This is a genomic window from Rossellomorea vietnamensis (assembly GCF_008180615.1).
Taxonomy (GTDB): Bacteria; Bacillota; Bacilli; order Bacillales; family Bacillaceae_B; genus Rossellomorea; species Rossellomorea vietnamensis_D.
This window is the reverse complement of record NZ_VTEH01000017.1, coordinates 1-102,918: the sequence shown is the minus strand read 5'-3', so window position 1 is coordinate 102,918 and position 102,918 is coordinate 1. Positions and strand designations below refer to the sequence as shown.

The window sequence follows — 102,918 nt, the reverse complement described above, 5'->3', positions numbered from 1 at the left end:
TACTTTTAACAATTGCTTATAACATTCTAAAAACAAAAGAACCCTATCAGGAACTAGGCCCTGATTATTATCAGCAGAAAGAACAAAACAAAGACCAAAAAATAATTCAATATCTAAAGAAGAAAGGCTACAACATAGAATTGAGAGAAGATAAGTCTGCCTAATAATCAATAAGTAATAAATTAGCTAACAGATGATCCTTGGCCCCCAAAAAAATGAGAAGATGGAGGGCTTAGCTTAGTGTTGCCTTCTGGCCAAAGGAGTTTTCATACAAAGAGCCTTTCTTTAACACAATGGCTCTATTCTAAAAGAATGTTGCTATTGAATGCTATATTATCCTCCTCCTCCATTTACGTAAATTCATCACTCTTAAAACTAAACAGCCAAAATCTTCACGAATACAGCTATACAAAAAAGCTGAAGACCGTTTAATAGATCTTCAGCTTTCTACTTTAACCATCCTATTTCACCGATAACTTCCCGCATTCTTTCAGCAAGCCCTCGTATACCTTTTGATTTCTCGGATTAAAGTCCACATCTTTATAGACGATTTCACCCTTCTTATCGATTAGGAAACAAGAACGGATCGCCACTTCGTCTTTCTCATGGAACACTCCATACTTCTTCACTGTTTCTTTATGCCAGTCTGACAACAACGGATATGGCAGGGTTCCAAGGCTTGCCTCAAACACATTATGTGAAAAAATGTGATCGACGCCTATTGCCAGAATTTCTGTATCAGTATTCTCTATTTCCTCATAGTCCTCTTTCCAAGAGGATAATTCCGTAATTCAGCCAGGGGTGAAATTTAGCGGATAAAAGGCCAGAAGGACATTTTTCTTTCCTTCATAGTCCGATAAGGAAATCTTCTCTTTTCTAGTAGAAGAGAGTTTAAAATCGGGAGCTTTATCACCCACCTTAAGTTCCATGTGGTTTCCCTCCTTTATAGTACGGTTCATTATAGAAACCTTCTTACCATCAGTCTTCCCTGACTTAAGAATATAAAACTTTTTAATGTTTCTTAGACTCAAATATTGCATTTTAGTGCTCATTGAAGCTGCAGGAAATAGGAGTTAATCACATTACCTTTATATCAAAGCGGACTCACATCTGACATTAACGGAAAAAGGTTCCCTTATTTAGTAAGCAGCATCAAAATCAGCTTATATAAAGGAATAAATTTCTCTTATTGAACACTAAAAGCCCAAAATAGGTGTTTCTGCTCCTAATAAGGGAAATTCATTCCCTTATTTACATGAAATTCTTCATACATCTGTAATTAACGGAAAAGCATTCCCTTATTTTCGAACTATCATCGAAAATAGCTTAAGCAGATATAAATAAACTTCCCTTATTACACCTTTTTAAAAAGTTTAAATAGTCCTCAGTCTGGTTCCCTTATTACCACTATCTACTTTATAGAGCATTCTGCTATTTACCGAAGCTTCGGCCGTTTTCATTAATTTTCCGTCCGGCGAATCTTCACTAAAACAGCCTGGTGAGATGCTCCCTCCCCAGGCCAAAGCTGAGATCTCTGTATGGATCTTCAGCTTTTTAATAAGGTTCCTTCGGCGGAAGAAGAAACATATCTTTGCACAAAATCCTCATACGTTAACGGCTTGCTGAAATAAAACCCTTGTCCAATTTCGCAGTTCAGATCTTGCAGGAAACGAAGCTGCGACGCGTTTTCAATTCCTTCGGCAACTACTTCAAACTTCATGTTGTGCCCCATATAGACAATGGTTTTGACGATAGATTCTTCATCTTCTTTCGTGTTGATGCCGTGGATGAAAGATTTATCGATTTTTAACGTGTTGATTGGCAGATGTCTTAGGTAGTTCAAAGAGGAGTATCCTGTACCGAAATCATCGATGGCTACTTTGACGCCGATTTCCTGCAGGCACTCTAATACAAATTTGGCATTTTCGATATCCTGCATGATGCTTTCTGTTAGTTCTATTTCCAGATACTCCGGCTGCAGGCCTGTTTGCTGCAAGACGTGCAGCACTCGTGTGACAAACTTTTGATCTTTAAACTGGACAGGCGATATATTCACAGATACGGTCAATTCAGTGAGCCCTTCTTCCTGCCACTGTTTACATTGAGCTGCAGCTTCTTGCAGAATCCATTCTCCCATTTCTACGATAATGCCTAATTCTTCTGCAAGCGGTATAAACTCAACAGGAGATATTTCACCGAGTTCTGAGCTGCTCCATCTCATCAACGCTTCCATCCCTACCACTTTATCATCGGACAGCCTCACCTTTGGCTGATATTGAACATAGAATTCTTTATTCTCCAGTCCTCTTCTCATGCGGTTCTCCAGCTGAAGCTTTCGCCGGTTCACTTCATTAAGAGACGATTTAAAGAATTTATAATTATTTCTTCCGTTTTCCTTTGCGTGATACATGGCTGTATCCGCTGCCTGAATAATCTCTTCCATGCTCTTTCCGTCAAGGGGATACAATCCGATTCCGATGCTTGGCGAACTAAAAAACTCTAAACCTTTAATGATAAATGGTTCTCTGAATTCATGGATAATCTTCTTGCAAATCTCAATGGTTTCCTCTTTGTCGGCATTATCGAGGATGATGATAAATTCATCTCCTCCATACCGGATCAAGCTGTCTTTTCCATAAATACACTGTTTAAAGCGCTTAGAAACCTCGATCAATAATAAGTCCCCAAATTCATGGCCCTGTGTATCGTTGACGATTTTAAAACGGTCTAGATCAATAAAAAGAAGCGAAAAAGGAAGATTCTTCTCTTCCAGTTTTAAGTGATTCTTTAAATAAGTCCTATTGGGCAGCTCTGTCAAAGGATCATGATGGGCCAGATACTGAAACTTTTCCTTATACTTAATTTGTTCAGTAATCTCAATTACAACCCCAGTTACCTTATCTAACATTCCGATACGGCTGTAATAAGGGCTCCCTGTCATCTGGATCCACTTGACCTCTTTGTTAGGCAGAATAATCCGGAACTCTTTGGAAGTATCCAGCCCTATCGCCACATCTTCCATTAACTCTCCAACAATCGATAGATCTCTGGGATGAACAGCGCCAATCCACCTTTTCTCAGGATCATAGGAGAGGTAATTATGTTTGTATCCAAATAACTTACTTACTCCTTTAGAGAAGTAGAATTGCTTTGTATGTATATCATACGACCAAAGTGCAGCACTGGTATTATCGACAATTTGAGTATAGTGCTCCATTTTCTTGTTAATCTCATCATTCTGCTTATCCATTGATTTATATTTTATGGAAAAATAAATAATAGGAAAGACAAAGAGAACCGTGTCAAAAATCACATAGTAATAGGCTTGATTTCCGTAATAATGAAACGCTGCTACGGCAAACGATTTACAAAATGTGATAAGAACAATAAAAAAGAAAACGAGGTCACGTTCCAGCTTCCTCACTTTACTCTCATCCAGCATCATGGAGATCACCTCAGTTCTTTATGTATGGGCGTCTATTTTTCTGTTACATAACTCTCTAAAATTCATCGGGATTCACTCACTCATAGGAAATTTTTCCTATATCCATTAGAACACAAATATAAACAAGAAAATATTAAATTATTGTAAAAAAAAGAAGCAAAAGGACTAGAAGAATTAGCAGAAGTAAAATTGAAGAAAAAGTTCAATCTCAGGGTGCTCTTGGAACATTGAATGAACGATCTATTTTGTAAGAGTTTCCTTTTAAGAGATGTTAATTGTTGGGTTGTCCTCTATACTTATAGTGAAACTACTATTTCATTTAGGAGGCAACCGGCATGAAACTAGGAGCATTTTCAGTAAGTTTGACCGTAAAAGATATCCACGCATCTAAATCATTTTACGAGAAACTGGGGTTCACCGTTATAGGGGGCGAGCTTCAACACCATTATCTCATCATGAAAAATGAGAATTGTGTCATCGGTTTATTTCAGGGTATGTTTGATAAGAACATTCTTACCTTCAATCCTGGGTGGAATGGGAATGGAGAAAATCTTGAATCTTTTACAGATGTAAGGGAATTGCAGAAACAGCTGAAAGAAAAGGACGTTACCATTATAAAAGAGGTAGATGGTGGAGAAGAAGGGCCGGCATACTTTACGATTGAAGATCCGGATGGAAATCATATTTTGATTGACCAGCACCGTTGAGCAAACTTACATAAAAATTCAGCAAGTAAAAGAAGCTGGTGCTCCTATCAGCTTCTTTGATTGTATCTAATTTACAAGAAGGAAGGCTTGGCCATCCTGCTTCATTCACTTTTAGACTCTATGAATACCGCTTAATCGTTTCCTCTGCATAATAAATTAAACTAGAATAGCTGGAATTTCCTCTTAAGAATTGTTTTAGTATTGTCAGCGGATCAATCACAGTATCTCTCTTTTTAGAATAGAGGACCGTCTGTATTTCGTTCCTAACCACATAATTGGCAGAATGACGTTCAACCGAATCTGATTCATACCAGTAAAAATCCTGATTGATATCTCTTCTTATCACCTCTCCAATATAAGCACCCAGGCGAGTCACAAAGTTATCAAAATAGGTATTCAATAAATCGGTGTCATACTGCGACTTCATTAACCTCTCTGCATACTTGTCTATAATGCGGACACTCTCTACGCTGAAATCCAAATTTCTTTTAGTCAGGTTCTCTCTATCCCATGAATTTTTGGACACATCCTGATACATCAAGGCAGCAATCCCTTTTAAATCGTCTTTTTTCAATTTCCCACTCCGGAAACCAAACATAGTGATATTCTCCTTTTTCCAATCTCACGGTTCTTGTTTCATCTCAAGTATGTATGGATCTAATATTTTTCGCAAAGGTTTAATGAAGCTCTTCCCTGCCCACCAACCTATATCAAAGACCCCGTCTCCGTTGCCGGTAGAGATGCATTTCACTGTGGTGTCTCCTTCAAAATCACTGACAGTAACGGTTAATGTAGCGGTGCTGTTGTTACGGAAGAAATATTTTTCAAAAACCAGAATCGCAACCGCTTTGGCATCCTCGTCTTTCCCACTTGCTACCTTGTAGTCTTGAAAAGCCAGTTCCTCTTTATAATCAGGGTGGCTTAAGATTCTTGAAACGGCGTCAAATGGTTTTAGATCGACTGTAAATTCTAAATAGCTGCGCAATGTAATTCATCCTTTGTTTAGAAATATCGTATTCCTTAATATGATTTTTCAGGCTTTATAATTAATGGATTTTTCTGATCTCTTAGTTAGTATACGATTCAACCTCCCGCAAGGTTTCATTCATTTCGATTCGGCTACCTTTATTGACAAATTCTTACTTTTTGAAATAATAGGATTTAACCTATGGGGAAGGAGACTAATAGATGTCAAAAAAACTCACTTGGGGAATTGCTTTTATAATCAGCCTCGGTATTCTGCTCACCATATATGCCGCAATGAATTTTGAAATGCTAAGTTATGAGTGGAATGAAAAAGAGCAGCTCGTCTTACATGAAGGATTCGGAAATAGCATCACTGTTACGAATCACGATGTGACCATCGATTATGACAGTCTGGAGATTTTGGAGCAGCAGATGGGTGCCTTTAACAGGTGGATATTCATCGGCATCCTGCTTGCCTCTTTGTTCATTGCCACCTACTGGGGTCTGTTCAGTGATAAGTGGCGGAGAAATGAAAAGAAGAGGAAGAAATACATGCTGTGGACACTTTCCATAAATGGAATCACCATTGGGGCTGCAGTATTCATTGTTTTGCGTTACTATCACCAAATGAATGAGACCTATCATAATGTTTTGTTTTAAAACCAATCAGTATTTTTAATGTGCAGATTATTTCTATCAAAATCTTTAACTGATGAAAAATAAGGGAAGAAATTCCGCTTATTTAAAAATCAGCCCCAAAAAAGGCTAAAATAAGCGGAGAAATTTCCCTTATTTTCTTAAAAGTTACGAATTCCAGACACTTTACTGATCTTAAGCGGAAAAACTCCGCTTATATACCCCCTATTGAACTCTATTTTTCAGCTTAACCGGAGAATTTCCGCTTATTTTTATTGCAACCTATTACTCAATGAAGGCTTGTTCGTCTCTGACTGAGCGGATAAGTTATGAAGTGATGGTAAAGCCGGAATACCGGCATAGCCAGCAGAAAACTCTAAATAAAAAACTCCCTGCAGAAGTGATTCTGCCAGGGAGTTTGATTGTTCCTATTAGGCTTTCACATTAGAATCTTCCTTTAGAAATTCACCAATATAATCATAGACTTCCTGAATATCTTCTTTGGCATCCATCAGGCTGAAGAAGTTGAAGAATCCGTGTATCTGTCCTTCCTCTCTTCTTAGCTTGACAGGTACTCCCGCTTCCTTCAGCTTTTCTGCATAAGCTTCGCCTTCATCACGAAGTGGATCGAATTCGGCCGTGATGACCAGAGCAGGCGGCAGGCCGCTGAGATCGTCTGCATTCATGGGGGCTGCATGTGGATGAAGGTTCCATTCCTTATTTTGAACATAGAGTGTGCTGTAGAGTCCGATATGATCTGTCGTCAGGAAATACCCGCTTCCATTTTCTTTGTAGGATTCATATTTTTCCGGAGTATAAGAATCTGTAACAGGATAAATGAGGACCTGTTTTGAAATGGAAAGTCCCCCTTTGTCTTTAGCGAGCATGGATACAACTGTTGAAAGATTAGCACCCGCACTATCACCTGCTACTGATAAACGGGATGCATCCCCATTCAGTTCTTCGGCATTTTCATACACCCATTTGGCGGCCTCATAACAATCATTCACCGCAGCAGGAAATGGATTCTCCGGTGCTAGTCGATACTCCACCCCAACGACCACATGTTGAGAAGCATTAACGATTCCCCTGCAGAGAGCATCATGGCTTTCAAGGTCTCCATATACGAAGCCTCCTCCATGGAAAAAGACGACTAATGGAAACGGCCCCTCTCCTTCAGGCGTATAGATCCTTATAGGAAGTATACTCTCGGGACCTTGGATACTCCTGTTCTCTATTTTGTGCACAGGCTCTGCCGTTCCATAGCCCACACTTGCTCTTGAGCGGATATCCTCCAGTGTCGGTGTATAGCCTTCTGGATAAACAGGGAGCAGATTATCTAAAAAATATCTCATCTTCGGATTTAAAGCAGCCATCTTTTTCCCTCCAATATTTATTTACTTAAGGTTACTCCATGGTTGGCGGCAGGTTTGGGCTTTCCTTCTCTGCGTCCAATATAATCACTTCTTTTTAACTTGGAAGCTTTTTTGAGAAATGAGAATGTATAGCCGGGCCATAATGTGGAATTCCTGCCCGTTTGGTCAAGGTACCAGCTTTTACAGCCGCCGGATGTCCAGACCGTCCCTTCCATCAATTGGTCTGTTTCCCTAATAAAGCGTTCCTGGGCTTCGGCACTGGGTTCGATTGTTTTCAGATTCTTTCTATTTATATGTTTAAGCGCTTTCATAATATGCTCTACTTGCGCCTCTATCATAATGATAACCGATGAATGCCCCAGTCCCGTGTTAGGGCCTTGAAGAATGAATAAGTTAGGAAACCCGGAGACCGTTGTCCCCATATAAGCCTGGGGGCTGCCATTCCATTCTTCTTTCAGTGTATGGCCTTTCCTGCCGTATATGTTTTCGGAATACGGCATTTCCGAGACTTGAAAACCGGTGCCAAAAATGATGGTATCAACAGGTATTTCTCTGCCGGCAGAATCTCGCACAGCATTCTCGGTTACCTCCGCAATGCCTGATGTATTCACTTCTACATTAGATTGTGCTAATGCAGGATAGTAATTGTTGGATAGAAGGATCCGTTTACACCCTATTCGATAATCAGGAGTAAGCTTTTCCCGCAACTCAGGATCTTTAATTGCCTTATGCAAATGGTGTCTCGCAATGCTTTCCATTGTCTTCATCCATTTCGGATTCCTGAATGCGAGTACCCTTACCTCTCGCTGTGCATAAATTTTCAGTCTTGTTACCTTTTGGTGTAAAGATGATTTTTTAAGCTTCTGCTGCTCCTCCGTACTGATCGGTCCGTCCAGCCGCGGAACGACCCAAGGCGGAGTACGCTGGAAAACGTGGAGGTGTTCCGCGTCAGGCTGGATAGCCGGGATGAATTGAATAGCTGAAGCTCCCGTACCCACAACCGCAATTCGCTTTCCTGCTGGATTATAATTTTCCGGCCAAGCGGCTGAATGAAAAACCTCTCCTTTAAACTGCTGAAGTCCCTCCAGCTTAGGAATGGAAGGGTTGCTAAGCGCCCCGAAAGCTCCTACTACAAACTGGCTTGTAAAATCACCCTTACTTGTTCCAATGCTCCATTCCCCTTTTTGTTCATTCCATTCCATCCTCTTCACCTCGTGATGGAAGCGGATATGCTCCATCAACCCAAACTCTTTTGCGCAGTTTTGCAGGTAGGTATATATTTCAGGCTGAGGAGAAAAGACCCTGCTCCAGTTTGGATTAGGCGCAAAAGAAAAAGAGTACAGGTGAGATTCCACATCACAAGCACAGCCAGGATATCGATTATCACGCCAAACTCCTCCCACATCGCCCTCCCTCTCCAAGATAATGATATCCCGTTCTCCTTCCTGCCTTAAACGAACCGCTGCTGCAAGACCGGCAAAACCCGTTCCTACAATTACAAATCTGGCACTGTTTGCATTCTTTTGTCTGCCCTTCGATTCCAAGCAAGCATCTCCCTTCCTGTATAAAACTTTTGGTTTTGTTTCCATCTGCTTTAAAGGGAACTCTTACCTCTATTGTATTACGAATATTCTGATATTTAAATTTAATAAGATTTAATCTTCTTTAAAAAATATTTAACTTGTCTGCTTTAGATATTAATTATTGAATTTTCTAACTATTACTATCTATCTGCATGCCTTTTTTGGTAAAATTTATCTAAAGTCATTTATAATTTCTTTTAAGGTGTGTGAGAATGAATATAACTCAGCTGCAATATCTTTTAGATGTCGGAGAACTTGGCTCATTTACTGGAGCAGCAAAGAAAAATCTTATGACAGTGCCTGCTATCAGCATCTCCATCAGCCAATTGGAAACCGAACTGGGTGTTTCCCTATTTTCCCGTTCTAGAAAAGGTGTCATTCCAACGTTAGAAGGAAAGAAAGTCATACAGCACGCCGTTTCTATATTAAAATCAGTTGAAAAAATGAAAGATGAAATCTCAATTTTAAAAGAAACTGTATACGGCGATATCACCATTGCCACCATTCCTGGAATGGTCCCGAAGATCATTGATACAACACTGGAATTTCAAAAGAATTTTCCCCATGTGAATGTGCAAATGGCAGAAGCTCCCTCAAGCGATGTAATCATTGGGGTTAAAAAGGGACAGGCTGATATAGGTTTTCTCTCTGCAGCAGCGAGCAATCAAGACCCTGCCCTTACCTGGACATCAGTTATGAAGGATGAGGCAAGGCTGGTAATCAATAAAAATTCCCGATTAAGATTCTTTGAAAGTATAAATGGAGAAGAAATCAAGAATGAAACCTTTGTCCTTTATAACGATCCCCTGATAAAATCCATCGCGGAAAATCTTTTTTTAAAAGAGAATTCAAACCGGGTCGCCTTAACGACGAACAATGCAGAGGCCATTTACCAGATGGTGATCAAGAGTAACGCCATCACCATCGCAACAGAATATATCGTAGACTCTTTGCCTTTTCATATAAAAACTGAAATTATCACCATTCCTCTGAATAAAATTAATAGCATCCCTAATTTCTTGTGGAGAATTACCCGTAAGGATGAGGAGTTATCTGGAGTAATAGAGACGTTCACCCATCAGCTGTTAACGCAATTGCTTCCGAAAGATTCTCAATGAAATTTCTAATAAGGAGATAAGGATATGAATCTGTATACTTATGAAAAAAGACGTTCCATACAAAGTTATCTTTTTGAAAGATACTTAGGTTTGGCGATGAGAAACACCAAAAGAGGATATTCCACCATTGAAAATACCACAAGATTTGTAACCGAAACAGGTGAGGAAAACATCAAGCCTTACGCTATAGGCAAGGTTAAGCTGCACAGCGAAGTAAAGGATGAAATGCTTGAAAATATGAAGGTCTTCACGATAAATGATAGAGGTTCTTCGAAGCAGAAAGTAATTCTATATATCCATGGAGGCGCCTGGGTCAACCAGCCAGTCAGTTTTCATTGGAAGTTCATGGACAAAATGGCGCAGTCCCTAAATGCCAAAATTATTGCACCTATTTATCCTAAAGTCCCTCATTTTAACTACAGCCATACGTATCCCAAACTGTTGGAAATTTATCAAGACCAGCTGAGCAGTGTCGAGAACCCCCAGCAATTAACCATCATGGGTGATTCTTCAGGTGGAAATATCGCTCTTGGCCTTGCTCAGCTTTTAAAAGAGCATGATATTCCTCAACCAAAGGATATCATCCTCTTATCTGCATGCGTAGATATGTGCCTTGATAATCCTCAAATTGCCGACTATGAAAGAAAGGACCCCATGCTATCTGCAGGAGGAATGGAAGTCATCACGAAAAAGTGGGCAGCAGATAAAAATCTACAAGACCCTCTCATCAGCCCTATTTACGGAGACCTCAAAGGCCTGGCAAAGATTTCTCACTTTATCGGTACACACGAAGGCTTGTACCCGGATGCTCTCAAACTCGCTGAAAAGCTGACCAGCGAAGGAATTGAGCATAACACCTATGTTTATCCTAAAATGAATCACGTTTTTGTTGTGATGCCGGTTCCGGAAGCTAGAGATGCTCATCAAAAGATTATTCATATTATTAATAATTGACGGGGGCAAGGCAGCCGATTTCTATTAAAGTATGGTAGTAATCTTGGCTGGGTACCCATATCTTTAGTCCTTTGTGAGGGGGATATACGGAATTACGAGCTGCTTATGCCTATTTGCGAGCGGGATATACGGTTATACGAGCAGATTATTCATATTTACGAGCTGAATATACGATTATATAAGCGCATTATGCATAAATGAGAGCGGGTGCACATAATCTAATAGCCGGTGCTGGTACGGTGATTCTGCGGCCTCTATTCTTCATTAAATGAAATCGGCATCCCGGCCCTGTAATAAAAATGAGCTCAGTCTCAGTCTTAAGATAAGTAGCTCACTGTAGAGGTACAAAACAATAAATATCTATAACCTTCAGCATACGAATTAACACCATTATTCGTATGCTATTTTTAATTGATATTACAGCATTTCTTTTACTTTCAGTGTTTCCGCATCTCATTTCGTACACGTTTTCGTATAACTGAAATATATATTGTAGTCTTGTGAATTATGTAGTGAATTGGCTTGCGGAATGGCATAAAAAAAACCATAACGGATTTTATCCATTATAGTTAACTCATTCTTTGATAAGAGCTTCAACTTTGTAGCAAATTTACTGTTTAAAGAACGGCTTTTTTAACTAACGCCCCCCTTTAATTGAACACTGGTATACTTTTTTGGTATTCAACAACAGCAATATGTTTTTGTCTTATGTCAGCTCTTTGTAGACTAGTTTATATTCTTCGTTCGTATAAGACGCTTCTCCATACCTCACCTTTTCGTATATTGGAATGATATTCATGGGGCCCTTTATCCTTACGAACCACTCGTGAATCGTTTCGTCTTTTCTCTTCTTTTTGTTTGGACTTAGATTTGCCTGCCAATTTTGCACTAACATACGAATTTCATTTTTATCTGTTTCATCTAGAAATTCAGGGTTATCAGGAATTACTCCAGCTCTACCTTCATGGTCATCTAAACTATTTTTTTTATTTGCTGGACTTCTCAACTCATTCTTTATCATGTTCTTTCTTTTTTTAAGAAAACTGAAAAGAAGAACACTAACTAGTAAAATGGCTGTGATAGAAACAATAAGGGTTTTTTGGCTGGTCATAGAACTAGAGCTTCCTTTTAAGGCCTTTTCATCAAAATCCTCGATTTCTCCTTCAGCATTCTCAACAATCACTCCTTCTTCGTCTGTCTCATCGTTCTCAATAATTGTTTCACCTTTGCTTTTTCTTTTTTCACTTTCAGTAAAATTACCTAGCCAGGCTGTTTGTTGCTTTTCTTGCATTTCCCCATAGTAGGTTGTTATTTGGTTTGAACTAGTGTTAGCTAATGAGGCTAATAATGTAGCAACGGATATAGCGGCTAATATAAAGATTATAAGGAATCCCGACTTTATTTTCATGACATATACCCTCCCCTCGTCACTATAATTGTGGGATGACTACAAAATTGATTAGTCATCCCTTGTTACTCTTATTTATTGTTTAATCTGAAGCCATTTATCGATTTTCGTTGGTTCGGGGGATGAGCCTATGACCAACGCCAATGACTTTTTATCTTTCTTTGAAAAAGCTTGTCTGTAAAATTGTTCACTAGGTAAAAAGATGCCTCTTTCATTAATCATTGATAGAGCCATAATCATATTTTTGAGCTGAGAACGGTCTATATCATTTTCTATTCGCAATATTTCATTCTGCTTCGTACAATAATTGACTAACAACTCAATTTTGCAACCTTCCTTTATTAAATATAGACTCACCGCAGTAGCATATTCAATTAGGTCCTCCATATCCCTACGAAGGTGAAATTGTCCTTTACCAACTAAATTTAGGAGAATTGAATACTCACTTCCATTTACCTTTTGGTACTTTTTAGCCAATAATTTATTTTCCTTTGCAGAAGCCATCCAATGAATATGCCTGAAGCTTTCATTTTCATAATCTTTTGTACCCACGATGCTTGATTCATCCATAAAAAATGAATGATTAGTGTTTCTATATCCTTGAAGAACGGATTTAATTTTTAACTCATCGACCTTGATTATTCTCGGCATGACAGGAAAGGTTGGAAGAAATTCATTTGCATACCCTAACCTTAACGTTCTAAGGCGTATTGGGTCGGAAATAAGCATATTGAAATTTGTCCAATGATGATTCCCTCTGCTCTTCCCTTTTAAATGAAATTCGATAATATATCGTGATTTGGGTGGCAAAAAGAATGTTTTTGAATACATACTACTCTCTACATGGTCGTTTCCATCATTGATAAATACAATTTCTTTTTCACTGTTACTTTCCATAGCTATTTTGAAGTTATGAACAGGAAGAGAAGATTTGTTCTCGATTTCAATTATCCCTTTCACTGATTCATCCACACTGGAAATGTTGACGTATTTTTTAAATTCCCATGTTACCTTATTATGAAAATGCTTTAAAAAATAATGTGAGAGAACGGAAAAAGATATACAGAGTGCCAATAAAAATGTGAGTAGCCCAATTCCTGCCAAACTGCTAATAATGAATAAAACAATAATTAACACCAAGACACGTGGCTGAGCGAGAAAGCTCTTATCAACGTTTACACTGTTCATGACGCTTCAACAGGGGCAGAGGTTTTATCAAGAATCTCTTGTATGACATTCTCTTTGGTAGTTTTTACCTCACCTTCTACATTCAGTGATATTCGATGAGCTAGTAGCGGCTGAGCTAATTGCTTTACATCATCTGGAGTACAGAAACTTCTCCCGTACAAATACGCCCTGGATTGTATTGCTCTCATGTACGCTAATGAACCACGGGGACTAACACCAATATCAACATATTGATGCCTTCTCGTTTCAAGAATGATATCCATAAGATAATCCTCGATATCCTCAGAAACTATAACCTCTTTGACATCTTTTTTCAGGTCAAGAATATCCTCTATGGCAATAATACTATTAATACTTTCAAGAGGGTTAGATAGGCGAAACCTTTTCAACATTATTTTTTCTTTTTCTGGTGAAGGGTAACCTTGTTTGATGGTTAGTAGAAAGCGGTCAAGCTGAGCATCGGGTAGTGGAAAGGTGCCAATGGAGTCAAACGGATTCTGAGTAGCAATTACAATAAAAGGTTTTGGTAAGTGATACGTCACTCCACCTAAAGTGACACTCTTTTCTTCCATCAATTCAAGGAGTGCAGACTGCGTTCGGGGGACAGCCCGATTAATTTCGTCAATTAGCAAGACATTATTAAAGACTGGACCTCTTCTCACTTTAAATTCACTAGTTTTTACATCGAAGTATTCCTGACCGACTATATCCGATGGAAGTGTATCTGGCGTGAATTGTAGACGATTGAAGCTTCCATCAATACTTTTAGCGAAACATTTTGCCATTGTTGTCTTCCCAGTTCCAGGCACATCTTCCAACAACACATGACCATCACTCAGCAATGCAATAATCATTAATTCAATTTCTTTCTCTTTATCAATCATTACTTTCGATACATTTTCCTTAATCTTTTTTAACATCTAACTCCCCCTAAATTAGTTTTTAAATATTCAGATTTATAAATGTAAATTTATTCCTTATATTCCATTATACTTAAATTATAAAAGATTTCGATAATAACCCAATAAAATTTTTAGGAAATGGTGAGCTAAATGTGAAAAGGAATGTAAAGACTCCCCCGTGCATATAAGAACCTAAGCCAATAACGTCATCCGCTTGAATACTGCTTTTGTCAGCAGGATAATCTTTTGTATTCCATATTCTCCTAGTAAAACTGACAGTTTTGGTTGCACTTTACCTTACGAATTAGGTTGTAGATTAGAATGCGATTTCATATAAAAAAAGTAGTTCAATTAAGGGTACAAATCGTGTTGTGTACTCCAAAACTGAACTACTTAGTCTTTAGTGTTGGGCTCTTTTAATTAAATTACATTGTAACCGAACGATTTAAAAGGCTTTTCAAATACTCCAAAAATACATCCTTGACCATCTCATTTTTCCCAAGGTCTATCAATCTATTTTCTTTAACTGAGCTGTATCCGCACACTTCTTCATACAACATTGGAGATCCGGTTCCGATTGTGTAAAGTCTCTCTTCTTCAAGGTCCATGCCGTTTACTTTGATATTGCTGATGACACCGGCTGTATTTTCCCACGTCACACCTGAAAAAGCTAAGGTTCCGATCGGAATTCCGTGTGGGCGGAACCCATTCCCGTAAACTGGTTTTGATGTGATTTCATCCTTAAAACCATCCTCGATCAACCGAGAGATGTGTTTGCCCTGAAGTTCCATCAGCACCGGAGAATGCATGCTTTTGCAGGTATTCAGCACAGATCCTTTTGTCACATCGCCTGCTTCCATCCCCCCAACAGCTCCGCCGCCGTACATGATTCCGATTTCTGCATTCCATCGATTACGAAGGCTGTCCGCCATCAGTTGAATAACATCTGCGTGAGATAGCGGCTCACTTGTTGTGAACAGAACCTCAGAAAGAAATTGCTCCGTTTCCTTCCTGCCCGTTTCTAAGATGTATTCCATGGCAGGGTCAGGTTCAGAGTCAGGAGAAATCTCAACTAATTTTCCTTCATAAGAATTAATAGTGTGGCTGCCCTCGTTGTCGAAATTGATGCTTAAAGACAGTTCGCCAACATAGATTCCATGAGACCCAGCCTGTACGATGGGAACACCCGACTCGATTACGGGACTCTCCAACACAGTGTGAGAGTGCGCTCCGATGATGATATCCACACAACCGTTTATTTCTTTTGCCATCTCCTTATCCGCACCAAACCCAAGGTGAGATAGAAAGATGATCAAGTCTGCTCCATCTTCTTTTAAACGAGAGGCCGTTTTCTTTATAACATTCAGCGTGTCCAGGTTTTTGAAGCCGTGTTTGTTTTCATAGAGATCCTCAAACTGGTCGGTGGCTCCAAACAGTCCAATCCTAATTCCGTTCGCTGCTGTGACAATGAGGGATTCCTTCATACCGCCGATGAGGGACCCATTCCCTTCCACAAGGTTGGATAATAACCAAGGCACGCTGGACTGCAGGCTGAGTTTCCTGATCAACTCCGGCGTTGACCGCAGCAATTCATTATTGCCGACGGACATGGCATGATATCCTGTTTCCGCCAGCATGTCCAAATGCATTTTACCCTGAGTAGCCAGGCATTCATTGACACTCATGTCCATGTGATCGCCGCCGTCCACCAAGAGAAAGCTTTCCCCGTTGTCTTCCATTTTCCTTACTCGTTTTTTTATGTAAGCCGCCTGCCTGAGTGCTGCATCATAACTTGCGTGAAGATCATTCGTATGCAGAATGGTAAGTTTCTTATTCATATGTATTTCCCCCTTCAAACAGCCTGCAGATTAAATCTTTCGTTTAAAAGATACAGCACGACTTCAACCGTATTTTCGATAAACTCATCGACCTCAACAGCCGTTAGATAGATAAACTGATGATCCTCAGAGACTGAACTGGTTTGGTAAAAATCCGTGATGTTTTTGATTTGTGTAAGGGTTTGTCCTTCCGGGAAGATATCCAGATACTCCGGAAAATCAGTGATGTGCTGAAAATCTGTCCAAAATATATTATCTTTATGATCCTTCAAATACTGAAAATCCAATCCATACCAATCTTTTTTAACAAGGCGGGCGTAATCAGGACTATCCAATATTTCCTGATAAACCTTTTCCTTTTTCTTTCTGGCTAAAAGCTTAAGCCATTCTTCATCTGTCACCAAATGCAAATAATAACCTAGATAATAAGATAACTTTCTGGATAATGGTTGTAATTCACTAGAAAGATATTTTTGATAAAAGGAATTCGAATTTATTTTCCCATCAACCTTGAAATGAGTATGTTCTTTTGGTGGTGTCGGTCTTCCATCTTCACTAACAAGTCCGCAATCAGGACCGATATTTCCAACCAGGAATTCAATCTGTGAAACAGGCAGATTTCTTTTCAATAATTCTTCTGTAATCCTAAAATGTGTAACCCAAGTAGCCACTATATGTTCTCCCCTTTTTTGAGTCTCTAAAAGTAATTCTAAATGCCGGTATCAAATTCCTTTTTTTACAGGGAAATAGTGGATCATTGTTGACCTTGGGCTGAAGAGAACCTGGAAAATGCACCTGTTCGAGTGCACTGAGAATCTACCATAAAGAATTTTCATAACTAGTCGATGACAAGATGCTGATTCAAGGCAGTGACCGGAGGCGCTTAAGGATGAGGTTCAGGATGGTGGATAGTAAATAGAGGAAAAATGTTCCCTTATTTGCTAAAAGACATAGAAAAAAGCTTAAATAGCGGAACAAACTTCCCTTATTTAACTCCAAAAACTGAAAAAATCTGCTTTTATATTAAATAAGGGAAAAAGGTTCCTCTATTTACCGCAAAATTAGCTTAAATTTAAAAATAAGGGAAAAAAGTTCCCTTATTTTTATCACTGGACACTCAATCAAGGAACTAACAGGCGTCCGTCCCCTCATGAATAGAACCCTCCACCTATGAAGACATAGACTTCCTTCTCAAAAAAGACTCGAATGGCCCTCTCATGGATTTACCGGCTAATAAAGCGGCAAGAATGACGGAAAGAATCCAGACAAGCAGCGCAATAAGGTCACTTCCCAATTGGCCCAGGTGACCGCCAAGTCCTCCAGCATAAGGAGCCAGGATAAGGACAAACATAACGGACTGAAATAGGTAAAAGCTCAAGGATCGCTGCCCCAGGGCTGCAATGGCTGAAACGAAGCTTCCTTGCTTTCCTTCAAGCCTGACAACTGCCAATCCTATAAGCGCCGTCCACCCTGCTCCTCCTGCATACCCGGTTGTAATGTGCAAGATTTTTGCTGCTGCTACCGCTATTTCTCCATTACCACTCCAAAAAAGCGAGGATCTCAGGGCTATTGGAATGGCGCCGGCTATCGATAGAAGCAGACCAATCAGAGCAACTTTTCTCAGTGTTTTCTGATGATTTTCCGGGTTGTCCAGAAACCCGGCCCGCCCGAGCAGGATCCCAATCAGCACACCGGGAACATATTGATAGCTTAAGGAAGGAGTATAAAAAATCCACTCATATATGCGGATGAGTGAGGCCTCCAGAGGGTTTTCCATTACAGCTACACCGGCACCAGCCATATTCAGAGTCTCGTAGGCTCTTGGCATGAAAGGAGCAATGACCCCAACCACGATCAGCAGGATTGAGGTAACAACTACCATCTCTCGATTGGACAGACGAAGCAGCCGCCCGGCAAAAACAAGCGAAATAAATCCGTAAACACCAATGATATCCTCAAAAAATAGTGCCGCATGAAGAAAGCCGATGACCAGCATCCAACTCCCTCTTCGCATCAAAATTTTGTTCGTTTCTTTCCACGGCGCCCCTTTCATCTCCTGCCTGGTATATAACTTATGAAGTCCATACCCGAAAAGAATGGCAAATAACGGGAAGGCGCGGCTGTCAATGAACAGCTGCCTGAAAAAGACAGTTATCTGGTCGGTCACCGTGATTTCTCGGTCTGAGGAAAACAAAAATAGATTAGCATGAGCGAGAGCAATGAACAACAACATGAACCCCCGGGCAAGATCCGGGGTTAATTTTCTCTGAGCGACAGGAATTGTGTTGTTCATCCTCTAACCATCTTTTCTTTAAAAATAGTGAAAACGGACAAAAACCCTGCTTCCCCTATCGATCTTAAATTTTTATTCGCTAACTGATTGTAATTTTGTCTGACTTGCTCCTTCAACTCTTCATCACCCCTTAGAAGTCTCATCATGCTGGTGGCTGGTTCTCATTTCACTAGATTCCGGAGTGCAGACTCTTTTACACTGCCTGCTGAAGAAGATCCCAGCTGTTCGTTTCTTTTAGATATTATTTACCCTAAATTACTTATCTCCTATCACTCTTTTTGAGACAATGCACCAGTCCCTCCATTCCATTGTACATTTTGAGAATAAACCTGTTATACTATCCTTACGACCGTTCGGAAGGATGATAATGAATGACATCAGATCAGATAAAGAAAGCTGCTTTGAAATTTTTTGCTCTAAACGGCTATGAAGGTGCTTCCCTTTCTCATATTGCCAATGATGTAGGAATTAAAAAGCAGTCCATTTATACTCATTTCAGTGGAAAGGATGACCTTTTCCTTCAGATCTGCAGAGATGCTTTTGTATCTGAGCTCGCCAGCACTAAAGATTTCATTAGTAAAAGAAGCTCCCTCCCCGTAAAGGAAGTTTTATATGGCTTCTTGCTTCATTGTATTGAGAGGTTTGAAAGGCTGGATTCTGCCAAATTCATGGTCCGGATCTCATTTTTTCCTCCAGCCCACCTCAGTTCTGAAGTGCTGAAAGAGGTTTATCACTACTTGGACGAGCTGGAGTCTCTGTTTCTTCCTATTTTAGAAACCGCGGCTAGCAGAGGAGAAATCCTATCCAGCGTAGATGTTCCTAAAGCAGCAGCTGCTTTCTTAGGTGTGATGGACGCGGTAATTGTTGAAATGCTGTACGGCGGCCCTGTTCGATTACAAAAAAGATTGGATGCCTCCTGGTATCTCTACTGGAATGGAATTATGAATGATTAATCGAATGGAGAGTGTTTAGTGTGAATACAAGTTGGTTTCTCGTTATTGTTGCGGGTATCATAGAGGTTTTATGGGCAGTTGGGCTGAAGCATTCTGATGATTTCATATCATGGAGTGCCACCATTCTGCTTATCTATTTTTCGTTTGTGGTTTTAATAAAAGCTACTCAAAAATTGCCGGTTGCCACTGTCTATGCAGTCTTTACGGGAATCGGAACAGCGGGAACTGTGCTCGTTGAAATCCTGCTATTTGGTGAAGCCTTCAGCGGGACAAAATTATTCTTTATTCTCCTGCTGCTATTAGGTGTCATCGGCTTGAAACTCGTGACACCTCCATCCGACGAAAAGGAAGGTGGAGTTTAATGGCTTGGACTTATTTAATTTTAGCTGGTGCTTTTGAAGTCGTCGGTGTTACTGGAATAAATCTGGTTGTAAAAGAAAAAAGGTGGCAGTCGTATCTCGTATTATTTCTGGGATTTCTATTTAGTTTTGGGTTTTTGAGTTTGGCGATGAGAACTCTTCCTATGGGAATGTCCTACGCCATTTGGACAGGCATCGGCACTGTCGGAGGCGTGCTGGTTGGGATGTTGTTTTATGGAGAGCCCAAAGATTGGAAGCGGATCTTATTTATAGGAGTCATCATTAGTGCAGTGTTGGGGTTGAGATTGGCTTCTTAAGTGTTTCAAATGGGAGCTGCCAACAAGGGTGCTCCCATTTTCTTGATGGCCTTGATAGCCGTTCATGATAGGATAATACCGGGGTGCATGGTCACTGCTTTGAACGAACTCATCTCAAATAAGCGGAATTTTTCCGGCTAAGCGCGCCCGCTTGGTTACTTTTTCCCTTGATTTGTGTGGAGTTTGGGCACCAAGGCGTCCGCTTGGTTACCTTTTCCTTTGATTTGTGTGGAGTTTGGGCACCAAGGCGTCCGCTTGGTTACCTTTTCCCTTGATTTGTGTGGAGTTTGGGCACCTAGACACATGCTTGGCGCCTTTTTCTCTTAAAGTCTGGTGTGTACGGGCTCCTAGGCGTCCGCTTGGTTACCTTTCCCTGTGATTTGTGTGGAGTTTGGGCACCTAGACACATGCTTGGCGCCCTTTTCTCTTAAAGTCTGGTGAGTACGGGCTCCAAGGCGTCCGCTTGGTTACCTTTCCCTGTGATTTGTGTGGAGTTTGGGCACCTAGACACAATGCTTAGCACCCTTTTCTCTTAAAGTCTAGTGAGTACGGCCACCAAGACAACCGCTTGGTTACCTTTTCCCTTGATTTGTGTGGAGTTTGGGCACCTAGACACATGCTTGGCGCCTTTTTCTCTTAAAGTCTGGTGAGTACGGGCTCCAAGGCACCCGCTTGGTTACCTTTTCACTTGATCTCTGTGGAGTTTGGGCACCTAGGCGTCCGCTTGGTTACTTTTTCCCTTGATTTGTGTGGAGTTTGGGCAGCTAAGCGTTCGCTTGGTTACCTTTTCCTTTGATTTGTGTGGAGTTTGGGCACCAAGGCGCCCGCTTGGTTACCTTTTCCTTTGATTTAAGTGGAGTTTGGGCACCTGGGCGTCCGCTTGATGCCCTTTTCCTTATATTCTTGTTAGTTTGGGCATTGATTAGACAGCGATTTTGGGTAAATAAGCGGAATTTCTCCCCCTATTGCTCAAAATTTTTTACAGGAAAAAACTTGATAGTGATAAACCGATGCGTTTATCGTAAATTCTGGTGTCGCAGTCTCAAAATAGATAAAGTCAGCCATAATGGAATCACTGTTAGCTCAATTTCAAACAGTATATGGTTTGATCATGGAAACCTTTTTCAATTTCACCTGCTCATTTTGTTCGCTCTGCAGAATACAGAAGAAATTCCATATCTATTTTCCTAAAACTCTTAGTATCTTTATCAATAATATTCATACCGTTTCGAACAGCAACTTTTTGAGCGGCTATATTTGTGTCCCTAATAATAGAGTAAACCCTATCTGCATTAAGAACTGAAAAAGCGTATTCCTTGCAAGCAACTGCCGCTTCTGTTGCATAACCCCTGTGCCAATACTCTTTTTGAAACAAAAATCCTATTTCCAAAACTTCATTTTCTCTCCAGCCTTGCATCGTCAAGCCGCATTGACCAATCATTTCGTTTGTTTCTTTTAATTCAACAGCCCATAGTCCAAAACCAAGTTCTTCATATCTTGTAAGATGTCTGTTAAGCCAATTTTGAGCTTCTTCTAAGTTGAATGCACTTTCATAAGCACCACGCATTACTTCCTCATCACACAATATTCTGCACAATGCATCATAATCGGACTGCACCATTTCTCTAATTATAAGACGTTTTGTTTCTATCAAAAATCTCCCGCCTTTCTATTGCATCAATAACCTTTAAAATTCCTTGTCCTGCCCCGTCAGCTTAGCAAGACATGTATAAGCAGAAAGCCGAAGTTTGATATTCGTTCCGGTTACAGTAAACAAGCAGATTTCACCAACATATTCTTCTTATTGAATGAGGTTTTCTGCGCTCTGGAACCGCCACATCCTTGGTTCGTAATTGCAAAAAGAAAATAAGCTCTCGCTTACCGTTACCGGCCGAGGTATCAGCAAGCCTCTTTAGTTCCTTTAAATCCATGGGTAAATCAACTAGGAATCGTGATATTACCCTTTTTTCAAAATATTAGTTCCTATAAATTATATCTATAACAAAGTTTAGCATAACCTTTTAGAAGAACCCCCCAAATACCAATGTCGAGGCAATCACCATAGCTACAGCAATAATCAATTCATAAGGCAGTGCTCTCAGCCGTTCTTTCATCTCCATAAAAAGAGACTCCCGAGATATATGAAAAAGAGGTCCATGAGGCAGGAAGTCAAAGCCGACAGCTGCTGCATTGATCATGGCTGCGCCAGCCAGGGCCGTTACCCCATTTTCGAGCAGGATTTCTGCAAAGACTCCGCTTGAAATAGCCGCTGACGATGTGGCAGATGCGGTCGCCATGGACATGAATGCCCCTGAAAAAGGAGCGATGAAAGATACTGGCAAGTGGAAAAAATTCAATCCGCTCAAAATCATGTCATTCAGCGAAGAGTGAACGATGATTCCCGCTAAAGTACCTGTTCCTAGAATGACAATGGCTATGCCGGACATTTTATGAAGGCCGCTGGATATATGAAGTTTGAACTCGCCCACCTTCCCCATGACAAGCAATCCGAAGAAACCTCCGGCAGGCAGTGCCACCAAAGAATCGATTTTGATCCCTGCTATTGGCTGCAGTGAAAGCAGGAGAATCGTAAATAAGGGACCGGAAATCGCACCCAGGAATGAAGGTTCTTTCTTACTTGTGATTTTCTCTGTTTCCATCTCAGTAACCATTAATCCCTTGTTACTGAGTTTTTTGGCAATAAGATATGTAAGCCCTGCACCAACCGCCGCCGGCACGAGCCCTGCAGCCATAACGCTGGTCAAAGGAAGTGAAAAGCCATCTGCTGCTGCAATTGTACTGGGATTCGGAGCGATGGCATTTCCCGCTCTACCGCCGCATATAACCGCAATCAGCACACTGATCCTGGATACGCCGGTTCTTTTAGCAATCATAAGAGCGATAGGTGCTACTGTCAGTATGGCCGCCGCTATGAACACCCCTACGGCCGTTAAAATTAATGATGAGAGCGTTATGGCCAGCAGGGCTTTCGTTTCTCCCAGCTTGCTGACGATTGTAGCAGCAATCACATTGGCTGCACCGGATTCTACTAAGACACCTATTAAGACACCTGCCGCCAAAATGCGCAGTACAGCCGGCGTTAATAACTGTGCTCCGCCTATCATGTATTCTACTGTTGTTGAAAGATCCAGCCCGCCAATGATTCCGCCTGCACAGGCGCCTGCCATCATCGCATAGGCAGGATTGATTCTTCTGAAGATCAGGATGACCGTGAAAGCCATCGCGAGGAGCACTCCCCATATACTCACCTGTAATTCGATTGAACTCACCGCCTTAGTCGATAACTTCCAAAGTTTGTTAATAAATTCAACACAAAGAGCCGCTTTTCCTTCTAAAATAAAAATAGGACAAGGTATCATCCCTTGTCCCGGTTGGAAATCATTCCTGCTTATCTTTCAACAGCAGAGTTCACTTCATCATTGTTCTGTATTTCTCAAGCATTTTTCACACTGATTAAAGTAAGCGAATTGAGAATCATCGATCATTCTTCCGCAATCACAGCATTCTTTTACCCCTTTTGTTGCAGCGTTCACTCTTTTCATTTTCCATCCTCCTGTTCGTTTTATTTTTTAATATAAATTCAGCTTTGAAATTGTGCCGTTTCGGTTGAACCTTTCAGCGCTGTTGTAGAGGATGTTCCTCCAGTGATCACCTGTGTCACTTCATCAAAATAACCCGTTCCAACTTCTCTCTGGTGCCTTGTAGCGGTGTACCCATTTTTTTCAGCGGAAAACTCTGCCTGCTGAAGTTCGGAATATGCTCCCATTCCTCGTGTTTTATATCCTCGTGCCAGTTCAAACATTCCATAGTTGAGTGAGTGGAAGCCGGCAAGGGTTACGAATTGAAATTTATAGCCCATTTTACTGAGTTCGACTTGGTATGTTTCGATGGTTTCTTTATCAAGATTCGCTTCCCAATTGAAGGATGGTGAACAGTTATAAGCCAGCAGCTTTCCAGGGAATTTTTCATGAATGGCATCTGCAAATGTTTTCGCTTCTTCCAGGCTCGGTTTAGATGTTTCACACCAGATCAAGTCAGCATAAGGGGCATAAGCCAGACCTCGCGCAATGGCCTGGTCAATCCCTGCCTTTGTGCGGTAAAATCCTTCTGGTGTTCTCTCCCCTGTAATAAATTCAGCGTCTACCGGATCGATATCGCTTGTAATCAGGTCGGCGGCATCAGCATCGGTACGTGCGACCAGTACGGTCGGAACTCCGGAGACATCAGCAGCGAGACGGGCGGAAATGAGGTTTTTGACGGCTGTCTGGGTTGGCAGTAATACTTTCCCTCCTAAATGCCCGCATTTTTTCTCTGATGCCAATTGGTCTTCAAAGTGAACGCCGGATGCTCCTGCTTCAATCATGCTTTTCATCAATTCAAAGACATTTAACTGACCGCCGAATCCCGCTTCCGCATCAGCTACAATCGGCGCGAAATAATCGATATCCCCTTCGCCTTCCATGTGTTGAATTTGATCGGCACGTGTTAAAGAATTATTAATGCGTTTGACTACCTGAGGAACCGAATTCACTGGATACAAGCTTTGATCCGGATACATCTGCCCTGCCACGTTGGCGTCAGCAGCAACCTGCCAGCCGCTGAGATAAATAGCTTTTAAGCCGGCCTTTACCTGCTGAACAGCCTGCCCCCCGGTTAAAGCCCCTAGAGCATTCACGAAAGGTTCTTCATTAATCAGTTTCCATAGTTTTTCTGCACCGGTTTGAGCCAGTGTATGCTCCACCTTTAAAGATCCTCTCAGCCGTAAAACATCCTCTGGTGAATACGGGCGCTCAACCCCTTCCCATCTAGGATTTAATTCCCAATCTTCTCTCATTCCAAGTGCTTCATTTTGAACCGATTCTTTATTCATTCTCCTGCCTCCAACTCTTTGTTTTTTCACTGTATTAATACAGTTATAGTTTAATTGATTTTATTATATAACACTATTTTCTGTATTACAACAGTTAATATTAAAAAATTCAGAATATATTTTAGTGATTAAATCAACCGTTAAAGTCTGTTTAATCAAGAGTTTCGAAGGTTTCGCTTTTGTTATATAACAGAGATCCCTTTTTTTGCAGTTTACACAAACAGAACCGCACCTTCCAATTGTTGAATGTGCGGTTCTGTTTAATGAGTTAAATTGTTTAATTCACCAAATTCTTAGCAAGGGCTTTAGCTTCAAGCCTTCTTCTGTGCAGGATCGGTTCGGTGTAACCATTCGGCTGCTGTGATCCTTCGAAAATCAATTCTGCTGCTGCCTGAAATGCTATCGAGCGATGAAATTGAGGAGACATAGGTTGGTACTGAGAATCTTCTGCATTTTGCTCATCGACGACTTTAGCCATTCTCTCCAAGGTTTCTGTAACTTGGTTTTTTGTGCAGACTCCATGGTGCAGCCAGTTGGCAACATGCTGACTTGATATACGAAGGGTTGCACGATCTTCCATAAGTCCTATATTATTTATGTCGGGTACTTTCGAACAGCCGATACCTTGATTCACCCAGCGCACCACATATCCCAGAATGCCTTGAATATTATTATCGAGTTCTTGTTGGATTTCTTCTTCACTCCAGGAGAAAGTCTCCACGAAAGGAATATCCAGCATGTTATTTCGGCCACTGAAGGTTTCTTCCCTTAATTCATTTTGAATCTTCCTGACATCCGCCTGATGATAATGAAGGGCATGCAGTGTTGCCGCTGTCGGCGATGGAACCCAGGCTGTATTGGCTCCAGCTTGAAGATGAGCGATCTTTTGACTTAGCATGTCTGCCATCATGTCCGGCATTGCCCACATTCCTTTTCCAATCTGAGCTTTCCCTTGGAATCCCGCTTCCAGCCCTCGACTGACATTGGCCCGTTCATAAGCATTCAGCCAATTCGTTGATTTCATGTCATTTTTTCTGCACATAACCCCTGCTTCCATAGAGGTGTGAATCTCATCCCCTGTACGGTCCAGGAACCCAGTATTAACGAAGGCAATCCGGTCTTTTACTTGATAAATACAATTTTTTAAATTGAGGGAAGTCCGCCTTTCTTCATCCATGACACCAATTTTTATAGTATGACGTTCCAGCCCTAACAAGTCTTCTATCCGATCAAACAGCTTATTGGCAAAGGCCGCTTCTTGCGATCCATGCATTTTGGGTTTAACAATATATATTGACCCTCTAGTTGAATTAGTAAAATCTCTACCGGCTTCCAGATCACGCTTGGCTATTAAACTGGTAACCACTCCATCTAATATCCCCTCGAAAATTTCTTCCCCATTGTGATCCAAAACCGCGTTGGTTGTCATTAAATGCCCCACATTTCTTATAAAAAGCAGAGAGCGTCCTCGCAGTGAAAAGGAACTTCCTGTTAATGATGTGTACATGCGGTCTTTATGAAGAGAACGCACTACCGTTGTCTCTCCCTTTGAAAAAGTGGTCTCTACATCTCCCGTCATTAATCCAAGCCAATTGCGGTAGACCCCGACCTTATCCTCTGCGTCAACTGCAGCGACAGAATCTTCACAGTCCATTATCGTTGTTACTGCAGATTCCATCACTAAATCTTTCACACCCGCTTTATCGTTTTTCCCAATAGGATGTTGGCGGTCCACCACAATTTCAAAATGAAGGTTATTGTTTTTCATCAGCAAAACACTTGGATCTTCCGGCGTTCCGTTGTATCCTGCCAATTTTAACGGATCCAATAATTGGGCTGTATCTCCATCCGCCAGCTGAGCCTGAAGCTTATTCCCCACTATGTGATAGTGAGTCACTTCTTTATGTGACCCTTTTGTAAGAGGAATGGTGTCATCGAGGAATTGTTTGGAGTATGCAATGACTTTTTCTCCTCGTTTCGGGTTGTAGGACTGACCTTTTTCACAATCATCTTCTTCAGAAATGGCGTCTGTACCATAGAGCGCATCATACAGGCTTCCCCACCTGGCATTAGCCGCATTAATGGCATAGCGGGCATTATTCACCGGTACCACAAGTTGTGGTCCTGCCTGAACAGCGATTTCATCATCCACATTTTCCGTCGAAATGACAAAATCCTCTACTTCGTCTTCTAAATAATTGATTTCTTTTAAAAAAGCTTGATACTTCTGTGCATGAAAATGGGTATTTTCTCGATGCCATTTATTTAATGAGCTTTGCAATTGTGTTCTCTTGTTCAATAATGCTTTATTATCAGGCGTAAATTCCTTTATTAGTCCTGCAAATTTGTCCCAAAAATTATAGACTCCTGATTGGGGCAGCACCTCTGAATTCATAAAATCATAAAATACTCTCGCAACTTTTAACTCACCGCACGTTACATAGTCTTCCAACTGATTTCCTCCTTTAGTTCGTGAATTTACTGTACTATTACAGATTTCACTTTAATATTTATTATTATATAACAGAAGGAATATTCAGACAATACTTAATTTGCGGGTTGGGTATGGACAGGTTCCTCAAGACGGAGGGACAGGTTCCTTGTCCCGTTTGATATAAGAACCGACAGGGTTTTAAGTATGAGGGTCGATGTATGTTAATGTTTGCGGGCTGGGCTGCAAGCTCTTTCTGACTACATCAATTTCTCTTAAACGGATTTTGATACTGGCAGCGGACTCTTCTGACTGAGTATATTTTTATTTTCAGAGATTCAATGCCAGATGGGGCTTCTTCTGAGTGCGTCGATTTCTTTTTCAGGAAAGTCGATGCTGCCTGCCGACCCTTCTGACTGCACCGATTTCTCTTTTTTACGATTCGGTGCCGGCTGACTCTCTGATTTATCATTTGTTGCGTAAGGCACTCGTATAGTCTACAGTGAGGGTTTTTATCGATGATTTGAACTAAAAGAAGCACAATCCCTAAAAGGAATTGCGCCTTAAAAACCTTTCTTCATTTAGTGTTTTATATTATTACTCTTTGCATGCCACACCGTTTTTTAGTGGGGTTTTTATGAAGATCTATTTACCCTTCACTCCGATCAACGCCGCTTTCGATGCCCCCTCTTCTTTTTTTATGATAGATAGCGAGCCATCTCCTTCAAGCACAATGGCCTCGAGGTTTTCAAATGACCCCATCCCCTCTTTCCGGACTTTTGATCGCAAATCATCCAGACAGATCCTCTGCTTCTGCATTTCATTTTCATTAAATTCTCCCTCATTATAGAGAAATGACGGAGAGGCTTTAATTAAGTCAGAAAATCTTTTTGAATTTCTGGTCAGTTTGGCAATAATCATCTGCAGCAGAGTGAGCATTAATAAAATGATGGCTCCTTCTGCAAATGAGACTTTATCATTTGTTAAAATGCTGGATAAGGTGGCACCATAGGTTACTGTTATAATAAAATCAAACATATTTACATTGGTAAGAGTGCGTTTACCGAAGAGCCTCAGGACAAAGATAAGAAACGGATAAGCCAATAGGCACATCACCGCTGCCCTGAGAAGGCTTTTCCAATTGTCGAATAACAAAGTTTCAAGCATTTTCACACTTCCTCTCAATTCATTCCTGGTCACTGATATCATAGAGCGAATACCCTTAAGAGAACAGGTTTAAACGGAAAAGGAAGACTGCAGGTACCCATAAAAGAACGGTAAAAAGCTTTCAAACATAAGGTGAATTCGGATATTTCATCTTGTTGTTTTAGTACTTTAAAACATTAAAACCATCCCTTCATATTGAGGGGATGGTTTCTATATCTAGGCTTGATATTCCTGTTATTAAGTCAGGTGCTGTACAGATAAAATTAACTCGGCCTGCCCTGTCTAAACATTATTCCTCTTACTATGTACGCTTAACTACGTTATATAACGTTTGGATGGAATCTTCGAGTGAAGTATAATTGTTGACGATTTCATTCACTTTGCCGTTTTGCTCTTCGACACTTGCCAGTACCTCTTCTACTCCGGCAGCGGTTTGTTCTGTTACAGAAGAAACAGCGTTAACCTCTTCGGAAGTTTTCATGGAAGACTCAATCAGGGTTTTGATAAGGCCATCGATGATTTCAGCCTGTTCCATGACACTTTTTCCGTTTGAGCTGACTTGCTCCAAAACGCTCTTGATTTCTTTGGTGTTATCCTGACTGGTTTGTACTGCATTCGTTCCTTTTTCAACTTGATTAGCTGCGTTTTCTGTATTGATTTGGATCTTATTCAAGATATTCGTGATCTTTTGCGTTGATCCCTGTGAGTCTTCGGCGAGCTTTCGAACCTCATCGGCCACAACCGCAAACCCTTTACCATGCTCTCCAGCGCGTGCAGCTTCGATTGCCGCGTTTAAAGCCAGGAGGTTGGTTTGTTCTGAGATGGAATTTATGACGCTTAGAATCTCACTGATTTGGGCGGCGTCCTGTTCCAGCTGACTCATTGTATCCTTTGTCCCATTCATAATTTTGCTCAAGCCTTCCATTTCAGAATCCAGGCTTTCGATTTTTTCATTAGCATTCTTGGTCACTTCCACAGATGATTCTGTCAATGCCTTCATCTTATTGGAAGCATTCGATACGTCACCAGTGCTGTTGGTGCTGTCCATTATAAGGCGGTTTATGTCTGAAACGCTTAGAGCTTGATGTTCAATCGACGCGGCCATTTCATTGAACGTTACTGCTACATCGGACGATATGCTGCCGGTGACCGTGATGTTTTCCTTCAAGCCGCTGCTGAAAGAACGCAAAGAATCGACTGAATTGCGGACTGTAAGGATGATCTCTTCAGCCTGTTCTTTTGCAGCCAGGGCTTCCTCTTCATTCTTCCAAGAGTTACGCTGAATATTTGTGTTAAGTTTGGCTTGAAACAGCAGAAAAGATGTGACGAGTATAAGATACATAATCAATGTCATAAGACCAGCAAGGCCATATTCTGAAAACATAGGTTCGTTGAATTTTATGTAAAAAAGGACTGTCAGCCCAATTTGAGTCAGTCCAGTGACGATGATTGGCTTCATCTGCTGATACATGGCTATGACGGCTAAATTATAATAAACCATCAAATAGGATAGAAAGCCGGGATTCGATGACATCATGGAATAGGTAATGATGGTCAATCCAAGCATCAGTATGTACATGACATATTTAACGCCGACTTCTTTCCATGCCATAAATGTGCTGATTCCAGTGGAAATCCCGCCCATCACGGCAATGATCGCAAGTATCTCCCACCCTGATCCTCTCGTTAAATTAATGACAATGCTGAGTGCAATAGAAAACCACGTCAACTTGACTAGCAGTTTGTTTCTTTGATTAAGTAATTCATGTTTTTTATTCAAAGCTTGTCCTCCATAGTTTTATAGTTAAAAGGTTTTTTCGCAAAGATTGAGGCTAGGGAAAAGTAATGAATTTCCACTCCAGCCGCACGACTCCGCGGGGCGGGCGGTGAGCCTCCACGGCTTTGTCTGTTTAAAAAGTGGAAGCGCCTTGGTCAGCCCCGACAGGCAAATGTTCTCAAGAGAAAAAAAGGCGCTCTTTCCTTTTATTCTCTTAAGGTTATTTGACCCCAAGGGGCTAGGCGCTGGAACTAGACGACCGCTAATCCCGCAAGAGGTCGCACGCCTTCCGTTCCAATCCCTCTACATAAAGAGGAAGGAAGAAAAAATAGCAAACTAATGCAACAATCTTTTTGAAATAACTAGCATAAAAGACACATTAACCCTGCTTCCTCCAATGGGTAATTAGAACTAATACTTATCTATAATAAATGATGTTGAAGGACTTTTCCACTTTAACTTACTGGATTGATGAACTGATTAATAGTCAAAAAAAGTACGGTGCCTTCTATAATCTCTTTTAAATCTTTGTACTTATTCGGCCGGCTTCCTTTTGCTCCAAGCATCTGCAGCGGATTCACCAAATCGCGAAGCTTGCTCAATTCAAACCAGTCTGCCGGTAAGTTTCTCTTTGAATAGTGGTTATAAGTTTTTCCGAACTGCAAAACTTGTTCTCTTTTAAAAGAATGAGAGTATCGAAAGAACTGCCCTATATCCGCAAGGCTGTGACCTCCTCCTGAAAACTCCCAGTCTACTATCCACACCTCCCCAGCTTGGTCAATCATCATATTTACCGGCCTAAAATCTGAGTGGATAAAACTCTTAAACTTTTCAATAACTTTTAGATCTCCTTCCTTATTATCAACCAGCCTCTCTACTCTTTTTTTAAGATCAATCCCCAGCCGTCCTGTTACATTTTCTTGATTGAGGAATAAATTAAACCAAGTATGAAAAGGAGGGTATATTTCACCTTCATCGTCTTCTTTAAAAGGGGTATTGTGAATAAGTGCAGCACTTTCAGCTACCTTCTTGATAATCATGTCATCCAGCTTTCCATTTTTCTTTATCTTATCCTGCATGGACGTTCCCTCTATGTATCTATAAATCAAGCATGTCCTCTTTGTACTATTGTCAGTTGAAACGTATAGCAACTCAGGTATGGTAATGTATCCATAGAAGATACTGTGGGCTTTTTTCTCTGCAATATAGCCTGTTTCATTCAGGGGTAAAATTCTTAACAAAAACGGGCCTTTATTGGTTGCCACTCGATAATTACTATTTCTGCACCCTATATTAATAGGAGTGTAATCTACTATTTCAATTCTCTTATCGAACTTAGAGAATATCTCTTCGGCGTCTGCCCTTTCTATATGGTAAAAAGGGAATGAGCGCTCCCATACATCATCCATAAATATACTCCCTTCTAAAACTCTTCATTCAAACTGCTTAGCTCGACTGGCCATTAATTGAGTGTATCACAGATAAAACGCAGTAATTGGTTTGTATAATGAAGGCTGCAGTGTACATAAACTTTCAAAAAATGAAAGACTATTAATTAACTCGTTTTATTCTTATAGTTAACAAGAACTGCTTTAAAGCACCAAATTTCTACTATTAAAAATAGCAGGAGGGGCCATTTGATGAAGATTGAAACGCCTAATATACCTAATGATTTACCTTTGAAAAATTTTAACGATATATTTTATGAAGAAGATCCTGAATTGGAATTATGCGAAATCCAGGATTCTGTTTTTGAGGATGAAGCCCTGCCGAAAGCGCGTTTGTACCGCATGACCTTAAAGAATTGCAGGTTTACCAATACTGATTTTTCCGCTATTGACCTCACTGATGTACGCTTTGAGAATTGCGATTTTTCTAACGCCAGAATGAGCGGTGCATCCATACACAGGACCGTCTTCAAAAATTGCAAATTGCTCGGAGTTGATTTTACAGAGGCCCGCTTTGGAAATGTTGCATTTCAAGATTCCTTACTAAACTTAGCTTCTTTTGGAAATTCCAAGCTTGAAAAAGTCAACATGAGAGACAGCACATTGGAGCGTGCAGATTTTTATGACTGCACATTTAAAAAAGTAGAGTTTCACTACTGCGGCCTCAACCATGCAAGCTTTGAAAGTACCTCTCTAAAAGGTGTCGATATCAGCACTTCCGCTTTTGAAACAATTTCTGTATCTATACCTGATTTGAAGGGATGCAAGGTGTCCACAAACCAAGCTATCCAATTCGCAGCATTATTGGGAATTGTTATAGTTGATTAATGCACCAAAAAGCCGCAATATAATCGTTGCGGCTTTTTCGCGAAAAATTTTTACCATCTTTTAGCGCTTGCATCATATAGTGTAACGATGAAGAAAGGTGGGTTCTAATTGAGCGAAAATGTGATGAATGAACTGAATCGATTCGCGGCTGAGATGATAAAAGAATGGAATAATGCGTGCAACCTTGACCAACTTCCTTTAAGTGATGAAACCTCGGAATTCAGTGAACAATTAGATGAGTTCATCAAACAACTGGAGCTGCATAGAAATAACAGCACTTTGCCGGATCAACAGACTGCCAATCAACTACAGCAGCACTCTGTCCTATTATCACAACAATGGGAGTCTATTCTATCTCTGACGGAAACAGACGAACAAAGAAATACCTCCGCCGTGCCAATTGGCGGCCATAAACTTCCCCCTCTTCCCTATCCATATAAAGCTCTAGAACCTTATATAGCTAAGAGAATCATGGAACTTCACCATGACAAGCACCATCAAAGTTATGTCGACGGCCTCAATAAAGCTGAAAAAGAAATGGAAAAAGCAAGAAGAACGAACGATTTTGCCTTGATCAAACATTGGGAACGGGAAGCAGCCTTCAATGGAGCAGGCCACTATCTGCATACTATCTTCTGGAACATCATGAGCCCTCAAGGCGGCGGTAAGCCGAAAGGAGCTTTACTTGCCGAAATCAATTCTTCGTTTGGAAGCTTCGATCAGTTTAAACGCCATTTTTCAGAAGCGGCAAAAAATGTAGAAGCTTCAGGTTGGGCGATTCTTGTCTGGTCTCCGCGTTCTCACCGGCTGGAAATCCTGCAAGCAGAGAAGCACCAGAATTTGAGCCAGTGGGATGTCATTCCCCTTCTGGTATTGGATGTCTGGGAGCACGCCTACTACTTGCAGTATGAAAACAACCGGGGTAAATACGTGGATAATTGGTGGAATGTCGTTAATTGGAATGAGGTTGAGAAGCGGTATAACGAAGCCAAAAAGGTTAAATGGAAACCCTTTTAAAATGAGACTGGGTAAAATGTTTTGTTAGTAGTTAGTAGCTGCTTGGTGCAGTTTTTTTGGTAGATGTTGAACCGCAATATCAGCGGAGATGATTCTGGGCCGTAATATTGCCTTAATTCGCGAGAAAATGGGCCGCATTTATGTTATACGGCCCTTTTAGTTTGTTTTTTTAGCCGAAGATTGCCCGTAAGTAACGGTTACGGGCCGTTGAGACTGCCTCTTCCTCTAGATATTGGACCGCAAGTGACGTTTACGGCTCATTGAGAATGCCTTTTCCTCTAGATATTGGATTGCCAGTGACGGTTACGGACCGTTGAGATTACTTCTTCCATTAGATATTGGACCGCAAGTGACGTTTACGGCCCATTGAGAATGCCTTTTCCTCTAGATATTGGACCGCAAGTAACGTTTACGGGCCGTTGAGAATGCCTTTTCCTCTAGATATTGGACCGCAAGTGATGTTTACGGGCCGTTGAGATTGCCTTTTCCTCTAGATATTGGACCGCAAGTAATGTTTACGGGCCGTTGAGAATGCCTTTTCCTCTAGATATTGGACCGCAAGTGATGTTTACGGGCCGTTGAGATTAATCTCGTCCTTAGATACTGGCCCGCAAGTAATCTTCAAAGGCATTGTGATTCACTTTTACACTAGATTTTGGGCTGAAAATGATTATAGGGACAGATTTTAAATATTTCTACGGATAGATAGAATTACCTCACAGCAAAAAAGACCCTCGCCCCCACAAGTATAATGCAAGGAAAAGGATCCTTATTTATCTATGAGTTCTATTTCGCATTCTCGTCCGGTTGATGGATTCCGAAAATATTACCTTCTGTATCCTTGTAGTATCCTTGCCAAGCCATTCCAGGCAGAGCATATTTAGGCATGGCCACCTGTCCCCCATTTTCAAGAATCTTGGCTTCTGTTGCATCGTAATCCGCTACACCCATTGTACATGCATAACCATTCATAGGCTGGTTGATTTCTGGAGGAGGACCTTGGCGCTGCATTAATGCCCCATTGATGCCCGGTTGATCTTCTCCGCCCGTTACGGCTCCCATGTAAGGCATTCCAGCAAAATCGGTCCAATCTTCAAATGTCCAGCCAAATACCCCGCCATAAAATTTAGTTGCGCGCTCCATCTCATCTACATGAATTTCAAAATGCACTAATCTTCCCATAATACCCTCCTGATACCATCAATTTTAAACTCTACTTAGTAGTTATTCTGCAATGAGTCGGATACTCCTCCCGCTCTGTGAGAAGAAGTTATTCTGGGACTAGAATTGAACGATTATGAGGGATAATTTGAATCAAAAGAAAAATGAGGGCTGCTTACCATTAAGGTTGAAATTATATCCATACACTCTTAAAAAACTAGTACTGCCTTATAAACGTGCTTATTTCCCGTTAAATGATATTTAACTGCCTCAACCAGTCTATGAATCGCACCTGTCCTGATTCGTACGACAAATCATCCATCTTAACTGTGAAAATTTTATATCCAAAAGAAACATTTTTATTGTACTGTTCTAAGACACCCTTAAATATTGAAAGGTCTTGCTCAGCATCCAGGAAGACAACCCACTTATCCTCTCCTTGCATTTTGTAAGCAACAGCTTCTAAATCAAATCCATTCTCATAATAGCCGATATGTAAGTGCTGGTGTTCTTCGAAATTCATTCTTATTTCTCCCTTTTACCTTGATGAGACAGAACAGCAGCCTTTAAGAGCTTTGCTTCCTCGAGCGCTTAATATCATGGAATCCAATTGACCCGCAAACTAAAACCCCTGTCACCAATACACCAGTTAACACCCAATTTCCACCCCAGCTTACATAGGCGCTGCACAAGCAAACCAATGCTATGACAAAGCTCGAATACTTTTCTCTCCAGCTATTAAGCCTCGAATGAAATTTTTCCCTCATGTTCATTCACCAGCTTTCCAAAATAATCAAAGAATCATTCTCAATTACTATCATTTTTCATTTGCTGATTTTCTTTTTTCCAATCATAAGGAACATCTGCCCACTGAAAAAACAAAGAAACCCAAAACACCATGAAGCTGATTCCTAAATTCTCAGCCCATCTTATTTCATTATGGATGAATAATTGATAAATAATCTGTGTTGTTAAATAGACCGCCGAATAACCGATGCTCTTCTTAACCATCATGTGACTTCCTATCGCTGCAGGAGCACTTATTGATTTCTTTTATACTTTTTGTACCTGCGTTCCGATAAGCTCCAATTGAAGAATCCGAATAATACACCAAATGTAACAGCTCCTGTCAAATAATTACCTGTTTCTAATTCATTGCCTAAGATGAAATTAATCAGGACTTGAATAAGAAAAAATACCGAACCTCCACAGAGCAATCCAAAGAAAATGATATATTTCCATTTGCCCATTGGGCGGAACCTTTCCCAATCTTTAACGATCCTTTCCTTTTTATAAATACCAACACCCCCTAAAACTAAGAAACTTAAACTCTCACACCAAAAGATTCACCTTACAAAGGAAGGTTATTTTATAACTGCTCAGATGGACTACCTAAAAAAATATAACGTATACGAAAGAATCATAATGACGCCAACTGATACAAACAGCACAAAGCCAACAAACCCAATGATACCGCCCCATCCAGTTAGATAAGCCATGGTAAACAATGCATAAAAGAATCCACTGAGGATCATGGCGAGAGGTACATTAAATGGAAAGACCCTTTTCCAGACGATAGCCAGTATGACAGAAAAGAAAAGCAGAACAGCCGCTAATGCTGTTTGAGAAGAATCCCAGCGAAACTCTAGACGAGATTGCCCGGCATCAAAAGACTGTGAATCAACCAGTTTTCGAGTTCCATCGAATCCTTCTGATAGTAAAAGAAGGCCAACAAAAAGCAGAGCTCCAAATACAATCCAGTTGATCTTTTGAAACCTTTCCTTATTTCTCATGTAGCTGCCCCCTTTATTAGTTGACGAGAGCCAGGGTATTAAGGTTTCGATTTTTATAAATAAAACCTCTTAATTAATATTCAAAAAAAATCCTGGACCACTTTATGTAGGGAGGTCCAGGCGAATCATAACCAATTAGAATGGGCTTATCAAATCTTAGTAAAATTACTTATAGTCAATAATGAAATCACTTAGTTTGACGTAGGCAAATAATCCAGCAAGAAAAACTCATTCTGATCACACTTAAATGGATAATGAGTTTCAGTCAACTCTTTGCTTCCGCAGACTTCCGCTACAATTGTTTGCGCCGGAAGCTGGTTATCCTCGACTTTATGCTTCCCTGCTGTGTCAATTTTGTAATTACTGTCCGATTTCGCATCATAGCTTTCACGTATACCATCAGTTTTAAGATGGTAGTATTCCTTGCCTTCCATTTCGAACATTGATGGTGTTATGATATCGATGTTCGCCAGCACCAGCTCTGCGTCCGTAAATTGCAGATTACTGAGGTAATCATCATCTTCTTTCACCTTATAACGTGATACCTCAAAACTTTCCCTGTCGTCTGAAAGATCGATGCTATAGTTAACCGTCCCTTTGTGGGTATCCTCTGCCAGCCCAAAGCTAAGATACTTATAGGTGCCATCCTCCTGAATGACCATATCAAGACCCCTTAATTCAGTACTGTTTCGATCCATTTGAAAATAGTCTTTCAGATGTTCTAATTCATCTGCCAGGCTTCCACTATAAAAATTGGTGTCTTGGATATCGACGTGATGAGTGCGCTGAAAGATCATCGTTTCAATATGAGGAATAAAAATTCCAAGCAATAAAATGTGCACGCCTGCGAACGCTGCAATCTGCTTTGTATCTGCATTGACTTTAGGTTTACGAAAGAACAGCAGAAACACCGCGAAACCCAACGGCAGCTTTACGCCGTCTAAATCCAGCACGAATGCACCGATGTATGTATATCCAGCTAATTTTAAGAGTAAAAATGATTCGGCATCCTTCGATTTAGTGTAGAGTACCAATACAACGATAATGCTGAGAACCAAAATAATTACTTGCGCCGTATCGCTCATTAGTGCCTCCTATTCTTATAATTATTATATTTCATTCGTTTTCTTAGAAGCTGTCATTTAATACAATGTCCTCTTCTTCTAAAAACACCTGAATATTATTCCGCCCATTCCTTTTAGCAGCATAAAGGGCCTGGTCTGCCTTTCCAATAGTTAATTTCAAGTGGTCCAGGGAGAAGGCCTCCGATGCGCCAATGTAGGAAATCCCAAAACTGGATGTGACCTGTACCGGACTGCGATCTACTTTGACCAGACAGGCTGCAATGCTGATTCTTAATCTATTTGCTATAAGAAATGCATCTTCTGGAGTTGTTTCCGGTAAGAGAATGATGAACTCTTCCCCGCCATATCTGCCCAAAAGGTCATCCGCCCTCAGGTGTGACTTTGCTTCCCGGGCAACTTGGGAAAGCACGAGGTCTCCCGCTTCATGACCGTAGGTATCGTTAACCTGCTTAAAATGGTCGATATCAAATAAAATCAGCGAGGCACCGCTCACGGATGAATTCAGCAGGGATTCAGCTTTGTCCAGAAAGTATGTACGGTTATATACCTTGGTAAGTCCGTCAAAGCTGGCAAGTTTCTTTAACTTATCCTGCAGAATCACTCTCTCGGAGATGTTCATAAAGGTAATGATGCTTCCGATCACTTCCTTATTTTTGTGAAATACAGGAGAGAAACGGACCTGATAATGCTCCACAGACCCTTCTATGGAACATTCATAGTCACACTCCTTCCCTGTGCAGATCAAAGCAGCCAGTCTTGGATCCTTAAGCACTTTATGAATGGATTTACCGACAGCCAGTGGATTGAACTCAGGAACAACTTTCAGCATGGCTTGATTGTAATCCAGGACTGCTCCCCTTTGATCGAGGACCACCACCCCTTCCCTCATGCTGTCAAATATTTTTTCCCTTGCAATGGGAAGGACATTGAACATTTGGTAGGATAACAATGCTATTCCGTGAAGAATGAATGAAAGGCTCATCGACACAGGTCCCAGATCAATTCCCGTATGGCTGTATTTATTCACATAAAAATAATTGGCGGCAATGGGGACGAATAATCCCAAGACCATCAATACGATCTGCATCCTGAAACGGAACGGAGCTTTTTTTAACTGAAGCAGCAGCAGGACCATACTGGTGGCCAGACAAAGGAAAAGATACAAAGCATGAACGTAGAAAAGTGGCCCATATGTCAGTTCTACAGTGCTGAACGATGTGTCAGCCCTCAGTCGAACAGATGTGTAGTATAAATGATGAAGTTCATTCGTATGATGTGTGAACACTGTAATAATGGGAGGCAGAAACAGCAGATATAGATGGCGCTGCCTGAGTTCTATACCTGCATACCTTAAACACATCCATAAAAGGAAACCGGGAATAAACGGCATAACCAGATATTCTGCACCCAGCCAGAACTTCACTTCCTCCAAGGTACTGCTTGTCAGTTCAAATATATAGGCGAATGAGAAAACCGCCGATAAAAAAGCAGCAATCATATACTGCCGGCCGCCTGGAGCATCTTGAAGTTTATAATAAGAAAACAAACTTAAACCCAAACTTAAAAAACCTGCCAAGCCGATCAGCAGGATATACAACCACAATTCTTCTGCCATTTATTTTCTCCTATACTAGTAAAAGGGATTATTCTTCAATTATATAATGAGAGGAAGGGAATAACTACCTCAATTTTTTCCGGCCCCGCCATAACAAAAACTCCCCATCACTTTGCCGCCAGTAGTGGGACGATTCAGTTTTAAAAAAAGTTGCAATTTTTTATAAAGTTCTCTTTTATTAATAAAGTTCAGTTGGTACAAGATTTCATGATTGGATCCCGGTTATGCTGCAAACTATCGGAAATCGCTCCGTTTCAGAGCCTTTTTATGTTAGGATAACAATTGTTGGGAAAGTTTACTTGCAGTCCTTTTAGTTTTTTCAGAGACACATAGAGGGGGATTTTATGAAAAACCAAAAGATTATAATTGTATTCCTGGGAGTGATATTTGTACTTATAACTGCCTGCGGAAACTCGTCAGAAGAGTCAAATACAGCACAGGATAATGGGGATTCAAATAGCAGTTCAGCTCAAAATGAGACGCAGAATTCTTCGGATACAAGTACGGATAAAGATACAGCACAAGATATTGCATCCAATGACGGCTCCACTGAAGAAAATAAGAAGCAGAATGGAATTGATGAATCCAAAAATGAAGAAAGCACCAAGAGCACTGAAGAAAATCAAGCTTCTGAAAAAACAAAAAAGGAATATCTGGATATGCTGAATGCGATGGAAGAAGAAGATAGACATGCAGACGCTAAAGATACAATGGTTGAAATGGAAGAACAAGAGCAGGAAAGATTTGAGAAGTGGGATGATATGTTAAATGAAATTTACGGAGTTCTTCAAGAGCAGCTGGGCAAAGAAGAGATGGAAAAGCTAAGAGAAGAACAGCGGGAATGGGTTCAACAGAGAGATGAAGAAGCCAAAAACGCATCACTGAAATATGAAGGCGGAAGCACAGAATCACTGGAATACATAGCAGCCCGGGCGACACTGACCAGAGAAAGAGCCTATTTCCTGGTTGCGCATTATATGAAGTAGGTTTTTTCAGCACAAACTATATTTTAGCGCTTTAAAGCACGAAGAGGGACTGTCCCTTTTCGTGCTTTAAAGCGTTGAAGGTCCATCCCTTTTGACACTTACTATCCTAAGACTTCTGCTTTCAGTCTTTTCAACACAAAGGTTTCCCGTTTCAGCCAGGAGTTGTTATTTATATTTTGTATGAGCATTTCATTTTGTCTAATTGCTGCGTCCAATGTTACCCAAACTGGTGAAAAGTCCAGTACTGCCTCGTATTCATCCAACCTTCTCGACGTCTTGTCTTCATTTGTTAACTTACAAAGATAATAAGTCGAGTTCATGCTGAACAAACAATCGCTTTCAAATTCGTCTGTTTTTCTCTCAAGGATTCTTCCAATGGTTTTAATCACCTCAAGATTGATATATCCGGTTTCTTCCTCTACCTCTCGTTTCAATGCTTGCTGGTGATTCTCTTCCCCTTCAATCCCGCCGCCAGGAAATTTGAAATCTCCTTTATTAGATTGCACTAAGAGGATTTTGTTGTTCTGTAAGATTACTGCCCTTACTGCCTCCCTGTTATTAACTTTCGTATGGTCATGTTTTAAAAGCGGTTCTTCGAGTTTTATAGTGAAAGGTACTGTTTCATTCATGCCCTTTGTCTCCTTATACATTTATCGTTGAACTAAAGAATATGTAATGTTCTACTTCAGGGAGAGCTTTGCTGATTTTACTTGGAACAATTTGTAATAAAAGGCACCTTACTTTATCATGGATGGTAGGTTGAAGTTTTTACATACTTATAATACTCCGTCAGGGTACTGACTTATTAACTGGTAATATACTAAATTGAAATTAACAGGGAGAGGAGCCCTTCTAATGCTTGCCTTATTAAGCAATCTATTTGAATTATCTGGAGCCGTCCTTCTTTTTTGTTCACTTTACTTCTATAGAAAATTTAAAAAAATGAAGAGAAAAGGAGAGCTTTCCGCTTTCGAGGTTACAGTCTTATACATTACCAGAGCAGCGATTTTTCTTTGTGCAGGAAGTTATCTTCTTCTGTTTTTAGACCGGACTTACTGATAATTTAAAGTTCTAAGAATCAGGGGTTAAGATCATTCTAGATTTTAACCCCATACTTTAATACGATTTCTAACATAAAAAAGTAATAAAAAGCTTTGCTTAATTAACGGAAGAACCTTTAGGCGCCTGCTTGTTCTACAGGAGGAGTGAAGTCCACCTTCTCCTCTTTCAATTCTTTAAGTATGAGGAAAACTCCAAGCAGATAAGTAAGAGAAATGGCAATCGGTACGATGGTGAAAGCCTGCTCTACGAACAATCCTCCTAAAGTCAAGGACAGGAGGCAGACTCCCAATGTAACCACTAAATAAGCTTTGCTTTTGTAAATCCACATGTACGGCAGGAAATGCGAGCCCGCCAATACCCCTATGGTAAAAGGAAGATATTGCGGGATATGTGAATGAACAAGGATAAAGACCGGGATGAAGAAAGCTTGCGGAAAAGCGACGATTCCCCCCAGTGTGGCCAGATCATTTTTTGAAGCAAAAAAGTTGGCTCCCACTAACTTGGAAAGTAATAATCCCAAGGGAAAGATTGCACCCAATCCGAAGATCCATATCAATTGGACTGCTTCCATAGGAAGAAAAAAAGAAAGCAGCATGAACACAAAAAACACAATCGCTCCTGCCAGCAGGATCGGGTAGCCTTTCTTGGATTCTTTAATCACTTCAGACTGTAACTCTTCAAGCGTCTTATTCATCGTGCACCTCTCAATATAAATTTCCAACATATTCCTACTATACTTTATCATTGAGATTTTTGTATATATCTTTTCACCATTAACTTTTCAAATTCCACACCCGGCACCGGCCTGCTGTAGATGTATCCTTGAACATGGTCGCAATGGTTCTGGTACAGGAACTCCAGCTGTTCTTTTGATTCTACCCCTTCTGCCACCACATCGAGTCCAAGGCCATGCGCCATTTCTATAAGAGATTTCGTAATGACCGAGTCTTCAGTTTTCACAGGAACATTCTTGATGAATGACTGGTCAATTTTTAGTGTATCGAATTTGAAATTCTGCAATTGTGACAACGCTGAGTACCCTGTGCCGAAGTCATCCAATGATATCTTTACTCCCATTTCTTTCAGTGAAGTCATGGTTTTCTGGACAACCTCAGAATAGTGGATCAAAGAGGTCTCTGTGATCTCGAGTTCGATCCATGTTGGATCTATATCGTACTGAGCTATATTGGATTGAACCGCCTCGACAACATCCTTTTTCAAAAAGTGCTGTGGAGAGATGTTGATGCATACAGGTACAATCGGAAATCCCCTTTCAGACCATTCCTTCTGCTGCCGGCAGACATCCTGCAGCACCCATATCCCGATTTCTGTAATGAATCCACTGTCTTCAGCGATTGGAATGAATTCAGCAGGAGAAATATTGCCCCACTCCTCGTGCTCCCATCTGAGAAGTGCTTCAGCTCCTATGATCTCTTCGGTTTTTACATTTACTTTCGGCTGAAAATGCACCCGAAACTCATCTTGTCTAACGGCCTTTCTCATATCTCTCTCCAGACAGTACTTTCGATAGGATTCCTGATTCATCTCCCGGGTGTATACCTGGTATGTATTCTTGCCATTTCCTTTGGCATTCGATAATGCAGTATCTGCATTTTTTAGAAGAGAGTCGCCATCCTCCCCATCCTTTGGAAAAACACCGATTCCAATACTTGTTGAAATGAATAGATCATAATCACCATAGTGAAAAGGTTTTTCTAAAATGTCAATAATCTCCTTTGCCACATTCACCGGCTGATCCATTGTTTTCAACCTTGGAAGGCAAATGGCAAACTCATCTCCGCTGAGCCTTGCTGTAAATTGGCTTTCTGATCGATTCTTCAGCCTCTCCGTCACTTGCTTCAGAAGCTCATCTCCTACGAAGTGTCCCAGACGGTCATTAATGAATTTAAATCGATCTAAATCCATATACAGGAGTGCGAATGATTCGTCCTTTTCTCGATGAAAATCAATCTGCTCTTCGATATATTCTTCAAATCTTCTTCTGTTCGGCAATTGAGTCAGGTAATCCTGAAAAGCGGCCTTGTGAAGCGTTTCTTCAGATTTTTTCTTATCCGTAATATCCCACATAATACCGTCAAGGCGAACCAAATTCCCTTCAGAGTCACAGGTTGGGATGGCTTTTACATCCACCCATTTAATATCACCGCAGGAATGGAGGAGACGATATTGTTCAAATATCTCATTCCCTTTTCTGATCTCAGAGATAATCGATTGAATTTTCTTAGCGTCCTCATGGTAGATGGTTTCATCCCATAGTAAGGGAGATTTAATGAGATCTTCCAATTTATAACCACAAAGAACTTCAAATTCTTCCGAGCAAAATAACACCTTCTTGTTTTGGATATCTATGGACCAGACGATTTCATTCAAATTTTTAAAAATCATTTGCGCATGAGCCTCACTTTGCTCAAGCATAGCTTCTGTTCTCCTGTATTCCGTAATATCATGGACGGTCCCTATCATCCTGGTCACTACTCCATTTTCGTCTACGATCGTATTCCCTTGTTCATGGACGATTCGTTCTATGCCGTCTCTTCTGATTATCCGATATTCTATACTGAAAGCTGTGCCTGTTTGATAAGCACTCATGCATGTTTCCATGAATTCGTTTCTATCCTCCGGGTGCACCATTGAAAGATAATTTTCTAGTGAAGGTGTGATATTTTCAGGATCCTCCACACCATAAATCCTATAAAGCTGCTCGGACCAATGTGCTTCTTGACTTTTCACCTCATAATCCCAGTTGCCAACATTTCCGACCACCTGGACAAAATCAAGATCTTTCTGAGTCTGTGAAAGCTTTTTTTTAAACAATGTAAATTCTGTCGCATCTCTGGCAGTGCCAAAAACACCCAGTATGTTGTCTCCATCCAAGATCGGCGAATGAGTCATTCGCAGGTCCACTCTTTCCCCTGTCCGGCTGACAAATACAACATCATAGCTGACGGTTTCCCCTGTGACGGCTAGAGCAAATTTCTGTCGTGCCTCTTCTTGAAAGTCAGCAGCGACGAACTGATCAAAAGGGCCCGCCACTTCTGCTTTTGAATAATCGGTGTATTTTAAAATGGAATCATTGGTCTCAAGGATGTTCCCTTCCATATCCAAAATGAGGACTACATCCTGATGCTTCTGAAAAAACAAATGATAGATTTCTTGATTTTCCCGTGCACCCTCAAGCATGTTTCTCCCCATATTTAAATCATTATATTTATCTGACACTAACATTAACCCCTTTTGCAGCAGCAAGTATAGTTGTTCTTGGAGGAATAAAAACTGGTATTCTATCTTTATATCGTTTTCATAGTAGGTTTTTTTACCTATATTCCTTAATATTGTAATATAAATACAATCAGACTTCATTTCTTCCTCGAAGAAGAGGGAGGAAAAATTCGAGTAATAGACCTGGAGTGATAGAAAATGAAACCTGAATGGATTCCGTTTTATGCATCATTTGGAACGATGATTTTACTCTACCTTATTGGGTACATGGCGAAGATTGAAATACTTACGTTCAAACTTTCATTCTCTAATACTGAGATAGCACTGCTCCCGATCGCTGCGGGATTTGCTGCAGGTTTGATTAGTCAATGGATTTTAAAAAGGAAGGGGAAAGGGCATGAAAGCGGTCCCGGGGACAATGGGGCAGCTAAGTGATACAAGTTCAGCCTTGCTAGGATGGAGATTATCTAAAATACTCAATCCGTTGGTGTTTCTCATTATATGAAATGATTGTTCATGTTAGATTACGAAAGACCTGATTTTCAGGCCGTTTTATACTGATCAGGTCTTTGTTTGAAGACACCACATGGTCCATAAGAGAGCCCAAGTGTACTTCGAGAGGATCCTGAGGGATACTTGAAGGAAGAAAATGGAGTTCTGGGGTCCTTCGAGAGGATCCTGAGTGACACATGAACCCCGCAAAGTGTCACAGGTGTCACTCCTGAATTTCTTAAGTGATACCAAAAGATCCAAAAAGGAACTCTGCTGTACCTCGTGAGTTCCCAAAATTAGCCCGCAAGTATAGCTTCCTAAAAAAACCGCCAATTGACAGGCCCTAACCAAACTAGTTACCTAATCGTGCGTTTTTCTTCCTCCGGATAACTACAAATGAGACAATTCCCATTCCAATCATGATGATTAAAAAGGTAATCCCTACTATTGGCGCTACCGCAAAGCCCCGATATAACTGAATACTGTACAAGAAGGCAATAACAGCTAAACTTATGTACCCATTTCTTTTGCTCTTGATATAAATGGAAGAAAAAATAGCCATAACCAACGAAACTTGAATTAAATATGATGCAGTCATCATCAAGTACATTCCAATACTAATATCCATATTCCTCCCCCTGTCAAAAATAATCTTTAAGAGTATACATAACCCAGAACTGCGCTGCAGCCTATTTACCTCAGGAAATGTCCTCATCATCCTTCAACTTTCAGTCCGGCAACTCCTCAGATACCTATGATCCAGTCAAGAACTTAAGATTCATGCCGTCTAAGGCCAAATACCCTTTAATAAAAAGGATAGTTTCTATATACCCTTTATACGGATGAAAATAGTAATAAGTTTCAAGATCTCTCTAAAAGAATCATTTTAGTTGTTGCTTGATACCCGTTCTTCAAAACTTTTTCCTGTATCTACATGAGCTTTGGATAACTATTTCTTGAAATACTCTTTTTTTATTCTTGGTTCTCTTAGAGCTTCCCTGAGACCTCTTTTTATAAAAAATAGTGCGATTGCAGGCTATCAAGCTAAGAAAGGACCCTAAGCACCGCATACTCCTGTCTTAACAGTCATATAGTTTTTAAGAATACGAGGTGCTGCAGATGAAAGTAATGGGTAAGATAGGATTCATTTTGTTTTTCATCTATTTTATTATCGTAATGATTATCAGTTTTATCGGCATTGATATCCATAATCTAAGAATCTCCTCTTTAGAAAGTGGAAAGAGTAACTTTGTTCCTTTTGATAGTCTTAGCATGTATTTTTTAGAAAAAGAACACTACAACCTTGATACGTGGTTTTGTAGTACGTTCGGTCCTTTGCTCTTATTTCTGCCCATGGGACTGCTTCTTCCTGTTGTCTTTAAGAATATGCAAATGTTAAGATCTGTTCTGTTATTTTCTTTTGTGCTAAGTGTCTTTATTGAAGTGCTGCAAAATGTGACCCAGCTGGGAGTAATGGACATTGATGATGCTATATTGAATACAGCCGGCGCTATAACGGGGTACCTCTTTTATACCATTCTTTTTAAAAAAACTGCCAAATAAAAACCCGTCACTCTGACGGGTTTTTTCGATACATTTAATGAATATCTCTTTTCTTAAATCTGCCGCCCCGTACTTCATTGATATCAGCAACCGCCAGGAACGCGGTCGGATCCATCTCTTCTACAATCGATTTCAGTTTGGCTTCTTCCAGACGAGTCACGATACAGAAAATCACTTTTTTATCTTCTCCCGAATACCCGCCTTCACCTTTCAGATAGGTAACTCCGCGGCCCAGCCTTGCCAGTATGGCATCTCCTATTTCTCTGTCCTTGTCACTGATGATCCAGGCTGATTTTGACTCATCAAATCCATCAATGACAATGTCAATGGTCTTGAAGGCAATCACATAAGCAAGTACAGAATACATGGCTCGGTCCCAGCCGAGGACGAATCCTCCCCAGGTAAAGATGAATACGTTGAACAGCATGATGAATTCTCCGACGGAAAAGGGAAACCTTTTATTCAAAAGGATCGCCAGGATTTCGCTGCCATCCAGGGCTCCTCCATAGCGGATGACAAGCCCTACTCCCGCTCCAAGAACAATTCCTCCGAACACAGTGGCAAGCAGCATATCCGAAGTAAATGCAGCGACAGTATGCAGGTAATTCGTTGCCAGAGATAAAATCGAAATCCCAAACACCGTGGAAACCGCGAATGTCTTTCCAATTTGTTTATAACCTAAAAAGAAAAATGGGATATTCAACAGGAAAATGAATACACCCAGCCTTATGCCTGTCAGGTTGTATAAAATAATGGAAATACCGACAATTCCTCCATCCATGATCATATTGGGCACGAGGAATACCTCGATTCCCAGGGCCATCATAATGGCACCCAGCAAGACGAAAAAAGCCCGCTTAATAATCTTCTTTGTACTCATTTTTTGATGTTGCTGCAGTTCGGATTTTATCTGCTCCTTTATCGCCTCATCATTCAATCCGTTCTCCCCCCGTCTTTTAATCTTCTACATTCAGCATTTTCTTTAAATCCCTTTTGCTGCTTCTGGATACAAGAATATATAGGATATCTCCCTTTTCAATGACCGTTTCCCCATAAGGTGTCACTAATTGACTTCCCCGTATGATGGCGTTGATCAGGACGTCCTTTGGAAAAACAATCTCAATTAGACTTTTACCAAGAATAGGGGTTTCTTCGTTGACTTCGACTTCCATGATTTCAGCATTGGCCCTGCCGATCGAAACCAATTCAAGAGAATGGACTGGGTCTACTTTTTTCGGACCGGTCAAGCCAAGTTTTTCAGCAAAAATGGATATGGTCGAGCCTTGAATCAACGCCGAGGTTAGAACAACGAAGAATACGACATTGAAAATCATTGGAGAGTTGTCAATTCCGGCAATCAGTGGAAAAGTTGCCAGTACAATCGGGACAGCTCCCCTTAACCCTGCCCAGGACAGGAAAACCTTATCTTTTACATCGAAATCCGATTTGACTAAAGACAGAAATACGGCTGCCGGCCTGGCTAACAAGATTAAGATTGCAGACAGCAGCACTCCTTTCAAGGCAACATCCCACGTAAAGAGCTGAGATGGAAACACCAATAAACCAAGGATGACGAACATGAGTATTTGCATCATCCAGGCAAAGCCCTCGTTGAACTTGAATATTGAGTGCTTATAGGTCAGTTCCGAGTTGCCAATCAGCATGGCTGCTACATATACCGCTAAAAGGCCGCTGGCATTGAACAGATCGGTAATACTGTAAGCCAGCAGTGCAAAGGCCATTGCAAATACGGGATACAGTCCGCTCGAATCAAGATTGATTCTATTAATCGAACGGGTCGCCAATTTTCCAAAGAGGATCCCTAATACCAAACCCAGCCCCATTTGCCAGAAAAACGAACCGATAATTAAGGGATAGGATGGGTTTTCCACCGTTAATAATTCAATGAATGATATTGTTAAAAACACGGCCATCGGGTCATTGGTTCCGGATTCAACCTCCAGTGTGGAACCCAGCTCCCCTTTAACATTCTGCCCTTTGAGTACGGCAAAGACGGCAGCCGCATCCGTCGAACCAACAATGGCACCAAAGAGGAATCCCTCAAGCCAGGAAACTCCTAATATAAGCTTCGCTGCCACTGCGACGACTGAAGTTGTGACGAGAACACCAAGTGTAGCAAGGGATAAGGCCGGCTTGACGACCGATTTAACAGTGGATATCTTTGTCTGCAGGCCTCCTTCAAACAAAATCATTACCAAAGCAAGAATTCCAATGAGCTGTGTCAATTTAGCATTATCAAAGTAAATGAGGCCCAACCCATCACTTCCTGCCAGCATGCCTACCAGGATAAATAGGACAAGTGCCGGAACACCGAGCCTTGTAGAAAATTTTGTTGTGATGACACCTGTTACCAATAACAGAGCTGTCATCAAAATAAAGTAGTCAGAACTAATTAAAGAATTTTCCATGAATACTTACTGCACCTCGCTGCCTTAAAGATTAACGTCGACCTTGATTGGTTCTTCAGTATGAATGTCAATTCCGATATATTTCAAGGTTTCTGAAGGAGTAGAGTGATTGAAGATCTTTTGGAGGATGGATAGAGCTATGCCTTTTTTATATGCGTGATACCCGAATGTTTTTCTAAGGGTGTGGGTGCCGATTTTTCCCTCCACCCCTGCCTCCTGGGCAGCCTTGTTAATGATCCGGTAAGCCTGCTGGCGGGTAATCGGGAATTCATTTTTTTTAGATTTAAACAAAAAATCTTCCCTGGTCAATGAGGTTTGGGCCAGGTAATCAAATAAGGCCGATCTAACGACATGGTTTAAATAATATGAATTCCCATTCTCACAAGGCGTGAAAAACTCCCTCGCATTTTCTCGATCCCAGACCTCCTTTACCCTCAGCTGAAGAAGATCGCTGATTCTCATGCCAGTATTCACACCCAAAACGAAAAATAGATAGTCCCTTTTAGATTGCTCGTACAGAATATTTTTCATCTTATATATATCGTCAATCCTTCTGATCGGCTCTACAAATTCCATTGAAGACCTCCGTAATGTTACTTAATATAGATTATACGGGATTTATGTAACATCATTAAACAAATATGCTTAAGAATTCAGAATAGAACTAATTCTGTTCTTGTTTTGAATAAAATTCACCATATTTAAAGCCAGATTCATTATGGAATCTGGCTGACGTAATCTTCATTCAGCTGTTTGTTCACTGCCCTTCCTCCTATGAAAGACAAGGCCGAATAGCAGGACAGAAATAATTGGCGCCAAAGCCACCAAGGCTATCATACCGAAACCATCCAGTAATGGATCTCTTCCTTCAATAACAGATGCCGCTCCTACAGCTATTGAAAGAATGAAGGTTACGGTCATCGGTCCCGTGGCTACACCACCCGTATCAAATGCAATTTCGATAAACCCCTTTTTGCTCATGAAAATCAATATTAAAACAACAGTGTACCCTGGTATCAAAAAATACAGCAGCGGAATGTCCAGCAAAATCCGAAGCATTGATAATGCAATTGAAATTCCTACTCCGGTTGATAGAGTCAGGAGCATGGCTCTCTGAGATATGTCTCCGGAAGTAACTGTTTCTATCTTTTTATTCAACACCTTGATTGCCGGCTCCGCAATAGTAGCAACAAATCCAAGTACAAAGCCAATTGGGACGATGATCCAGGAATAAGAAAGTTCACCAAGGACTTTTCCCATCTCGCGCCCTATAGGCATGAAACCGATGTGAACACCATGTAGGAAAAGTGATAATCCAATAAAGGTAGCAATGAACCCATAAATGACTGTTTTCACCTTCTCTTTAGGCAGCTTCAAGAAAAAGATTTGAAAGATCAGAAAAAAGAGTAACAAGGGAAGTACCGCAAGAGCCACATCGAATAATACTCCTGGCAAGCCTTCAATAATCTTGATGTTCATTATATGAACACCCCCAGTAAGAGAACTGCGATAATCGGGCCGATAGAGGCTAATGCAACCAGCCCAAACCCTTCAGTAGAATTTTTTTCTTTGTTTACAGCCGAAGCGACGCCGATTCCCAGGGCCAGTATAAATGGAACCGTAATCGGGCCTGTTGTGACTCCGCCGGCATCAAAGGAAACTGACCTGAAACCGGACCCACTGAAGGCTGCCAATAGGAAAACGATAGAATAACCTCCAATAAGGAAGTAATGTATAGGCAGTTTATATAAGGTCTGAAACATGGCAATGGCAATGAATACCCCCACCCCAATGGCAACTGTCAATATAAGCATACTGGAGGTGACCGCACCGCCAGATACCTGTTCTACCTGTGATGACAGCACTCTCACATCGGGTTCAGCAACAGTGACTGAAAATCCTAATAGGAAGGCGACCCCTATAATAATCCAAGTATTTTTAGATTTAGGAAGAATTTCACCAATTTTTTCACCGATCGACAGAAGCCCCTTATTGACTCCGACCAGAAAAAAGATAAAACCGAGAATCACCATGACCAAGCCAATAAGAAATTGAACAAACATCTCAGCCTCGAGTTTTATTACAAAAATCTGCAGTAAGGTGACAACCACCCCTACTGGAAGAATGGAAAGCAAAACGTCACTTATGGATTTCTTTATATCTTTCAACCAACTTCCCCCTATATATGTTTCCTTATCTCTTACCCCTTCGGCCGGACTTGAAACGAGTATTAGCAGGCATAAAACAGTTACCAGAAGGAAAAGTTACCTATGGGATGCAAGAAGGAGAAAACTATACTATTATACGAAGAAGAACACGTTACCTTTAGGAAGAAAAGAAATACGAGGTGTTCTCTTGTTAAATCCGATTGAAACCGATTATTTCATATTCTCTTCAAACAAATTCAAGACGAAAAGTATAGTTTTTAAGCAGATGTTATAAATCAAAAGTTAAACAAGAGGTATAGACATTAGTCACTACCTAATTCACTAACATGGCTTTAAACTAAAACCACATACCTCTCAGAATCGATCTTTTAGATCCTCTTTACATTCGTGCTTGTTTTAACAGCTGCCTCTTTATAGTCCTGATCTGCCCCCGGTGATTGATTTCATCTTCCATGACATGAAACCAAAGATAGTAGTTATTATAAGGAACTCCATTTCCCCATTCGTTTTCTTCTGCCAGCCAATCATCTTTGAGCTTCCCCAGCTGAGAAAGTGTACTCTTCCTTACGTCCGATAATTGATTTATGTAGTATTCTATTGGCTGCTTTTCAATTGTTTGTCTGGCTTGCTCCCCAAGTTCCAGTGCGGTCCGCCATTTGCTTAGTTCCACATCATTCAGGTCCCGCCCTTGGAATGAAATGATTCCATGAACAAATTCTATAGAAGCAATATGAAGCAGCAGCGCACCTATTGAATTCGATGATCCATCCACCCTGTAATCCAGGTCTTCCTGTTTTAATTCTTTTATTTCCTCCAGTGTGACTGCTCTGGTATACTCCAGCATACAGACAAGCTCGCCCATTTTTTCTGTGAAACCGCCGTTGTTTTGAATTCTGTAGTCAATCATTTCCTCAACCTCCTTATTAGTCCATTTCTAAGAATAGCAGTATATTTCTGAATTAATAGACTAATAATTTTAAAGTGAGAATGGTATACTAATAATAGATACAGTTATTGCTCCTGCTCAGAAAAAGGCAGCAGCACCTTCCACCCGCTTCCCTCAAATAATGTCTTCAGCATCCATAAATGATCGCTGCCAATCAGCAGAAGAATTCGATTATCGCCTTCCATTGCTGCCACCTCGGCAATATTCTTATAAATCTTGTATTCCCTTTCCATCCATTTAGTAAGAAATTCCATGCCGATCTTTTTGCCCTTTGGGTCCTCCACCAGTGCAAATGAGAGATAGAGCCTTTCTATTGCTTTAATGGCATTGTAGTTGTTGAGTGCTTTATAAGAATCCATCATTCTTATTTTCTTATCAATGGAAGGTGAACGTTCTTTTACAACTTGTATCTTTTCCCTTATTACAGGATATCCTTTTTCAATATTCATAAATAAGTCTGTCACATCTTCTTGAGTGAGAGTGCTTTCCCAATCCACCGCATGCACTTCTTTAAGGCCTAATGCCTTAGCAGCCCTGAAGCCGATCTGCTCCATTTCATGCTGTGAGTATTGTACTTTGCATTGGGTGTACCTCTCTTGAAGTCTGGTCTGTAAAGTCCTTTCCCACTCTAAAGCTATCTTTGTGGGCTTTAACCTAACTAATTCCCCGACCATTTCTATGATTTCTTTTTCTTTCCCTATAATCAGGCCGGGCTCATATTGCTCCATATGAAAGGTGCCCAGCAGGATGATTTCGTTTTTTACCATTCTCTCCCCTTCTTTCTTTAAAATAAAAATTAGCGAGTGTGTCCCCGCTCGAGTCTATGCAGATTACTGTCCTTCCATCAAGGAATTTAACTAGATAGTAAATTGATAACCCGTCTGTATTTGGTAAGGGGCTCACTGACTTTTGATTAATCATGAGGTAACGCTGGGTGAGACAATGCAGGTGTATGAAGTATGTCCTCTTTTGAACCTCCCGCCTCCTTTTCCTTTATTTCTGCAACCATAGTCTACGTTTTTCTCCTTCTATGGTCAGTTCAAAAAAGGGATGTCGTTAAAAGTCCTGCGGCTTCACACGTCGTGAATAGTTCATCATTTGGGATAGTGACTACAAACACTGAGTTCTTCTAAGCGAGAAACACCATGCTAAAACGCCTAACTCAGCTTATAGCATGGGGATTAGAGGATAAACACCCTACTAAAATGCCAAACTCAGATTATAGCATGGTGATTAGAGCATAAACACCCTACTAAAATGCCAAATTCAGATTATAGTATGGTAATTAGTGGATAAACACCCTACTAAAAAGCCAAATTCAGATTATAGTAGGGTGATTAAAGGATAAACACCCTACTAAAAAGCCAAATTCAGATTATAGTATGGTGATTAAAGGATAAACACCCTGCTAAAAAGCCAGATTAAACTTATAGTATGGTGATTAGAGGATAAACACCCTACTAAAATGCCAAATTCAGATTATAGGATGGTGATTAAAGGATAAACACCCTACTAAAATGCCAAATTCAGATTATAGTATGGTGATTAGAGGATAAACACCCTACTAAAATGCCAAATTCAGATTATAGTATGGTGATTAAAGGATAAACACCCTACTAAAAAGTCAGACTCAGATTATAGTAGGGTGATTAGGAACATAAAGGCTATTATTCTTAGTCCAGTCTGCTATTAAAACTCTAGGAGGAAACCCAGGATGATAGCTGGAAACAATTTTCCACAGATTTATATTAATCTATTTCCTTAACTCGCTCATCAAAATAGTCCATCGGTGGTTCTAACGGCCATCTATATAGAGCCTGTCAATACAATTTTATTACTTTTTAAACCATTAGGCAGGATAAAGTGTAACCTATATATATCACTCCCTTTTAATCTTTCGTTGAGCAGTCAAGTTTAGGCTTGCTCCTTTCATTCGGTGAATTGAGAACGCTGTAATAGTCTTCTCTACAATACAATATAAAAAAGGAGCCGCCACTATAATGGCCCGCTCCTTTGTAATAGATCAAACATTCACATTTCCCTGCAAGTCGAACCTCGCCAAAGTCATCCCAAGAAGATCCGCTGCCTGGTTGAATCCGACTGGAAAAACCGGATCCACTACATCACCCGGACGCTGGCCATAGCCATTCGGGAAATTAAAGGTATTATCATATACTTGAATCTGACCGACTGCTGGCAGGTTACTTCCTCCTCCACCTGCTGCAAAATATACAGCCAGCCTTTCTGGATCATTGTTGGTAAAGAAATTATCTTCTATCAGCAATTCCTCAAGAAGTGTATAATCCACCCTTGTCGTTAAGATGATGGAACTTCCTGAGTTAGTCTGGTGATCGATGTCATTCTCCCTGATAATCAGGCTGGTCGCCTCTTCAAGGAAAGTATAGAAATTGACAAACTGATTGAAACTTGTCATAGTATTGCCGATGATATTGATGGTTCCAGATACATTATAGGAAGCAAGGTTTGGTTCAAAAATAATTGCCCCGACACTGGTGCTGTTTCCTAGAAAGGTATTATTCGTTACGTTCGTTGTTCCCCGTAACACTTGAAAGCGCAGGCTCTGAGTATTGATAGCATTATGAATGAACAAATTATTATCAAAAGTAATGTTCTCTGCAAAAATATAGCCGCTTCTCACGGTACCTTCAATAATGGAATTTGATATCGTTATATTTCTGTACAAATTATCTAAAGCCCTTAGAGGCACACTGACCACTGCATTTGAACCTGTCAGCGTTCTATTACTAATCAAGTATAGATTGTCCACTGTCACATCGTCTGCTTCTATCACCAATCCGTCGACGGTACTTGCTGGATTGAAAATGACTTGAGGTTGTGTATCCCCTTCTCCTTGAAGGGTTAACGATTTATCCACAAGAATCTGCGCAGCTATTTCATACATTCCACTCAAGATATGAACGGTTCCGCCGGCATTCACAGCGGTGATCCCTTCCTCAATCGTGCCAAACGGATTGGCCCTGCTTCCATCCCCGCCTGAAGCCCCGGCTTCCACGTAAATATTGTCTGGATCCACAACTACCTGTTCGATGGCAGTATCCAATGCTGCCTGAACATCCTCTACACTTTCATAACCAAATACCGGCCGGTTTTCCAGCAAGATATCGGCTATCTGGTTTTTTTGATCTTCCGTTAAGGGGGCGTACTCTGAAAGATCCAGTCCAAGAAGAGGGTCTTCGATTGCTGCACGTATTCCTGCAGGCGTCTGCGCAGCGTTCACCGCCTCTAAAGCAGGATTGACAGGAGTGCCGAAGTCTCCAGGGAGAACGCGCTGAAGCAGCACTAATTCTCCTAAATCATTTTCTGTAAAAATGGTAGCCGTTACTTGGCTTCCTCCCCCCGGGTCTGGTGAAGTCATTATCCTAACCCCGAACGCCGGAATTAAAGTACTGTTGAGAGAAACCGGCAGGACAAAGACGGGACCCGTGCCCATCACTGGAGTTCCGAATTCCTGCAATTCTGCAAGGTTCTGCGCATAAATTATCTGCTGAGCATACCCTTGTGCATTTGGCTCAGTAATTCTGTAAACTTCTATTAAAACATTGGCAGGAAGATTACCAGTCCCTGTATTCTGTACCCGGACAACAAGCTCCCTTGCGATCCTTTTACCTGCTCCGTCAATATTTGGTATCGGCCCTGTATCATAAATGGCCATGTTTATAAGCTCCTTTCCTCTTATTCTAGAAGCCAGGCTAAATAGCTTCTACTCTATCAGTATATGAAACACAAAGAGAATGGCTTGGTCATGTGTACAGGTACCACCAGTAAGGGCACTGTTTTAGAAGAGAAGAAGGGATCCTGCATGTTTCAAAACTCTTTTATTTAAAAAAACCGAGCCAATCCTAAATGGATCAGACTCGGTTTTAAAATATAGTTACCCTTTTACAGACCCCGCAGCAATTCCTTCTACGATCTTGTCGCTCAGGATGAAGTAGGCGATCAATACAGGAATGATACTGATCATCAGTGTTGCGCCGATCGCGCCCCAATCAGTCAGATACTGTCCGACGAAGTTATTCACCCCGACTGTGATGGTTTTCCACCTGTCAGAACTCATGAAGGTTTGGACAAAAACAAATTCGTTCCAGTTATAAATCATGTTGATGATCACTGTTGTGGACAGCACGGGTACTGTCATAGGCAGCGTGATCTGGAAAAAGATGCGGTGAATGGAACAGCCGTCCATGACTGCAGCTTCCTCAATTTCACGCGGCAGGGCTTTGTAGAATCCGGTCAAAATCATAATCGTAATCGGCAGGTTGAATGCTACATACGAGATAATGATGGATACCGGGTTGTCAATCAGGTTTACGGACTTAAATATGTTGAATAATGGAATGAGTGTTGAATGAAGCGGAATCATGTATCCTGCCATGAATAAACCTAGAACGACTCCGCTCAATTTCCAGTGCATCCTTGTCACGGCAAATGTCACAAAGCTTGCAAGGATAACCGTCAAAACGACTGCGGCTACTGTATAGAAAACACTGTTGAAAAAGTAGGTATCGATGTTTCCGGTTGTCCAGGCTTTAACATAGTTGCCCCATTGCGGATCCTGAGGCAGCGCAAACGGGGACATCCCGAAGACCTCTTGATTCGTTTTCAATGAAAACATGAACAGCCAGACCAGCGGGTAAATTTGGATGATCCCAATGATCCCCAAAACGAGGTAAAGAATACCGAACCCGATTCTTTTGCCTAATGATTTATTGGTGTTATAAGAAGCCGGAAGTGCCGGCTGCTGTTGTGTCTCTACTGCTGCTTTACTCATTTTGTTCCCGCCCCTTTCTAGTATTCAACTTCATTTTTTGATGTCAGCAATTTTTGGATGATAAATGTCAAACCAAGACTGATAATCAGAAGTCCGAAACCAATCGCACTTCCGTATCCGAAGTTATATTTACTGAAGGCTTCCTTGTACATATAAGAGGCCATAACTTCTGAGGCACCATTCGGTCCGCCGCCTGTCAATATGAAAATTAAATCAAAATATTTCAATGAGCCGACGATGGCAAGGATAACCATGACTTTGATAACACCTGAAATCAATGGCACCTTGATTTTATAAGCAATCTGGATGGGAGTCGCCCCATCTATTTTCGCAGCTTCTACTAGTTCTTCCGGTACATTCTTTAAAGCTGCATAAAAAATGATGATATAAAATCCGGCATATTGCCAGACGATTGGAAGGAACAGAGCGAACAGCACAATGTTTGGATCTGCCAGCCACAGCGGCGGATTCTCGAAACCAATTAATGTAAGGAATCGATTCAACATCCCGTTGGACGGATCGAAAATTTTGGCCCAAAGCTGGCCGATAGCAACAGAAGATAGAAGCATCGGGATCAGATAAATCTTTCTGAAGAAATTGGCTCCTTTAATTTTACTAGCAAGAATCAGTGATAAAATCAGGTAGCCAATCAAGCTTAATGTTGAGAACAGCCCAAGCAGGATGGAATGCCATGTACTTTTCCAAAACATCTTATCCTGTACTAACTCTATATAATTATCCAATCCTGTAAACTTCATCTGTCCGATTCCGTTCCAATCCATCAACCCGTAATATCCTGTCAGGACAATCGGGATATAAATCAGGAAAAGAATGAGGACAAGCGCAGGAAGAACATAAAGACTGATGACCCATTTGTTTGACATGACACTTCTCATTTTCTTTACTCCCTTCTCTTTAAAAAGCTGCTTTCGTATGCATTGCTGCTTTACGAAATCGATTCAATGCTTGTTCTATGAATGTTAATGTGTGTGTCTATTCCCAAAAGGAAATTAGAGCAGAGGGAACCTTAAAACAACAATGTTTATAGAATGTTTTTTCATAAACTTTGCTGCTGGTTCATATTGTTTCGGCAAATATCCTCGTAAGGAAGAAGCCTATTTCCGAAAGCAACAATCAATACGAAAACAGCTGTACAAATGAGCTTGAAAAAAATAGAGGGCATATTGGATATGCCCTCTACACTGAGTGTATTACTCCTGCTCTTTGGCAATTTCGTCCGCATGCTGTTTCACGAACTCTTCAGGTGTTATCTGCTTTCCGAACAGGGCTGTTACCAGGTCATGGTGCAGCTCAGATACTGCAGGGCTGGATTGGGTATCAAAGTAAGTCGTTACATTTGAAGCAGAACCCAGGTCATCCAGGATTTCAATGTACATTGGATCAAGATCAAGACTTGCTGTATCCACCTTCGTCGCAGGGATAACGCCGGCATCTGTCACTGACTTTTCTCCCCATCTCTTTACAAGATAGCCGACAAAGTCTTTCGCTTCATCTTGAACTTTTGAATCTTCTGCTACGAATAAGCCAACTCCAGGGCCGCCGACATAACTGTCGATGGATGATCCTTTACCGCCTTCATAAGTAGGGAACTTGAAGTAGCCGATTTTATCTTTGAACTCCTGAGTTACATCAGGGCTCGTTGTGTAGTTAGGCAGTTCCCATGTTGCTGTAAGGAACATTGCTGCCTGTTCGTTCATGAAGTAGCCTTTTGCATCATCATTGGATAACGCGCTTGCCCCTTTAACAAAGCCGCCCATATCCACAAGGTTCTGGATTTCTTCTGCAGCTTGCTTGATCGCTGGGTCATCGAACTTCGCTTTTCCATCAATGACATCTGTCAGGATTGTCGGGCCGCCGATTCGATCAGCCATATACATGAACCAGAAAGATGCAGGCCATCCGTCTTTTGCACCGACTGTTGTTGGAACGACGCCATTATCCGCAAGTGTTTTGACAACGTTTTTATACTCTTCGAACGTTTCAGGTACTTCCAGGTTATGCTTCTCGAAGATTTCTTTATTGTAAAATACGTAAGAGATATTGAGTTCGAGCGGCAGGCCATAGGTTTTGCCGTCCACTGCATAAGATTCTTTTACACCAGGAATAAATTCCACGCCATCTGTCGTTACATCATCCAGAGGTGCAAGCATGTCGCCTTCCACGTAAGGCTGGATGAATCCATCTGACCAGGTCATTCCGATATCCGGCAGTTCATTGGAAGAAGCCAGTACTTTCAGCTTTTCTCTATATTGATCTGGGTTGAGGATTTCTGTTTCGATTTTCACATCATGTTCTGCTTCATATTCTCCGATGATATCTTTCACGATGGAGAACTGGGCATTGGAACTTCCTTCAGGCCATAAATGCATGAACTTTATAACTTTTTCGCCATCTGCACTGGCTTCATCCGATGAACTTGAAGATGAACAGCCTGCAAGTGCAAGCGAGGCAACCATTAGAGATGACGCCAGAACTGCAAACGCTTTCTTTTTGAACAATGTAAGATCCCCCTTTGACCTTGTTTGTATTTTGTTTACATCTCTAGTGTACATTGGGAATGTTCTGAAAAATAGGTCACTATGATTAGGAAAAATACTACTATTTTTAGAAAGCGGTTTCATTATGGATTTTCCGGTAAGCACTCGGTGTCATTCCTTCTTGTTCTTTAAAGATCTTAATAAAATATTTTGCTGTTTTATAACCCGACTCTTCCGCAATTTCATTGATAGGGAGTTTCGTTGAAATCAGCAGGTCCTTCCCCCTTTGGATCCGCCTTCTGGTAACATACTCGCTGAAGGTCATCCTAACGTGCTCCTTGAAAAGGACACTAAGGTAACTGGGATTCAAATGGACGTGATCCGCTACTTCCTTCTGAGTCAGTTCATTTTTCAAGTGCTTATTAATGTACTCAACAGCTTCCCTGATCGGCGTGCTGGTCGACAGATTCTGGGAATCGGCCTGAACCAGCTTTTTATCTACCACTTTCTCGATCGTTTCTGCACGCACTTGTTTTTCAACAGCTTGTACTGCTGCTTCGACCGCCTCTATCAATGCTTTTTTGCTGATCGGCTTCAGAAGGTAGTTTATGACACCGGACCTTAGGGCTTCCTGAGCGTACTCAAATTCTGAATAAGCTGATATCACAATAATGACAGGATGTACTTCCTGCTCTTTTATCATCTTTACTAACTGCAGTCCCGTAATTTCTGGCATCCGGATATCTGTGAGCAATATATGGACCCTGCTGCTTTTCATCAGCTCTATCGCCTCTTGGCCATTGGAAGCTGTCAAGATGTTGTACTGTCCATCCGCCCACTTTTCAAGCGATTTCATCAAACCTTGACGGCTTCTCGGTTCATCATCTACGATCAATATGGTTTTCAGCATGTTCTTCTTCTCCTTTCAAGGGAATCACAAACCACACCTTCGTCCCCTCTCCTAATTCACTAGAGATTTCCAATCCGGTTTTAGGCTGCGTTGGATAATATAATTCCAGCCTTTTTTGGACATTCGTCATGGCCATCCCATTTCCTGATTGATTGGAGAGAACGCCTCCAGACAGCATTGCCTGTTGGATTGCCTTCATTTTTTCCGTTTCGATGCCCGGTCCATCATCTTCCACCATGACTATTAGATATCCATTTATTTCAGCAGGCTCAACGGATATGGAAATGGTGCAAGGATCCATTGTATTTCCTGCCCCGTGAAGCACCGCATTTTCCACCAGAGGCTGAATCAGCAGTTTAGGAATTTTCACATCTTGGTATCGTGGCTCGATGAATAGGTTCCATTTCAATTGATCACCGAATCGCATCTTCATAATTTCCATATAATTTTCTATATGCTGTGTTTCTTCGTGTATAGTCACCCAGTCTCCATTTGTCTGTTTTGTGATGGTATAGCGGAAAAGCTCAGACATGGCTACGACAAATTCCGCAAGCTCCTCTTCATCCTTTTCCTCCAGAGTCCATTTGAGGGCATCGAGCGTATTAAACAGAAAGTGAGGGTTGATTTGGGCCTGCAAAGCTTTTAATTCACTTCTGCTCCTCGTTATTTCTTTTTCATATACCATTTTGATTAAATGGTTTGTCTCTTTAGCGAGCTGGTTGTATGTACTATTCAACTCATTGATTTCGTTGGCTGTCGTCACACTCGGATTCATTGTCATGGAACCGGCGCTCGCCTGCTGCATAGTTTCTGTCAATTTTATAATAGGTCTCGTGATGAAAGAGGATAGAAACAAAGAACTTACCAGGAATATGATAAATCCGGTGACTCCCGATATAATGACGACCATTCTCAGAACATTGATACCAGCCGTCAGCTCCTTGACAGGTGTCAAAATGATCAGGGTCCAGCCGGTAACCTGGGAAGTCTGCCTTGTCACGATATAGTCCTGGTTATCCAGTGATAGGGTGCCAGCTGGATTTTCAATCATTGGAGCAAGGGAACCTTCATAGTTTGAGAGAATCGGGTTCATGTCTTTGTCCAGAAGTATTGAAAATTGATTGGTATGGTCTGTTTCATTTTCAAATTGAAGATAATTACTGTAGATACTGATTAAGAGATAACCTCCATTGTCATAACCCTTTCCTATCAAATTAACACGCCTTAAAGCCATAAAGTTATCGGTATTGCGGGGGTCATCACCAAGCCAGACCAGGCCTCCATTTGCTTTATCTGCTTCAATGATCCATTTCTTATCTATTCTTGAAAGCAGACTTGAATCATCCAGCGGAAGGATTCGATTCATATTACGAGTGTACAGTTCAAATTCGAAAATCCCATCTGTGTTCGCCTGGATGGTATTGACGATTCCGCCCAATTCCTGCCGCTCATAGAAATCGATGGTTTTTCCTTCATAAGCCCTGGAAAGTACTCTTTGAATATTATTGTTGGTCATGACCAGCTTGGTCGCCGTATTAATTTGCTTGTACAGTGATTCCAGCCTTCCGTTTGCTTCGACTGCTGTTTGATCAATCTGCTTCTCGGCGTTCGATTTCAGGAGCGAAGACACTTGGTTGTATGTCAGGACACTGACGAGCGCCAGTACGGTTGCCATGACAACCAGAAATACAAATGACAGCTGATTGCGCAGTGTGTTCCATTTTTTCAACTTAGAAAACATCGTTAAATCGCCTACTATCTCGAATTAATAGTTTTTTAATATACTATAACTCATTCCATCAGAAAGGTTAATACTATTCCTAAAAATCAAAATATAGTTTATACTTAAAAGAGTAAAGTGAAAGCGCAGACATAAAGGGGAATTTGTTAATGAATAATCGAATGATGAGCGGACTGTACTCCTTAACAGAATGGATTACGAAGTTTGCTTTTTTAAATATTTTATGGATTGCTTTCTCCTTACTGGGAGTGATTCTTTTTGGGCTGCTGCCCTCGACCGTTGCACTGTTTACCGTATTGCGAAAGTGGATGATGGGCGAAACAGAATTCCCGCTCTTTCCGCTCTTCTGGAAGACCTACAAAGCTGAGTTTTTTAAAAGTAATTTGCTGGGAGGTATCTTTTTTCTCCTGGGAGGGCTCGTGTACCTGAACCTGGAATTCATGAATGCGAACGGAAATCTGGGTCTTCAAGTCGTGCATATCCCGCTTTATTTGATCATCCTGGCCATTTCGATGACCGTCTTGTATACCATTCCAGTATATGTTCATTATAATATCGGCCTTTTTCAAGTCTTTAAGAATGCCTTTCTAATTATGCTGCTGAACCCGCTGCCAAATCTCATGATGCTTGTTGGCACTGCCTCGACACTATTTGTCATGAATGCACTGCCTGCTCTACTGCTCTTCTTTGGCGCAAGTTTCACCGGTGCCATCATTATGGCAGCCAGTTACCTTGCATTTCAAAAAATCGATAAGAAACAAAAGGAAGCACAGACAATCTGATTGTGCTTCCTTTTTATTTTGCGAGTTTAAGTAACTCACTGATAGTGACCAGCTTCCAGCCTTCTGCAGTCCATTGGGGAATGAGCCGGCTTATGGCCTCCAAAGTTTGAGAGCGATCACCATAGCCATCGTGGAAAAGTATTATAGCTCCGTTTGAAAGAACTGAACGTGTCTCTTCTAAAATATGATTGACTCCTGGTTGCTCCCAGTCCCTGGCACCCAGATTTAAAGCACCAATGAGATGGGAGTACCCTTTCCCTTGAAGAGCGGTTTCAGTTACATGGTCAAAGTCTAGAAACGGCGGTCGGAAGGAAGCTGGTTTTTCACCTGTCAGCCTCTCTATCAATAACTCCGTCTTTGTTATTTCCTCCACACATTTCTCATGGGATAACTCAGTCAGTTTTGGGTGGGTATAAGTGTGATTACCAATCTCATGACCTAGTTCTGCAGCCCGCTTAACAAGCTTCGGGCACCTTTCCATCTGTTCCCCGATCATATAAAAGGTGGCTTTAGCATTGGCTTTCTGTAAAATCTCTAAAACCTGTGGAGTATATAAAGCGTTAGGGCCATCGTCAAACGTGATGGCCAATACTTTTTCGTCTGTGCGGACTTTATTTATCATAAGAGCAGGCATTGAGCGGCACTCCTTTTTATGAGGTTATCTTGAATCTCAACTCAGCGGGCTTATGGCTTCTTTTTGCTTTGTAATACTGGATGGAGACCTCTTAGTCGGTAACTTGTATTGTGAGTTGTTACTTAAATAGCATCAAAACGCCAGAAAAGGAATTTGATGCCGTAAAGAGAGCGTTTAAACAGCATCAAATCGCCAAGAAGGGCATCTGATGCTATAATGAGTGCCTTTAAACAGCAGTAAAACGCCAGAAAGAGAATCTAATGCTGTAATGAGTGCCTTTAAACAGCATCAAAACGCCAGAAAAGGAATTTGATGCCGTAAAGAGAGCGTTTATACAGCATCAAATCGCCAAGAAGGGAATCTGATGCTATAATGAGTGCCTTTAAACAGCCTTAAAACGCCAGAAAGAGAATCTAATGCTATAATGAGGGCCTTTAAACAGCATCAAAACGCCAGAAAATGAAACTGATGCTGTAAAGAGTGCCTTTAAACAGCACTAAAACGCCATAAAGAGAATCTGATGCTGTAAAGAGTGCCTTTATACAGCATCCAAACGTCAGAAAGAGAATCTGATGCCGTATAGAGAGCGTTGGAAGCTGCTTTCTTGATAACCCTTTATTATTTTTGACTGAGTGTGGACATCTAGGGGTCTGCTTGATTACCTTTTCAAGAAAAATAATTGCATCCGGGCACCTAGGAACCCGCTTGGTTACCTTTTCAAGGAATTTAACTGCATCAGGGCGCCAAGCAGCCTGCTTGGTTACCTTTTTAAGGAATTAAAATTGCATTAGGGCACCTAGAGGCCCGCTTGGTTACCTTTTCAAGAAAATTCAACTGCATCCGGGCACCTAGGAAGCTGCTTGGTTTCCCTTTCAAGGAAATTCAACTGCATCCGGGCACCAAGAAGCCTGCTTGGTTACCTTTTTAAGGATTTATAATTGCATTAGGGCACCTAGAGGCCCCCTTGGTTACCTTTTCAAAAAAATTTAACGGCATCCGGGCATCTAGCAGACTCCTTGCTTACCTTTTCTAGGAAATCTAACGGCATCAGGGCACCTAGCAGACCTCTTAAAGAACTAGATATTAATAAGGCCCTCGGATAGCCCCCTCCACACTCTCTTTATAAAAGTTTTCAATCTTCTCCAATTCATCTGCTGAGAAAGATTTCGTCTCCAAAGCAGACAAATTATCCTGCACTTGTTTTTGATTTTTAAATCCCGGGATGACCGCGGTGATTTCTTTCTGGTCGAGTATCCATCGCAAGGAAGCACTCGCCATTGAGTTTCTATCTTCAGCGATCCACTTCAGCTGTCCGGCTAGCTCGACTCCTTTGCGGAAGCCCAGTCCGGCAAAGGTTTCACCAACATTGAATGCTTCCCCATTTTCGTTGAAGCGGCGGTGGTCGTCCTCTTCAAAAACATGAGATGAATCGAATTTTCCTGTCAGCAGGCCGCTTGCGAGCGGAAGCCTCACCAGAAGTCCAACACCATTTTGATGAGCTTGCGGAATCAAGGTTTCCAGCGGTTTTTGGCGGAACATATTAAATATGATCTGCAGGCTTTGCACTCCAGGATACTGCAGGCTGATCAGCCCCTCTTCAACCGTTTCGACACTGACTCCATAGTGACGGATCTTTCCTTCTTCTTTTAACCGGTCAAGAACCTGAAAAACACTCCCGTCCTTGAGGATTTCACTTGCCGGGCAATGAATTTGAAACAAATCGACCGCTTCTCTTTTCAATCGGCGAAGACTGTCTTCACAGTAGGATTTCACTTGCTCGTAGCTGTAGTTTGCAGGGTCTGATATATCACCTTGGCGGCAGAATTTTGTTGCTATGTAAATCTCATTTTCTCTGCCTTTGGTCGCTTTAGCCAACAGCTCTTCGCTGTGGCCGTCTCCGTATACATCTGCGGTATCAAAGAAGTTTACTCCTTGATCCATGGCGTAATGCAATGACTTCAGCGCTTCTTCGTCACTGGTTTTTCCCCATGAACCCCCAATAGCCCATGTTCCAAAGCTGACCTCACTGATCTTAATACCTGTATCACCTAATTCACGATAATTCATTTGCCATTCTCCTCTCTTATTGAATTCCAAAAGTATATTTAGTAACGGAAGAGTATTTTTTATCGGGTGTTAAGACAACCGAAGGAAATTCGGGATGGTGGACAGCATCCGGAAACGCTTGTGTTTCCAAACAGATTCCAAGGTGTTTCGCTCCTGGTGTCCCCCTGAAAGGTCCAGCCCCGTCCAAAGAATTACCTGAATACACCACTACTGCAGGTTCATCCGTTTCGACAGTCATGACACGCCCGCTTTCCGGATCCTCCAGCCTGATTTCCCTATCATGATTGGTATTCAGTACAAAGGGATGGTCGTATCCTTCTCCTGCTAAAACAATTTGAGGATGAGAAGCTTTTGCACCTATATCAATAGAAGCGCCTTGCCTTAAATCAAAGGGGGTGTGATCTACACTGAGCATACGTCCAGTAGGAATGGATTCTTCGTCCAGTTCTAAAAATTCATCACTCTTTATTGTAAGTATGTGCTGCAGGACATCTCTCTTCAGGCTGCCGCTCAAATTAAAATACGAATGATTTGTGAGGGTGACCACTGTTTTTTTATCTGTCCGCGCTTCATATCTGATTTTCAATTGGTCATGGTCATCCAGTGTATAAGTAACCGATGAATGCAGGCTGCCCGGATAGCCTTCTTCACCATCCTTGCTCAGGTATGTAAATCGGACTCCATCTACCAGGATATCTGCCTGCCATACGACTTTATTGAACCCCTGCAGGCCCCCATGAAGATGATTACGGCCAATATTCTGCGGAAGAGTATAAACTTTCCCATCCAATTCAAACGCTCCGCCGCGAATCCGTCCGCCAACCCTTCCAACAACCGCACCCAGGAAAACAGGATCCTCCACATAGTCTTTCAGTGAATCATGGCCGATAACAATGTTTTCAAAGTTTCCATTTTGATCCGGTGTAATGATTTTCGTAATGATGCAGCCGTAATTTATTGCTGTGATCTCGATTCCATTCTCATTCTTCAGAGTGAAAGATGTGACAGCCTGCTCCCCGATTCGGCCGAATTCTTGCTGAATGATCTCCATTATACTTCCTCCTTTTTATCAGGTTTGGTTCCAGTCGAAGCCAATTTCTTTTAAAAATGATCTGGCTAGAACCATATGCCCGGCGGTTGAGGGGTGGACTCGGTCCCAGGCAAGTGCCGCCGGATACAGGTCCTCCAGCACCTTGTTGAAAGCTGCTTGCGTATCTATGAATAAACAGCCTGTATCCTTCGCTATTTTCTTCACAACTTGTCCATATTCGTCCATAGTACGGCGCATGAGATCCTTTTCATTCGGCTCCAGGTAAAATGGGGACAGGAGCACGATTTTCTTCACTGATGCCTCCGCTTCGGTTACGAGTTTCCTCAGTGTCTTTTCATATTCTTCAATAGAGACGTGCTCATCTGTGATGAATGGTGTATCGTACTGCCTCCAAACATCATTGATTCCAATCATGACCGCCAGCCAATCAGGCTTCTGTTCCAGCACATCCTCTTGCCAGCGGCTTTTCAGGTCACGGACCGTATGGCCGTTGATGCCCTTATTCACCACTCTGACTCCTAAATCAGGATAAACTGCCTGCAGAAGTCCATCCACGAAGGAAACATACCCATTGCCCAAAGATCCCGGCAGTCCTTCTCCTTCAGGCTTAGCCCTCTCACAATCTGTCACAGAATCGCCGATAAAAAGCAGCTTTTCCCCTTTCTGCAGTTTCATTCCTTTCTCCTCCTCTCTTTTCTAGGCTCTTTTGTTACATTTTTTGACCCTTTAATTTTGATTCTGCAAATCATCAGGAGAAGAAAAGGACTGTTCTCCATTTTAAGAAACAACCGCTATAACCCGAATCAAAGTCTCGGATTTCACCTTAAGCGGCAATCCATGTGTAAATAGCACTATTTTTAAAAGAATAGAAGCCGGCCAGCCTGATGGCATGGAGGCTTCTGAAATTTCTGCAGGGTGATGGAAAAGATCACTTCCTAAACTCTCTTAACCTCTCATTCATTTCTCTGGTTTGATTATAGATTTCCTGGTAGACTGCGAATACTTTTTTATAGGTTTCCACATTTTCAGGGATGGGCTCATAGGTTTTCGATACGGATATGAAATCCTTCGCACACTCCTTCAAAGTAGGATACCATCCGCATCCAAATGCCGCCAGCATAGCCGCTCCCATACCAGGGCCCTGTTCACTCGCCAGTTTTTCGATAGAGCTGTTAAAGATATCAGCCTGCATCTGCAGCCAGGTTTCGTTCTTTGCACCCCCGCCGATTGAAATGATCGTATCGATGGTTTTCCCGCTATTTCTGAACACCTCAATGGACTCATTCAATGAGAATGTTATTCCTTCCAGCACCGCTCTGGAGAAGTGTTTTCGTTCATGTGAAGCATCAATGCCGATAAAGCTGCCGCGGATGGTTGAATCTGCATGAGGTGTCCGTTCGCCCACTATGTAAGGAGTGAACACTAACCCATTGCTGCCTGCAGGAACTTCTTCAATTCCTGTTAAAAATTGCTGAAAGGATTCCTCTTTGGCAAATGTATCCTTGTACCAGCTCAGGCTGTACCCTGCTGCAAGTGTGACTCCCATTGTATAGAATGAATCCTGCTCCCCGTGATTAAAATAATGTACTTTTCCTTCAAAGTCGAGGTCACTTCTTTCCTCATAGGAAAGGACCACACCGGATGTACCTATACTGCAGAGTGTTCTGCCTTCAGAGAGAATACCGGACCCAATGGCACCGCAGGCATTGTCCGCTCCTCCTGCAAAAACTTTAGTCTCTTGAGATAAACCGGTTCTCTGTGAGAATTCACTTGTAATGCTGCCAACCAGTTCATGTGATTCGATAAGTTCCGGGCAAAATTCTGCAGTTAAGTGGAAACTATTAAGAATCTCCCTGCTCCACTGCCGCTCGGCCACATTCAGCATCAAAGTTCCTGCAGCATCTGAATACTCCATGTGAACTTTTCCTGTCATGCGGAAACGAAGATAATCTTTAGGAAGCATGAACGTACTTGCCCTTGAAAAGATTTCCGGTTCATTTTCCTGCACCCAAAGAATTTTAGGCAGAGTGAACCCTTCTAATGCCGGGTTTTTAGTAATTTGAAGTAACCTGTCCCTGCCCATTGTTTCATAGATTTCCTGACATTGCTTGGTTGTTCTTGTATCATTCCAGAGAATGGCATTTCGCAATACCTGGTGGCTTTCATTTACTAAAACGAGGCCGTGCATCTGCCCCGAAAAACTGATGCCTTCGATGTCTTTCACATCTCCAGGGAAATCGCTGATTAGTTCAGCCAGCCCCTCTCTTGTTTTTTCCACCCACTCCTCAGGATCCTGTTCACTGTATCCGGATTTTTCGATGATAAGTGGATATTCTTTTGAAACTTCATTACTAACTTCACCTTTTTGATTGACGAGTAAGATTTTAACGGCGCTTGTTCCGAGGTCTATTCCGATCACATATTTCATTTTTTTCTTCCCTTCCTATGAAAATATGCTGGAGTAGGTATACTGCCAGCATATTTTCTAAGATTTATTGAATTGGATTTATGCCTTTACACTCGTTAATGTTTCCAAGAGATACTGGTTGATGACCGCCTTCAGACGCTCTGTTCTTCCTGACGTGTTCTTGATTTCTTTAAGCTGCAGAGCGTGGGCTTCGAGCTTGCGGAAATCTGCTCTTCCCTCTACGATATCCAGGCCAATGCCTTCATTGTAACTGCTGTAGCGCTCTTCTACAAAACCATCAAGCACTCTGTCTTCAATCATTCTGCTGGCTACTTTCAAACCAATAGCGAATGCATCCATGCCTGCGATATGAGCGTGGAACAAATCATCTGCTTCGAAAGACCCTCTTCTCACTTTTGCATCGAAGTTCAATCCGCCTTTGCCAAGCCCGCCATTTTTAAGGATTTCATACATTGCTAAAGTGTTAGAGTACAAGTCTGTCGGAAACTCATCCGTATCCCACCCTAGAAGAGTATCTCCCTGATTGGCATCTACAGAACCAAGCATGCCGTTAATGCGTGCCGTTCTCAGTTCATGCTCGAATGTATGTCCTGCCAAAGTGGCATGATTCGCTTCAATATTGAACTTGAAGTAGTCAGTTAGATCGTATTTTTGCAAGAAAGCAAGACCGGTAGCGACATCAAAATCATATTGATGCTTCGTTGGCTCTTTCGGCTTAGGCTCGATTAAAAACGGAACATTCAGACCGATTTCTTTTGCGTAATCCACAGCCATATGGAAGAAACGTGCCAGGTTATCTTGTTCAAGCTTCATATCTGTGTTAAGAAGAGTTTCGTACCCTTCACGTCCGCCCCAGAAAACATAGTTCTCGGCACCAAGTTCCTTCGCAACCTCAAGTGCTTTTTTGACCTTCGCAGCAGAGTAAGCAAATACATCTGCATTCGGCGATGTAGCTGCACCATGAACATAGCGTGGATTGGTGAACATGTTCGCAGTATTCCAAAGAAGCTTCGCCTTGCTCGTCTTCATATATTCTTTAATCATCCCGACGATTTCATCTTGATTTTCATTTGTTTCTTTCAATGTTCTGCCTTCAGGAGCAATGTCCACGTCATGGAAGGCGAAGAATGGTACATTCAGCTTCTCAAAAAGTTCAAATGCTGCTTCAACGCGTGCTTTTGCTAAATCCATCCCCTGGAAGTGATCCCATGAGCGGATAGCCGTTCCTGCTCCGAAAGGATCCGTTCCGTCTGCCGTAAAAGTATGCCAGTAAGCTACAGAGAAGCGCAGAAGCTCTTCCATTGTCTGCCCGTTAATCACTTCTTCCGGATTATAATATTTAAATGAGAAAGGGTTGGTCGATGAAGCACCTTCAAATTGAATCTTGTTTACTGTTTCAAAATAAGCCATGCTGGTTCCCCCTAAGATTTTAATTGGTTTTATGTAAAGGCTTACAAAACCTTTATTTGACCTCATTATAGCATCACTTACTTAGTTTGTCTATTGTATAAACTAAGTTAATATAATAATATTCTTAATGAGGGCTGTTATGCTTTAAAGTGCTGAAAGGGACTGTCCCTTTCAGCACTTTAAAGGGGTAAAGCACCATCACTTTCAACGGTTTGTATCCTCAGTAAACTAAGTATGTGATATGATTAACGTATTATTTCATAAGGAGTTTTTTCAGTGGGAACGATAACATGGAATCAGCAAAGAGTCAAAAAAAATAACAAAGCACTTGTACTTCAAATGATTATCGAGAAAGAACCAATCTCCAGGGCGGATATATCTCAGGTTTCAGGGCTGCATAAAGCAACCGTCTCCTCCCTTGTCAATGAGCTGCTTAATGAAGAGCTCATCTATGAGTCAGGTCCAGGCGAATCCAGCGGCGGACGCCGTCCTGTTATCCTTCATTTTAATAAGGTCACTGGTTACGCAATCGGCATTGATATCGGAGTGAATTATGTCCTCTGTGTCCTGACAGACTTGAAAGGCAATATCATTACAGAAAGAAATCAGTTTGTGACCGAGACACCCTACCCCGCTATCCTCGGTGTGATTCAGGAAATGATTCAGTCAATTATGGATGACATGCCGAACAGCCGGTATGGAATTGTCGGTATAGGCGTCGGAGTTCCTGGCATCATCAACAAAGATGGAACTGTCCTTCTTGCTCCCAACCTCGGCTGGAAGACGATTCAGTTAAAAAGAGATCTGGAAAACCTCTACCGCCTACCTGTCCTCATTGAAAATGAAGCGAATGCCGGGGCCTTCGGTGAGCAGCAGTTCGGAGCTGGACAGGATCATCCTAATATGATCTACGTGAGTGCAGGAATTGGGATCGGCGTCGGCATCATTATGAACAAAGAACTTTATCAGGGGAAAAATGGATTTTCCGGTGAAATGGGCCATATGATCATCGACATGGACGGAAAATCGTGCAACTGCGGCAGTAAAGGCTGCTGGGAAGCTTATGCATCAGAGCACGCTTTGCTTGAATTGGCTGGTGATACAGGAAAATCTCTGGAGTCATTGATCAATCATGCCAGAGAGGGAGATGAAAATGCACAGGAGCTTTTTGCAAAGATCGGCCGGTATCTGGGATTCGGCATCAACAATATCATCAATACCTTTAACCCTGAACAGGTGATCATCGGCAATCGGCTGGCACTTGCGAAAGAATGGATTCACCAGCCTTTAACAGAGACAATCAAAAACCATACTCTCCCTTACCACCAAAAAGAAGTTAGGCTGAATTTTTCTAAATTGAACAATTACTCAACCGCTATGGGCGTTTCTGCTTTTGTCGTCGAAAACTTCATTAAAGAGGAAGCCAGGGCAAAATAATAACTCTCATTAACAAAGAACATCTAAACCATCTGGAGGCGCTGATAAGCACCTCTTTTTTTATTGCATGTTTGCGAACTTTTTTGGTGCGGAAGTGAATATTCTCTCAGGCGATTCTATTTTAAAAAGCAGATATCAGCCCAACATCTTCTTAATCCAAATACCATAAAAATATCACTTCAAAAGTATGGCTAATATTATAGCCAATTCAATTATGAAACACCCTTTTTTTGAATATAAGAGAAACTTCAGAATAAAGGTGGTGGGTTGATGGTACTTAATCTTTCGTTGAGGCTGAAGTCGGTTTTGTTCACTCTGCTTTTATTAATGGGACTTCCCTATTGGGCTTTTCTGAAAACAGGGTGTCCATTTATGGAATGGACACTAGTAATTGGTGTTTTAATAACGACAGGCATTTTTGTTGTCACGGGCCTGGCTACAGAGCGTTTGTTGAAGATACAAAAACCAGAGCTTTACGTTCTCCTCCTTTTTGGGTTTCACTCATTTATACACTCGTCGTTTCTTATCTTACCTATATCTATTATGGGAAATTTTTCTAACCTATAGACAAGCCTTTTCTCTGCTATTTTTATTAGGTTTTTATTAACCGGGAGCTTTTTTAGGGGCTGAGGCTGATACAACCTTTTTAACAAAAAGTTTATAATACTTTCAGAAATCTCCCTTAAGTCTCAATTCTTCTCTCTAAATGAGAAAACCAGCTCTTTCCATACTGTGAAATTTCAGAGGTGCAATAAAATATAGGGCTGAAGTACAAGACCAAGAGATCATTTACACTGAACAATGGAAATAGACTTAGAGATAAAATTGTCTCTAAGCCTTTGCTGAGATGGTCAAATGAGCAAAAAAAGATAAAATAGCCCCTCTTCCCTTTATATTCTTTTAGGGCGAGGGGCTTTCTCTCTCAAAATCATTGGTCTTCATCACTTTTATACTCCAAAATATCTCCTGGCTGACAATCCAAAGCCTTGCAAATCGCTTCAAGGGTTGAAAACCGGACCGCCTTGGCCTTGCCGTTTTTCAAGATAGATAGATTGGCCATCGTGATTCCCACTCTCTCCGATAGTTCTGTCACACTCATCTTCCTTTTAGCCAGCATCACATCAATATTAATTATAATTCCCATGTCATTCACCTCAGACCGTTAAATCATTTTCTGATTTTATATCGATGGCGCTCTTTAACAGCTTTTGAAGCACAGCCGCGAACACTCCGATCACCATTGAAGCCGCAATGATAACCATTCCTATTAAAATTACACCTGGGGCGTCATCTATTTCTGCGAAGATGTAAAAAAGCGGCAGGCCGATTACATATAAACCGCTGATAACCGCTGCACAAAATTTGATGGTCTTCAATGCGTTAACTGACAGTTGGGAGAAAGCTTTGTTTCCGTCGATAAACTGTAAAAGCTTAAACGCTTGGTACAGAGCAAAGTAGAATGGAATCGCTGATATATACATCAAGATTACAATGCCGAATAAAACCCACGCCCACTCCGAATTGCTTTCAACTCCCCACTTCGCCATCACGGGCAGCCCGAATATACAAAGAGCGAGGACCGGGGCCCCAATCAAGAACAATGCCGCCTTTAAAAAAAGTGTTTCCCGTTTCATAATAAGCACCTCACATTAAAAATAATATTCTTAAAATGATTTTACTTCATTATTTATTGATATTCAATAAATGTTTATTGTAATACACTTTATTGGTTTTCATACAGAATCAATTCCGTATTTCAGTGTCTTAACGTTTTCCATAACAATTGAATATGAATCTGGACATTCTGTGACACCTGAAAACACCGTGCAGTGCAGCTTGCCTCGTTTCCTCCTGGTCATTGATGACAGAGACCCTGCAACTGCAGCGATACTGTTCTCTAAAAATCAGACCTACATTTATAATCCGCTCTTATATACACAGTTACACTGCTGTATATCAGTTACCATTCACACGTTAATTTGACTTCCTAAAAAATTCATTACGAACCTCGAAGTTTGCCCCAACATACTATATTTTATCCTGAAAGAAGGAGGTGTGTTGAATGGGTCAAGAAGGTGGTTACGGATATAATGCAGGTTTTGCTTTGCTTGTTGTATTGTTTATCCTGCTGATTATCATTGGTGCTTCATGGGCTGGCGGCGGCTACGGCGGTGGTTACGGCTACTAATCCTTTCAAAAGTTTATATTAGCAGCAGGTCTTTTCAGGCCTGTATTTTTTACTGAAAAAGACCATTCAATACATTGAAAGAACCATCTTCAGTGGCAGGATGCACACTTGAAGATGGCTCTTTTCAAGCTTTTTAGTTCATACATACATTAAATCATTCATTCCTTGTAAAAAAGGCTTGTCCCTCAGGTGATAAGCCTGCTCTCTTTCATATTAGTTCCATATTATGTATTATCCGATCCCATATCTCCTTTTCATTGATAGCAAAATCCCCTCTAAAAGGGGGATTTTCTTTAAGCTAAAGGCTAAAGTTGAAAAAAAATAGTCACTGGGCTTCCACGAATAAAATAATTTTATTTAAAATCCGTTTGTTCAATGTTGCAACAAGAAAAACAGCCAATAAAAAAGTACCCGAATTCATTCGGGCACTCCAGTTTCAGGATGCTGCCTAAATTAGCAGTGACCGCCTGTATACGCTGCTCCTACGATGATCAATAGGATGAACAGAACAACAATCAGCACAAACGTAGATCCTGCGCCGCCATAACCGCCGCCGTATCCATATCCGCCGTAACAACTCATTATTATTCCTCCTTTCCTAGAGCAATATCTCTATAGTTATACAATATGTATCACTGTTATATAGTGATTGTACTTATGCCTAACAGCTTATTTTATGATAAGGTTGGCTTTTAAACAGAACCCCTCCAGCATCTAAGAAAACCACTTTCACTTCTGAATTTATTAGTGACATCTCCTTCTCCTCTTAGTTAAGGTAATTACATGCGGAATTCCATCAGCCAGCAATCCTGGTAAACTCCTTCGTGCAGCTCACTTTCAGGAAGTAACTTAACCTTTTGGAATCCGCATTTTTCATAGCATCTTATTGCCCGGGTGTTACGAGTCTGCGGATCCATTACAACGACATCAGCGCTCTTTTCTTTTTTTAGAAATTCTGTCATTGAGGATACAAGCAGTGCCCCCACCCCTTTATTCCAATACTCGGGTTCTCCAATGAATTGGTCCATTCCGAATACCTCTTCAGAAATGTACCCATGCTCAGCAGCTATTTCAACGTCCAAAGGGTAGTATTGAATGTAACCAATAGCCACTCCATCAAAGTGCACTAAACATTTTACTTCATCATCATGCGTATCAAAGAATACCTGCTCAACCTTTTGTAAATCAAAAGGGTTGTCCCTTCCTTCATAAAATTCCAAAACACGCGGGTCAGAAAGCCATTTCACCAACAGCGGCTTGTCATTATCTTCTAATTCTCGTATTGTCAGCGATTCATTGCAAACTATCATCCAGCAGCCATCCTTTGTTTAACTATTTTAGCAACCTAATTTTACTATAATTTTCAGTCATTAAGGTCTGTTTACTTAGGTGAAGGCAAAAAAAGATGCCGGTGTACTCTGATTCGTTATGAGGCCAACCGGCATTTAAAATATTGATCAGAGTGACCACCTCCCCATCTGTTCAGGATGAAACCCCCTTTCTCCTTCTCTCTCTTTTCTCATAAATCCCCATTGGTAAATAGGTAAGGAAAAACAAAAACAGTGCGGCGATTTCAAGATTAATGTAATACCAAATGCCTGTGCCAAAGAAGGTTAAAAACGTATTAGATTCTGTAGGATCTGCTAAATAAAAGAAGTTCGTACCCAGAAAAAGATTCAGGAAGTAAATCGGCATAGCAAGAAGATTCAACATCAAAAAGCCGGTCCACACCGCTTTTTTCGGAACCCTGTATCCTTCATAAACAATGAAGTATATAACCGTCCAGGCGATAGCTGAATGATGCAGAAAGTACTTAATGAAACGATAATGAGGAAATTGGTAAAAGACTTCAGGAGTAACCATACTTAATATCGGAGGTAAAAATCCAATGAAAAACAACAAGTAAAACGCTTTCTTACTGGGCTTAAGAAACAAGAAAACGGCTATAAAAGTACTGATCGAGCACAAGTGGAAAGGCAGGCTGCCGAGCTCCCATTGATTAGTGGAGATTACCCATACCTGGGCAGAAATCTCACTAAGGACCAATATGCTCAGTAATATCCACTTGATGAAAGACTGATAAGGCCTTAAGAGCTCACGAAAGACAACCAACCAGATGCTTACCGCAGCAAAAAGCAAAAGAACAGTGATATGCGGGACTGAAAATAACTCAAAAGTGCGCATTTCCGTTACCGAAAACATCATGCCACCCCTATCCCTATAGATTCATGCGGTTATCATTATTAGTTTATTCGGTGAAGCCTGCTCTTTAGAAATTGTCCGGAAGCATTAGGCAGCTTTTCACTGGTAATGCCCTATGATCATGTATATGAGTAGTTACTTTGAGTACATAAGGTGTATCCAAAGGGCGGCCGTTAAAATATAAGTTTTGGCTTTGAGGCATAGATGTGTATCTAGAGACCGAGGGGGGAGTAATGGTTTTTAGGCCGGGATGTGTAACCAGAGGCTGCGGGTGGATACATGAGTTTCGGATTAGCACCCGGGATGTGTACCCAGAGGTCGCGGGTGGATACATGAGCTTAGTTTCTAGCCCGGGATGTGTACCCAGAGACCGATCCTGGGTACATGAGTTTTGGATTTGAGACCGAGATGTGTATCCAGAGGTCGCGGGTGGATACATGAGTTTTAGTTTCGAGCCCGAGATGTGTATCCAGAGGTCGCGGGTGGATACATGAGTTTTAGTTTCGAGCCCGGGATGTGTATCTAGAGGCCGAGGGTGGATACATGAGTTTTAGTTTTGAGCCCGAGATGTGTATTTAGAGGTCGCGGGTGGATACATGAGTTTTAGTTTCGAGCCCGGGATGTGTACCCAGGGACCGATCCTGGATACATGCGTTTTAGTTTTGAGCCCGGGATGTGCATCCAGAGACCGAGTGTGGATACATGAGTTTTAGTTTCGAGCCCGGGATGTGTATCCAGAGGCCGAGGGTGGATACATGAGTTTTAGTTTTGAGCCCGAGATGTGTATCCAGAGGTCGCGGGTGGATACATGAGTTTTAGTTTCTAGCCCGGGATGTGTACCCAGGGACCGATCCTGGATACATGCGTTTTAGTTTTGAGCCTGAGATGTGTATCCAGAGGCCGAGGGTGAATACATGAGTAGTGGTTTTGAGACCGAGATGTGTACCCAGGGAACGATCCTGGATACATGAGTAGTGGTTTTGAGACCGAGATGTGTACCCAGAGACCGATCCTGGGTACATGAGTAGTGGTTTTGAGACCGAGATGTGTACCCAGAGGCCGAGGGTGAATACATGAGTAGTGGTTTTGAGACCGAGATGTGTACCCAGAGACAGATCCTGGGTACATGAGTAGTGGTTTTTAGACCGGGATGTGTACCCAGGGACCGATCCTGGATACATGAGTTTTAGTTTTGAGCCCGGGATGTGCATCCAGAGACCGAGTGTGGATACATGAGTTTTAGTTTCGAGCCCGGGATGTGTATCCAGAGGCCGAGGGTGGATACATGAGTTTTAGTTTTGAGACCGAGATGTGTATCCAGAGGTCGCGGGTGGATACATGAGTTTTAGTTTCTAGCCCGGGATGTGTACCCAGGGACCGATCCTGGGTACATGAGTTTTGGATTTTAGACCGAGATGTGTACCCAAAGGGCGGCCGTGGATACATGAGTAGTGGCTTCGAGACCGAGATGTGTACCCAGAGACCGATTCTGGTTACATGCGTAGAGGCTTTAAAACCGGGATATGTATTTTTCGATAGAAGATCAAGTTTTGAAATATGACTGATTAAAAATTGCACTCTGGATTATAGACCTATTTCCTAACTATGTCTAAGGAGATACCTCAAGTTGGTCTACTTTTCAACCTTGCTTCATACATTAGGATTTTAAACTGCAGTTGTTGTTGCCTTTCTCCGCTAATCACCATAGAGTAATTTACCTGGGTTGAAAATTATTCAATTCGATCCAGCAGAAAGCATTGGAGGATGATGGAATGACAAAAACATTTAAAATCCCGGCTGGGTACCGGTCTAAGCTTGATTTGCTGTATACAGAACTTGCGATCAATGAAGTGAAAAATCATTATGAATCAAAGCTGGCAAAATCCCTCAATCTCATTAAAGTGACTGCACCTCTTCTTTTAAAAAAGAATACAGGCCTTAACGATAACCTCAACGGTGTTGAACGAACCGTTTCCTTTGATGCTTCTGACTTACAAGATGAAAATGTGGAAATCGTCCAGTCACTGGCAAAATGGAAGCGGGCCGCTCTATCACGCTATGGGCTTCCTATTGGCCAAGGGATTTATACTCAAATGAATGCTATCCGGCGTGATGAAGAACTCGATAATCTCCATTCTATCTATGTCGATCAGTGGGATTGGGAAAAGGTAATATCTAAAGAGGAGCGTAATCTTCTTACGCTGAAAAAAGAAGTAATAAAAATATATGAAGCAATCAAAGCAACCGAGAAGTATATGGCCGAACTGCACAGCTCGTTGATTCCGACTCTTCCTGAAGACATACACTTTATCTCCACTCAAGACCTTGAGAACCGTTATCCTCACCACTCTCCTAAAGAGCGGGAGGATTTGATTGCCAAACAATTCGGTGCAGTGTTCATCATGCAGATCGGAGGTCTTCTGCAATCCGGAGAAAAGCATGACGGACGCTCTCCTGATTATGATGATTGGACACTGAACGGAGACATAGTTTTATGGAATCCGGTTCTCGACACGGCGTTTGAAGTTTCCTCCATGGGTATCAGGGTTGATGAGCAGGCACTGCTTTACCAGCTGTGGCAGGCTGGTAATAATGAGCGAAAGTCCCTTCCCTACCACCAATCCGTATTGAACGGGGATTATCCTTACACAATTGGAGGGGGTATCGGACAGTCACGATTATGTATGTTTCTACTGAAAAAAGTCCACATCGGTGAGGTTCAGGCTTCTGTCTGGAATGAGTCGATCCTAAAGGAGTGCAGGGAGAAGAATATTGAGTTGTTGTAATCTTTCTCTCTCGATAATATTCCTAAAATCAAACCCACCAGTTTGAACTGGTCCCTTCCTTCAAACGGCACTGCTCGGGTCTTCAGCCGAAGATGGACGTAAAGAGGAGCAATGCCTGAAATAGTAAGAGAATGGTTTAGTGCGAAGAGTTATTCTTCCCTAAAAAAGAGTAGACAGCAGGAAAATGACTCACTTTTAACGGGTCGCTTTCTTGCTGTCTTTTTGGTATTAGTAAGATGAGTTATTCGCAGGTTTTTTGCAATCGCGCCTTTATCAATTATTGTAAATCTTTCGAGGCTGCAATCCATGTAATCATGCCCTTATCAATCTATACTCTCATTTCAGCAGGGTGTTTATCAGGTAATCCTATTATTTCTTTTACAAGGATAATCCCGTTTGATCATAAGACTGTAAATCAATCACTTTCTTTCAGTATTCCTGTTTCTACATAACTGACTGCGCCTGTGTGTGCGTTGATTTTCTCGATATGGCCGCCTGTTTCAGGGAAATCAACCATATAGCATAAAGTGTATAATCTTTCGTCGTCAAAATTTTTAACACATCGGGCTAACTTCATACTTATATCTCTAAAAACCCTTTCTTCTGCTTCTTGTAATGTTATGGCAGGTTCCAAATTCAACTTTTCCAAGCCGGCTGTCTGTTCAGGGCTTAAACGTGTCACCGAACACTCCCTGATTAAGCCTGTGTATAAGCCAACATGCACATGGGCTTCGAGTCCTTCTAATCGGTAACCCTGATGTTCTCTGTAAAAGGTGAACATTTGGGTAGGTTCAGGTTCAGGATAAAGATCTTCCTCTTCCTCCTCAAAATTATCAGCTTCCTCGTCGGAAGGTTCTTGCTCTTCAGTTAATTCCATTTTCATTGGTACTTCCAACACAAATTTTTCATGAATCTTTCCTTCCACCAGTTCTAACACTTCCAGCGCTTTTTCTTTTAAGATTTTAACTGCCAATGGTGGAGAATCTTCAGGCATTTTAAATGGTAAATTAGAGTAACTGAAATAACCTGTCTCATTAGATACTATTGATATCACCGGCTCTGCTTCTTCATCTTCTTCTGCCGATGGGTGAATCCAGATTACAGAGTCTTCATCTGCTGCTCTTTTTTTCAAGTCTTCACTAATTCCCAGCATCTCTTCAATGGTCGAGGCCGGACGCACGATGGAGATCTTTTCTGCCGAGAGTTCCTCCGCACCAATAAATTCAGTTACTCTCTCTATTCTTCCATCCACTCCGACACTCATTATGTCGTGGCTCGAACGATAAATCAGCTCGGGTTCAGTCCCAGGTTCATCAGGAATATGAAGGTCAAGCTGCACATAGTTGGATTCCTTTAACACCTGCTTAGCCTCTTCACTTGAGAGCGTGATCTCTGGATACTCTAGTTGAAAATCAGTTTTTCCTGTGTTTGCCGAAGTCAGAATTCCATCCCTTGTAAAGAAAAGAGTGAAACCAGTGTGCGGGATCTGAAGGCCCAACTCTGGGTCACGCTCTTCATAGGTAACCATGAAGCTGTTGTCACTCCACTCATTCAGCATACTGAAGTGAACATCACGATCAATAAATGAATCTGCAAATAACTTGGCTGCCGCCAGCATTTTGTTTACATTTGGATAAGTGTCAAATGGTGTTTGGTCCTCTACCTCCTCACTCTCCATTTTTTGAAAACCCAAAAACCTGCCTTCCTCAATATGAACAAATCCATAAACTTCTCCCGATTCGACTACGACTATGTTATATGAAAATTCATCCTCGACGATTTTGATTAGGGAATTTCCTTCTATAAATGGCTGCAGCTTTTCCGCTAATTGATGCATCATCTGTACTCCTTCTTCAAGCAGCTTTGGGCTGATTGAGTTATTAATTTCATTCCTTTTACTTGCCCCTGCTGTATTCCTTAACCGACGGAATCCATGCATACAATAGAACCTACTGGAAAAAATAGAAAAAAACAAAAAAGGTGACGTACATTGACTAAACAAAATGATATAATCGATATACTCAACGATAAACAAAAAGCGTTAACAGAAGACTGGACGCAGTATTGGCAGCAGTTTTCTTTTTATGATACGTGGCAGTTCTGGCTGCTGGTCATCTTTTTTATCACGCCATTGATTGTCCTTTATTTTAAGATTGATAAAAGCAAGGCGCTTCAGCTTGGGTTTTTCGGCTTTAATATTCATGTCTGGCTCGGTTATATAGACAAATTCGGGATTAACAACGGCTTTTGGCAGTATCCCTATCAATGGATGATTTTTCTTGCTAACAATATCCCTTTAGATGCTTCTTTAATTCCTGTGATCTTTATCTTAATGTATCAGTGGATTCTTAATAACAACAAGAATTACTATTTGTATATGCTCTTGCTGAGCGCAGGCCTTTCATTCATCTTTAAGCCCATACTTAACATGAATTTTTTTCTGAAATTCTACATTGATATCCCTTATATCTATCTCTTCTTGGGTTACATCGTGATATTTAGTCTTTCTAAACTCATCACCGATATTTTTGTTCGCTTTCAGAGAGGTCAATGAGGCAAGATAATTACATAGTATAAAGCAGCATATTTAGCTATTTATTCGGGAGCCTGAATGGCTTCTGAGGGACTGACAAATGGAAAAAGAGAATCTCTTGTCATAGCAAAATCTCAGATAAATTCAGTCAAATTATTACCAAGCAATCATACTTGTACTTGTATCGTTTTCATCGGTGATATATTCAACATTTTGATAATTAAGTGTCTGGGCATTGTCATGTAGCAGTTGCAGCTTAGCGGTATTCTTGCAATAAATGGTAACATAGCAGCTATCAACTACCAGAAGTACAATCTCACAGTTGCTTTTTAGATACCGTTCATAAGTTTCAATATTTTCCGTCCCGCCGCCCCGGAAACCTTTCAAATCAGCAAAAATGATATATTGACGCATTTTTAAGTATATAGCGAGTTCCGTACCAGCCAGTATTTTCTTATCTACCGGGAATAAATCTTCACCTAAAGCATGATCGATGATTTTATAAGATTCTCCGTCTCCGATTCGCCAGGTAAAGGCACTGATATCTATTGGGCTCAATAGATCTCTCAGAAACGTTCCATATTTATTGGGGATTATAAAACTGATGCCTCTTTTCACTTTGCCGTTCTTCCTTTTTGGTCCAGAGAAATATACTCCCCATCCTCTACCAAGAAAAAAGATAACTCCACACCTTCAATGCTGGCGGTTTTCTTTAACTCTTCGTTTATGGTGGTAATGGCTTTCTCAACATCAACCACATAGTTGACGATAGAAACCCTGCCTGCTTCCAGACTTCCTTCAAAGCAAGCTCCATTTCCTGTGTTTCCCAGCCCCTCATTCAGTATGTATTCAACTTCGTCTTTTACCTCGAGTGTTTCTTCCCACTCTTGGTTTTCCTCATATTCGTATCGAACAATCAGCTCAAACAAATCTTGTTCCTTATGATATTCATATCCTTGCAAGGTTTTTTCATCTGCTAAGTCCTTCATCACTTTTTCTGCTCTCTGAAAAAGCTTCACTCTCATTTCTTCCTTCTCTCCCGTACTGCCGACTATTCCCTTTTGAATGAACACCTGCTTGTTGAACTCCTGCCAGACTTCCCAGAATAAGAGTTGGCCGTTCACTGCCTTAGTCATCCTGATCATAAACATTACCTCCATCTACTTTCTAAGCTATGAGGATTTTTATTTTTTTGAAAGTGAATGTTTTGCATTGATATAAAATAAAGTACCAAAGAAAAAAAGTGCCGTAACAAGCCAGCTGGCAATCGCAGAATATTTGCCGTTTAAAATGTATTCACTTGCCAGGTTCACTAAAACCATGGCCGCCATGACAACATACATCCATTTAATATATTTCAAAGAGGGTCACCTTTTCTGTTTTATATTTTATAGAAAGACATTTAATAACCGATGATAAAAGAAAGGCATGATTGACGCAGCCAGCACTGCTATCCCTATAACGGTCAAAGCCAGCATCCTGAACTTCCGAATAGTAATTACCTTTCTTTTATAGGCTATATTAAATAATTTCACCAAAAAATAAGCTGTCATCATTATTATGAGTGTTGCAAACACACTGAATATAAAAAGTTCCATTGTTTTCTCCTGTCTACCTTTTCTATGTTTAGGTCGTTTTCTCTTTCTCTTACATAAAAATACGAAACAAAAAGGGAAAGGTTTCAAAATTCTTGCTTTATATTTAATTATATATCTGCTTCTTCATTTTCCGGTTTTCGAAAAGAGGCGGAGTCCAGACACGATTTCCAGTATATCGGTCTGTGTCTCCCACATGAAAAAAATCTCCTTACTTGATAATTTCTCGTGGATAGTATCAGCTGTCGTATCCAAATAGTCACCCCCCACCCCATAAAAATCTTCCTTATATAAAAGGTATCTCTTCTTCTCCTTTTTTCATCAATAAAGAGGTTTTTTGCTGTTGTATAGAGAAAAGAAATGGTGAGCACTCAGGTTCTGAGCTATTAACTTTGTATACATTTAGTAAAGTCTCGTGTAGCAAATCTTCTGCCTGCCACACAGACTTAGTTAAACTCAGGCAGTAGTTATAGAGTCTTCTCACTGTTGATTCCATCTGCAAAAATCATACTGCCACCATGAATTATTTTTATAGTTTTATGTACCCTTTTCATCATTGTATTCGTTCTACATAAGAATTTCATATATAAAGGAGAGATGATAGTATGTTTAAAGTTGGAAGTGTCTTTGTTCCTGTCACTGACCTTAAGAAGTCTGCCAGTTGGTATGAAGAAAATCTGGGTGTCAAAAAGATTGATGAATGGGAAGATGGCGCTGGGTTTTACTTTCCTTCGGGTTCCACTCAATTAGGACTGGTAGAGACAGCAGCTCCTCAACCGACAGAATTTGCAATCAATAGCAAGAAGAAAAATGTCTACTTTAACTTTGTGGTTGAAGACATACATGAAGTTCATCGGCACCTTCAAAGCAGAGGAGTTGTCACCACTCATATTGAGGACTTCGGCGGAATGAAGTGCTTCGATTTTTATGATCCCGACGGCAATATTTTCAGCGTGGTGGATGAAGCAGAGGGATCTCCTTTTCACTCTGATAATATTAGAAGATTGCAGGCATATGACATAGAATAATAATTCATTAAGAAGGCGCCCGGTTCAATACCAGGAGCGCCTTTTGATTTTTTATGATGCTGCAGGGTAAAGCACAATATAAACGACCGCGTGTGGCTGAGTTTAGTGTACGAAAGGATGATAAAGCTTCAGCAGCAATTATTGTATTAATTAAACACCCCAAAAAAATCTGTGGCAAAAAACGATAGTAAAGTTACTGCAATAAAACCTGTTTGAATCAGCGTGAATTTGTAGTCATTTTTATTTTCTGCATATCGTTTTTCCATAATGGCCCTCGCCACCTCTGAAAACAAGATAAATCCCAATAGCAGGGTATGAGTCTCCATGAACCAGACCGGATCATATATCTCCTGTGACATATTATAGAGATAGCTAATGATTAATACTAAAATGAAACTGAATCTAATCATCCAGTCAATTTTTTTATGTTTTTCATTTAAATGATTGTAGGAAAAGATCTTCTTCCTCTTCACCTTAAGTTTTTTTCTCATAACAGTATTAAACAAAATGATGACGAGTGCATACAGCACTAAGAATATAATGACTTTTAGCAGTAAACTTCCCATTTGAACTCTTCCCTCCGTCTAATTACTGTGTATTAGACGATTTTCATAGAATTAAAGTTTCATGAATGATTTATTGCCGGCAGCCAGGAGATGGATAAAAGTGGAGCGCCTTAAGGCGAATTTTTTCAAGATAACCTGTAAATCTATTAAGAAGGTGTGGTCATGAATGATTGGGGGTGGAACTGAATTCCGTATAGCTGCCCGATATTAATATTTTAAATAGAGGAAAAAGATTCTCTTATTTAATAAATAGCAAGAAAAACAGCTAAATTAAAGGAAGAAAACTCCCTTATTAGACGTAAAACCTATAAATTATGTACGATCGCATCATATAAAGGAAAATACTTACCTTATTTATGTCAAAATCTGCTGAAACTCATATTTACGGAATAATTCTCCCTTAATATTTACAAGCTTATCACTCTTTCCGCCTGCTTAGGAGCTATTTTCAAAAAGGCATTTCATAACTCATCGGAATAAAATGATTAGCAAGTACAGCCTAAGAATCCTTCTTTAGGAAGCCTTCCGAAAGCAGCAAACTGCCTTTAGAGAAGTTCCTGTTAAAAAAGCACCCTGAGAATTTCTCTACAAGGTGCTTACAACTGGGACTCTATTTTTCTTCCTGAAAGGATTCCTGTATTTCTCTTAAAATCTGTTCGGCCCCTTCACGGCTCAGAATCAATTTTCCGCCTGCAATCTCAACGTTTTCTTCTGACACTTCACCTGTAATATGGCAGGTCTTACTAGGCTTGTATTTCGTCAGGATGATCTTTTCTTCATCCACATAAATCTCCAAAGAATCTTTTTCAGCAATTTCCAATGTGCGGCGCAGCTCGACAGGAATTACAACACGCCCAAGTTCGTCCACTTTACGGACAATGCCAGTCGACTTCATTTTAATCTCTCCTTTAGAAAAGTGTATTTTTAACAGTCTTACTTCTCAAAAATTGCAGCTTCGAAAATATCCCAACTGCCGGATATTCCCCTTAGTTCGTGGTTTTCTCTCTAAACAGGTAGATCAGCTCTATTCTTTCCTGCTTACCAGGGTATTTCCGATCAATTATGATGATTGCTTTCGAACATTTATATGGAGCAAAGTTTTCAAAAGAGCCTTTAAAAGAGAACCTTTCTGCCTATCCACTACCCAAACCCGCTGTGTTTAAGTTAGGTTGTGTTACAGTGTGCTCCTCTTCTAGTTATGTAAAAAAAGAAACTTCATTCCTATAAATCATATGACATTTTGACTAGTTACTGAAGTGGCAAATAAGCAACAATACTATTAGCGGCTTTCTATAGTAAACTACTTTTTCTCTAAGACCGCCGATTTGCAGGCTATACCAAACTGCAAACCTGATAAAAAGGGATTCACCCTTTGGATATCAGACGAAATTGGTTAGCGGCATCTTTAGAATCAGAAACGTAACGGTCTTCTCTGTCCGTTTCAGAAGAGATTCCTTTCTTTCTGTCCTCCGAATTAGACAAACCTTCCAACCCTTTAGTTATCCCATTCAGCGAAAGAATGGTGAGTGAAAAGAACAGCATCGGCACCATGAATATCCAGGATGCGTTAAAAATATCCTTATAGTTCATCGCCATCATTCCTGCCCATTCCTGTACAAAAGGCTTTGGCGGATCACAAAACGGCTCATAACATACATCAGTTCCCCCAAAGAACAGAGTGAAAAACCCTAAGTGTGCAATGATCAATAAAGCTTGGATGATGATTTTTGGAAAGATGATGAACAATCTCATTTTCAAATGAGGCAGCAGATGCTTCCTAAATAGAAAAAACTTGCTGCCTCCAAGTACCCTGGCACTCAAGATGAATTCTTTCTGAAGGATTTCCCGAGTTTCGTTGGAAATTAAAATGGCAGTCGTCGGGACCGTGATCAAGGCAAGGGTGACGATTTGCCATATAACCCTCTCGGTAAAAGTGGTCTGAAATCCGGCAGACGTCTCCCAAAGTAAAGGGTACAAGACGTTATAAGCAATGATTGACTGCGGAATAAAATAAAAAGAGGTGAGGATTGTCTGTGTCACGTACTTGCTTCGTGAATTTCGAAAACCTCCTGCAATTCCAAAAACAAAAGATATCAAGAAACTTAAAATAGAAATGAGAATGGCTGCTCCCAACGTATATTGAGCTCCCTGCAGTACCTTAAAAAACATATCATACCCATTACGGTCCGTTCCAAAAGGAAAATCAAGAGAAGGCTTGAAAGGTGCTCCTCCAATCAGGTTTCCTGATTCATCATATTTCAAGGTGGTCTGAGGAATCTCTCCATCAAAGAAATTATTGAATACCAGGCTTCCCCCCACCATCAAGACTACAAAAGCAGTACATATGAACACGACCCCTTTATAACCAGTTCGATTCCTCATAAGCTCATCTCCTTCCCGATTCTCCGTTTAATTACAAATTGCAGTCCTTTTAATAGAGAATAGATCGGAATAAAGAGGAGAATTGCTGTAATTGCAAAGATCGAAGGAGTGTTATAAGTGAACAGAAAAGATGTTACACCGAAAACATTAAAGAGATATTCTAAGATTAATAGATTTGAAAGCATCATCGAGACAATTTGTTTTGCATGATATGTTAAACTGATCAAGATATTCCGGATCATATGTACGAAAAGCAGATTGTACTTCGTCAGGCCTTTTCCCCTGGCCAGCTCGACGTAAGGTAAATTCTCTTCCTCCCCGATAAAAGACACCATCAATCCAAGGAAGAAAAATGCCGGCAGAATACTAAGCGTTACAGCAGGAAATAGAATCACCTGATTCTCTCCGACCGAGGCCACGTCGATTAATAATATTCCCGACTGTTTGAAGAACCAAATGACAAAAATCTGCAAAGCTGAAATGACAAAGATATCAGGAAGCGAGCTAACTAAAAAAGAGGTGGATTTAATAACTCCTCTGAACCATTTCCCTGCGGAATAGAAGAGTACCAGAAGCAGAACCGACACCACTATGGCAATGAATAAAGCTAGAAACACAATTTTTGCACTGCTGATGAAAGCTGTAATGATAATCGGGAACAATTCCCTCTCCACATCCGATATGGGGTTAATATAAACAAGTTGGAACGGATGTGATAAATCAACCAGCACACTCCGCAAGCTCTCCCAATAAGTCCTTAATGACGGTCTTTGAGTAAGAAATAATCCTGACCCTGCGCTTACCAACAGAATTCCAAGTATGATAAGAATTGGCTCCAACAGCTTTCTCACAAACGATTTTGCCACCACTTTCTTTTCCCCTCTCGACTAAATTCTACAATAAAACATTATCATTTTACCATAAATTGGTGTTCAAAAGTCTCTCATAACAAAAAAAGAGCAGAGGAACTAATCCGCTGCTCATCCATTGAATCTGGCCATCAAAATGGTGTTATAAAACCAGTTATCACTTAGTAAATTAGGAATGTTATGAATTGGTCCTCTTCTCTTTTACATGTATTTCTATTTTTTTCAACGCTTCATTGCTTAAGTGATGTGCTATATTCATGACCTCCTGCTCAATGAGGGTTTCTTCCAATTCCACCATACGGAAGAATTCTTCGAGTACTTTATGGTTCCTCTCCAATTCACGGCCTTTTTTCATCCCTTTTTGTGTTAGAGCTATAATTCCATAAGGTTTGTAATCAATGAACCCTTCCTGAGCTAATCTGCCAGCCATCTTTGAAACAGAGGAGACCCCTACCTTCAATGATTTTGCTACTAAAGAAATTCTGGCATATCCATTTTCCAACACAGCATAATATATCTCTTCCAAATACTTTTCTTCCGAGGGTGATGGCATCTTAGATCACCTCTTTCTAAACTGCTTCGCCAGAAACAAGCTTTCTTCTGATTACTTTCTTCACAACAATTCCATGCGACGGAGAAAACAGAAACACAAGTAAGAATAATCCGCCTGCAACAGAAATCATCGAACCGGCAATCGACGCATCCAAAAAGTAAGCGAGATAATATCCTGCAATGGAACTGATAATACCAACACCCATACTGATAAAAATCATGCTGCTCAGCTTTTCGGTCAGAAGATAAGCAGTAGCTGCGGGTACAATAATCATTCCGACGACCAGTATGGCACCAACACTTTCAAATGAAGCGACAGTTGTTAATGATACTAATCCCATCAAAAGATAATGAAACAAAACAACGGGAATTCCCAATGCAGCTGCCATCGCAGGGTCGAAAGAACAAATTTTGAATTGTTTATAGAACAAACTTATAATCAAAATGCTCAACAAGAACACGGATCCAATTCCCCATACAGCGACAGGGCCTAAGCTCATGCCGCCAATTTGAAAGGTATCCCATGGAGCGTAGGCTATCTCGCCATAAAGGACACAATCTAAATCCAAGTCGATCTGCCTTGTGAATAAACTTACTAGCACCACTCCAATTGCAAATAGTGCAGTAAAAACAACGCCGATCGAAGCATCAGACTGCACGCCGTTATTCTGGAACATTTGTATCAAAAACACGGTTACCAACCCTAGTGCTGCCGCCCCAATCATCATGAATAGCGAATCCCTTGAACCGCTAAACAGAAATGCCAGCACAATTCCCGGAAGGACTGCATGACTTATAGCGTCCCCTATCATTGACATCTTTCTTAAAACTAGAAAGCATCCTAGAATACTGCAGGAGCAAGCCACGAGAGCACCAATAAATATTATCCAGAAATCATTCATGATGACCTCTCCTTCACTTTAGCATTCATGTATACCTCTTCGTAATTCCGCTTTGCACCCATCCTCATTTTAACTTTCGCCAGAACTCCTCTAGTAGGTGAGAAAATGATACTGACCACAAAGAGTGCAGTAGCTGACAGTACGACGAGCGGACCTGTCGGCAGATTTGAAGCCATTGTACTGACGATGGTACCTGCAAATCCACTTAATGCACCAAAAACCCCGGCGAGAACGACCATCACATGCAGCTTTTCTGTCCAATAGCGGGCGGATACTGCAGGTGTTATCAGCAATGCTGCCATCAGAACTACGCCCACTGCCTGAATGCCAATGACAACGGCAATTACGAGAAGGAGCATGATGAACTGATCAAGCAGGAAGATCGGAAGACCGATTCCTTTTGCAAAGCCTGGATCAAAAGACAGCAGTTTAAATTCCTTAAAAAACAAGGCGCAAACACCAACCAGGAACAGGCTGATGGCTGCCATGGTGTAAACATCCGATTGCACCATGGAGGCTGCCTGCCCGAATAAAAATTTATCCAAACCGCTTTGGTTTCCGCTGCTGCTGTGCTGTATCTGTGTCAGTAAAACAATCCCAACTCCGAAGAAAACTGTCAGGATAATCCCCAGCGCAGAATCCTGCTTGATTCTTGAGTATTTCGTTATTACGCTGATCATTAGAGTGGCTAATAAACCTGCAATAACTGCCCCGATCAGGAAGAAGCCAATAGATTTGGTTCCTGTCAGCATAAAGGCTGTGCAGACTCCTGGTAAAGCTGCATGAGAAAGGGCATCCCCCATGAGTGACTGCTTTCGGAGGTATGTGAAACATCCGATGACCCCGCTGCTTATCCCCAGCAGCATGGAACCAAGCAAAATCCATTGAGTATTCGGGTCTTGAAAGAAAGTAAGCCAGTTCAATCCGATCACCTCAATTCCCTATCAAAGCTGTTGAACCGGAGTCCAGCATAGTTAGTTTTCCACCATATGTCTTTTGCAAGTATTCCTTTGTAAAGAGATCTTCCGTCGGCCCTACTCCGATTAACTCTACATTGAGCAGCATGATCCAATCAAAATATTCCTTAACAGTATTAAGATCGTGATGGACCACGAGAACCGTTTTTCCTTGCTGCTTCAATTCGTTTAATAAAGAGATTATCGCTTTCTCAGTAGCCGCATCTACCCCAACAAATGGTTCATCCATAAAATACAGATCTGCATCCTGAGCCAAAGCCCGAGCAAGGAATACGCGCTGCTGCTGCCCTCCCGAAAGCTGGCTGATCTGGCGGTTGGCATATTCCGCCATCCCGACCTTTTCCAAGCATTCCATGGCAAACATTTTATCTTTCTTCCTTGGTCGGCTGATCCAGCCAAGATGGCCGTAACGGCCCATTGTTACAACATCCAGAGCATCCGTCGGAAAATCCCAGTCGACTGATTCCCTTTGAGGCACATATCCTACACGCTTTCGGGAGTTTTTATATGAACTTCCGAATATCTCGACATCACCTCCCAAGGAAGGTATCAGTTCAAGTATCGATTTTATCAGCGTTGATTTTCCGGCTCCATTGGGTCCAATGATCCCGATCAAGCTGCCTTCAGGAACGCTGAACGAAATATTCCTTAATACCGGCTTCTTTTGATAAGCTACTGCCAGGTTTTGTACCTTTAATGGTGAATTCATTCTAACTCCTCCTTTATTTCAGAGCATTGACAATCGTATCCACGTTATGGCGGACCATTCCCAAATACGTTCCTTCTTCGGTCCCTTCTTCTCCCATGGCATCTGAGAAGAGTTCTCCACCGATTTCCACTTCATGCCCTTTTTCCTTTGCTCCTTCAATGACCGCTTCGATGGCTTTTTTCGGCACGCTGGATTCAACAAAGACCGCTTTCACTTTATTATCAACCAAGAAATCCCGCAGCTCGCTTACATCCTTTGACCCTGATTCAGAAGCCGTGCTGATCCCCTGAAGTCCCATTACCTTAATGCCATAAGCTTCACCAAAATATCCAAATGCATCATGAGCTGTAACCAGGACTCTGGATTGTTCAGGTATGGTCGATATCTGTTCTTCGGCATATTGGTCAAGTTCCTCTAATTTTTGAATGAAAGCTTCTCCATTCGCTATATATTCGCCAGCATTCTCTTTGTCATAGTTGGAAAGCTCTTCCGTCACTGTTTCAGTGACCTTGATCCACAGCTCTATATCAAACCACACGTGAGGGTCATGCTCCGCGTATCCATCTGCAGACTTTAACAAATCAGCCTCCGGTATATCTTTTGTTACCGCAATCGTTGGCTTTTCATCTTCCATTTTCTCGAAAATCTCAATCATTTTCCCTTCAAGATGCAATCCGTTATAGAAAATCAGATCTGCTTCCTCCAGTTTTTTTATGTCACCTTGAGATGCCTTATAAAGATGGGGATCAACGCCTGACTTCATCAAACCAGCAGAGTCGACATGTTCACCACCCACGTTTTTTACGATATCATTAATCTGGCCGATCGTTGATGTGACCTTGATCTTACCTCCATCTGCTTCCGCCTCTGTTTGGTCATTATTCGAACATCCGCTTAAAATCAATAGAAGTGCAGCACCTGTCAAAAAAGCATTTTTCATTAGTTTCATCTCTACATACCTCTCTCCATACGTTTTTAACTTAGGACAAATTAGTTACCCGACCACATAATAGTTTCCCTTGTGCAACTTTTAGACAAAAAAATATAGAAGCCTTTCAACTTATGACTTTACTGCCTTAATCCGTTAAGAGGGAAAGTCCCTTTTAGCGCTTTACAGTGTTAACTTTATTCACCACCTTTTTCCAGCCACTTTAACCATATTCTACAACACATTAATTGTTTCCTTCAACCAAAATAAATTCTTTTAGTTAAAATAGTTGAATATCACCATAAAATTGTTCTTTAATAGTTTTTCTTTTGCTTCTTTTCTGTTATTTTATTCAATTCTTCCTCGCTAAGGATTCCCATTGCCTTAAAGACAACAGCATATCTGTTGATCTTCTTCTGAATTCTGCCGGAAGTATTCATTTTCACCACCCCTTTATTTGTGCTTACTAAAGTATATTCGCTCTCCCTAAAAATGTTTCCTTCGCGCAAAAATATGGGTGAAAAACCGTAGAGTCACACCGTCTGCCTCAGCCATTATTAAGAAGCTTGAAGCTTGCAAACCGTCCAACCTGCACTTCAGAAGCTCATTTGATTAGTATTCACTCCCTATTTCTAAAACATATATTTTACTAAAAGATACAAAATGATTGAAAGGGCTACGGGTAACAGAGTTGTAGCAAACCGAAGAAATCTTTTTTTCAAAATTCTGTTGTTCTTTTCCAGTGTCACCTCTTTCTGCATAACTACCCACCCTCCTTAAAATAGCCACGCGCTATTTTTTTGCATGAAGCTAACTTTCACAAGCAGTATATGCTGCAAACGAATGAGAGTTGCATATAACTCCTCTTTAATATCTGACAGGCTGAGTCCTTTCTTTCATAAGAAGTAAGAACGAAAAATATGAATTCTTTACCCTGGATATAGCCGCATAATAATTTGACAGACTGTTTTTCTTTGAATTTATTTTAATACCAACAGGTTTTCCTATTTAAATCGAGGGCACTAACTTAGTGCCCTCATAAAATATATTAAGTTTAAGAAGATAATTCTTCCTCGGCCGCCAGCAGCCGCTTCATCTTCTGCTGTTTATTCTCCCGTATCTCTTCTCTGCATATACCGCAGTGCATAAGAACGTTTCCTTTATAGTAGAACGCTTTAATGGAATAAGGGATCCCACATCTTATACAAGGCTGTTCTTCTCTATATCTCATAGTAACCCTCCCAGATAATGGTTATAAGAAGTATTATGGTTCTTTTTATCGAAGTTATCCTAAATAAGTACGTAATTGGATCCCTTGAGTTATATAAGGTAAATAGAACCAAAACAACTAGGGAATGATAAGCGCAAAACACCAACAGGAGGAAAAGCTATGAGTGAAAGTACCAGCTTATTATCGATTTTTGCCCTGGGCGGCTGTAATGAAATCGGAAAGAATATGTATGTCCTTCAATACGGAGATGACCTTGTCATCATTGACAGCGGTGGAAAGTTCCCTGATGAATCCTTAATGGGAATCGATCTGATCATCCCTGATATAGGTTATCTTGAAGAAAATGCCGCCAAAGTCAAAGCACTTCTGGTCACCCATGGACATGAGGATCATATTGGCGGAGTACCATACCTTTTGAAAAAATTGAATGTACCCGTCTATGCGACCAATTTTACCCTCGGCCTCATTGAATTGAAGCTGGAAGAACATAAATTGAGGCGGGAAACGACCCTTATACCGATTGATTCCAATTCTGTGATAGAGTTCGGATCCATTAAAGCCTCCTTTTTTAACGTCAGCCACAGTATTCCTGATTGCCTGGGCATTGTTTTTGATACTCCTCAAGGGACCGTAGTCCATACTGGTGATTTCAAATTTGATTGGACTCCTCTCAATAACCAGAAGTCGGACATACATAAAATGGCCGAAATCGGTAAAAGAGGCGTCTTAGCTTTGCTATCCGAAAGCACCAATGCGGAACGCGGAGGGTTTTCTCCTTCTGAAAGCATCGTCAGCAGCCATATGGATGAGGCGTTTATAAAGGCTGAAGGAAAAATATTCGTTTCGACTTTCGCCTCCAACGTGAATCGGGTGCAGCAGGTCGTTCACGCAGCCATGAAAACAAACAGAAAGCTTGCTCTGCTAGGCCGCAGTATGGTCAATGTAGTGTCAGTCGCGTTGGAAAGAGGCTACCTCAATGTCCCGGAAGGCATGATCATCGACCATAGAGATATCGACTCCTACCATTCCGATAAAGTCGCCATTCTGTGCACAGGCAGCCAGGGAGAACAAATGGCCGCACTAGGCCGGCTCTCATCTGGACAATTCCGTGATGTAACAATAGATCCTGGGGACACCGTGATCCTGGCTGCTTCCCCTATCCCTGGCAATGAAAAAGGTGTGTCAAAAATCATTGATAACCTGTACAATCTTGGAGCTCATGTTATTTATGGAACAGGCAGCACTACCGGCATGCATGTTTCCGGGCACGGATATCAGGAAGATTTGAAGTTGATGCTGACTCTCATGAATCCGAAGTATTTCATCCCTATTCACGGAGAAACAAGGATGCTCCACCATCACAGGTTGCTGGCTGAATCTGTCGGGGTGGAAACAGGCCATACATTTATTATAAAAAATGGCGAGGTCGTTGATATAGAAGATGGAGAAGCAAGACAGACCCGCTCAGTAGCAGCAGGAGACACCTATGTCGACGGAGTAAGTGTCGGAGATGTCGGGAATATTGTCCTGCGCGACCGCAGGCAGCTTTCCGAAGACGGAATTCTTGTTATCGTTCTGACATTGAGCAAGGCAGAACAGCGTCTGCTTTCAGGGCCCGATACCATTTCCCGCGGCTTTGTTTATGTGAAAGATTCCGAGGCACTGCTCAGGAAGGTCAATAACATTGTCAGAGACACTCTGGACGACCTGCCACAGGGAAACCTGCAGTGGAAAGTCATCAAGCAGAGCATTATGAAATCCGTCGGGCAGTACTTATTTAAGCAAACCAAACGGAAACCGATGATTATACCGATTATTATCGAGATTTAACAAAAAAAGCTCAGGCCTTGATCAGAAACGCTCCCCGATTTCAAATTAAAAATTTTATATTTTCTTATCTTTTGAAAAAGGAACCCTTCCTTCCAACGATTCACTTGGACAGGATGGATTCCTTTTTTCCTGCTTTCAGAAAACAAAACGACCCAAATTCAATAGTCACCCTTTTAAGATTCCAGCTCGGTCTTTACCTTGTACCGATACCGTTCATCTCGTAAAAATTTCAACTGAAAGCCATTCAGGTTCCTCGAAAGCTCGCGCTGTTCCATGGGGCAGAGGTTGTCGGCAAGCAGGACAAATTCTGTCTCGCCGCCTCGCTTGTCTTGCCCTCGGTGGACTGAAGATAGCAGACTTTGCCTTTAGTGGATTGGACCCTTCCAATCCTTTATATTTCTCACAAACCAATGAATGGGCTGCTACGATCAGCATAAACATTAACCAAATCTTTATTACACCGACCCTGGTAGTTGTGCCATTAATCCTATTTGCGCTCACGATATTATGCTTTAACTCACTCAGTGCAAGCTTGAGGAAACTGTTGATTGAGGATGAGGTTCCTGTTGCAGATAAAGAAAGAGAACCTGTAGAGAAGCCGGTATCAGCAGCTGTTATCAGGGAGGATTTATTTACTATGAAGCACTAAATGAAAAAGGTCAGAGAAAAATTTTAAGTAGTTCAGTTTTGGAGTACAAAAACACAATTTGCAGCCTTAATTGAACTGCTTTTTTCATATGGAACCTCGTACTAATTTACAACCTAATTCGTATGGTAAACTGCAGCCAAAACTGTCAGCCTTATTGAAAGAATTATGGTAAGATGAAGTTGGAGCAATATTCCATTAAAGGTAGTTTAATGGAACAAGTGATTGGTAAAATTGATAACAACAGTTTGAGGTAATTGCGATAACATCTAGGTATAGAACAAATGAGGGAGTGTTTGTCTTGAAAAGGCTGATAGTGATTTTAATGCTTATAGTCGGAATTTTATCGGGTTGTGGAAACCCATTTAACAATATAACTTTTGAAGGATATATTATTGAAAAACGCCATGATAGTGGGTTTCAAATACTTGTTATGGAAAATATCACAAAAGAGGATATAGAGAAAAAGTCCAAAGACGAACTTTTCATACAAGCACAAGATGACTTTTCTGCCACTTACTTTTTTGTCAAAGAGGGTAAATATAACGAGTTAGAGGTAGGTCAAAAAGTTATTGTTTCGTATAACAAAGGTCAGCCAGCAATGGAATCAAATCCACCACAAACTGATTCAAATAAAGTTGAAGTTGTTGAGGAATAAAAATGCTTATTCAACAAACGATCCCTTTGTAGAAGAAAAACCGTTTTTCAAACAGTAAATTTGCTGCAAAGTTGAAGCCCTTATGAAAGAATAATTAACCATAATGGACAAATTACGTTATGGTTTTTTTTGCCATTCTGCAAGTTATTTCACTACATAAATCACAAGACTACAATATATATTTCAGTGTTACGGAAACGTGTGTGAAATTAGATACGAAAACACACTTGAAAGTAAATAATATGCTGTAATATCAATAAAAAACAGCATACGAATAATGGTGAAAATTCGTATGCTAGAGACTATGGATATTTAGGTTTTGCACCTCTAAACTGAACTATTTAGAAAAATTTTCTGATCTTTTTTTCATTCACCCATTTATGTTTTATAGTAGAAAACAGCACTAATCAATTCCGGAAATATCCCCTGAAGACTATTCATACTCAGCTGCATCTTCATTTTCAGCCCCTAAGTTTATATGGAATGCAAGTTTCGCCAAGGCTTCCTTCACGCACGGGCTGCCTAGTCCTAGTGTCCCACTTTTTCAAATTCCTCATCAGTTAAGTATTCAATCTGCGCTTCCCGAGAAGTATGAAAAGAATTAGAAATCTGTAAACAACCACATATGATAAAGATGGAAAGTTTCAAAGCAATCAAAAGTTGAAGTTTTTTCAAAGGATCGCCCTTACTTGTATTTTGTCTTTAATTTGAGCCTGGCTCAACCTTTATTCTCTAAAACACATTTCCTACAGGCAGGCATTTTCTTCATTTCACTACTATTCCCGCCAGGCTTAGCATAAATTGTACAAGCGATTTCTTTCATGGATCGTATGTTTCTACATACCAAGACTGTATAGTGAGGGGACGTTGGATGTTTGTCTATATAGAAAAGGCTCTTTTGGCAATAGTGGCTTTAAGAATTTTATCAGGAAGCATAGAAATTGGCGCTGCCTTGCTTATGTTGAAATTCAATGATCTTGAGAAGGCGTTTGCCATCAATACCTTGCTGGCCCTTGTAGGACCAACGATATTTTTTTCCACCACGGCAATCGGACTGATGGGTTTATCGGGGAAGATTTCACTGATGAAGGCCGTCTGTCTCATCTCGGGAGTGCTATTAATTGGGTTAAGCTTAAAAATGAAATAAAGTATACTGCCGGCCGGTCAATGTATGGCCGGCTTTATTTATAGTATTCCTCTGAGTAAAATCTCCTGCTCCGTGATATTAAACACATTTCAATACAGGACACCCGCCCATTCACTAAGAGGACATTCACCTATATCTTCGACGGTAATATCCTGTTTACTGAGAGGAGGGTGTTTTTTTATGGTTTTATACCAAGAAGGCAGTCCAGAAACAGAAGGGTTATGTCCATGGCAGAAAGATGCCATCAGCCTGTTCGCCGAAAAGATGACCAGCAATAAGAAATTCCCCTGCATTCCTGCCACACAGGCATATGGCTTGAAACATCTGCGATATGGATTCGCAGGTTTTCCAGGTTCCGAATCCACGGGAATCGAGCTTGCTGATATCCTTAAGCAGTATTCCATAAAGAGCCGTGATTTCGGCAAGTATACTACACTGGTCGTTTTTTTTGATACACCAGCAGCCCTTATAGAAACAAATACAGTGGAAGATTTTGAATTCTTATTCTGGAAGCTGCTTAACCAGTTGAATGAACAGGACGAACTAGAATGGCCGGCGCATATTCCAACAGACCCCGAGAATTCGCATTGGGAATTTTGCTTTCATGGAGAGCAGTACTTCATGTACTGTGCCACCCCGCTCCACAAGAACAGGGACAGCCGCTGCTTCCCCTACATGATGATGGCAATCACCCCCAGGTGGGTCCTGAAGGAATTCAATTCAAACCCGGGATATGCTGAGAAAATCCAAAAGCAAATCCGGAAAAGACTCCATCAATATGATGCTATAGAAGCCCATCCAGAGTTGAAAAAATACGGAAGTGAAGATAATTACGAATGGAAGCAATATTTCCTGAGAGACGATGATTCCGCTCTTTCCAAATGTCCTTTTCATGGTATGCTGAAGGCCTCCAGAGACAAATGACACCACCGGACTGCTTGGTTCGGTTTACATATCCATAAATACCGAAACTGTTTCCTTGATTAATTATACTAGAAGGATGGCTAATTGAATGGTTTCATGAGTGTTTAAACCACGATAAATCCTCTTACCCTATTCTATAAAACTCTCTTAAAGAATGATAGCAGAAAAGCCTTTTGGGTTAACAGACACTTGCTGTCTTACTTTCCATTCCAGTCCTCTGTTTTATGTTCTTTTCATTCGTAATATTATTTAAAGACTATGAGATAATCTCAATCGGGAAGAAGATTAGCTTATCCATCCTCTCCTTCTTATTGTCCGCCATTTTCCAGACAGCAGCGGAAATCAATGGTTTGAGTTTACTGGCAATATGTTATTTTGACATATTTATAAGAACCTAGTTGTCAGACTTTCAATTAAATGAGCACAATTAAAAATAGATACCAAATATCTCCTGGTATCTATAATTCCATCTCTGCAAACAAGCGCCATATCAAGCTTCACTGTAAAAATGAGTAATAGAGCACGGAAAGAATTCAAGGCATTATAAACACGGATTAGGGGATACATGTGCAATTCTGTTACTCTAAATTGTTTTTCTGAACTCAGATAGAAAAGTAGATTACCACTTTCCACTTTCATACATTTCATTTACCTATCTTATGGAGTAGAACACCCGTCAAGAAAACACCGAGGATCAGAAGGGTGATACTTAAATGCCTGCCAAGTGATATACTTTCCTCAGCTTCATTTAAGATCGCGGAGTATATGCCGGCCAAAACCGCCAGTAAAAGAATTCTTCCAGTGTTCATTAAGCACACTCTCCTTTTAATAGAACCTGTTTAAAGGATTAAACCTAACACCTTCCAAGTAATCTTGCTATACAAAAAGCCCGGATCGAGCACCCACGAAAGTACATAAGGCCTTCTTTTCTCACTCAAATATTCCTTAAGAATTCCTCCATCACGCTGCTGTAAATTTCAGGCTGTTCATGATGTACAAGGTGAGAGGCAAATGGAACGACAGCCGCATGAATGTTGGAATTCTGCTTTGGGTAAAGTACCGCCCCTTTGGTTTCCAATGGATTCCCTTCTCCGACCATATACAGTACAGGCATCTGCAGTTCTGATAAGTCTCCTGTTTCAGCAAAAGGATACCAGTTTTCATCCTGTCCCATTAGAATGAACCTGCGCCAGCCTTTTCCGTGTATCTCATCATTATAGGCAGCCGCTTCTTCATTCTCCAGCAGGGTCATCTGGTTTTTGGAATCTTGTTCATGCATTTTAGACCAATTCTCCGGCTTTTCGGGGAAAATCCCTGATAACACCAGTGATTTTATTCTTTCGGGATGTTTTTTCGCAAAAAACAAGGCGGCTAGTGCACCTAAAGAAGATCCCGCTATATTCACTTGAGGCAGTTCCAGATGATCTAACGTTTCTGCTAAATCCCTGGCGCAATCATTGAAAAAGTCTGATAGATCATTCGCTGCTGATTTTCCATGACCTCTCAAGTCAGGAACGATAATTTCGTACCTTTCCATAAAGTACTGCTGTTGATATTCGAAATCTGTGGTTCCTGTTTGCAATCCTGAATGAAGAAAAACCAATGGTTCTCCTTTTCCACGCCTTTCAATATGAAGCAGCATATAATCCCTCCTTTTTCTATTATTTCTTTACGGGAAAATATAGCTGCAAATTCTACTGAATACTAATGTGAGAGAAAATTAAGAGCTCTCTCCTTTTTCTGAGAGAGATCCTAATGTTTAATATAAATATGACGCAAGCCAAGCCAAGTATCAAATGATAGTAGTAAACTCCTGTGCTTTCTTATCCAGTCCCTCAGCTGAGCTGCTGATAGCATCAAATTCCTGCATGGCGATATCTATTTGTTTCTGGCTCTCATCCACACTCTGGGAAATCCTTTCAATGCTGTCTGACACTTTCCCGACTTCCTTGACAATACCGTCGATGTTATCTTTCACCTCTGTAATTGACATTGCTACCTTTTCAGATAGCTTGCGGACTTCCTTGGCGACCACATCAAACCCTCTTCCATGTTCGCCTGCACGAGCTGCTTCAATGGCAGCATTAAGCGCCAGCAAGTTGGTTTGTGCAGCGATTTCACGGATGGTTTTCACTATACCTGTAATAAAATTCGCCTGGTTCTGCAGGTTCTCTAGGTTTTGTTTGTTTTCTTTTGATTCATAGGAAATTCTTTCGATCGTTGACAGAAGTTCTTTGCTTCTCTTTATGCCGATCTCTGACCGATTATTCAGCTGTTCGGACATTTCACTCAGGTGATCCACCATATTAAGGATTTCGGTTTGTCTTTTGGTTATATTGGTTGCCACTTTTGAAACACCAACGACGCTTTTCCCATCTTCTGAATAAACCGGCATGTAGGTGGCCTCAAGCCATAATTTGTTTCCCTGTGCATCCACCCGTTCTATTTTCCCTTGATAACTGTTCCCTGCAAGCAGGTTTCTCCAAAACTCTTCATACTCCGGGCTATTAGCAAAGGAGGGGAAACAGAATTTCTTATGCAGCATTCCCTGCATATCGGCTGCTTTGTAACCCATAGAGCTCGCGAACAGCTCATTCACATAAGCCACTCGGCGGTTGACATCAAACCGGATGATAGCCAGATGTTGTTCGATTGCCTTTACTACCAGTTCGTCGGTCACTAAATCCGAACTCTTTTTAGTCATTAACGTGTTCATTTAAGCCCCCATATGTAAGTAATTGTAATTTTTTATAATTTTTCGTCTATTTACTTTTAACATTACCTTATACATAGGCCTTTAGCAACAGATCTTCTCTTTTTTCAAAACAAAACCCAGAGCAGTCTCTGGGCCGGCAAGAAGTCTATTAGTTTCTTTGAAGCGTAAAGCCCAGCCAGCTTAAAGCGTTAGCAAGATTGGCCTCAATTTGAATATCTTTCAGATTGATATGGACCCTTACTGCCTGCATTGCGATTTCAGGACGGATTCCCGTCAGCATAGGTTCTACGCCCACTAGTTTCATCAAACTGACGATCCGCAGCAGGGAAGACACTACCTCATCATTGATATGTGTAATGCCTGATAAATCAATGACAAGATGTTCCAGCTGCATTTCCTGGCTTTTCATCAATGTTAATTCTACTATTCTTTCTGCTCTTTCTTCATTAATAACCCCAACAATCGGAAGAACCGCCACTCCTCGAGTAATGGGTACCAATGGAGCCGACAGTGTTTCAATCTGTTTATTAGCATGGTCAAGTTCAAGAACGAAGGAGAGCAGTGAACTCATCGTTTCAAATATTTCCTTCTGCTCCTCAGAGAGCGAAAAGGGATCCGTATCAAGCCCGCATATAGTTCCATAGTTGCTGCCATCTTCATAATATATAGGAATACCTACAAAACTGCCGCTCCCCAGGTTATGAGTGACCTTTAATGATTTGGTTGAATCATGTTTGGTGATATCTGGAATGATTAAAAGCTCCCTGCCTTTATCCACACTGACTTTACAGAAAGTATCCTTAAATGGAAGGGTGTCTCCTTCCCTCAGCAAGGATTTGTCCCTGTTCAACACCTTAACAATTTCATTGCTTCTCCTGTCATTCTTCGCAATGAAAAGAGTATTAATGTTCATTAATTTCCCCATCATGCGGAGAATGCTGTCTGCCGCTTCTTCAAAGTTTCTGAAGTGCTGGTTTTTTATGATATTTAATTCACTAGAATAAGACATAAATAGAATTCCTTCCTGAAAAAACTGTAAACAGTGTTGTATACCCTCTTTGCCATATAAGTAAACCCTTAGAAAAAGATTTCATTATTGGCTCTTTACGTAAACTTTGTTGCTATATATCTCAGAACTTCGATTATAGAAAAAGCTCAAGGGATGTGGGCAAAAATCCGTCTCTTGGTTTTTTTCAAAGCAACAATATATGAGGAAACAACCTTTCTAAAAGATTGCTGCTTTTGAAAACTACCCTATTCTTTGAATTTCCCACTAAAAACACTATCTTGCGGTGGCTGGAGAGGTACTTTCCTATCTATTCGAAAAAAAGGGGCTGATTACCGCAGCTGGAAAAGAGAATTAAGTTAGTCTAAAAAGTGGACACAGGAAAATGGTAATAAGTTAGAATATAACTATCATTTATAAGGACGTGTTCACATGGGAAAACATTACTCATCCGAATATAAAGAGTATGTATGTAAAATGGTTGCGGAGGAAGGAAGAAAAGCTTCAGAGGTAGCTTATGAGCTGGAGATCCCTTACACCACGATGACTAAATGGGTACGGAAATATAAAAAAGACATTCAAGCTCAGAACAGTAAGCATGACTATGTTACGCCTTCTGAGTTTGAGAAGCTC

98 protein-coding genes and 1 pseudogene are annotated in these 102,918 nt (G+C 41.1%); 23 read left to right on the top strand and 76 right to left on the bottom strand.

Annotation, left to right across the window (positions count from 1 at the left end; translation table 11 throughout):
• Positions 1-461: 461 nt before the first annotated feature.
• Together FZC79_RS18495 and FZC79_RS18485 are read right to left on the bottom strand one after the other, a co-directional pair.
• Complete coding sequence (locus FZC79_RS18495) at positions 462-929, bottom strand: redoxin domain-containing protein (RefSeq protein WP_252183388.1); 468 nt, start codon at positions 927-929, stop codon at positions 462-464.
• Positions 930-1,546: 617 nt separating this feature from the next.
• On the bottom strand, positions 1,547-3,445 hold the full coding sequence (locus tag FZC79_RS18485; RefSeq protein ID WP_148948224.1) for a bifunctional diguanylate cyclase/phosphodiesterase: 1,899 nt from the start codon (positions 3,443-3,445) through the stop codon (positions 1,547-1,549).
• Between the two features lie 335 nt (positions 3,446-3,780).
• On the opposite strand from FZC79_RS18485, the gene FZC79_RS18480 reads away from it, so the two are divergent.
• Positions 3,781-4,152: a VOC family protein gene (locus tag FZC79_RS18480; protein WP_148948223.1), complete on the top strand. Its 372-nt coding sequence runs from the start codon at positions 3,781-3,783 to the stop codon at positions 4,150-4,152.
• A 118-nt stretch (positions 4,153-4,270) separates the two neighbouring features.
• Here FZC79_RS18480 and FZC79_RS18475 read toward each other — a convergent pair whose 3' ends face one another.
• Both FZC79_RS18475 and FZC79_RS18470 read right to left on the bottom strand, forming a co-directional pair.
• A complete protein-coding gene (locus FZC79_RS18475; RefSeq protein WP_148948222.1) occupies positions 4,271-4,750 on the bottom strand; it encodes a hypothetical protein in 480 nt (159 codons plus the stop codon).
• Positions 4,751-4,774: 24 nt separating this feature from the next.
• Positions 4,775-5,137, bottom strand: a complete 363-nt coding sequence (locus FZC79_RS18470) for a DUF6054 family protein (protein ID WP_148948221.1) — start codon at positions 5,135-5,137, stop codon at positions 4,775-4,777.
• Between the two features lie 203 nt (positions 5,138-5,340).
• Between FZC79_RS18470 and FZC79_RS18465 the strand changes: the two genes are divergently transcribed.
• On the top strand, positions 5,341-5,778 hold the full coding sequence (locus FZC79_RS18465; RefSeq protein WP_148948220.1) for a hypothetical protein: 438 nt from the start codon (positions 5,341-5,343) through the stop codon (positions 5,776-5,778).
• A 407-nt stretch (positions 5,779-6,185) separates the two neighbouring features.
• Here the strand turns inward: FZC79_RS18465 and FZC79_RS18460 are convergent, their stop codons facing one another.
• Both FZC79_RS18460 and FZC79_RS18455 read right to left on the bottom strand, forming a co-directional pair.
• A complete protein-coding gene (locus tag FZC79_RS18460; RefSeq protein ID WP_148948219.1) occupies positions 6,186-7,130 on the bottom strand; it encodes an alpha/beta hydrolase in 945 nt (314 codons plus the stop codon).
• Positions 7,131-7,147: 17 nt separating this feature from the next.
• Entirely contained in the window at positions 7,148-8,674 is a 1,527-nt protein-coding gene (locus tag FZC79_RS18455) for a flavin-containing monooxygenase (protein WP_252183387.1), read from the bottom strand.
• A 251-nt stretch (positions 8,675-8,925) separates the two neighbouring features.
• Between FZC79_RS18455 and FZC79_RS18450 the strand changes: the two genes are divergently transcribed.
• Both FZC79_RS18450 and FZC79_RS18445 read left to right on the top strand, forming a co-directional pair.
• A complete protein-coding gene (locus FZC79_RS18450; RefSeq protein ID WP_148948217.1) occupies positions 8,926-9,831 on the top strand; it encodes a LysR family transcriptional regulator in 906 nt (301 codons plus the stop codon).
• A gap of 24 nt (positions 9,832-9,855) precedes the next feature.
• Entirely contained in the window at positions 9,856-10,785 is a 930-nt protein-coding gene (locus FZC79_RS18445; RefSeq protein WP_148948216.1) for an alpha/beta hydrolase fold domain-containing protein, read from the top strand.
• Positions 10,786-11,491: 706 nt separating this feature from the next.
• Here the strand turns inward: FZC79_RS18445 and FZC79_RS18440 are convergent.
• From FZC79_RS18440 to FZC79_RS18415, 6 genes are all read right to left on the bottom strand, one after another.
• Positions 11,492-12,193, bottom strand: coding sequence for a hypothetical protein (locus FZC79_RS18440; protein WP_148948215.1), 702 nt, complete (start codon positions 12,191-12,193; stop codon positions 11,492-11,494).
• 75 nt (positions 12,194-12,268) lie between these two features.
• Positions 12,269-13,381 carry a DUF58 domain-containing protein gene (locus FZC79_RS18435; protein ID WP_148948214.1) on the bottom strand — a complete coding sequence of 371 codons (1,113 nt, stop codon included), beginning with the start codon at positions 13,379-13,381 and terminating at the stop codon, positions 12,269-12,271.
• The gene (locus FZC79_RS18430) at positions 13,378-14,301 is read right to left on the bottom strand and encodes an AAA family ATPase (protein ID WP_148948213.1); all 924 of its coding nucleotides are present in this window, start codon (positions 14,299-14,301) and stop codon (positions 13,378-13,380) included. The genes FZC79_RS18435 and FZC79_RS18430 overlap by 4 nt, the downstream gene beginning before the upstream one ends.
• A 407-nt stretch (positions 14,302-14,708) precedes the next feature.
• Positions 14,709-16,121 carry a bifunctional metallophosphatase/5'-nucleotidase gene (locus tag FZC79_RS18425; RefSeq protein WP_148948212.1) on the bottom strand — a complete coding sequence of 471 codons (1,413 nt, stop codon included), beginning with the start codon at positions 16,119-16,121 and terminating at the stop codon, positions 14,709-14,711.
• Positions 16,122-16,135: 14 nt separating this feature from the next.
• Positions 16,136-16,792 carry a hypothetical protein gene (locus FZC79_RS18420; RefSeq protein ID WP_148948211.1) on the bottom strand — a complete coding sequence of 219 codons (657 nt, stop codon included), beginning with the start codon at positions 16,790-16,792 and terminating at the stop codon, positions 16,136-16,138.
• A 497-nt stretch (positions 16,793-17,289) separates the two neighbouring features.
• Positions 17,290-18,414 carry a DUF418 domain-containing protein gene (locus FZC79_RS18415; protein WP_148948210.1) on the bottom strand — a complete coding sequence of 375 codons (1,125 nt, stop codon included), beginning with the start codon at positions 18,412-18,414 and terminating at the stop codon, positions 17,290-17,292.
• Positions 18,415-18,785: 371 nt separating this feature from the next.
• On the opposite strand from FZC79_RS18415, the gene FZC79_RS18410 reads away from it, so the two are divergent.
• From FZC79_RS18410 to FZC79_RS18400, 3 genes are read left to right on the top strand one after another with little or no spacing between them, the layout of a single operon-like run.
• Positions 18,786-19,367, top strand: coding sequence for a TetR/AcrR family transcriptional regulator (locus FZC79_RS18410; RefSeq protein ID WP_148948209.1), 582 nt, complete (start codon positions 18,786-18,788; stop codon positions 19,365-19,367).
• Positions 19,368-19,387: 20 nt separating this feature from the next.
• On the top strand, positions 19,388-19,729 hold the full coding sequence (locus tag FZC79_RS18405) for a DMT family transporter (protein ID WP_148948208.1): 342 nt from the start codon (positions 19,388-19,390) through the stop codon (positions 19,727-19,729).
• Positions 19,729-20,043: a DMT family transporter gene (locus FZC79_RS18400; protein WP_148938203.1), complete on the top strand. Its 315-nt coding sequence runs from the start codon at positions 19,729-19,731 to the stop codon at positions 20,041-20,043. Before FZC79_RS18405 ends, FZC79_RS18400 begins: the two co-directional genes overlap by 1 nt.
• A gap of 1,138 nt (positions 20,044-21,181) precedes the next feature.
• On the opposite strand, the gene FZC79_RS18395 is transcribed toward FZC79_RS18400, so the two are convergent.
• From FZC79_RS18395 to FZC79_RS18360, 10 genes and pseudogenes are all read right to left on the bottom strand, one after another.
• Positions 21,182-21,697 carry a GNAT family N-acetyltransferase gene (locus tag FZC79_RS18395; RefSeq protein ID WP_148948207.1) on the bottom strand — a complete coding sequence of 172 codons (516 nt, stop codon included), beginning with the start codon at positions 21,695-21,697 and terminating at the stop codon, positions 21,182-21,184.
• Between the two features lie 166 nt (positions 21,698-21,863).
• Positions 21,864-21,974, bottom strand: a pseudogene (locus FZC79_RS23660) (IS1595 family transposase); the annotation flags it as partial.
• A gap of 90 nt (positions 21,975-22,064) precedes the next feature.
• The gene (locus FZC79_RS18390) at positions 22,065-23,324 is read right to left on the bottom strand and encodes a GntP family permease (protein ID WP_148948233.1); all 1,260 of its coding nucleotides are present in this window, start codon (positions 23,322-23,324) and stop codon (positions 22,065-22,067) included.
• A 156-nt stretch (positions 23,325-23,480) separates the two neighbouring features.
• On the bottom strand, positions 23,481-23,606 hold the full coding sequence (gene yhfH / locus FZC79_RS18385; RefSeq protein ID WP_148938205.1) for a protein YhfH: 126 nt from the start codon (positions 23,604-23,606) through the stop codon (positions 23,481-23,483).
• A 38-nt stretch (positions 23,607-23,644) separates the two neighbouring features.
• Complete coding sequence (gene aceA / locus FZC79_RS18380) at positions 23,645-24,934, bottom strand: isocitrate lyase (protein ID WP_148948206.1); 1,290 nt, start codon at positions 24,932-24,934, stop codon at positions 23,645-23,647.
• A 277-nt stretch (positions 24,935-25,211) separates the two neighbouring features.
• Complete coding sequence (locus FZC79_RS18375) at positions 25,212-27,386, bottom strand: malate synthase G (RefSeq protein ID WP_148948205.1); 2,175 nt, start codon at positions 27,384-27,386, stop codon at positions 25,212-25,214.
• A 317-nt stretch (positions 27,387-27,703) separates the two neighbouring features.
• Positions 27,704-27,853 (bottom strand): hypothetical protein, encoded by a 150-nt coding sequence (locus FZC79_RS23340; protein WP_187442873.1) that lies wholly within the window; start codon positions 27,851-27,853, stop codon positions 27,704-27,706.
• 157 nt (positions 27,854-28,010) lie between these two features.
• On the bottom strand, positions 28,011-28,532 hold the full coding sequence (locus tag FZC79_RS18370) for a DUF421 domain-containing protein (protein WP_187442872.1): 522 nt from the start codon (positions 28,530-28,532) through the stop codon (positions 28,011-28,013).
• Positions 28,533-28,833: 301 nt separating this feature from the next.
• Complete coding sequence (locus tag FZC79_RS18365; protein WP_148948203.1) at positions 28,834-30,312, bottom strand: methyl-accepting chemotaxis protein; 1,479 nt, start codon at positions 30,310-30,312, stop codon at positions 28,834-28,836.
• 452 nt (positions 30,313-30,764) lie between these two features.
• Entirely contained in the window at positions 30,765-31,718 is a 954-nt protein-coding gene (locus FZC79_RS18360) for an aminoglycoside phosphotransferase family protein (RefSeq protein WP_148948202.1), read from the bottom strand.
• Between the two features lie 231 nt (positions 31,719-31,949).
• Here FZC79_RS18360 and FZC79_RS18355 point away from each other — a divergent pair, with 231 nt between their 5' ends.
• Together FZC79_RS18355 and FZC79_RS18350 are read left to right on the top strand one after the other, a co-directional pair.
• Positions 31,950-32,585, top strand: a complete 636-nt coding sequence (locus tag FZC79_RS18355) for a pentapeptide repeat-containing protein (RefSeq protein ID WP_148948201.1) — start codon at positions 31,950-31,952, stop codon at positions 32,583-32,585.
• A 108-nt stretch (positions 32,586-32,693) separates the two neighbouring features.
• Entirely contained in the window at positions 32,694-33,602 is a 909-nt protein-coding gene (locus FZC79_RS18350; RefSeq protein WP_435873955.1) for a superoxide dismutase, read from the top strand.
• Between the two features lie 786 nt (positions 33,603-34,388).
• On the opposite strand, the gene FZC79_RS18345 is transcribed toward FZC79_RS18350, so the two are convergent.
• The 6 genes from FZC79_RS18345 to FZC79_RS18315 form a co-directional block, all read right to left on the bottom strand.
• The gene (locus tag FZC79_RS18345; protein WP_148948200.1) at positions 34,389-34,784 is read right to left on the bottom strand and encodes a VOC family protein; all 396 of its coding nucleotides are present in this window, start codon (positions 34,782-34,784) and stop codon (positions 34,389-34,391) included.
• 229 nt (positions 34,785-35,013) lie between these two features.
• Entirely contained in the window at positions 35,014-35,286 is a 273-nt protein-coding gene (locus FZC79_RS18340) for a DUF3986 family protein (protein WP_148948199.1), read from the bottom strand.
• 284 nt (positions 35,287-35,570) lie between these two features.
• A complete protein-coding gene (locus FZC79_RS18330) occupies positions 35,571-35,777 on the bottom strand; it encodes a hypothetical protein (protein ID WP_187442871.1) in 207 nt (68 codons plus the stop codon).
• Between the two features lie 374 nt (positions 35,778-36,151).
• Positions 36,152-36,556 (bottom strand): hypothetical protein, encoded by a 405-nt coding sequence (locus FZC79_RS18325; protein WP_148948196.1) that lies wholly within the window; start codon positions 36,554-36,556, stop codon positions 36,152-36,154.
• Between the two features lie 191 nt (positions 36,557-36,747).
• Positions 36,748-37,641: a hypothetical protein gene (locus FZC79_RS18320; protein ID WP_148948195.1), complete on the bottom strand. Its 894-nt coding sequence runs from the start codon at positions 37,639-37,641 to the stop codon at positions 36,748-36,750.
• A gap of 43 nt (positions 37,642-37,684) precedes the next feature.
• Positions 37,685-39,256 (bottom strand): histidine kinase N-terminal 7TM domain-containing diguanylate cyclase, encoded by a 1,572-nt coding sequence (locus FZC79_RS18315; protein ID WP_148948194.1) that lies wholly within the window; start codon positions 39,254-39,256, stop codon positions 37,685-37,687.
• Between the two features lie 344 nt (positions 39,257-39,600).
• Between FZC79_RS18315 and FZC79_RS18310 the strand changes: the two genes are divergently transcribed.
• Positions 39,601-40,242, top strand: coding sequence for a lysozyme inhibitor LprI family protein (locus FZC79_RS18310; protein ID WP_148948193.1), 642 nt, complete (start codon positions 39,601-39,603; stop codon positions 40,240-40,242).
• Between the two features lie 101 nt (positions 40,243-40,343).
• Here the strand turns inward: FZC79_RS18310 and FZC79_RS18305 are convergent, their stop codons facing one another.
• The 3 genes from FZC79_RS18305 to FZC79_RS18290 form a co-directional block, all read right to left on the bottom strand.
• The gene (locus FZC79_RS18305) at positions 40,344-40,871 is read right to left on the bottom strand and encodes an NUDIX domain-containing protein (RefSeq protein WP_148948192.1); all 528 of its coding nucleotides are present in this window, start codon (positions 40,869-40,871) and stop codon (positions 40,344-40,346) included.
• A gap of 548 nt (positions 40,872-41,419) precedes the next feature.
• Positions 41,420-41,998, bottom strand: coding sequence for a DUF7010 family protein (locus tag FZC79_RS18295; RefSeq protein WP_148948190.1), 579 nt, complete (start codon positions 41,996-41,998; stop codon positions 41,420-41,422).
• 47 nt (positions 41,999-42,045) lie between these two features.
• Positions 42,046-44,544 (bottom strand): sensor domain-containing protein, encoded by a 2,499-nt coding sequence (locus FZC79_RS18290; protein WP_187442870.1) that lies wholly within the window; start codon positions 44,542-44,544, stop codon positions 42,046-42,048.
• Positions 44,545-44,742: 198 nt separating this feature from the next.
• Here FZC79_RS18290 and FZC79_RS18285 point away from each other — a divergent pair, with 198 nt between their 5' ends.
• On the top strand, positions 44,743-44,979 hold the full coding sequence (locus FZC79_RS18285; protein ID WP_148948188.1) for an ATPase: 237 nt from the start codon (positions 44,743-44,745) through the stop codon (positions 44,977-44,979).
• Positions 44,980-45,388: 409 nt separating this feature from the next.
• Here FZC79_RS18285 and FZC79_RS18280 read toward each other — a convergent pair whose 3' ends face one another.
• Entirely contained in the window at positions 45,389-45,664 is a 276-nt protein-coding gene (locus FZC79_RS18280; RefSeq protein WP_148948187.1) for a hypothetical protein, read from the bottom strand.
• Positions 45,665-46,155: 491 nt separating this feature from the next.
• Between FZC79_RS18280 and FZC79_RS18275 the strand changes: the two genes are divergently transcribed.
• A complete protein-coding gene (locus FZC79_RS18275) occupies positions 46,156-46,599 on the top strand; it encodes a VanZ family protein (RefSeq protein WP_148948186.1) in 444 nt (147 codons plus the stop codon).
• Between the two features lie 34 nt (positions 46,600-46,633).
• On the opposite strand, the gene FZC79_RS18270 is transcribed toward FZC79_RS18275, so the two are convergent.
• The 13 genes from FZC79_RS18270 to FZC79_RS18210 form a co-directional block, all read right to left on the bottom strand.
• Positions 46,634-47,479 (bottom strand): YitT family protein, encoded by an 846-nt coding sequence (locus tag FZC79_RS18270; RefSeq protein ID WP_187442876.1) that lies wholly within the window; start codon positions 47,477-47,479, stop codon positions 46,634-46,636.
• Between the two features lie 76 nt (positions 47,480-47,555).
• A complete protein-coding gene (locus tag FZC79_RS18265; protein ID WP_148948185.1) occupies positions 47,556-49,028 on the bottom strand; it encodes a potassium/proton antiporter in 1,473 nt (490 codons plus the stop codon).
• 24 nt (positions 49,029-49,052) lie between these two features.
• On the bottom strand, positions 49,053-49,604 hold the full coding sequence (locus FZC79_RS18260) for a tyrosine-type recombinase/integrase (protein WP_148948184.1): 552 nt from the start codon (positions 49,602-49,604) through the stop codon (positions 49,053-49,055).
• Positions 49,605-49,769: 165 nt separating this feature from the next.
• Positions 49,770-50,507, bottom strand: coding sequence for a DUF1538 domain-containing protein (locus FZC79_RS18255; RefSeq protein ID WP_148948183.1), 738 nt, complete (start codon positions 50,505-50,507; stop codon positions 49,770-49,772).
• Positions 50,507-51,196, bottom strand: a complete 690-nt coding sequence (locus FZC79_RS18250) for a DUF1538 domain-containing protein (RefSeq protein ID WP_148948182.1) — start codon at positions 51,194-51,196, stop codon at positions 50,507-50,509. Before FZC79_RS18250 ends, FZC79_RS18255 begins: the two co-directional genes overlap by 1 nt.
• Before the next feature lie 379 nt (positions 51,197-51,575).
• A complete protein-coding gene (locus tag FZC79_RS18245; RefSeq protein ID WP_148948181.1) occupies positions 51,576-52,103 on the bottom strand; it encodes a DinB family protein in 528 nt (175 codons plus the stop codon).
• 104 nt (positions 52,104-52,207) lie between these two features.
• A complete protein-coding gene (locus FZC79_RS18240) occupies positions 52,208-52,909 on the bottom strand; it encodes a DUF5694 domain-containing protein (RefSeq protein ID WP_148948180.1) in 702 nt (233 codons plus the stop codon).
• Between the two features lie 1,256 nt (positions 52,910-54,165).
• Positions 54,166-55,836 (bottom strand): hypothetical protein, encoded by a 1,671-nt coding sequence (locus FZC79_RS18235; RefSeq protein ID WP_148948179.1) that lies wholly within the window; start codon positions 55,834-55,836, stop codon positions 54,166-54,168.
• A gap of 219 nt (positions 55,837-56,055) precedes the next feature.
• Complete coding sequence (locus FZC79_RS18230) at positions 56,056-56,952, bottom strand: carbohydrate ABC transporter permease (protein ID WP_148948178.1); 897 nt, start codon at positions 56,950-56,952, stop codon at positions 56,056-56,058.
• Between the two features lie 17 nt (positions 56,953-56,969).
• The gene (locus FZC79_RS18225) at positions 56,970-57,848 is read right to left on the bottom strand and encodes a carbohydrate ABC transporter permease (RefSeq protein ID WP_148948177.1); all 879 of its coding nucleotides are present in this window, start codon (positions 57,846-57,848) and stop codon (positions 56,970-56,972) included.
• Between the two features lie 315 nt (positions 57,849-58,163).
• Positions 58,164-59,525, bottom strand: a complete 1,362-nt coding sequence (locus FZC79_RS18220) for an extracellular solute-binding protein (protein ID WP_187442869.1) — start codon at positions 59,523-59,525, stop codon at positions 58,164-58,166.
• A gap of 52 nt (positions 59,526-59,577) precedes the next feature.
• Positions 59,578-60,360, bottom strand: coding sequence for a response regulator transcription factor (locus FZC79_RS18215; RefSeq protein WP_148948176.1), 783 nt, complete (start codon positions 60,358-60,360; stop codon positions 59,578-59,580).
• The gene (locus FZC79_RS18210) at positions 60,332-62,101 is read right to left on the bottom strand and encodes a sensor histidine kinase (RefSeq protein WP_148948175.1); all 1,770 of its coding nucleotides are present in this window, start codon (positions 62,099-62,101) and stop codon (positions 60,332-60,334) included. Before FZC79_RS18210 ends, FZC79_RS18215 begins: the two co-directional genes overlap by 29 nt.
• A gap of 149 nt (positions 62,102-62,250) precedes the next feature.
• Here FZC79_RS18210 and FZC79_RS18205 point away from each other — a divergent pair, with 149 nt between their 5' ends.
• On the top strand, positions 62,251-62,883 hold the full coding sequence (locus FZC79_RS18205; RefSeq protein WP_252183386.1) for a YesL family protein: 633 nt from the start codon (positions 62,251-62,253) through the stop codon (positions 62,881-62,883).
• A 13-nt stretch (positions 62,884-62,896) separates the two neighbouring features.
• On the opposite strand, the gene FZC79_RS18200 is transcribed toward FZC79_RS18205, so the two are convergent.
• From FZC79_RS18200 to xylA, 6 genes are all read right to left on the bottom strand, one after another.
• The gene (locus tag FZC79_RS18200) at positions 62,897-63,517 is read right to left on the bottom strand and encodes a polysaccharide deacetylase family protein (protein ID WP_148948174.1); all 621 of its coding nucleotides are present in this window, start codon (positions 63,515-63,517) and stop codon (positions 62,897-62,899) included.
• A 1,083-nt stretch (positions 63,518-64,600) separates the two neighbouring features.
• Entirely contained in the window at positions 64,601-65,584 is a 984-nt protein-coding gene (locus FZC79_RS18195; protein ID WP_148948173.1) for an aldo/keto reductase, read from the bottom strand.
• 16 nt (positions 65,585-65,600) lie between these two features.
• Positions 65,601-66,635, bottom strand: coding sequence for an aldose epimerase family protein (locus tag FZC79_RS18190; RefSeq protein WP_148948172.1), 1,035 nt, complete (start codon positions 66,633-66,635; stop codon positions 65,601-65,603).
• Positions 66,636-66,653: 18 nt separating this feature from the next.
• The gene (locus FZC79_RS18185; protein ID WP_148948171.1) at positions 66,654-67,310 is read right to left on the bottom strand and encodes an SGNH/GDSL hydrolase family protein; all 657 of its coding nucleotides are present in this window, start codon (positions 67,308-67,310) and stop codon (positions 66,654-66,656) included.
• 253 nt (positions 67,311-67,563) lie between these two features.
• Positions 67,564-69,063, bottom strand: coding sequence for a xylulokinase (gene xylB, locus FZC79_RS18180; protein ID WP_148948170.1), 1,500 nt, complete (start codon positions 69,061-69,063; stop codon positions 67,564-67,566).
• A gap of 78 nt (positions 69,064-69,141) precedes the next feature.
• A complete protein-coding gene (gene xylA, locus FZC79_RS18175; RefSeq protein ID WP_148948169.1) occupies positions 69,142-70,473 on the bottom strand; it encodes a xylose isomerase in 1,332 nt (443 codons plus the stop codon).
• Between the two features lie 276 nt (positions 70,474-70,749).
• Between xylA and FZC79_RS18170 the strand changes: the two genes are divergently transcribed.
• Positions 70,750-71,910, top strand: a complete 1,161-nt coding sequence (locus FZC79_RS18170; RefSeq protein ID WP_252183385.1) for an ROK family transcriptional regulator — start codon at positions 70,750-70,752, stop codon at positions 71,908-71,910.
• Positions 71,911-72,838: 928 nt separating this feature from the next.
• Here FZC79_RS18170 and FZC79_RS18165 read toward each other — a convergent pair.
• Together FZC79_RS18165 and FZC79_RS18160 are read right to left on the bottom strand one after the other, a co-directional pair.
• Entirely contained in the window at positions 72,839-73,054 is a 216-nt protein-coding gene (locus FZC79_RS18165) for a helix-turn-helix domain-containing protein (protein ID WP_148948168.1), read from the bottom strand.
• A 10-nt stretch (positions 73,055-73,064) separates the two neighbouring features.
• Positions 73,065-73,544, bottom strand: a complete 480-nt coding sequence (locus FZC79_RS18160; protein ID WP_148948167.1) for a DUF2975 domain-containing protein — start codon at positions 73,542-73,544, stop codon at positions 73,065-73,067.
• Between the two features lie 428 nt (positions 73,545-73,972).
• Here FZC79_RS18160 and FZC79_RS18155 point away from each other — a divergent pair, with 428 nt between their 5' ends.
• Positions 73,973-74,098, top strand: coding sequence for a YjcZ family sporulation protein (locus tag FZC79_RS18155; RefSeq protein WP_148948166.1), 126 nt, complete (start codon positions 73,973-73,975; stop codon positions 74,096-74,098).
• A gap of 453 nt (positions 74,099-74,551) precedes the next feature.
• Here the strand turns inward: FZC79_RS18155 and FZC79_RS18150 are convergent, their stop codons facing one another.
• From FZC79_RS18150 to FZC79_RS18140, 3 genes are all read right to left on the bottom strand, one after another.
• On the bottom strand, positions 74,552-74,680 hold the full coding sequence (locus FZC79_RS18150; protein ID WP_148948165.1) for a YjcZ family sporulation protein: 129 nt from the start codon (positions 74,678-74,680) through the stop codon (positions 74,552-74,554).
• Between the two features lie 197 nt (positions 74,681-74,877).
• Complete coding sequence (locus tag FZC79_RS18145) at positions 74,878-75,408, bottom strand: GNAT family N-acetyltransferase (RefSeq protein WP_148948164.1); 531 nt, start codon at positions 75,406-75,408, stop codon at positions 74,878-74,880.
• 172 nt (positions 75,409-75,580) lie between these two features.
• Positions 75,581-76,303, bottom strand: a complete 723-nt coding sequence (locus FZC79_RS18140; RefSeq protein WP_252183384.1) for a YwaF family protein — start codon at positions 76,301-76,303, stop codon at positions 75,581-75,583.
• 1,769 nt (positions 76,304-78,072) lie between these two features.
• Between FZC79_RS18140 and asnA the strand changes: the two genes are divergently transcribed.
• Positions 78,073-79,086, top strand: a complete 1,014-nt coding sequence (gene asnA / locus FZC79_RS18135) for an aspartate--ammonia ligase (RefSeq protein WP_148948162.1) — start codon at positions 78,073-78,075, stop codon at positions 79,084-79,086.
• 415 nt (positions 79,087-79,501) lie between these two features.
• On the opposite strand, the gene FZC79_RS18130 is transcribed toward asnA, so the two are convergent.
• The gene (locus tag FZC79_RS18130; protein WP_215727444.1) at positions 79,502-81,025 is read right to left on the bottom strand and encodes a hypothetical protein; all 1,524 of its coding nucleotides are present in this window, start codon (positions 81,023-81,025) and stop codon (positions 79,502-79,504) included.
• Between the two features lie 51 nt (positions 81,026-81,076).
• Here FZC79_RS18130 and FZC79_RS18125 point away from each other — a divergent pair, with 51 nt between their 5' ends.
• Positions 81,077-81,640, top strand: coding sequence for a hypothetical protein (locus FZC79_RS18125; protein ID WP_148948160.1), 564 nt, complete (start codon positions 81,077-81,079; stop codon positions 81,638-81,640).
• A 135-nt stretch (positions 81,641-81,775) separates the two neighbouring features.
• On the opposite strand, the gene FZC79_RS18120 is transcribed toward FZC79_RS18125, so the two are convergent.
• From FZC79_RS18120 to FZC79_RS18110, 4 genes are read right to left on the bottom strand one after another with little or no spacing between them, the layout of a single operon-like run.
• Positions 81,776-82,237: a DUF2691 family protein gene (locus FZC79_RS18120; RefSeq protein WP_148948159.1), complete on the bottom strand. Its 462-nt coding sequence runs from the start codon at positions 82,235-82,237 to the stop codon at positions 81,776-81,778.
• Positions 82,234-82,764, bottom strand: a complete 531-nt coding sequence (locus FZC79_RS18115) for a hypothetical protein (protein WP_148948158.1) — start codon at positions 82,762-82,764, stop codon at positions 82,234-82,236. Before FZC79_RS18115 ends, FZC79_RS18120 begins: the two co-directional genes overlap by 4 nt.
• 39 nt (positions 82,765-82,803) lie before the next feature.
• The gene (locus tag FZC79_RS23335; RefSeq protein ID WP_187442867.1) at positions 82,804-82,980 is read right to left on the bottom strand and encodes a hypothetical protein; all 177 of its coding nucleotides are present in this window, start codon (positions 82,978-82,980) and stop codon (positions 82,804-82,806) included.
• A gap of 27 nt (positions 82,981-83,007) precedes the next feature.
• Positions 83,008-83,217: a hypothetical protein gene (locus tag FZC79_RS18110; protein ID WP_148948157.1), complete on the bottom strand. Its 210-nt coding sequence runs from the start codon at positions 83,215-83,217 to the stop codon at positions 83,008-83,010.
• Positions 83,218-83,819: 602 nt separating this feature from the next.
• Here FZC79_RS18110 and FZC79_RS18100 point away from each other — a divergent pair.
• Entirely contained in the window at positions 83,820-84,242 is a 423-nt protein-coding gene (locus FZC79_RS18100; RefSeq protein WP_148948155.1) for a VOC family protein, read from the top strand.
• 146 nt (positions 84,243-84,388) lie between these two features.
• Here FZC79_RS18100 and FZC79_RS18095 read toward each other — a convergent pair whose 3' ends face one another.
• The 11 genes from FZC79_RS18095 to FZC79_RS23330 all read right to left on the bottom strand — a co-directional run bounded on the left by FZC79_RS18095 (position 84,389) and on the right by FZC79_RS23330 (position 93,358).
• A complete protein-coding gene (locus FZC79_RS18095; protein WP_148948154.1) occupies positions 84,389-84,808 on the bottom strand; it encodes a DUF4181 domain-containing protein in 420 nt (139 codons plus the stop codon).
• A gap of 610 nt (positions 84,809-85,418) precedes the next feature.
• Entirely contained in the window at positions 85,419-85,709 is a 291-nt protein-coding gene (locus tag FZC79_RS18090; RefSeq protein WP_187442874.1) for an AbrB/MazE/SpoVT family DNA-binding domain-containing protein, read from the bottom strand.
• A 464-nt stretch (positions 85,710-86,173) separates the two neighbouring features.
• Positions 86,174-87,190 (bottom strand): ABC transporter permease, encoded by a 1,017-nt coding sequence (locus FZC79_RS18085; protein WP_148948152.1) that lies wholly within the window; start codon positions 87,188-87,190, stop codon positions 86,174-86,176.
• Positions 87,187-88,056 carry an ABC transporter permease subunit gene (locus FZC79_RS18080; RefSeq protein WP_187442866.1) on the bottom strand — a complete coding sequence of 290 codons (870 nt, stop codon included), beginning with the start codon at positions 88,054-88,056 and terminating at the stop codon, positions 87,187-87,189. The genes FZC79_RS18085 and FZC79_RS18080 overlap by 4 nt, the downstream gene beginning before the upstream one ends.
• A gap of 181 nt (positions 88,057-88,237) precedes the next feature.
• Positions 88,238-88,612: a metal-dependent transcriptional regulator gene (locus FZC79_RS18075; protein ID WP_148948150.1), complete on the bottom strand. Its 375-nt coding sequence runs from the start codon at positions 88,610-88,612 to the stop codon at positions 88,238-88,240.
• Between the two features lie 16 nt (positions 88,613-88,628).
• A complete protein-coding gene (locus FZC79_RS18070; protein WP_148948149.1) occupies positions 88,629-89,513 on the bottom strand; it encodes a metal ABC transporter permease in 885 nt (294 codons plus the stop codon).
• Positions 89,510-90,379: a metal ABC transporter permease gene (locus FZC79_RS18065; protein ID WP_252183389.1), complete on the bottom strand. Its 870-nt coding sequence runs from the start codon at positions 90,377-90,379 to the stop codon at positions 89,510-89,512. Before FZC79_RS18065 ends, FZC79_RS18070 begins: the two co-directional genes overlap by 4 nt.
• Before the next feature lie 67 nt (positions 90,380-90,446).
• Complete coding sequence (locus FZC79_RS18060) at positions 90,447-91,199, bottom strand: metal ABC transporter ATP-binding protein (RefSeq protein WP_148938264.1); 753 nt, start codon at positions 91,197-91,199, stop codon at positions 90,447-90,449.
• 13 nt (positions 91,200-91,212) lie between these two features.
• A complete protein-coding gene (locus tag FZC79_RS18055; RefSeq protein WP_286365382.1) occupies positions 91,213-92,148 on the bottom strand; it encodes a metal ABC transporter solute-binding protein, Zn/Mn family in 936 nt (311 codons plus the stop codon).
• Between the two features lie 293 nt (positions 92,149-92,441).
• Complete coding sequence (locus FZC79_RS23905; protein WP_262372109.1) at positions 92,442-92,567, bottom strand: hypothetical protein; 126 nt, start codon at positions 92,565-92,567, stop codon at positions 92,442-92,444.
• A gap of 614 nt (positions 92,568-93,181) precedes the next feature.
• Entirely contained in the window at positions 93,182-93,358 is a 177-nt protein-coding gene (locus FZC79_RS23330; protein ID WP_187442865.1) for a hypothetical protein, read from the bottom strand.
• 159 nt (positions 93,359-93,517) lie between these two features.
• Between FZC79_RS23330 and FZC79_RS18050 the strand changes: the two genes are divergently transcribed.
• The 4 genes from FZC79_RS18050 (at position 93,518) to FZC79_RS18030 (ending at position 98,563) form a co-directional block, all read left to right on the top strand.
• Complete coding sequence (locus FZC79_RS18050) at positions 93,518-95,188, top strand: ribonuclease J (RefSeq protein ID WP_148948147.1); 1,671 nt, start codon at positions 93,518-93,520, stop codon at positions 95,186-95,188.
• A 947-nt stretch (positions 95,189-96,135) separates the two neighbouring features.
• A complete protein-coding gene (locus FZC79_RS18040) occupies positions 96,136-96,492 on the top strand; it encodes a DUF3221 domain-containing protein (protein ID WP_148948145.1) in 357 nt (118 codons plus the stop codon).
• A gap of 871 nt (positions 96,493-97,363) precedes the next feature.
• The gene (locus tag FZC79_RS18035; RefSeq protein WP_148948144.1) at positions 97,364-97,639 is read left to right on the top strand and encodes a YqhV family protein; all 276 of its coding nucleotides are present in this window, start codon (positions 97,364-97,366) and stop codon (positions 97,637-97,639) included.
• Positions 97,640-97,819: 180 nt separating this feature from the next.
• The gene (locus FZC79_RS18030) at positions 97,820-98,563 is read left to right on the top strand and encodes a YqcI/YcgG family protein (RefSeq protein WP_148948143.1); all 744 of its coding nucleotides are present in this window, start codon (positions 97,820-97,822) and stop codon (positions 98,561-98,563) included.
• 644 nt (positions 98,564-99,207) lie between these two features.
• Here FZC79_RS18030 and FZC79_RS23325 read toward each other — a convergent pair.
• The 4 genes from FZC79_RS23325 to FZC79_RS18015 form a co-directional block, all read right to left on the bottom strand.
• The gene (locus FZC79_RS23325; RefSeq protein WP_187442864.1) at positions 99,208-99,372 is read right to left on the bottom strand and encodes a hypothetical protein; all 165 of its coding nucleotides are present in this window, start codon (positions 99,370-99,372) and stop codon (positions 99,208-99,210) included.
• 125 nt (positions 99,373-99,497) lie between these two features.
• Positions 99,498-100,205 carry an alpha/beta fold hydrolase gene (locus FZC79_RS18025; RefSeq protein WP_148948142.1) on the bottom strand — a complete coding sequence of 236 codons (708 nt, stop codon included), beginning with the start codon at positions 100,203-100,205 and terminating at the stop codon, positions 99,498-99,500.
• 150 nt (positions 100,206-100,355) lie between these two features.
• Positions 100,356-101,279 (bottom strand): methyl-accepting chemotaxis protein, encoded by a 924-nt coding sequence (locus FZC79_RS18020; RefSeq protein WP_148948141.1) that lies wholly within the window; start codon positions 101,277-101,279, stop codon positions 100,356-100,358.
• A 148-nt stretch (positions 101,280-101,427) separates the two neighbouring features.
• Positions 101,428-102,288, bottom strand: coding sequence for an STAS domain-containing protein (locus tag FZC79_RS18015; protein WP_148948140.1), 861 nt, complete (start codon positions 102,286-102,288; stop codon positions 101,428-101,430).
• Positions 102,289-102,717: 429 nt separating this feature from the next.
• On the opposite strand from FZC79_RS18015, the gene FZC79_RS18010 reads away from it, so the two are divergent.
• Positions 102,718-102,918 (top strand): transposase (locus FZC79_RS18010; RefSeq protein WP_148947098.1); only part of this gene is annotated, 201 nt, incomplete at its 3' end.

Excerpts from the sequence above, each read along its gene's own strand:
- FZC79_RS18485 (WP_148948224.1), bottom strand. The coding sequence starts at position 3,445 with ATGATGCTGGATGAGAGTAAAGTGAGGAAGCTGGAACGTGACCTCGTT.
- FZC79_RS18480 (WP_148948223.1), top strand. The coding sequence starts at position 3,781 with ATGAAACTAGGAGCATTTTCAGTAAGTTTGACCGTAAAAGATATCCAC.
- FZC79_RS18475 (WP_148948222.1), bottom strand. The coding sequence starts at position 4,750 with ATGTTTGGTTTCCGGAGTGGGAAATTGAAAAAAGACGATTTAAAAGGG.
- FZC79_RS18465 (WP_148948220.1), top strand. The coding sequence starts at position 5,341 with ATGTCAAAAAAACTCACTTGGGGAATTGCTTTTATAATCAGCCTCGGT.
- FZC79_RS18460 (WP_148948219.1), bottom strand. The coding sequence starts at position 7,130 with ATGGCTGCTTTAAATCCGAAGATGAGATATTTTTTAGATAATCTGCTC.
- FZC79_RS18450 (WP_148948217.1), top strand. The coding sequence starts at position 8,926 with ATGAATATAACTCAGCTGCAATATCTTTTAGATGTCGGAGAACTTGGC.
- FZC79_RS18445 (WP_148948216.1), top strand. The coding sequence starts at position 9,856 with ATGAATCTGTATACTTATGAAAAAAGACGTTCCATACAAAGTTATCTT.
- FZC79_RS18440 (WP_148948215.1), bottom strand. The coding sequence starts at position 12,193 with ATGAAAATAAAGTCGGGATTCCTTATAATCTTTATATTAGCCGCTATA.
- FZC79_RS18435 (WP_148948214.1), bottom strand. The coding sequence starts at position 13,381 with ATGAACAGTGTAAACGTTGATAAGAGCTTTCTCGCTCAGCCACGTGTC.
- FZC79_RS18430 (WP_148948213.1), bottom strand. The coding sequence starts at position 14,301 with ATGTTAAAAAAGATTAAGGAAAATGTATCGAAAGTAATGATTGATAAA.
- FZC79_RS18425 (WP_148948212.1), bottom strand. The coding sequence starts at position 16,121 with ATGAATAAGAAACTTACCATTCTGCATACGAATGATCTTCACGCAAGT.
- FZC79_RS18415 (WP_148948210.1), bottom strand. The coding sequence starts at position 18,414 with ATGAACAACACAATTCCTGTCGCTCAGAGAAAATTAACCCCGGATCTT.
- FZC79_RS18410 (WP_148948209.1), top strand. The coding sequence starts at position 18,786 with ATGACATCAGATCAGATAAAGAAAGCTGCTTTGAAATTTTTTGCTCTA.
- FZC79_RS18400 (WP_148938203.1), top strand. The coding sequence starts at position 19,729 with ATGGCTTGGACTTATTTAATTTTAGCTGGTGCTTTTGAAGTCGTCGGT.
- yhfH (WP_148938205.1), bottom strand. The coding sequence starts at position 23,606 with ATGAAAAGAGTGAACGCTGCAACAAAAGGGGTAAAAGAATGCTGTGAT.
- aceA (WP_148948206.1), bottom strand. The coding sequence starts at position 24,934 with ATGAATAAAGAATCGGTTCAAAATGAAGCACTTGGAATGAGAGAAGAT.
- FZC79_RS18370 (WP_187442872.1), bottom strand. The coding sequence starts at position 28,532 with ATGCTTGAAACTTTGTTATTCGACAATTGGAAAAGCCTTCTCAGGGCA.
- FZC79_RS18360 (WP_148948202.1), bottom strand. The coding sequence starts at position 31,718 with ATGGATGATGTATGGGAGCGCTCATTCCCTTTTTACCATATAGAAAGG.
- FZC79_RS18355 (WP_148948201.1), top strand. The coding sequence starts at position 31,950 with ATGAAGATTGAAACGCCTAATATACCTAATGATTTACCTTTGAAAAAT.
- FZC79_RS18345 (WP_148948200.1), bottom strand. The coding sequence starts at position 34,784 with ATGGGAAGATTAGTGCATTTTGAAATTCATGTAGATGAGATGGAGCGC.
- FZC79_RS18340 (WP_148948199.1), bottom strand. The coding sequence starts at position 35,286 with ATGAATTTCGAAGAACACCAGCACTTACATATCGGCTATTATGAGAAT.
- FZC79_RS18330 (WP_187442871.1), bottom strand. The coding sequence starts at position 35,777 with ATGATGGTTAAGAAGAGCATCGGTTATTCGGCGGTCTATTTAACAACA.
- FZC79_RS18325 (WP_148948196.1), bottom strand. The coding sequence starts at position 36,556 with ATGAGAAATAAGGAAAGGTTTCAAAAGATCAACTGGATTGTATTTGGA.
- FZC79_RS18320 (WP_148948195.1), bottom strand. The coding sequence starts at position 37,641 with ATGAGCGATACGGCGCAAGTAATTATTTTGGTTCTCAGCATTATCGTT.
- FZC79_RS18315 (WP_148948194.1), bottom strand. The coding sequence starts at position 39,256 with ATGGCAGAAGAATTGTGGTTGTATATCCTGCTGATCGGCTTGGCAGGT.
- FZC79_RS18310 (WP_148948193.1), top strand. The coding sequence starts at position 39,601 with ATGAAAAACCAAAAGATTATAATTGTATTCCTGGGAGTGATATTTGTA.
- FZC79_RS18305 (WP_148948192.1), bottom strand. The coding sequence starts at position 40,871 with ATGAATGAAACAGTACCTTTCACTATAAAACTCGAAGAACCGCTTTTA.
- FZC79_RS18295 (WP_148948190.1), bottom strand. The coding sequence starts at position 41,998 with ATGAATAAGACGCTTGAAGAGTTACAGTCTGAAGTGATTAAAGAATCC.
- FZC79_RS18285 (WP_148948188.1), top strand. The coding sequence starts at position 44,743 with ATGAAACCTGAATGGATTCCGTTTTATGCATCATTTGGAACGATGATT.
- FZC79_RS18280 (WP_148948187.1), bottom strand. The coding sequence starts at position 45,664 with ATGGATATTAGTATTGGAATGTACTTGATGATGACTGCATCATATTTA.
- FZC79_RS18275 (WP_148948186.1), top strand. The coding sequence starts at position 46,156 with ATGAAAGTAATGGGTAAGATAGGATTCATTTTGTTTTTCATCTATTTT.
- FZC79_RS18270 (WP_187442876.1), bottom strand. The coding sequence starts at position 47,479 with ATGAGTACAAAGAAGATTATTAAGCGGGCTTTTTTCGTCTTGCTGGGT.
- FZC79_RS18265 (WP_148948185.1), bottom strand. The coding sequence starts at position 49,028 with ATGGAAAATTCTTTAATTAGTTCTGACTACTTTATTTTGATGACAGCT.
- FZC79_RS18260 (WP_148948184.1), bottom strand. The coding sequence starts at position 49,604 with ATGGAATTTGTAGAGCCGATCAGAAGGATTGACGATATATATAAGATG.
- FZC79_RS18255 (WP_148948183.1), bottom strand. The coding sequence starts at position 50,507 with ATGAACATCAAGATTATTGAAGGCTTGCCAGGAGTATTATTCGATGTG.
- FZC79_RS18245 (WP_148948181.1), bottom strand. The coding sequence starts at position 52,103 with ATGATTGACTACAGAATTCAAAACAACGGCGGTTTCACAGAAAAAATG.
- FZC79_RS18240 (WP_148948180.1), bottom strand. The coding sequence starts at position 52,909 with ATGGTAAAAAACGAAATCATCCTGCTGGGCACCTTTCATATGGAGCAA.
- FZC79_RS18235 (WP_148948179.1), bottom strand. The coding sequence starts at position 55,836 with ATGGCCATTTATGATACAGGGCCGATACCAAATATTGACGGAGCAGGT.
- FZC79_RS18230 (WP_148948178.1), bottom strand. The coding sequence starts at position 56,952 with ATGAGTAAAGCAGCAGTAGAGACACAACAGCAGCCGGCACTTCCGGCT.
- FZC79_RS18225 (WP_148948177.1), bottom strand. The coding sequence starts at position 57,848 with ATGAGAAGTGTCATGTCAAACAAATGGGTCATCAGTCTTTATGTTCTT.
- FZC79_RS18220 (WP_187442869.1), bottom strand. The coding sequence starts at position 59,525 with ATGTACACTAGAGATGTAAACAAAATACAAACAAGGTCAAAGGGGGAT.
- FZC79_RS18215 (WP_148948176.1), bottom strand. The coding sequence starts at position 60,360 with ATGCTGAAAACCATATTGATCGTAGATGATGAACCGAGAAGCCGTCAA.
- FZC79_RS18210 (WP_148948175.1), bottom strand. The coding sequence starts at position 62,101 with ATGTTTTCTAAGTTGAAAAAATGGAACACACTGCGCAATCAGCTGTCA.
- FZC79_RS18205 (WP_252183386.1), top strand. The coding sequence starts at position 62,251 with ATGAATAATCGAATGATGAGCGGACTGTACTCCTTAACAGAATGGATT.
- FZC79_RS18200 (WP_148948174.1), bottom strand. The coding sequence starts at position 63,517 with ATGCCTGCTCTTATGATAAATAAAGTCCGCACAGACGAAAAAGTATTG.
- FZC79_RS18195 (WP_148948173.1), bottom strand. The coding sequence starts at position 65,584 with ATGAATTATCGTGAATTAGGTGATACAGGTATTAAGATCAGTGAGGTC.
- FZC79_RS18190 (WP_148948172.1), bottom strand. The coding sequence starts at position 66,635 with ATGGAGATCATTCAGCAAGAATTCGGCCGAATCGGGGAGCAGGCTGTC.
- FZC79_RS18185 (WP_148948171.1), bottom strand. The coding sequence starts at position 67,310 with ATGAAACTGCAGAAAGGGGAAAAGCTGCTTTTTATCGGCGATTCTGTG.
- xylB (WP_148948170.1), bottom strand. The coding sequence starts at position 69,063 with ATGAAATATGTGATCGGAATAGACCTCGGAACAAGCGCCGTTAAAATC.
- xylA (WP_148948169.1), bottom strand. The coding sequence starts at position 70,473 with ATGGCTTATTTTGAAACAGTAAACAAGATTCAATTTGAAGGTGCTTCA.
- FZC79_RS18165 (WP_148948168.1), bottom strand. The coding sequence starts at position 73,054 with ATGGGAATTATAATTAATATTGATGTGATGCTGGCTAAAAGGAAGATG.
- FZC79_RS18160 (WP_148948167.1), bottom strand. The coding sequence starts at position 73,544 with ATGAAACGGGAAACACTTTTTTTAAAGGCGGCATTGTTCTTGATTGGG.
- FZC79_RS18155 (WP_148948166.1), top strand. The coding sequence starts at position 73,973 with ATGGGTCAAGAAGGTGGTTACGGATATAATGCAGGTTTTGCTTTGCTT.
- FZC79_RS18150 (WP_148948165.1), bottom strand. The coding sequence starts at position 74,680 with ATGAGTTGTTACGGCGGATATGGATACGGCGGCGGTTATGGCGGCGCA.
- FZC79_RS18145 (WP_148948164.1), bottom strand. The coding sequence starts at position 75,408 with ATGATAGTTTGCAATGAATCGCTGACAATACGAGAATTAGAAGATAAT.
- FZC79_RS18140 (WP_252183384.1), bottom strand. The coding sequence starts at position 76,303 with ATGATGTTTTCGGTAACGGAAATGCGCACTTTTGAGTTATTTTCAGTC.
- asnA (WP_148948162.1), top strand. The coding sequence starts at position 78,073 with ATGACAAAAACATTTAAAATCCCGGCTGGGTACCGGTCTAAGCTTGAT.
- FZC79_RS18130 (WP_215727444.1), bottom strand. The coding sequence starts at position 81,025 with ATGCATGGATTCCGTCGGTTAAGGAATACAGCAGGGGCAAGTAAAAGG.
- FZC79_RS18115 (WP_148948158.1), bottom strand. The coding sequence starts at position 82,764 with ATGATCAGGATGACTAAGGCAGTGAACGGCCAACTCTTATTCTGGGAA.
- FZC79_RS18110 (WP_148948157.1), bottom strand. The coding sequence starts at position 83,217 with ATGGAACTTTTTATATTCAGTGTGTTTGCAACACTCATAATAATGATG.
- FZC79_RS18100 (WP_148948155.1), top strand. The coding sequence starts at position 83,820 with ATGTTTAAAGTTGGAAGTGTCTTTGTTCCTGTCACTGACCTTAAGAAG.
- FZC79_RS18095 (WP_148948154.1), bottom strand. The coding sequence starts at position 84,808 with ATGGGAAGTTTACTGCTAAAAGTCATTATATTCTTAGTGCTGTATGCA.
- FZC79_RS18085 (WP_148948152.1), bottom strand. The coding sequence starts at position 87,190 with ATGAGGAATCGAACTGGTTATAAAGGGGTCGTGTTCATATGTACTGCT.
- FZC79_RS18075 (WP_148948150.1), bottom strand. The coding sequence starts at position 88,612 with ATGCCATCACCCTCGGAAGAAAAGTATTTGGAAGAGATATATTATGCT.
- FZC79_RS18070 (WP_148948149.1), bottom strand. The coding sequence starts at position 89,513 with ATGAATGATTTCTGGATAATATTTATTGGTGCTCTCGTGGCTTGCTCC.
- FZC79_RS18065 (WP_252183389.1), bottom strand. The coding sequence starts at position 90,379 with ATGCTGCTGGGGATAAGCAGCGGGGTCATCGGATGTTTCACATACCTC.
- FZC79_RS18060 (WP_148938264.1), bottom strand. The coding sequence starts at position 91,199 with ATGAATTCACCATTAAAGGTACAAAACCTGGCAGTAGCTTATCAAAAG.
- FZC79_RS18055 (WP_286365382.1), bottom strand. The coding sequence starts at position 92,148 with ATGAAACTAATGAAAAATGCTTTTTTGACAGGTGCTGCACTTCTATTG.
- FZC79_RS23905 (WP_262372109.1), bottom strand. The coding sequence starts at position 92,567 with ATGAATACTTCCGGCAGAATTCAGAAGAAGATCAACAGATATGCTGTT.
- FZC79_RS23330 (WP_187442865.1), bottom strand. The coding sequence starts at position 93,358 with ATGAGATATAGAGAAGAACAGCCTTGTATAAGATGTGGGATCCCTTAT.
- FZC79_RS18050 (WP_148948147.1), top strand. The coding sequence starts at position 93,518 with ATGAGTGAAAGTACCAGCTTATTATCGATTTTTGCCCTGGGCGGCTGT.
- FZC79_RS18035 (WP_148948144.1), top strand. The coding sequence starts at position 97,364 with ATGTTTGTCTATATAGAAAAGGCTCTTTTGGCAATAGTGGCTTTAAGA.
- FZC79_RS18030 (WP_148948143.1), top strand. The coding sequence starts at position 97,820 with ATGGTTTTATACCAAGAAGGCAGTCCAGAAACAGAAGGGTTATGTCCA.
- FZC79_RS23325 (WP_187442864.1), bottom strand. The coding sequence starts at position 99,372 with ATGAACACTGGAAGAATTCTTTTACTGGCGGTTTTGGCCGGCATATAC.
- FZC79_RS18025 (WP_148948142.1), bottom strand. The coding sequence starts at position 100,205 with ATGCTGCTTCATATTGAAAGGCGTGGAAAAGGAGAACCATTGGTTTTT.
- FZC79_RS18020 (WP_148948141.1), bottom strand. The coding sequence starts at position 101,279 with ATGAACACGTTAATGACTAAAAAGAGTTCGGATTTAGTGACCGACGAA.
- FZC79_RS18015 (WP_148948140.1), bottom strand. The coding sequence starts at position 102,288 with ATGTCTTATTCTAGTGAATTAAATATCATAAAAAACCAGCACTTCAGA.